The 115,343-nt window shown below is 71.9% G+C and carries 57 protein-coding genes and 1 pseudogene (2 of these 58 running past the window's edge); 31 read left to right on the forward strand and 27 right to left on the reverse strand.

Annotated features, from left to right (window positions below):
* The 8 genes from POF43_RS06635 to POF43_RS06670 all read left to right on the forward strand — a co-directional run.
* Positions 1-683, forward strand: the 3' end of a protein-coding gene (locus POF43_RS06635; RefSeq protein WP_271323374.1) for a type I polyketide synthase. 9,892 nt of this gene lie to the left of the window's left edge; 683 of the gene's 10,575 nt are visible here — the last part of the coding sequence; the start codon falls outside the window, past its left edge; the stop codon is at positions 681-683.
* A gap of 41 nt (positions 684-724) precedes the next feature.
* The gene (locus POF43_RS34815) at positions 725-16,033 is read left to right on the forward strand and encodes a type I polyketide synthase (protein ID WP_282704454.1); all 15,309 of its coding nucleotides are present in this window, start codon (positions 725-727) and stop codon (positions 16,031-16,033) included.
* Positions 16,034-16,134: 101 nt separating this feature from the next.
* A complete protein-coding gene (locus POF43_RS06645) occupies positions 16,135-26,094 on the forward strand; it encodes a type I polyketide synthase (RefSeq protein WP_443732098.1) in 9,960 nt (3,319 codons plus the stop codon).
* Positions 26,095-26,330: 236 nt separating this feature from the next.
* On the forward strand, positions 26,331-35,489 hold the full coding sequence (locus tag POF43_RS06650) for a type I polyketide synthase (protein ID WP_282704456.1): 9,159 nt from the start codon (positions 26,331-26,333) through the stop codon (positions 35,487-35,489).
* 176 nt (positions 35,490-35,665) lie between these two features.
* Complete coding sequence (locus POF43_RS06655; RefSeq protein WP_271315424.1) at positions 35,666-36,247, forward strand: neocarzinostatin apoprotein domain-containing protein; 582 nt, start codon at positions 35,666-35,668, stop codon at positions 36,245-36,247.
* A gap of 36 nt (positions 36,248-36,283) precedes the next feature.
* Entirely contained in the window at positions 36,284-39,370 is a 3,087-nt protein-coding gene (locus POF43_RS06660; RefSeq protein ID WP_271323945.1) for a non-ribosomal peptide synthetase, read from the forward strand.
* A 1,248-nt stretch (positions 39,371-40,618) separates the two neighbouring features.
* Complete coding sequence (locus POF43_RS06665; RefSeq protein WP_271324349.1) at positions 40,619-43,366, forward strand: helix-turn-helix transcriptional regulator; 2,748 nt, start codon at positions 40,619-40,621, stop codon at positions 43,364-43,366.
* 537 nt (positions 43,367-43,903) lie between these two features.
* Complete coding sequence (locus POF43_RS06670) at positions 43,904-45,028, forward strand: metallophosphoesterase (protein WP_271314300.1); 1,125 nt, start codon at positions 43,904-43,906, stop codon at positions 45,026-45,028.
* A gap of 183 nt (positions 45,029-45,211) precedes the next feature.
* On the opposite strand, the gene POF43_RS06675 is transcribed toward POF43_RS06670, so the two are convergent.
* The 3 genes from POF43_RS06675 to POF43_RS06685 all read right to left on the reverse strand — a co-directional run bounded on the left by POF43_RS06675 (position 45,212) and on the right by POF43_RS06685 (position 51,853).
* Entirely contained in the window at positions 45,212-45,943 is a 732-nt protein-coding gene (locus POF43_RS06675; RefSeq protein WP_271314299.1) for an HNH endonuclease family protein, read from the reverse strand.
* A gap of 144 nt (positions 45,944-46,087) precedes the next feature.
* The gene (locus POF43_RS06680) at positions 46,088-47,800 is read right to left on the reverse strand and encodes an amino acid adenylation domain-containing protein (RefSeq protein WP_271324350.1); all 1,713 of its coding nucleotides are present in this window, start codon (positions 47,798-47,800) and stop codon (positions 46,088-46,090) included.
* A gap of 984 nt (positions 47,801-48,784) precedes the next feature.
* On the reverse strand, positions 48,785-51,853 hold the full coding sequence (locus POF43_RS06685) for an ABC transporter substrate-binding protein (protein WP_282704457.1): 3,069 nt from the start codon (positions 51,851-51,853) through the stop codon (positions 48,785-48,787).
* An 838-nt stretch (positions 51,854-52,691) separates the two neighbouring features.
* On the opposite strand from POF43_RS06685, the gene POF43_RS06690 reads away from it, so the two are divergent.
* A complete protein-coding gene (locus tag POF43_RS06690) occupies positions 52,692-54,110 on the forward strand; it encodes a DEAD/DEAH box helicase (protein WP_271324714.1) in 1,419 nt (472 codons plus the stop codon).
* Positions 54,111-54,444: 334 nt separating this feature from the next.
* On the opposite strand, the pseudogene POF43_RS35110 reads toward POF43_RS06690, so the two are convergent.
* Positions 54,445-54,792, reverse strand: a pseudogene (locus tag POF43_RS35110) (hypothetical protein); the annotation flags it as partial.
* Positions 54,793-55,269: 477 nt separating this feature from the next.
* Here POF43_RS35110 and POF43_RS06700 point away from each other — a divergent pair.
* The 6 genes from POF43_RS06700 (at position 55,270) to POF43_RS06725 (ending at position 62,033) form a co-directional block, all read left to right on the forward strand.
* Positions 55,270-56,103: a class I SAM-dependent methyltransferase gene (locus POF43_RS06700; RefSeq protein WP_282704458.1), complete on the forward strand. Its 834-nt coding sequence runs from the start codon at positions 55,270-55,272 to the stop codon at positions 56,101-56,103.
* A 9-nt stretch (positions 56,104-56,112) separates the two neighbouring features.
* The gene (locus POF43_RS06705) at positions 56,113-56,397 is read left to right on the forward strand and encodes a PqqD family protein (RefSeq protein WP_271315909.1); all 285 of its coding nucleotides are present in this window, start codon (positions 56,113-56,115) and stop codon (positions 56,395-56,397) included.
* Between the two features lie 74 nt (positions 56,398-56,471).
* Complete coding sequence (locus POF43_RS06710; RefSeq protein WP_271315908.1) at positions 56,472-57,416, forward strand: GNAT family N-acetyltransferase; 945 nt, start codon at positions 56,472-56,474, stop codon at positions 57,414-57,416.
* Complete coding sequence (locus POF43_RS06715) at positions 57,407-58,843, forward strand: MFS transporter (RefSeq protein WP_271324234.1); 1,437 nt, start codon at positions 57,407-57,409, stop codon at positions 58,841-58,843. Before POF43_RS06710 ends, POF43_RS06715 begins: the two co-directional genes overlap by 10 nt.
* Complete coding sequence (gene asnB, locus POF43_RS06720; RefSeq protein WP_271324235.1) at positions 58,843-61,047, forward strand: asparagine synthase (glutamine-hydrolyzing); 2,205 nt, start codon at positions 58,843-58,845, stop codon at positions 61,045-61,047. The genes POF43_RS06715 and asnB overlap by 1 nt, the downstream gene beginning before the upstream one ends.
* Positions 61,044-62,033 (forward strand): JmjC domain-containing protein, encoded by a 990-nt coding sequence (locus POF43_RS06725; RefSeq protein ID WP_271324236.1) that lies wholly within the window; start codon positions 61,044-61,046, stop codon positions 62,031-62,033. Before asnB ends, POF43_RS06725 begins: the two co-directional genes overlap by 4 nt.
* Positions 62,034-62,132: 99 nt before the next feature.
* On the opposite strand, the gene POF43_RS06730 is transcribed toward POF43_RS06725, so the two are convergent.
* Positions 62,133-62,627, reverse strand: coding sequence for an SRPBCC family protein (locus POF43_RS06730; protein ID WP_271315904.1), 495 nt, complete (start codon positions 62,625-62,627; stop codon positions 62,133-62,135).
* Positions 62,624-62,998, reverse strand: a complete 375-nt coding sequence (locus POF43_RS06735; RefSeq protein WP_271315903.1) for an ArsR/SmtB family transcription factor — start codon at positions 62,996-62,998, stop codon at positions 62,624-62,626. The genes POF43_RS06730 and POF43_RS06735 overlap by 4 nt, the downstream gene beginning before the upstream one ends.
* A gap of 260 nt (positions 62,999-63,258) precedes the next feature.
* On the opposite strand from POF43_RS06735, the gene POF43_RS06740 reads away from it, so the two are divergent.
* Complete coding sequence (locus tag POF43_RS06740; RefSeq protein WP_271316464.1) at positions 63,259-63,699, forward strand: hypothetical protein; 441 nt, start codon at positions 63,259-63,261, stop codon at positions 63,697-63,699.
* Positions 63,700-63,999: 300 nt separating this feature from the next.
* Here POF43_RS06740 and POF43_RS06745 read toward each other — a convergent pair whose 3' ends face one another.
* Positions 64,000-64,164: a hypothetical protein gene (locus tag POF43_RS06745; RefSeq protein WP_308217724.1), complete on the reverse strand. Its 165-nt coding sequence runs from the start codon at positions 64,162-64,164 to the stop codon at positions 64,000-64,002.
* A 1,072-nt stretch (positions 64,165-65,236) separates the two neighbouring features.
* Here POF43_RS06745 and POF43_RS06750 point away from each other — a divergent pair.
* From POF43_RS06750 to POF43_RS06775, 4 genes are all read left to right on the forward strand, one after another.
* The gene (locus POF43_RS06750) at positions 65,237-66,211 is read left to right on the forward strand and encodes a ricin-type beta-trefoil lectin domain protein (RefSeq protein ID WP_308217725.1); all 975 of its coding nucleotides are present in this window, start codon (positions 65,237-65,239) and stop codon (positions 66,209-66,211) included.
* A gap of 133 nt (positions 66,212-66,344) precedes the next feature.
* Positions 66,345-68,285, forward strand: coding sequence for an RICIN domain-containing protein (locus tag POF43_RS06755; protein WP_372515872.1), 1,941 nt, complete (start codon positions 66,345-66,347; stop codon positions 68,283-68,285).
* A gap of 428 nt (positions 68,286-68,713) precedes the next feature.
* Positions 68,714-69,463, forward strand: a complete 750-nt coding sequence (locus POF43_RS06765; RefSeq protein ID WP_271324529.1) for a hypothetical protein — start codon at positions 68,714-68,716, stop codon at positions 69,461-69,463.
* A gap of 515 nt (positions 69,464-69,978) precedes the next feature.
* Positions 69,979-70,740: a YcnI family copper-binding membrane protein gene (locus POF43_RS06775; RefSeq protein ID WP_282704459.1), complete on the forward strand. Its 762-nt coding sequence runs from the start codon at positions 69,979-69,981 to the stop codon at positions 70,738-70,740.
* 781 nt (positions 70,741-71,521) lie between these two features.
* Here POF43_RS06775 and POF43_RS06780 read toward each other — a convergent pair.
* Both POF43_RS06780 and POF43_RS06785 read right to left on the reverse strand, forming a co-directional pair.
* A complete protein-coding gene (locus POF43_RS06780; RefSeq protein WP_271323071.1) occupies positions 71,522-71,944 on the reverse strand; it encodes a hypothetical protein in 423 nt (140 codons plus the stop codon).
* Positions 71,945-72,747: 803 nt separating this feature from the next.
* Positions 72,748-74,805, reverse strand: a complete 2,058-nt coding sequence (locus tag POF43_RS06785; RefSeq protein WP_271323072.1) for a ricin-type beta-trefoil lectin domain protein — start codon at positions 74,803-74,805, stop codon at positions 72,748-72,750.
* 806 nt (positions 74,806-75,611) lie between these two features.
* On the opposite strand from POF43_RS06785, the gene POF43_RS06790 reads away from it, so the two are divergent.
* Positions 75,612-76,223: a nitroreductase family protein gene (locus POF43_RS06790; RefSeq protein WP_271323073.1), complete on the forward strand. Its 612-nt coding sequence runs from the start codon at positions 75,612-75,614 to the stop codon at positions 76,221-76,223.
* A gap of 699 nt (positions 76,224-76,922) precedes the next feature.
* On the opposite strand, the gene POF43_RS06800 is transcribed toward POF43_RS06790, so the two are convergent.
* Positions 76,923-79,274: a hypothetical protein gene (locus tag POF43_RS06800; RefSeq protein ID WP_271323074.1), complete on the reverse strand. Its 2,352-nt coding sequence runs from the start codon at positions 79,272-79,274 to the stop codon at positions 76,923-76,925.
* Positions 79,275-79,598: 324 nt separating this feature from the next.
* Positions 79,599-80,231 (reverse strand): SDR family NAD(P)-dependent oxidoreductase, encoded by a 633-nt coding sequence (locus tag POF43_RS06805; RefSeq protein WP_308217726.1) that lies wholly within the window; start codon positions 80,229-80,231, stop codon positions 79,599-79,601.
* Positions 80,232-80,411: 180 nt separating this feature from the next.
* Between POF43_RS06805 and POF43_RS06810 the strand changes: the two genes are divergently transcribed.
* On the forward strand, positions 80,412-80,879 hold the full coding sequence (locus POF43_RS06810; RefSeq protein ID WP_271323075.1) for a MarR family winged helix-turn-helix transcriptional regulator: 468 nt from the start codon (positions 80,412-80,414) through the stop codon (positions 80,877-80,879).
* A gap of 609 nt (positions 80,880-81,488) precedes the next feature.
* Here the strand turns inward: POF43_RS06810 and POF43_RS06815 are convergent.
* Positions 81,489-81,722 carry a hypothetical protein gene (locus POF43_RS06815; protein ID WP_271323076.1) on the reverse strand — a complete coding sequence of 78 codons (234 nt, stop codon included), beginning with the start codon at positions 81,720-81,722 and terminating at the stop codon, positions 81,489-81,491.
* A gap of 52 nt (positions 81,723-81,774) precedes the next feature.
* Positions 81,775-82,923 (reverse strand): inorganic phosphate transporter, encoded by a 1,149-nt coding sequence (locus POF43_RS06820; RefSeq protein ID WP_271323077.1) that lies wholly within the window; start codon positions 82,921-82,923, stop codon positions 81,775-81,777.
* Positions 82,924-83,406: 483 nt separating this feature from the next.
* Here POF43_RS06820 and POF43_RS06825 point away from each other — a divergent pair, with 483 nt between their 5' ends.
* From POF43_RS06825 to POF43_RS06865, 9 genes are all read left to right on the forward strand, one after another.
* Positions 83,407-85,008 (forward strand): glycosyltransferase family 39 protein, encoded by a 1,602-nt coding sequence (locus POF43_RS06825; protein ID WP_271323078.1) that lies wholly within the window; start codon positions 83,407-83,409, stop codon positions 85,006-85,008.
* A 281-nt stretch (positions 85,009-85,289) separates the two neighbouring features.
* Entirely contained in the window at positions 85,290-86,045 is a 756-nt protein-coding gene (locus tag POF43_RS06830) for a GntR family transcriptional regulator (RefSeq protein WP_271314137.1), read from the forward strand.
* 186 nt (positions 86,046-86,231) lie between these two features.
* Positions 86,232-87,350, forward strand: a complete 1,119-nt coding sequence (locus POF43_RS06835) for a TIGR03364 family FAD-dependent oxidoreductase (RefSeq protein ID WP_271323079.1) — start codon at positions 86,232-86,234, stop codon at positions 87,348-87,350.
* Positions 87,351-87,355: 5 nt separating this feature from the next.
* Positions 87,356-87,994, forward strand: coding sequence for an HAD family hydrolase (locus tag POF43_RS06840; protein ID WP_282698433.1), 639 nt, complete (start codon positions 87,356-87,358; stop codon positions 87,992-87,994).
* Positions 87,991-89,106 carry an ABC transporter ATP-binding protein gene (locus POF43_RS06845; RefSeq protein WP_271325426.1) on the forward strand — a complete coding sequence of 372 codons (1,116 nt, stop codon included), beginning with the start codon at positions 87,991-87,993 and terminating at the stop codon, positions 89,104-89,106. The genes POF43_RS06840 and POF43_RS06845 overlap by 4 nt, the downstream gene beginning before the upstream one ends.
* Positions 89,099-90,007, forward strand: coding sequence for a 2-aminoethylphosphonate ABC transporter permease subunit (locus POF43_RS06850; protein WP_271325425.1), 909 nt, complete (start codon positions 89,099-89,101; stop codon positions 90,005-90,007). Before POF43_RS06845 ends, POF43_RS06850 begins: the two co-directional genes overlap by 8 nt.
* Positions 89,994-90,791 (forward strand): ABC transporter permease, encoded by a 798-nt coding sequence (locus tag POF43_RS06855; RefSeq protein ID WP_271325424.1) that lies wholly within the window; start codon positions 89,994-89,996, stop codon positions 90,789-90,791. Before POF43_RS06850 ends, POF43_RS06855 begins: the two co-directional genes overlap by 14 nt.
* An 88-nt stretch (positions 90,792-90,879) precedes the next feature.
* The gene (locus POF43_RS06860) at positions 90,880-91,962 is read left to right on the forward strand and encodes a 2-aminoethylphosphonate ABC transporter substrate-binding protein (RefSeq protein WP_271323454.1); all 1,083 of its coding nucleotides are present in this window, start codon (positions 90,880-90,882) and stop codon (positions 91,960-91,962) included.
* Positions 91,963-92,064: 102 nt separating this feature from the next.
* Complete coding sequence (locus POF43_RS06865; RefSeq protein ID WP_271323455.1) at positions 92,065-94,011, forward strand: phosphocholine-specific phospholipase C; 1,947 nt, start codon at positions 92,065-92,067, stop codon at positions 94,009-94,011.
* Between the two features lie 264 nt (positions 94,012-94,275).
* Here POF43_RS06865 and POF43_RS06870 read toward each other — a convergent pair whose 3' ends face one another.
* From POF43_RS06870 to POF43_RS06935, 14 genes are all read right to left on the reverse strand, one after another.
* The gene (locus POF43_RS06870) at positions 94,276-95,169 is read right to left on the reverse strand and encodes a helix-turn-helix domain-containing protein (protein ID WP_271314590.1); all 894 of its coding nucleotides are present in this window, start codon (positions 95,167-95,169) and stop codon (positions 94,276-94,278) included.
* A 44-nt stretch (positions 95,170-95,213) separates the two neighbouring features.
* Positions 95,214-95,906 (reverse strand): helix-turn-helix transcriptional regulator, encoded by a 693-nt coding sequence (locus POF43_RS06875; protein WP_282704460.1) that lies wholly within the window; start codon positions 95,904-95,906, stop codon positions 95,214-95,216.
* A gap of 1,844 nt (positions 95,907-97,750) precedes the next feature.
* Positions 97,751-97,957, reverse strand: coding sequence for an MbtH family protein (locus POF43_RS06880; RefSeq protein WP_271314588.1), 207 nt, complete (start codon positions 97,955-97,957; stop codon positions 97,751-97,753).
* Positions 97,958-98,050: 93 nt separating this feature from the next.
* On the reverse strand, positions 98,051-99,997 hold the full coding sequence (locus POF43_RS06885; protein ID WP_271323457.1) for an ABC1 kinase family protein: 1,947 nt from the start codon (positions 99,995-99,997) through the stop codon (positions 98,051-98,053).
* A 315-nt stretch (positions 99,998-100,312) separates the two neighbouring features.
* Positions 100,313-101,101 carry an ABC transporter permease gene (locus POF43_RS06890; protein ID WP_271314586.1) on the reverse strand — a complete coding sequence of 263 codons (789 nt, stop codon included), beginning with the start codon at positions 101,099-101,101 and terminating at the stop codon, positions 100,313-100,315.
* Positions 101,098-102,069, reverse strand: a complete 972-nt coding sequence (locus POF43_RS06895) for an ATP-binding cassette domain-containing protein (protein WP_271323458.1) — start codon at positions 102,067-102,069, stop codon at positions 101,098-101,100. The genes POF43_RS06890 and POF43_RS06895 overlap by 4 nt, the downstream gene beginning before the upstream one ends.
* A 72-nt stretch (positions 102,070-102,141) precedes the next feature.
* Positions 102,142-103,818, reverse strand: coding sequence for a phytoene desaturase family protein (locus POF43_RS06900; RefSeq protein ID WP_271323459.1), 1,677 nt, complete (start codon positions 103,816-103,818; stop codon positions 102,142-102,144).
* A gap of 100 nt (positions 103,819-103,918) precedes the next feature.
* Entirely contained in the window at positions 103,919-105,019 is a 1,101-nt protein-coding gene (locus POF43_RS06905; protein WP_282704465.1) for a beta-ketoacyl synthase N-terminal-like domain-containing protein, read from the reverse strand.
* A gap of 144 nt (positions 105,020-105,163) precedes the next feature.
* Complete coding sequence (locus POF43_RS06910; protein ID WP_271325199.1) at positions 105,164-105,565, reverse strand: hypothetical protein; 402 nt, start codon at positions 105,563-105,565, stop codon at positions 105,164-105,166.
* Positions 105,565-105,972, reverse strand: coding sequence for a hypothetical protein (locus POF43_RS06915; RefSeq protein WP_271317528.1), 408 nt, complete (start codon positions 105,970-105,972; stop codon positions 105,565-105,567). The genes POF43_RS06910 and POF43_RS06915 overlap by 1 nt, the downstream gene beginning before the upstream one ends.
* Position 105,973: 1 nt before the next feature.
* Positions 105,974-106,339: a hypothetical protein gene (locus POF43_RS06920; RefSeq protein ID WP_271325198.1), complete on the reverse strand. Its 366-nt coding sequence runs from the start codon at positions 106,337-106,339 to the stop codon at positions 105,974-105,976.
* Between the two features lie 131 nt (positions 106,340-106,470).
* A complete protein-coding gene (locus tag POF43_RS06925; RefSeq protein ID WP_271325197.1) occupies positions 106,471-107,703 on the reverse strand; it encodes a cytochrome P450 in 1,233 nt (410 codons plus the stop codon).
* Positions 107,700-111,734, reverse strand: a complete 4,035-nt coding sequence (locus POF43_RS06930; RefSeq protein WP_282704461.1) for a non-ribosomal peptide synthetase — start codon at positions 111,732-111,734, stop codon at positions 107,700-107,702. Before POF43_RS06930 ends, POF43_RS06925 begins: the two co-directional genes overlap by 4 nt.
* A protein-coding gene (locus POF43_RS06935) for a non-ribosomal peptide synthetase (protein WP_271322703.1) crosses the window boundary here: on the reverse strand, positions 111,731-115,343 show its 3' portion. Its footprint extends 3,533 nt past the window's final position; only the last 3,613 of its 7,146 coding nucleotides appear in the window; its start codon lies beyond the right edge, outside the window; the stop codon is at positions 111,731-111,733. The genes POF43_RS06930 and POF43_RS06935 overlap by 4 nt, the downstream gene beginning before the upstream one ends.

A 115,343-nucleotide genomic window follows, 5' to 3' on the forward strand; every position in this document is an offset into this window, starting at 1 on the left:
TCGACGCGGCCGTCTCCGGGAGCCGGGCCACCGTCGTACCGGCCCGGCTCGACCTCGCCGGCCTGCGCACCCGCGCCAGGACGGAGGGCGCCGACATCCCGGCCGTGCTGCGCGGGCTGGTCCGCGTCGCCACCCGCCGAACCGTGCGCGCCGCCGCCGGTGACCCGGTGCCGCTCACCGAACGCCTCGCCCCGCTGTCCGGGCCGGAGCGGGAGCGGTTCCTGCTGGACGTGGTGCGCCAGCAGGTGGCCGGCGTGCTCGGCCACGCGGAGCCGGAGGCGATCGGCCCCGACCAGGCGTTCAAGGAACTCGGGTTCGACTCGCTCACCTCCGTCGAACTGCGCAACCGCCTCAACACGGCCACCGGCCTGCGGCTCCCGGCCACGCTGGTGTTCGACCACCCGACCTGCCAGGCGATCAGCGACCACCTGCACACCGAACTCACCGGCGCGGACGGAACACCGGGCGCCTCCACCCAGGCGGAACTGGACCGGCTGGAATCCGCGGTCCTTTCCATGAATCCGGACGAGATCAGGACGACCCAAATCGTGGCGCGGCTCCAGACGCTGGTTTCCACCCTGAACCAGCTTCAGGGTTCCGAGGACGCGGCCGCTGTCTCCCAGAAACTTCAATTGGCCACGGACGACGAGATCTTCGACTTCATCGACGAAGAACTCCGGTAAAGAAACCACTCTCCCAAGCCAATCGACGAAGAGGACTTCCGGTGACGATCGAAGAAAAGCTCCGCGACTATCTGCGGCGGGTTACCGCGGACCTGCACGAGACCCGCCGGCGCCTGCGCGAGGCGGAGGCCGCGGAGCCGGAACCGGTCGCCATCATCGGCATGGCCTGCCGCTACCCCGGAGGCGTCACCTCCCCCGAGCAGCTGTGGGACCTGGTCGCCGCCGGCTCCGACGCCATCTCCGGGTTCCCGGCCGACCGCGGCTGGGACGTGGAGAACCTCTATGACCCCGACCCCGACGCGCCCGGCAAGAGCTACTCCCGGCAGGGCGGCTTCCTGCACGACGCGGCCGACTTCGACGCGCCGTTCTTCGGCATCAGCCCGCGTGAGGCGCTGGCGATGGACCCGCAGCAACGCCTGCTGCTCGAGGTCTCCTGGGAGGCGCTGGAACGGGCCGGCATCGAGCCCGACGCGTTGCGCGGCAGCCGGACCGGGGTCTTCGCCGGCGTCATGTACGACGACTACGCCTCCCGCCTGCGGCGGATACCGGAGGACCTGGAGGGCTACATCGGCAGCGGCAGCGCCGCCAGCGTGCTGTCCGGCCGCGTCGCCTACACCCTCGGCCTGGAGGGCCCGGCGATCACGGTCGACACGGCGTGTTCGTCGTCGCTGGTGGCGCTGCACCTGGCGTGTCAGGCGCTGCGCCAGGACGAGTGCACGATGGCGCTGGCCGGCGGCGTCACCGTGATGTCCACCCCCAGCACCTTCGTCGAGTTCTCCCGTCAGCGCGGTCTGTCCCCCGACGGCCGGTGCAAGTCCTTCGCCGCCGCGGCCGACGGCACCGGCTGGGGCGAGGGCGTCGGCATGCTGCTGGTGGAACGGCTGTCCGACGCGCAGCGGCTGGGTCACCGGATTCTGGGTGTGGTGCGGGGCAGCGCGGTCAACCAGGACGGCGCCAGCAACGGTCTGACCGCGCCGAACGGCCCCTCGCAGCAGCGGGTCATCCGGCAGGCGCTCGCCAACGCGCGGGTACCGGCCGGCCAGGTCGACGCCGTGGAGGCGCACGGCACCGGTACGTCGCTGGGCGACCCGATCGAGGCGCAGGCGCTGCTGTCCACCTACGGGCAGGACCGTGAGAACCCGCTGTGGCTGGGTTCGGTGAAGTCCAACATCGGCCACGCGCAGGCCGCGGCCGGTGTCGCCGGCGTCATCAAGATGCTGATGGCGATGCGGCACGGTGTCCTGCCGGCCACTTTGCACGTCGACGCCCCGTCCCCGTACGTGGACTGGTCGGCCGGTGCCGTCTCGCTGCTGACGGAGGAACGGCCGTGGCCGGCGGCGGAGCACCCGCGCCGGGCCGGTGTGTCGTCGTTCGGCATCAGTGGCACCAACGCCCACGTCATCCTGGAACAGGCCCCCGCGGAGGAGGCGGAGGAGGTCGAGCGCGGACGTACTCCGGCGGCCGTGCCGTGGGTGGTTTCGGCGCGTGGTGAGGGTGGTCTGCGGGCGCAGGCCGCGCGTCTTGCCGCGTTCGTGCCCACCGCCGATCCGGTCGACGTCGGCCACGCTCTGGTCTCGACCCGTGGTGCGCTGGAGCACCGTGCCGTTGTCCTGGGTGCCGATCGGGCCGAACTGGTGGCCGGGTTGGGGGCGTTGGCCGACGGCGGCGAGGGTGCGGGTGCGGGTGTGGTGTCGGGTGTGGGGCGGGCCGGGGTGCGGACGGCGTTGCTGTTCGCGGGGCAGGGGTCGCAACGAGCCGGTATGGGGCGGGAGTTGTACGGGTCGTTCCCGGTGTATGCGGCGGCGTTCGACGAGGTCTGCGCGGAGTTGGATGCGCAGGTGGGGCGGTCGGTGCGGGAGTTGGTGTTCGCCGCGGATGATGTGGCGTTGCACGAAACGGGGTTGACGCAGGCGGCGTTGTTCGCTGTCGAGGTGGCGCTGTTCCGGTTGGTGTCGTCGTGGGGTGTGGTGCCGGATGTGTTGGCGGGGCATTCGGTGGGTGAGGTGGTGGCGGCGCATGTGGCGGGGGTGCTGGATCTGCCGCAGGCGTGTGAACTGGTGGCGGCGCGGGGGCGGTTGATGCAGGCGTTGCCCGGTGGTGGGGCGATGGTGTCGGTGCAGGCGCCGGAGGCCGAGGTGCTGGCGGCGATCGAGGCTGTGCGGGACCGGGTGGCGGTGGCGGCGGTCAACGGGCCGTCGGCGACGGTGATGTCGGGTGACGAGGATGTGGTCCTGCGGATCGCGGGGGAGTTCGCCGCCCGTGGTGTCAAGACGCGGCGTCTGCGGGTGAGTCACGCGTTCCACTCGCCGCACATGGACGCGATGCTGGCGGAGTTCGGTGAGATCGCCGGGCGGCTCACCTTGCGTGAGCCGGTGATCCCGGTCGTCTCCAACGTCACCGGAACCCTGGTCGAACCCGGTCAACTCACCGACCCCGGGTATTGGGTCGAGCATGTGCGGCGGGCTGTGCGGTTCGGCGACGCCATCACCGCCATGCGTGACCAGGGCGTGGGCCTGTATCTGGAGATCGGGCCGGACGCGACGTTGACCGCGATGGCCCAGCAGGTCCTCGACGGGCAGGACGCGGCGCCGGTGGTGTTCGCCCCCCTGCTGCGCAAAAAGCACAGCGAGACCCGATCCTTCGTGACCGCGTTGGCTCGTGCCTTCGTGACCGGGGTGGACGTCGACTGGACCGCCGCGTTCACCGACGCCGCACCGCGCCCGCTGGAGCTGCCGACCTACGCCTTCCAGCGCGAGCGTTACTGGCTGGAGGCCGGGGCCGGCGCGGGGAACGTCGCGGAACTGGGCCTCGGCGACCTGGGCCACCTGGTCCTCGGCGCCGGTGTCGAACTGCCGGGCTCCGGGGGCTTCCTGTTCACCGGCCGGCTCTCCCGCGCCTCGCACGACTGGCTCGCCGACCACACCGTGCTCGGCTCCGTGCTCGTGCCGGGCGCCGCCTTCGCGGAGCTGGCGGTACGCGCCGGTAACGAGGCCGGGTGCGGCCGGGTCGAGGAACTGACCCTTCAGGCACCGCTGTCGGTGCCCGAGCGCGGCGGCGTCCGCCTCCAGGTGGTATTGGGTGGCGCGGAGGACTCCGGCCACCGCACTGTCGAGATCCACTCGGCCGCCGACGACGCCGAGTGGGTCTGTCACGCGGTCGGCACCGTCGCCGCCGCGACCCCGGCCGACTTCGACCTCACCGCCTGGCCCCCGCCGGGCGGCGAGCAGCTCCCGGTCGACGGTTTCTACGCCGGCCTGGTGGAACGCGGATACGCCTACGGGCCGGCGTTCCAGGGCCTGCGGGCGGCCTGGCGGCACGGCGACGACGTCTTCGCCGAGGTCGAACTGCCCGAGGGACGCGGCACGGGAACCGGCACGTTCGAGATCCACCCCGCGCTGCTCGACGCGGCCCTGCACGGGCTGCTGCTGGCGGGCGACGCCGCCGCCCCGCCCCGCCTGCCGTTCGTGTGGGGCGGAGTGTCGGTCTTCGCGGTCGGCGCGACCCGGGTGCGGGTCCGGCTGACTCCGGCCGGGGACGATGTCTGCACGGTGCGGATCGCCGACGGCACCGGCGCCCCGGTCGCCGTCGTCGACTCCCTCGTCGTCCGGCCGGTCGACCCGGGCCAGCTCGCGCCGGCCACCGGCGATGGCAACCTTTTCGAGGTCGTCCGGCAGGAACTCCCGCTCGCCCCGGTCCCGTTCGCACCGGAGCGCTGGGCCGTGGTCGGTGCCGACCCCCTCGGCATCGCCGGCGGCCTGGGCATCGCCGCGCACGACGGGCTGGACCAGGCGGCCGGCGCCGCCGACGGCACCCCCGAGGTGGTCGTCGCCGGTGACTTCTCCGGCACTGCCGCCGAGGCCCGTGAAGTGGTGCGCCGGGGGCTGGAGTTGGTGCAGGGGTGGTTGGCGGAGGAGCGGTTCGCGCCGTCGCGGTTGGTGGTGGTGACGCACGGGGACGTCGCGGGTGCGGCGGTCGCGGGCCTGGTGCGGTCCGCACAGGCGGAGCACCCGGGCCGGTTCGTGCTGGTGGACCTGGACGCCGATGCGGCTTCGTGTGCGGTGCTCCCTGCGGTGATGGCGTTGGACGAGCCGCAGGTCGAGGTGCGCGCCGGTGTGGTGAGCGTGCCGCGGTTGGTGCGTGCGCGGTTGTCGGGCGGGGAAGCACCGGTGTGGTCGGCGGACGGGACGGTGCTGGTCACCGGTGGTACGGGGACGTTGGGTGCGTTGGTGGCCCGTCATCTGGTGGACGTGCACGGGGTGCGGAGCCTGGTGCTGGCCAGCCGTCGCGGTCCGGCGGCGGACGGTGCCGAGCATCTGCGTTCCGAACTGGCCGCGTCCGGTGCGGCGGTTGAGGTCGTCGCGTGTGACGCCGCCGACCGTGACCGTTTGGCGGAGGTGGTCGGCGGGATCGGGAAGCTGACCGGGGTCGTGCACGTCGCCGGTGTGCTGGATGACGCTGTGGTGACGTCGTTGACGGCGGAGCGGTTGGACGCGGTGTTGCGGCCGAAGGTGGACGCGGCGCTGAACCTGCACGAGGTGACCAAGGGCCTCGATCTGGACGCGTTCGTGCTGTTCTCCTCGATCGCCGGCGTGCTCGGCGCGGCGGGCCAGGGCAACTACGCCGCCGCCAACGCCTTCCTGGACGCGCTGGCGGAGGAACGCCGGGCGGACGGACTGCCGGGCCTGTCGCTGGCCTGGGGGCTGTGGGAGGACACCAGCGACATGACCGCCCACCTCGGCGCGGCCGACCAGCAGCGCATCTCGCGGCTGGGTGTCGCCCCGCTGCCGTCCCAGGACGGCCTGCGACTCCTCGACGCCCTCACCGCGCACGGCCGGGGCGCCTACGTCCCGGCCCGCCTGGACTTCGCCCGGCTTCGCAGCCGCGCGGCCGGCGGTGACCTTCCCGCACTGCTGCGGAGCCTGGTGCGGACGGCACCGCGCCGTGCCGCGCGCACCGCCGACGCCGGCGCGGACCCGCTCGCCCTGCGCCTGACCGCCCTGCCGGCCGGCGAGCGGGACGCGTTCCTGCTCGACCTGGTGCGCCAGCAGGTCGCCGGCGTCCTCGGCCACTCCACCCCCGAATCCGTCCAGCCCGCCCAGGCGTTCAAGGACCTCGGGTTCGACTCGCTGACCTCCGTCGAGCTCCGCAACCGCCTCAACTCCGCCACCGGCCTGCGGCTGCCGGCCACCCTGGTCTTCGACTACCCGACGTGCGACGCCCTCGCCGGATATCTCCGGGACGAGGTGCTGGGCAGCCGGGAACCGGAGCGGCCGGCCCCGGCCCCGGCGGCGGTGGCCGACGGCGAGCCCATCGCGATCGTCGGCATGGCCTGCCGCTACCCGGGCGGCGTCAGCTCGCCCGAGGACCTGTGGGACCTGGTCGCCGGCGGCGGTGACGGCGTCACCCTGTTCCCCGCCGACCGCGGCTGGGACATCGGCGGACTGTACGACCCGGACCCCGACGCGGCCGGCAAGAGCTACGTCCGAGAGGGTGGATTCCTGCACGACGCGGGCGAGTTCGACGCGGAGTTCTTCGGGATCAGTCCGCGGGAGGCGCTGGCGATGGACCCGCAGCAGCGGCTGCTGCTGGAGGTGTCCTGGGAGGCGCTGGAACGGGCCGGGATCGACCCCGACGCGTTGCGCGGCAGCCGGACCGGTGTCTTCGCCGGTGTGATGTACCACGACTACGCGACCGGCACGAACGGCCTGCCCGAGGGCCTGGAGGTGTACGCGAGCAGCGGCAACACCGGCAGCGTGGTGTCCGGCCGCATCTCCTACGCACTCGGCCTCGAAGGCCCCGCGGTCAGCATCGACACGGCGTGTTCGTCGTCGCTGGTGGCGTTGCACCTGGCGTGTCAGGCGCTGCGGCAGGGCGAGTGCACGATGGCACTGGCCGGCGGTGTGACGGTGATGGCGACGCCGGAGACGTTCGTGGCGTTCTCCCGCCAGCGCGGCCTGGCCCGCGACGGCCGCTGCAAGCCGTTCGCGGCAGCCGCCGACGGCACCGGCTGGGGCGAGGGCGTCGGCATGCTGCTGGTGGAACGGTTGTCCGACGCGCAGCGGCTGGGTCACCGGATTCTGGGTGTGGTGCGCGGCAGCGCGGTCAACCAGGACGGCGCGAGCAACGGTCTGACGGCGCCGAACGGCCCCTCGCAGCAGCGGGTGATCCGGCAGGCGCTGGCCAACGCCCGGGTGACCGCCGACGGCGTCGATGTCGTCGAGGCGCACGGTACGGGTACGTCGCTGGGTGACCCGATCGAGGCGCAGGCGTTGCTGGCGACGTACGGCCAGGAGCGCGGTGAGGACCAGCCGTTGTGGCTGGGGTCGATCAAGTCCAACATCGGTCACACGCAGGCTGCGGCCGGTGTTGCTGGCGTCATCAAGATGGTGATGGCGATGCGGCATGGTGTTTTGCCGGGGACGTTGCATGTTGATGAGCCGTCTCCGCATGTGGATTGGTCGGCGGGGTCGGTGTCGTTGTTGACGGAGGCGCGTCCGTGGCCGGAGGTGGCGCGTCCGCGTCGGGCGGGGGTGTCGTCGTTCGGTATCAGTGGGACCAATGCGCACGTCATCGTGGAGCAGGCGCCGGCCCGGCCTGAGGAGGACCGTGTGCCTCAGCCGGGTCCCGGAGTGGTTCCGTGGGTGCTGTCGGCGCGTAGTGCTGCTGGTCTGCGTGGGCAGGTCGAGCGGCTCGCGGAGTGTGGTGCGGGGGCCGGTGATCCGGTGGATGTGGGTCATTCGCTGGTGGTGGGTCGGGCGTCGTTGGAGCACCGGGCTGTTGTGGTGGGTGCGGGGTGCGAGGAGTTGGTCGCACAGTTGCGTGGCGAGGGTGTGGTGGCGGGTGTGGGGCGTTCGCGTCCGAAGGTGGCTTTCGTCTTCCCCGGTCAGGGTTCGCAGTGGGCGGGTATGGCGGTGGAGTTGATGGCCGCTTCTCCCGTGTTCCGTGGGCGGATGGTGGAGTGTGCTGCGGCGCTGGAGCCGTTTGTTGATGGTTGGTCGTTGTTGGAGGTGGTGGAGGGGGGTGTGTTTGATCGGGTTGATGTGGTGCAGCCGGTGTTGTGGGCGGTGATGGTGTCGTTGTCTGCGGTGTGGGAGTCGTTCGGTGTGGTGCCGGATGTGGTGGTGGGGCATTCGCAGGGTGAGATCGCCGCGGCGTGTGTGGCGGGCGGGTTGAGCCTTCAGGACGCCGCTTTGGTGGTGGCGTTGCGGAGTCGGGCGATCCGGGTGATCGCGGGGCGTGGCGGGATGCTGTCGGTGGCGTTGGGTGCTGATGCGGTGGGTGAGCGGTTGGGGGAGTGGGCGGATCGGGTGTCGATCGCGGCGGTGAACGGCCCGTCGTCGGTGGTGTTGTCCGGCGATGACGCTGCGTTGGAGGAGATCGCGTCCCTCTGGGCCGAACAAGGGGTGCGGGTTCGTCGGGTGCCGGTGGACTACGCGTCGCACTCGGCCCATGTCGAGGAGATCGAGGATCACCTGCTGGAGGTGTTGTCGCAGGTCAGACCGGTTACCTCGGCCGTGCCGATGTGGTCGACAGTCACCGGTGAAGTCACGGACACCGCCGGCATGGATGCCGCTTACTGGTATCGGAATTTGCGGAGTCGGGTGCGGTTCGCGGAGGCGGCTCGGGCGTTGGCGGAGCAGGGGCGTTACGTGTTCGTGGAGGTCAGCCCGCATCCGGTGCTGGCGATGAGCGTGCAGGACACGTTGGATGTTGTTGCGGAGGACCCGGCGGTTGAGGCGTCGTGCGTGGTGGAGACGTTGCGGCGTGAAGAAGGCGGTCTGCGGCGGCTGTTCACCTCCCTTGGCCGTGCGTACGTCAACGGGGTCGACGTCGACTGGACCCCCGCGTTCGCCGACGCTGCGCCGCGGGTGGTGGATCTGCCGACGTACGCGTTCCAGCACGAGCGGTTCTGGCTGGAGTCCGGTCAGGGGGCCGCGAAGGACGTGGCCGCCGTCGAATCCGTGGACAGCCGGTTCTGGGAGCTGGTGGCGAAGGGGGACCTGGGCGGTCTGGCCGGTGCGCTGGGGCTGGACGCCGACGTGCAGCGGGGCGTGCTGGCGCAGGTCGTCCCGGCGCTGGAGGAGTGGCGGCGGCACGACCAGGAGCGTTCGCTGGTCGACGGGTGGCGTTACGAGGCGGTCTGGCGCCCGGTCACCGTTGACGGCATCCGTGAGTTGACCGGCCGTTGGCTGGTGCTGGCGCCCGCCGGTGCCGTTGATGACGGTGTCGTGGCCGCGTTGGTGTCCGGGCTGTGCGGTCGCGGCGACGTCGTGACGCTGGAGGTCGGGCCGGGTACCGACCGGGCGTCGCTGGCCGCACGCCTCGGCGAACTCCTGCGGTCCGCCGACGGCTTGACGACGCCGGTGTCCGGGGTGGTGTCGCTGCTGGCGCTCGCCGGCGACGGCGACGCGGACGGCGACGCGGACGGCGACGCGGTGGTCGACGCCGGCGCCGGCGGCCTCGGCCTCTCCGTGAGCCTGCTCCAGGCGTTGGGTGATCTGGGGGTGGAGGCGCCGTTGTGGGCGGTGACGTCGGGTGCGGTGTCGGTGGGTGGGGCGGATGTGGTGCGTGATCCGTGGCAGGCGTTGGTGTGGGGGTTGGGTCGGGTGGCGGCGTTGGAGCATCCGGATCGTTGGGGTGGTCTGGTGGATGTTCCGGCGGAGGTGACCGGTCGGGTGCTGGATCGCCTTGTTGGTGTGTTGGTTGAGGGTGGGGTGGTGCGGGATCAGGTGGCGGTGCGTGCCTCCGGTGTCTTCGTGCGGCGGTTGGCGCCGGTGTCGGGTGCCGGTGTCGCGGGTGGTGAATGGCGCCCGGGAGGAACGGTGTTGGTGACCGGTGGCACCGGTGGTCTGGGTGCCGACGCGGCGCGCTGGCTGGCCCGGCAGGAGGGCGTGGAGCACCTGGTGCTGATGAGCCGCCGCGGTCTGTCGGCTCCCGGCGCGGTGGAACTGCGGGACGAGATCACCGGGTTGGGCGTCACCGTCGACGTGGTGACCTGCGACGTGGGCGACCGGGACGGATTGGCCGCCCTCGTGGAACGGTTCCGTGACTCCCTGACGTCCGTGGTGCACACCGCCGGTGTGCTGGACGACGGTGTCATCGACTCGTTGGAGACGTCGCAGATCGGTGGGGTGTTGCGGGCGAAGGTGCTGGGGGCCTGGTATCTGCATCTGTTGACGCGGGAGTTGGACCTTTCGGGGTTCGTGATGTTCTCGTCGCTGGCGGGCACGGTGGGTGTGCCGGGGCAGGGCAACTACGCGCCGGGCAACGCGTTCCTGGACGCGCTGGTGGAGTCCCGCCGCGCCGCCGGGCTGGCCGGCACCTCGGTGGCCTGGGGTGCCTGGGGCACCGAGGGCATGGCGGTCACCGGGCGGATGGGCGAGATGCTGCGCCGCCACGGCTGGCCCACCATGGACTCCGCACTCGCGCTGACCGCCATGGGCGAGGTCGTCGCCGCCGGTCTCGGATCGGTCGTGGTCGCCGACGTCGACTGGGGGCGGTACTACACCGCGTTCACCGCCACCCGGGCGAGTTCGCTGTTCGACGAGATCCCGCAGGTCCAGCGGCTCCGGTCGACCGGCACCCAGGACAGTGCCGACGAGGCGGGACAGCCGGAAACCGGACTCGCCGGGCGGCTGAGGGGGCTGTCCGCCGCCGAGCGGTTCCGTGCCGTGCTGGAACTGGTGCGGACCCAGACCGCGGCGGTCGCCGGCTACGACAGCGGTGACGCGGTCGAGACCGGGCGGGCGTTCAAGCACCTGGGCTTCGACTCGGTCACCGCTGTCGAACTGCGCAACCGGCTGAACGCGGCCACCGAACTGAAGCTCCCCCCGACCGTCATCTTCGACTACCCGACCCCCGAGGCACTCGCGAACTACCTGCTCGGCGAGGTCTCCGACGCCGTGTCGGCCGACGCGGCCGTGCCCGCCGCGCCGGTGGCGGTCTCCGACGACGAGCCGATCGCGATCGTCGGCATGGCCTGCCGCTTCCCCGGCGGTGTCGGCTCGCCGGAGGAGCTGTGGCAGCTGGTCAGCGACGGCGGTGACGCGATCACCCCGTTCCCGGCCGACCGCGGCTGGGACCTGGAGGGGCTGTACGACCCGGATCCCGACGCCGCCCGCAAGACCTACGCCCGGGAGGGCGGATTCCTGCACGACGCGGCCGAGTTCGACGCCGAGTTCTTCGGCATCAGCCCGCGCGAGGCGACCGCCATGGACCCGCAGCAACGCCTGCTGCTGGAAGTCTCCTGGGAGGCGTTGGAGCGGGCCGGCATCGACCCGGGGACGCTGCGCGGCAGTGCGACCGGTGTCTTCGTCGGTGCCACCGGCCAGGACTACTCGGTGCTGCTCAACAAGAGCGTCGACCAGACGCTGGAAGGCCCCATGCTGACCGGCGTGGCCGGCAGCGTGCTGTCCGGCCGGCTGGCCTACACGTTCGGTCTTGAGGGTCCGGCGGTCAGCGTGGACACCGCGTGTTCGTCGTCGCTGGTGGCGTTGCACCTGGCGAGCCAGGCGCTGCGCCGGGGCGAGTGCTCGATGGCGCTGGCCGGCGGCGTCACCGTGATGTCCACCCCGCAGACGCTCGTGGTCTTCGCCCGGCAGCGTGGCCTGGCGGCCGACGGCCGGTGCAAGGCGTTCTCGGCGGCGGCCGACGGCACCAACATGGCTGAGGGCATCGGCATGTTGCTGGTCGAACGCCTCTCCGACGCCGAGCGGCTGGGTCACCGGATTCTGGGGGTGGTGCGGGGCAGCGCGGTCAACCAGGACGGCGCGAGCAACGGTCTGACGGCGCCGAACGGTCCGTCGCAGCAGCGGGTGATCCGCCAGGCGCTCGCCAACGCGGGGGTGCCGGCCGACCAGGTCGACGCTGTCGAGGCGCACGGTACCGGCACCTCCCTCGGCGACCCGATCGAGGCGCAGGCGTTGCTGGCGACCTACGGCCAGGAACGCGGCGGGGACCAGCCGTTGTGGCTGGGGTCGGTCAAGTCCAACATCGGTCACACGCAGGCCGCGGCGGGTGTGGCCGGTGTCATCAAGATGCTGATGGCGATGCGGCACGGTGTCCTGCCGGCCACGTTGCACGCGCAGGAGCCGTCCCCGCACGTGGACTGGGCGTCGGGTGCGGTGAGTGTGCTGAGCCAGGCGCAGCCGTGGCCGCGGGGGGAGCGTCCGCGCCGGGCCGGTGTGTCGTCGTTCGGCATCAGCGGCACCAACGCCCACGTCATCATCGAGCAGGGCACCCCGGAACCGGTCCGTGGTCCGGGCGGGTCCGGGCCGGCGGCCGTCCTGGTGCCGTGGGCGGTCACCGCGCGCACCGAGGCGGGCCTGCGGGCCCAGGCCGGCCGCCTGGCCGACTTCGTCTCCGCCGGTGACAGCGACCCGGTCGACGTGGCGCACGCCTTGGTGACGGACCGCGCGGCGCTGGAGCACCGCGCCGTCGTGGTCGGCGCCGACCGTGCCGAACTGCTCGCCGGGCTGGGGGTGTTGGCCTGCGGCGTTGAGGGTGTGGTGTCGGGTGTGGCGCGGTCGCGTCCGAGGACGGCGTTCCTGTTCACCGGTCAGGGTGCGCAACGTGCGGGTATGGGGCGTGAGTTGTACGCGACGTATCCGGTGTACGCCGCGGCGTTCGACGAGGTGTGCGCGGGGTTGAACGCGCACCTGGACCGGCCGGTCGAGGAGGTCGTGTTCGCCGCGGCGGACCCCGATCTGGACCAAACCGGTTACACGCAGGCGGCGTTGTTCGCTCTCGAAGTCGCCCTGTACCGGCTGGTGTCGTCGTGGGGTGTGGTGCCCGATGTCGTCGCGGGCCACTCGATCGGTGAGTTGGCGGCGGCCCACGTGGCGGGTGTGCTGGAGCTGCCCGACGCCTGTGAACTGGTCGCCGCACGCGGCCGGTTGATGCAGGCGCTGCCGGCCGACGGCGCGATGGTGTCGATCCAGGCGGCGGAGACCGACGTGCTCAAGGCGCTCGAAGGACTCGACGGACGGGTGTCGGTCGCGGCGGTCAACGGACCCCGCTCGATCGTCGTCTCCGGTGACGAGGACGCCGTCGCCGAGGTCGCCGACCACTTCGCCCGGCAGGGCGACAAGACGCGGCGTCTGCGGGTGAGTCACGCGTTCCACTCGCCGCACATGGACGCGATGCTGGCGGAGTTCGGCGAGATCGCCGGCCGGCTCACCTATCGCGAACCGGTGATCCCGATCGTCTCCAACGTCACCGGAAGCCCGGTCGAACCCGGCCGGATCACCGATCCCGGCTACTGGGTCCAACACGTCCGGCAGGCCGTGCGGTTCGGCGACGCCGTCACCGCCCTGCGCGACCAGGGCGTCTCCCTCTACCTGGAGATCGGCCCCGACGCGACCCTCACCGCCATGGCCCAGCAGGCCCTCGGCTCGGACGACGCCGCCTCCGCGGTGTTCGTCCCGGTGCTCCGCGGGAACCACGCCGAGCCGCGCACGTTCCTGACCGCGGTCGCCCAGGCGTACGTCAACGGCGTCGAGGTCGACTGGACCGCCGCGTTCGCCGACGTGGTCCCCGCGCGGATCGAGCTGCCGACCTACGCCTTCAGCCACCACCGGTACTGGGTGGAGACCGGGACCGGCGCCGGTGACGTCGCCGGTGCGGGCCTCGGCGGCCTGGGCCACGCGCTGCTGGGCGCCGGCGTCGAACTGCCGGGCTCCGGCGGCCACTTGTTCACCGGCCGCCTCTCGCTGAGCACCCACGCCTGGCTCGCCGACCACACCGTGCTCGGCTCCGTCCTGGTACCCGGCGCCGCGTTCGTGGAGATGGCGGTGCGGGCCGGCGGCGAGGCCGGTTGCGGGTGCGTCGAGGAACTCACGCTCCAGGCACCGCTGGTGGTGCCCGAGCGCGGCGGTGTCCGGCTCCAGGCGGTGCTCGGCGCAGCGGACGAGTCGGGGCGGCGCACCCTTGAGGTGTACTCCGCCCGGGAGGACGCGGACGCCGTGTGGGTCTGCCACGCGGTCGGCACCGTCGCACCGGCGCCCGCCGCCGCGTTCGACCTGGGCGCCTGGCCCCCGCCGGGCGCCACCGCGGTGCCGCTGGACGGTTTCTACGACGACCTGCGGGAGCGCGGCTACGGTTACGGCCCCCTCTTCCAGGGCCTGCGGGCGGCCTGGCGGCGCGGCGACGAGACGTTCGCCGAACTGGAACTGCCGGAGCGGACCGGCACCGCGGCCGGATCGTTCGAGATGCATCCGGCCCTGCTGGACGCCGCCATGCACGGGCTGATGCTGGAAGGCGCCGGCAGCGGTGACACCGACGGCGCCGGCGGTCCGCTGCTCCCGTTCGTCTGGGGCGGCATCTCGGTGTTCGCCTCCGGCGCCACCCGGGTCCGCGTCCGGCTGGCACGTACCGGCGCCGACGCCATGTCGGTCCGGATGGCCGACGAGACCGGCGCACCGGTCGCCGTCGTGGAGTCCCTGGTCGTCCGCCCGGTCAGCCCCGAGCAGTTGGCGGCGGCGGCCGGCAACGACACGGGCAACCTGTACGAGGTCGCCTGGCAGGACGCCCCGGTCCCCGGTACCGGCGGCGACGGGGTCCGCTGGGCGGTCGTCGGCGACGACGCCCTCGGTGTGGCCGCCGGCCTCACCGCGGCCGGGCTGCCGGTCGCCGCGGTGTCCGACCTGACCGCGCTGTCCGGCCAGGAGCCGTCGCACGTGGCGGTCGTGGTCGACGGTGTCGCGGACGCGTCGGGTGTGCGGGGTGCGGTGGTCCGGGTGCTGGGGTTGGTGCAGGAGTGGTTGGCGGAGGAGCGGTTGGCGTCGTCGCGGTTGGTGGTGGTGACGCGTGGTGGTGTGGTCGGTGCGGCGGTCGGGGGTCTGGTGCGGTCCGCGCAGGCGGAGAACCCGGGCCGGTTCGTGCTGGTGGATCTGGACGGGGATGTGGCTTCGTGTGCGGTGCTTCCTGCGGTGATGGCGTTGGATGAGCCGCAGGTTGAGGTGCGTGGTGGTGTGGTGCGGGTGCCGCGGTTGGTGCGTGCGCAGTCGTCGGTTGCGGTTGCGCCGGTGTGGTCGGCGGAGGGGACGGTGTTGGTCACCGGTGGTACGGGGACGTTGGGTGCGTTGGTGGCCCGTCATCTGGTGGACGCGCATGGGGTGCGGAGCCTGGTGCTGGCCAGTCGTCGCGGTCCGGCGGCGGAGGGTGCCGAGGATCTGTGTTCCGAACTGGCGGCGTCCGGTGCGGTGGTTGAGGTCGTCGCGTGTGATGCCGCTGACCGTGACCGTTTGGCGGAGGTGGTCGGCGGGATCGGGAAGCTGACCGGGGTCGTGCATGTCGCCGGTGTGCTGGATGACGCGGTGGTGACGTCGTTGACGGCGGAGCGGTTGGAGGCGGTGTTGCGGCCGAAGGTGGACGCGGCGCTGAACCTGCACGAGGTGACCAGGGGCCTCGATCTGGACGCGTTCGTGTTGTTCTCGTCGGCGGCCGGGGTGTTCGGGGCGGCGGGGCAGGGCAATTACGCGGCGGCGAACGCGTTCCTCGACGCGTTGGCCGAGCAGCGGCAGGCGGAGGGCCTGCCGGGGGTCTCGCTCGCCTGGGGCCTGTGGCAGGAGCGCAGTGGCATCACGGGCGGGCTCGGCGACGCCGACCTGGCGCGGATGTCGAGCGGCGGCTTGATCCCGCTGCCGTCGCGGGACGGCCTCGCGCTGTTCGACACGGCGGTCGCCACCGGGCGTGCCGCCCTCGTACCGGCCCACCTGGATCTCGCCGGCCTGCGGGCCGGGGGAGCGGCGAACGGCGGTGTGCCCGCGCTGCTGCGCGGCCTGGTACGGGTCGTCTCCCGACGCGCGGCGCAGTCCGCGGAGGCGTCGGCCGCCACCCTCACCGAACGCCTGTCGGCCCTGCCCGGCGCCCCGGAGCGGGAGCGGTTCCTGCTGGACCTGGTGCGCAAGCAGGTGGCCGGGGTGCTCGGCCGTTCGGCACCGGAGGCGATCGAGCCGGACCAGGCGTTCAAGGAACTCGGGTTCGACTCGCTGACCTCCGTCGAACTGCGCAACCGCCTCAACTCCGCCACCGGCCTGCGGCTGCCGGCCACGCTGGTCTTCGACTACCCGACCTGCGGCGCCCTGGCGGAGTTCCTGATGGGCGAATGCGGAGTCGCCGGCGGCGCGCACAGCGGTACGGCACTCGACGACGACGGCATCAGGCGGGCCATCTCCGGAATCCCCCTCGCGAATCTGCGGGACGCCGGAGTCCTGGAAACGCTGCTGGAACTCGCCGGAGTGGGCGTGGAATCCGTGGAGGACGGGATTCCCTCGGAAGAACTGATCGACGACATGAGCGCCGAGAGTCTGATCCACATGGCGCTGGGCAATGCCCAGAGCGACGACTGATGCCCGGTGACGGTGCGTTCGCTGATTCCCGCATTTGCCACACCAGCCCGAACGGATAGGTAGCGGTCATGACCACTTCCCCGCAGGAACTCATCACAGCATTGCGGACGTCGCTGAAGGAGACCGAGCGGCTGCGCCAGCGCAACCAGGAGCTCACGGCCGCCGCCCGGGAACCGATCGCGATCGTCGGCATGGCGTGCCGCTATCCCGGCGGCGTGAAGTCCCCCGAGGACCTGTGGGACCTGGTCTCCTCCGGCGGCGACGGCGTCTCGGAATTCCCCACCGACCGTGGCTGGGACGTCGAGAACCTCTACGACCCCGACCCGGACGCCACCGGGAAGACCTATTGCCGGGAGGGCGGATTCCTATACGAGGCGGCCGACTTCGACGCGAAGTTCTTCGGCATCAGCCCCCGTGAGGCCCTCGCCACCGACCCGCAGCAGCGCCTGCTGCTGGAAGTCGCCTGGGAAACCCTGGAACGCGCGGGAATCGACCCGGCCTCGCTGCGCGGCAGCCGGACCGGTGTCTTCGCCGGCGTCATGTACGACGACTACGGAATGCGCCTCCAGCGGATACCGGAGGAGCTTGAGGGCTACATCGGCAACGGCAGCGCGAGCAGCGTGCTGTCCGGCCGCGTCGCCTACACCCTCGGTCTCGAAGGCCCCGCCGTCAGCATCGACACCGCGTGTTCGTCGTCGCTGGTGGCGTTGCACCTGGCGTGCCAGGCGCTGCGGCAGAGCGAGTGCTCGCTGGCGCTGGTCGGCGGCGTCACCGTGCTGGCCGGCCCCGGAATCTTCGTCGAGTTCTCCCGTCAGCGCGGTCTGGCCCGCGACGGCCGCTGCAAGTCCTTCGCCGCCGCGGCCGACGGCACCGGCTGGGCCGAGGGCGTCGGCATGCTGCTGGTGGAACGGTTGTCCGACGCGCAGCGCCTCGGTCACCGGATTCTGGGGGTGGTGCGCGGCAGCGCGGTCAACCAGGACGGCGCCAGCAACGGTCTGACCGCGCCGAACGGCCCCTCGCAGCAGCGGGTCATCCGGCAGGCACTCGCCAACGCCCGCGTTGCCGCCGACGGCGTCGACATCGTCGAGGCGCACGGCACCGGTACGTCGCTGGGCGACCCGATCGAGGCGCAGGCGTTGCTGGCGACGTACGGCCAGGAGCGGGAGCAGCCGTTGTGGCTGGGGTCGGTCAAGTCCAACATCGGTCACACGCAGGCCGCCGCGGGTGTCGCCGGTGTCATCAAGATGCTGATGGCGATGCGGCACGGTGTCATGCCGGCCACCCTGCACGTCGATGAACCGTCGCCGCACATCGACTGGTCGGCCGGTGCGGTCTCGCTGCTACAAGAGGCGCGTGCGTGGCCGGAGTTGGAGCGTCCGCGCCGAGCCGCCGTGTCGTCCTTCGGCGTCAGCGGCACCAACGCCCACGTCATTCTGGAGCAGGCGCCGGTGGGTTCGACGGCCAGTGCTCCGGCTGATGGTTCCGCCTCGGTGGGGGTTGTGGGGGTTGTTCCGTGGGTGGTTTCGGCGCGGGGTGAGGCTGCGTTGCGGGGGCAGGCCGGCCGGTTGTTGGAGCGGGTGGCGGATGACGTGATCGATGTGGGTCATTCGTTGGTGGCGAGTCGTGGTGCGTTGGGTCATCGTGCGGTGGTGGTGGGGGATGGCCGGGAGGAGTTGCTGGCGGGATTGTCGGCGTTGGTGTCGGGTGCGGACAGTGCCGGTGTGGTGGTGGGTGTGGGGCGTTCGCGTCCGAAGGTGGCGTTCGTCTTCCCCGGTCAGGGTTCGCAGTGGGCCGGTATGGCCGTTGAGTTGATGGCGTCCTCTCCCGTCTTCCGTGGGCGGATGGCCGAGTGTGCTGCGGCGTTGGAGCCTTTCGCGGATGGTTGGTCGTTGTTGGAGGTGGTGGAGGGGGGTGTGTTTGATCGGGTTGATGTGGTGCAGCCGGTGTTGTGGGCGGTGATGGTGTCGTTGTCGGCGGTGTGGGAGTCGTTCGGTGTGGTGCCGGATGTGGTGGTGGGTCATTCGCAGGGTGAGATCGCTGCGGCGTGTGTGGCGGGTGGGTTGAGTCTTGAGGACGCCGCGATGGTGGTGGCGTTGCGGAGCCGGGCGATCCGGGTGATCGCGGGTCGCGGCGGGATGCTGTCGGTGGCGTTGGGTGCCGATGTGGTTGGTGAGCGGTTGGAGGGCTGGTCGGATCGGGTGTCGGTGGCGGCGGTGAACGGTCCGTCGTCGGTGGTGTTGTCCGGTGATGACGCGGCGTTGGAGGAGATCGCGTCTCTCTGGGCGGGGGAGGGGGTGCGGGTTCGTCGGGTGCCGGTGGACTACGCGTCGCACTCGGCTCATGTGGAGGAGATCGAGGATCATCTGTTGGAGGTGTTGTCGCAGGTCAGACCGGTCACCTCGGCTGTGCCGATGTGGTCGACAGTCACCGGTGAGGTGACGGACACCGCCGGTATGGATGCGGCTTATTGGTATCGGAATCTGCGGAGTCGGGTGCGGTTCGCGGAGGCGGCTCGGGCGTTGGCGGAGCAGGGCCGGTACGTGTTCGTGGAGGTCAGTCCGCATCCGGTGCTGGCGATGAGCGTGCAGGACACGCTGGATGTTGTCGCGGAGGACCCGACCGTCGACGCCTCCTGTGTGGTGGAGACGTTGCGGCGTGAAGAGGGCGGCCTGCGGCGGCTGTTCACCTCGTTGGGTCGTGCGTACGTCAACGGGGTCGACGTCGACTGGACCCCCGCGTTCGCCGACGCTGCGCCGCGGGTGGTCGACCTGCCGACCTACGCGTTCCAGCACGAGCGGTTCTGGCTGGACGCGGGCGTGGGCGGCGGTGACGTGGCCGGGCTGGGGCTGCGCGGCGTGGGCCACGTCCTGCTGGGCGCCGGGGTCGAGTTGCCGGGGTCGGGCGGGTTCCTGTTCACCGGGCGCCTGTCGCTGGGGCAGCAGGGGTGGCTGAACGACCACGTGGTGTTCGGCTCCGTCCTGGTGCCCGGCGCCGCGTTCGTGGAGATGGCGGTGCGGGCCGGCGGCGAGGCCGGTTGCGGGTGCGTCGAGGAACTCACGCTCCAGGCACCGCTGGTGGTGCCCGCCCGCGGCAACGTTCGGCTCCAGGTCGTGCTGGGCCCCGAGGACGACTCGCGCCGGCGCACCGTCGAGGTGTACTCGGCCCGTGACGAGGACGCGTGGGTCCGCCACGCCACCGGTACGGTCGCCGATCGCCGGGCCGCCCCGTTCGACCTGGGCGTCTGGCCGCCGCAGGGTGGCACGCCGGTGTCCCTCGACGGCTTCTACGAGGACCTGGCCGACCGTGGATACGCCTACGGGCCCGGGTTCCGGGGACTGCGGGCGATGTGGACGCGCGGCGAAGAGGTGTTCGCCGAGGTGGAACTGCCCGAGGCGGCGCAGGCGGGCTCCGGCTCCGGGTCGTTCGAGATCCACCCCGCACTGCTGGACGCGACCTTGCACGCGGCGATCGGCACCCTCTTCCGGAGCGAGGGCGGCAGCCGGCTGCCGTTCCTGTGGAGCGGGGTGACGGTGTCCGCCGTCGGCGCGAACCGGGTCCGCGTCCGGCTCGCCGCCACGGCGGAGGACGCGATCTCGGTACGGATCACCGACGAGACCGGTGCGCCGGTGGCCGTCGTCGAGTCACTGGTGTCCCGTCCGGTCACCGCCGAGCAGTTGTCCGCCGGCGCCGGGGACGGCAACCTCTTCCGGCTCGACCGGCAGGAGGTCCCGCTCCCCGCCCTCGCGGACCCCGCCCGCCGCTGGACCGTGCTCGGCGATCTCGCGGACGCCATGGAACGCGCCGGTGTCCCGGTCGACGCCGTGGCGTCCATCGGTGAACTCGCCGGCCGGGAGACCCCCGCCGACGTGGTGATGACCGAGATCGTGGTCGACGGTGTCGCGGACGCGTCGGGTGTGCGGGGTGCGGTGGTCCGGGTGCTGGGGTTGGTGCAGGGGTGGTTGGCGGCGGAGCGGTTGGCGTCGTCGCGGTTGGTGGTGGTGACGCGTGGTGGTGTGGTCGGTGCGGCGGTCGGGGGTCTGGTGCGGTCCGCGCAGGCGGAGCACCCGGGCCGGTTCGTGCTGGTGGATCTGGACGCTGATGCGGCTTCGTGTGCGGTGCTTCCTGCGGTGATGGCATTGGACGAGCCGCAGGTTGAGGTGCGTGGTGGTGTGGTGCGGGTGCCGCGGTTGGTGCGTGCGCAGTCGTCGGTTGCGGTTGCGCCGGTGTGGTCGGCGGAGGAGACGGTGTTGGTCACCGGTGGTACGGGGACGTTGGGTGCGTTGGTGGCCCGTCATCTGGTGGACGTGCACGGGGTGCGGAGCCTGGTGCTGGCCAGCCGTCGCGGTCCGGCGGCGGAGGGTGCCGAGGAGTTGCGTTCCGAACTGGCCGCGTCCGGTGCGGTGGTTGAGGTCGTTGCGTGCGATGCCGCTGACCGTGACCGTTTGGCTGAGGTGGTTGATGGCATCGGGAAGCTGACCGGGGTCGTGCACGTGGCCGGTGTGCTGGACGACGCGGTGGTGACGTCGTTGACGGCGGAGCGGTTGGACGCGGTGTTGCGGCCGAAGGTGGACGCGGCGCTGAACCTGCACGAGGTCACCAAGGACCTCGATCTGGACGCGTTCGTGTTGTTCTCGTCGGCGGCCGGGGTGTTCGGGGCGGCGGGGCAGGGCAACTACGCGGCGGCGAACGCGTTCCTCGACGCGTTGGCGGAGCAGCGGCAGGCGGAGGGCCTGCCGGGGGTCTCGCTCGCCTGGGGCCTGTGGCAGGACGACAGCGACATGACCGCCCACCTCGGCGACGCCGACCGCAAGCGGCTCTCGCGCGGCGGCATCGTCCCCATGACCGCGCGGGAGGGCCTGGAACTCTTCGACGCCTCCGTCGCCGCCGGCCAGGCCGTGCTGGTGCCGGCGCGGCTGGACCTCGCGACGGTCCGGGCCCGCGCCGGCGCGGCGAACGGTGAGGTGCCGGCCCTCCTGCGGAGCCTGGTGCGGGTCGTCTCCCGCCGCGCGGTCCGGGCCGCCGACAGCGGGGGCCCGACGTTCGCGCGGCGGTTCGCCGGGATGGGTGCCGCCGAACGGGAGCAGGAACTGCGCGAGGTCGTCCGCGGCCAGGTCGCCGCGGTGCTCGGACACGGGTCGGCGGACGCCGTCGACCCGGGCCGGGCGTTCAAGGAGATGGGGTTCGACTCGCTGACCTCGGTCGAGCTGCGCAACCGGCTCGGCGCCGCGACCGGAATGCGGCTGCCGGCGACCCTCGTCTTCGACTATCCGACGTGCGACGCGCTCGCCCGCTTCCTGTCCGGCGAGCTGTCCGACGGCACGAACGCGCCGGCGACCGCCGCCGTGCCGGTCTCGGTGGCCGACGACGAGCCCATCGCGATCGTCGGCATGGCCTGCCGCTACCCGGGCGACGTCAACTCGCCCGAGGACCTGTGGGACCTGGTCGCGTCCGGCGGCGACGGCATCTCCTTCTTCCCGACCGACCGCGGCTGGGACGTGGACGGCCTGTACGACCCGGTCCCCGGACGCCCCGGCAAGAGCTACTCCCGGCAGGGCGGATTCCTCTACGACGCGGGCGAGTTCGACGCGGAGTTCTTCGGGATCAGTCCGCGTGAGGCGCTGGCGATGGACCCGCAGCAACGCCTGCTGCTGGAGGTGTCCTGGGAGGCGCTGGAGCGGGCCGGCATCGACCCGGGAACGCTGCGGGGCAGCCAGACCGGTGTCTTCGCGGGCGTGATGTACCACGACTACGCGTCCGGCCTCACCGAGTTCCCCGAGGGCCTGGAGGCGTACGTCGGCAACGGCACCGCCGGCAGCATCGTGTCCGGCCGGATCGCGTACACCCTCGGCCTGGAGGGTCCGGCGGTCAGCGTGGACACGGCGTGTTCGTCGTCGCTGGTGGCGTTGCACCTGGCGTGTCAGGCGCTGCGGCAGGGCGAGTGCTCGATGGCACTGGCCGGCGGCGTCACCGTGCTGTCCACGCCCGGTGTGTTCGTGGCCTTCAGCCAGCAGCGCGGCATGTCCGCCGACGGCAGGTGCAAGTCCTTCTCCGCCGCCGCCGACGGAGCCGGCTGGGCCGAGGGCGTCGGCATGCTGCTGGTCGAGCGGCTGTCCGACGCGGAACGCCTCGGTCACCGCGTCCTGGGCGTCGTGCGGGGCAGCGCGGTCAACCAGGACGGCGCCAGCAACGGTCTGACGGCGCCGAACGGTCCGTCGCAGCAGCGGGTGATCCGTCAGGCGCTGGCGAACGCGCGCGTTCCCGCGTCCCAGGTGGACGTCGTGGAGGCGCACGGTACCGGTACCTCGCTGGGCGACCCGATCGAGGCGCAGGCGCTGCTCGCGGCGTACGGGCAGGAGCGGGAGCAGCCGTTGTGGCTGGGTTCGGTGAAGTCCAACATCGGTCACACGCAGGCTGCGGCCGGTGTTGCCGGCGTCATCAAGATGGTGATGGCGATGCGGCACGGTGTCATGCCGGGCACGTTGCACGTTGATGAGCCGTCTCCGCACGTTGATTGGTCGGCCGGCGCGGTTTCCTTGCTGGCGGAGGCGCGTCCGTGGCCGGAGGTGGCGCGTCCGCGTCGGGCGGGGGTGTCGTCGTTCGGTATCAGTGGGACCAATGCGCACGTCATCGTGGAGCAGGCGCCGGCCCGGCCGGCGGAGGACCGTGTGCCTCAGCCGAGTCCCGGAGTGGTTCCGTGGGTGGTGTCCGCTCGTAGCGCTGCTGGTCTGCGTGGGCAGATCGAGCGGCTCGCGGAGTGTGGTGCGGGGGCCGGTGATCCGGTGGATGTGGGTCATTCGCTGGTGGTGGGTCGGGCGTCGTTGGAGCATCGGGCTGTTGTGGTGGGTGCGGGGTGCGAGGAGTTGGTCGCGCAGTTGCGTGGCGAGGGTGTGGTGGTGGGTGTGGGGCGTTCGCGTCCGAAGGTGGCGTTCGTTTTCCCGGGTCAGGGTTCGCAGTGGGCGGGTATGGCGGTGGAGTTGATGGCCGCTTCTCCTGTCTTCCGTGAGCGGATGGCCGAGTGTGCTGCGGCGCTGGAGCCCTTCGCGGACGGTTGGTCGTTGTTGGAGGTGGTGGAGGGGGGTGTGTTTGATCGGGTTGATGTGGTGCAGCCGGTGTTGTGGGCGGTGATGGTGTCGTTGTCGGCGGTGTGGGAGTCGTTCGGTGTGGTGCCGGATGTGGTGGTGGGCCATTCGCAGGGTGAGATCGCCGCGGCGTGTGTGGCGGGCGGGTTGAGCCTTCAGGACGCCGCGATGGTGGTGGCGTTGCGGAGCCGGGCCATCCGGGTGATCGCGGGGCGTGGCGGGATGCTGTCGGTGGCGTTGGGTGCCGATGCGGTCGGTGAGCGGTTGGGGGAGTGGGCGGATCGGGTGTCGATCGCGGCCGTCAACGGCCCGTCGTCGGTGGTGTTGTCCGGCGATGACGCCGCGTTGGAGGAGATCGCGTCCCTCTGGGCCGAACAAGGGGTGCGGGTTCGTCGGGTGCCGGTGGACTACGCGTCGCACTCGGCTCACGTCGAGGAGATCGAGGATCACCTGTTGGAGGTGTTGTCGCAGGTCAGACCGGTTACTTCATCCGTTCCGATGTGGTCGACGGTGACGGGTGAGGTCACGGACACCGCCGGCATGGATGCCGCTTACTGGTATCGGAATCTGCGGAGTCGGGTGCGGTTCGCGGAGGCGGCTCGGGCGTTGGCGGAGCAGGGTCGTTACGTGTTCGTGGAGGTCAGTCCGCATCCGGTGCTGGCGATGAGCGTGCAGGACACCTTGGATGTTGTCGCGGAGGACCCGGCCGTCGATGCCTCCTGTGTGGTGGAGACGTTGCGGCGTGAAGAGGGCGGTCTGCGGCGGCTGTTCACCTCGTTGGGCCGTGCGTACGTCAACGGGGTCGACGTCGACTGGCTGCCGGCGTTCGCCGACGCTGCGCCGCGGGTGGTGGATCTGCCGACCTACGCGTTCCAGCACGAGCGGTTCTGGCTGGAGGCCGGGTTCGGTCGCCGCAAGGAGGCGAGCGCCGCGGGGACCGTCGAGGGACGGTTCTGGGAACTGGTCGACAACGACGACCTGAGCGGGCTGGCCGGCGCGCTCGGGCTCGACGCCGGTGAGCAGCAGGACATGCTGCGCCGGATGGTCCCGGCACTGGAGACGTGGCGGGAGCGCGGTCGCGAGCGGTCGGCCGTCGACGGCTGGCGGTACCGCGCGGTCTGGCGGCCGTCGCGTACGGAGAACGGCACCGCGCTGGCCGGCCGCTGGCTGGTCCTCGTGGCGCCGGGCGACCGGGACCGGGCGCTGGTGGCCGCGCTGGAGGGCCGCGGTGACGTCGAGGTGCGGGAGATCGCCGAGGGCAGCGACCGCAAGTCGCTCTCCCTGCTGCTGGAGACGGAGTCCGCGCCGGACACCGGGCAGCCCCTGACCGGTGTCCTGCTGGCCCCGGGGGCGGGTTCGCACGCCCTGGATGTCCTTCAGGCGCTCGGGGACGCGGTGGTCGCCGCTCCGTTGTGGACGGTGACGCGCGGGGCCGTGCACGTCGATCCGTCCGACGCGGCGCCCGACCCGGAGCAGGCGGTCCGCTGGGGCCTCGGTCGGGTCGCGGCGCTGGAGTCCCCCGGCCTGTGGGGCGGCCTCGTCGACCTTCCCGAGGATGTGACGGACCAGGTCGCCGACCGGCTCGCCGGTGCCTTGAACGGCGACGACGACCAGGTCGCCATCCGCCGGTCCGGTGTCTTCGTGCGCCGGCTCGTCCCCGCCACCACCGAGAGCGGGCACGGGAGTTGGGCCGCACGCGGCACGGTTCTCGTCACCGGCGCCATGGACGGGCTGGCCGCCGGCACCGTCCGCTGGCTGGCCCGTAACGGCGCCGACCGCGTCGTGCTGAACGGCCCGGGCGCGGACCGGCTGGCGGCGGAACTGACCGGCACGGGCACCGGCATCGGCGCTGGCCTCGGCACCAGCACCGACCTCGGCACCGGCAACGGAAACGGAAACGGCACCGGCATCGGCGCCGCCGTCGAGGTCGTCGGCGAGGTGACCGCCGGGACCGCGGCGGCGCTGTCGCTGACCGCGGTGGTGTGCCTGGCCACCGACCGCACCGCGCGGAGTCTGACCGCGCTGTCGGCGGCGGACGTCACGGAGCGCGTCGGCGGCGTGGAACGGCTCCACGAGGCGCTGGACGGCGCGGAACTCGACGCGTTCGTGGTCGTCACGTCAGGGCCGGGCGTGGACGCGAGCCCCGGACACGCACTGAGCGCCGCCGTCGGTGCCTTCGCCGAGGCCCTCGCGCACCGGCGGCCGGAAACCTCCACGCTCACGTTCTGCGAGCCTGCCGACGGTGACGACAGCGGGGGCCTGCGCGCGATGAAGGCCGAACTGGCCCTGAACACACTGGCGTCGGCCGGCGGGCCGGCTCTCGTCGTCGCCGATGTGGACTGGGAGGCCCACTTCCCGGCCCGCACCGCGCTGCGCCCCAGCCGGCTGTTCGACGAGATCCCGCAGGTCCAGGCGCTGCGGGCGAACGCCTCCGACGACGGGCTCCCGGCGGCGGACCGGACGGCGCTGGCCGAACGGCTGGCCGGCCTCTCCCCGGAGGACGCCTACCAGGAAGTGCTCACGGTGGTACGGACCCAGACCGCCGCGGTCGTCGGTTACGGCGCCGGCAAGGCGCTGGAGACCGACCGGGCCTTCAAGGACCTCGGGTTCGACTCCGTCACCGCCGTCGAACTGCGCAACCGGCTCGGTACCGCCGCCGGGGTCAAGCTCCCGCCGTCCCTCATATTCGACTACCCCACTCCGGCCGAACTCGCCCGCTACCTGCTCGACCAGCTGGGCGACGTCCGGCCGGGGAGCGCGCTGGCCGACGAACTCGCGGTGTTCGAAGCGGCGTTGCTCGGCGCCGAGATCGACGACCGGACGTCCACGGTCCTCTCGGAACGCCTGCGCGGCCTGCTCTACCAGCTCGAGGGCAAGAAGAACCGGATCGAGGAGGCCGAGGTCGAAAAGGACCTCGACGAGGCGACGGCCGACGAGGTCCTCGACTTCATCGATCGCGAATTCGGCTCGCTGGACGACTAGGGGTGTGTGTCCGGTGGATCGTGGCGGGCCCGCGACGCCCGCCACGCCACATCGGGGCGTTGCCCGAAACGCCCCGGTAGGACCAACCGTCGGGAAGCGCCGGCGACTTGCTCCGCCCGGCATCGGGCCGGGCGGAGCCCCCGGCACCGCACCGGACACGACGCTTCCCGATCCGCCCCGATCCACAAGACACGCCTGCGTGGTATCGCCGTGAACTCCCGGAAAGAAGGCCCGTGATGGCTGACAACGACAAGCTCGTCCAGTACCTCAAGCGGATCACCGCCGACCTGCACAAGACCAGGGCCCGCCTTCAGGACCTGGAGGAGACGAACCGGGAACCGATCGCCATCGTCGGCATGGCCTGCCGCTACCCGGGCGGTGTGCGCTCCCCCGAGGACCTGTGGGACCTGGTGAACGGCGGCGGCGACGCGATCACCCTGTTCCCCGCCGACCGCGGCTGGGACATGGACGACATCTACGACCCGGACCCGGACACGCCGAGAAAGACGTACACCCGCGAGGGCGGCTTCCTGCACGACGCCGCCGACTTCGACGCGGACTTCTTCGGCATCACCCCGCGTGAGGCGCTGGCGATGGACCCCCAGCAGCGGCTGCTGCTGGAGGTCTCCTGGGAGGCGCTGGAGCGGGCCGGCATCGACCCCGAGGCGTTGCGCGGCAGCCGGACCGGTGTCTTCACCGGCATCGTCGGCGGTGGCGGGTGGGGGGACGAGAACACCATCCCGGACGAACTGATCGCGTACGGTTTCACCGGCATGGCGACCAGCGTGGCCTCCGGCCGGGTGTCCTACGCGCTCGGCCTCGAAGGCCCCGCGGTCAGCGTGGACACCGCGTGTTCGTCGTCGCTGGTGGCGTTGCACCTGGCGTGCCAGGCGCTGCGGCAGGGCGACTGCTCCCTCGCGCTGGCCGGCGGCGTCGCCGTCATGACCGCGCCCAGCATCTTCGTCAGCTTCAGCGAGCAGCGCGGTCTGGCCCGCGACGGCCGCTGCAAGTCCTTCGCCGCAGGGGCCGACGGGTTCGGTGCGGCGGAAGGCGTCGGAGTCCTGCTGGTCGAGCGGCTGTCCGACGCGCAGCGGCTGGGTCACCGGATTCTGGGGGTGGTGCGGGGCAGCGCGGTCAACCAGGACGGTGCGAGCAACGGTCTGACGGCGCCGAACGGTCCGTCGCAGCAGCGGGTGATCCGCCAGGCGCTGGCCAACGCCCGCGTTCCCGCGTCCCAGGTGGACGTCGTCGAGGCGCACGGTACGGGTACGTCGCTGGGTGACCCGATCGAGGCGCAGGCGTTGCTGGCGACGTACGGCCAGGAGCGGGACGGGGACCAGCCGTTGTGGCTGGGGTCCATCAAGTCGAACATCGGTCACAGTGCCGCCGCGGCCGGGGTGGCCGGTGTGATCAAGATGCTGATGGCGATGCGGCACGGTGTCATGCCGGCCACCCTGCACGTCGATGAACCGTCCCCGCACATCGACTGGTCGGCCGGTGCGGTTTCGCTGCTGCAAGAGGCGCGTGCGTGGCCGGAGTTGGAGCGTCCGCGTCGCTCGGCGGTCTCCTCGTTCGGCATCAGCGGCACCAACGCCCACGTGATCCTGGAGCAGGCTCCGGTCGATTCGACGGCGAGTGCTCCGGCTGATGGTTCCGCCTCGGTGGGGGTTGCGGGGGTTGTTCCGTGGGTGGTTTCGGCGCGGGGTGAGGCTGCGTTGCGGGGGCAGGCCGGCCGGTTGTTGGAGCGGGTGGCGGGTGACGTGATCGATGTGGGTCATTCGTTGGTGGCGAGTCGTGGTGCGTTGGGGCATCGTGCGGTGGTGGTGGGTGAGGGCCGGGAGGAGTTGCTGGCGGGGTTGTCGGCGTTGGTGTCGGGTGCGGACAGTGCCGGTGTGGTGGTGGGTGTGGGGCGTTCGCGTCCGAAGGTGGCGTTCGTCTTCCCGGGTCAGGGTTCGCAGTGGGCGGGTATGGCGGTGGAGTTGATGGCCGCTTCTCCTGTCTTCCGTGAGCGGATGGCCGAGTGTGCTGCGGCGCTGGAGCCGTTTGTTGATGGTTGGTCGTTGTTGGAGGTGGTGGAGGGGGGTGTGTTTGATCGGGTTGATGTGGTGCAGCCGGTGTTGTGGGCGGTGATGGTGTCGTTGTCGGCGGTGTGGGAGTCGTTCGGTGTGGTGCCGGATGTGGTGGTGGGTCATTCGCAGGGTGAGATCGCCGCGGCGTGTGTCGCGGGCGGGTTGAGCCTTCAGGATGCCGCGTTGGTGGTGGCATTGCGGAGTCGGGCGATCCGGGTGATCGCGGGGCGTGGCGGGATGCTGTCCGTGGCACTCGGTGCTGACGCGGTCGGTGAGCGGTTGGGGGAGTGGGCGGATCGGGTGTCGATCGCGGCCGTCAACGGCCCGTCGTCGGTGGTGTTGTCCGGCGATGACGCTGCGTTGGAGGAGATCGCGTCCCTCTGGGCGGGGGAGGGGGTGCGGGTTCGTCGGGTGCCGGTGGACTACGCGTCGCACTCGGCTCATGTGGAGGAGATCGAGGATCACCTGTTGGAGGTGTTGTCGCAGGTCAGGCCGGTGACTTCATCCGTGCCGATGTGGTCGACGGTGACGGGTGAGGTGACGGACACCGCCGGCATGGATGCCGCTTACTGGTATCGGAATTTGCGGAGTCGGGTGCTGTTCGCGGAGGCGGCTCGGGCGTTGGCGGAGCAGGGTCGTTACGTGTTCGTGGAGGTCAGCCCGCATCCGGTGCTGGCAATGAGCGTGCAGGACACCTTGGACGCTGTCGCGGAGGACCCGGCCGTCGATGCCTCCTGCGTGGTGGAGACGTTGCGGCGTGAAGAGGGCGGCTTGCGGCGGCTGTTCACCTCGTTGGGTCGTGCGTACGTCAACGGGGTCGAGGTCGACTGGACCCCCGCGTTCGCAGACGCTGCGCCGCAGGTGGTCGACCTGCCGACCTACGCGTTCCAGCACAGCCGTTACTGGCTGGAGACCGGGAAGAACCCGGTGGGGGAGACCGGCGCCGCCGGTGCGGTGGACGGGCGGTTCTGGGAGCTGGTGGAGCAGGGGGACCTGGGCGGTCTGGCCGGCGCGCTGGGACTGGACGCCGGTGAACATCGGGACCTCCTCGAACAGGTCGTCCCGGCGCTGGAGGAGTGGCGGCGGCACGACCAGGAGCGTTCGCTGGTCGACGGGTGGCGTTACGAGGCGGTCTGGCGTCCTGCGGCGCTGGAAGGCGCCCGTGAACTGACCGGCCGCTGGCTGGTGTTGACGCCATCCGGTGCGGCTGACGACGGTGTCGTGCCCGCGTTGCTGGCCGGGCTGTGCGGTCGCGGCGACGTCGTGGCCCTGGAGGTCGCGCCCGGAAGCGATCGCGCCGTGCTGGCCGACGGCATCCGCGTGGCCCTGGGCGCCGGTGCGGACGAGCCGTTGCCACCGGTCGCCGGTGTGATGTCCCTGCTGACGCTCGCCGGGACGACGGTGACCGGTGACCTCGCGGCCGACCAGGAGAGCGCCTCCGCCGGCCTCGGGCTGTCCGTCAGTGCCGTGCAGGCGCTGGGTGACCTGGAGATCGAGGCGCCGTTGTGGGCGGTGACGTCGGGTGCGGTGTCGGTGGGTGGGGCGGATGTGGTGCGTGATCCGTGGCAGGCGTTGGTGTGGGGGTTGGGTCGGGTGGCGGCGTTGGAGCATCCGGATCGTTGGGGTGGTCTGGTGGATGTTCCGGCGGAGGTGACCGGTCGGGTGCTGGATCGCCTGGTCGGTGTGCTGTCCGAGGGTGGGGTGGTGCGGGATCAGGTGGCGGTGCGTGCCTCCGGTGTCTTCGTGCGGCGGTTGGTGCCGGTGTCGGGTGCCGGTGTCGCGGGTGGTGAATGGCGCCCGGGGGGAACGGTGTTGGTGACCGGCGGCACCGGTGGCCTGGGCGCCGACGCGGCGCGCTGGCTGGCGCGTGAGGGCGGTACGGACCGTCTGGTGCTGGTGAGCCGGCGTGGTCCGCAGGCCCCGGGCGCGGACGCGTTGCGGGACGAACTGGTGTCGCTGGGCGTCGAGGTGGAAGTCGTCGCGTGTGACGTGAGCGACTGGGCCGGGATGACGGCGCTGGTGGAGCGGTTGAGTGGCGACCTCTCCGGTGTGGTGCACACCGCCGGTGTGCTGGACGACGGTGTCATCGACTCGTTGGAGACGTCGCAGATCGGTGGGGTGTTGCGGGCGAAGGTGCTGGGGGCCTGGTATCTGCACGTGTTGACGCGGGAGTTGGACCTTTCGGGGTTCGTGATGTTCTCGTCGCTGGCGGGCACGGTGGGCGTGCCGGGGCAGGGCAACTACGCGCCGGGCAACGCGTTCCTGGACGCGTTGGTGGAGTCCCGCCGCGCCGCCGGGCTGGCCGGCACCTCGGTGGCCTGGGGTGCCTGGGGCACCGAGGGCATGGCGGTCACCGGGCGGATGGGCGAGATGCTGCGCCGCCACGGCTGGCCGACCATGGACTCCGCACTCGCGCTGTCGGCGATGGGTGAGGTGGTCGCCGCCGGTCTCGGATCGGTCGTGGTCGCGGACGTCGACTGGGGGCGGTACTACACCGCGTTCACCGCCACCCGGGCGAGCGGTCTGTTCGACGAGATCCCGCAGGTCCTCGCCGCCCGCGAGGCCGTGGAGGCCCGCGCGAGCGAGGCGGGGGCGGAGCCGGAGCGCGGCGGACTCGCCGGCCGGCTCGCCGGCCTGCCGGCGGCGGAGGCTCGTTCGGCGGTGCTCGACCTGGTCCGTTCGCTCACCGCGACGGTCGCCGGGTACGACAACGGTGACACGGTGGAGACCGGGCGGGCCTTCAAGGACCTGGGCTTCGACTCGGTCACCGCCGTCGAACTGCGCAACCGGCTCGGCATAGCCACCGGGCTGAAGTTCCCGCCGACCCTGGTGTTCGACTACCCGACGCCGGAGGCGCTCACCGGCTATCTGATGGGCGAACTCTCCCTGGCCCGGCCCGCGGACGCGTCCGCTTCCGCCGTGCCGGTGGCGGTCTCGGACGACGAGCCGGTCGCGATCGTCGGCATGGCCTGCCGCTTCCCCGGCGGTGTCGGCTCGCCCGAGGAGCTGTGGGAGCTGGTCTCCGGCGGCGGTGACGCCATCTCGCCGTTCCCGTCCGACCGCGGCTGGGACATCGACAACCTCTACGACCCCGATCCGGACGCGGCGGGCAAGACGTACGCCCGCGAGGGTGGATTCCTGCACGGTGCGGCCGAGTTCGACGCGGAGTTCTTCGGGATCGGTCCGCGTGAGGCGCTGGCGATGGACCCGCAGCAGCGGCTGCTGCTGGAGGTGTCGTGGGAGGCGCTGGAGCGGGCCGGCATCGACCCGGGGACGCTGCGCGGCAGTGCGACCGGTGTCTTCGTCGGCGCCACCGGCCAGGACTACGCCGGACTGCTCAGCGGTCACCTCGACGAGGGGCTGGAGGGGCAGATCCTCACCGGTGTCGCGGGCAGCGTGCTGTCCGGCCGTGTCTCCTACACGTTCGGTCTTGAGGGTCCGGCGGTCAGCGTGGACACCGCGTGCTCGTCGTCGCTGGTGGCGTTGCACCTGGCGAGCCAGGCGCTGCGTCGCGGCGAGTGCTCGATGGCCCTGGCCGGCGGCGTCACCGTGATGTCCACCCCCAACACCCTGATCGCCTTCGCCCGGCAGCGCGGTCTGGCGGCCGACGGCCGGTGCAAGGCGTTCTCGGCGGCGGCCGACGGCACCAACATGGCTGAGGGCATCGGCATGTTGCTGGTGGAGCGGCTGTCCGACGCCGAGCGGCTGGGGCACCGCGTCCTGGGCGTCGTCCGGGGCAGCGCGGTCAACCAGGACGGTGCGAGCAACGGTCTGACGGCGCCGAACGGTCCGTCGCAGCAGCGGGTGATCCGGCAGGCGCTGGCCAACGCGGGGGTTTCCGCGTCGCAGGTGGACGCCGTCGAGGCGCACGGTACCGGTACGTCGTTGGGTGACCCGATCGAGGCGCAGGCGTTGCTGGCGACGTACGGCCAGGAACGCGGTGAGGACCAGCCGTTGTGGCTGGGGTCGGTCAAGTCGAACATCGGTCACACGCAGGCCGCGGCCGGGGTGGCCGGTGTGATCAAGATGCTGATGGCGATGCGGCACGGTGTCCTGCCGGCCACGTTGCACGCGCAGGAGCCGTCCCCGCACGTGGACTGGGCGTCGGGTGCGGTGAGTGTGCTGAGCCAGGCGCAGCCGTGGCCGCGGGGGGAGCGTCCGCGCCGGGCCGGTGTGTCGTCGTTCGGCATCAGCGGCACCAACGCCCACGTCATCATCGAGCAGCCCGCGCCGGAACCGGCCGTGGAAGGCGCGAGCGAGCCGGAGCCGGCCGCCATGGCGTGGACGGTCTCGGCACGCAGCGCGGCCGGGCTGAAGGCGCAGGCCGGCCGACTCGCGGAGTTCGTCGCCGACGACGACGCCGGCACCGCCGAGGTGGCGTACGCGCTGGCCACCGGCCGGGCCGACCTGGAGCACCGCGCCGTCGTGGTCGGCGCCGACCGTGCCGAACTGCTCGCCGGACTGCGGGCGTTGGCTCGTGGCGACGAGGGTGTGGTGTCGGGTGTGGCGCGGTCGCGTCCGAGGACGGCGTTCCTGTTCACCGGTCAGGGTGCGCAACGTGCCGGTATGGGCCGCGAGTTGTACGCGACGTATCCGGTGTACGCCGAAGCGTTCGACGAGGTGTGCGCGGGGTTGAACGCGCACCTGGACCGGCCGGTCGAGGAGATCGTGTTCGCGGCGGCCGAACCGGCCCTGGACCGGACGGTGTTCACGCAGGCGGCGTTGTTCGCTCTCGAAGTCGCCCTGTACCGGCTGGTGTCGTCGTGGGGTGTGGTGCCCGATGTCGTCGCGGGCCACTCGATCGGTGAGTTGGCGGCGGCCCACGTGGCGGGTGTGCTGGAGCTGGCCGACGCCTGTGAACTGGTCGCCGCTCGCGGCCGGTTGATGCAGGCGCTGCCGGCCAACGGCGCGATGGTGTCCGTCCAGGCGTCCGAGGAGCGGGTGCTCGAAGAACTGCGCGGGCACGAGGACCGCGTGTCGGTCGCCGCCGTCAACGGGCCCGCCTCGGTGGTCGTCTCCGGCGACCGGGCCGCCGTGCTGCGGATCGCGGGAACCCTCAGCGACCAGGGGCATCGCGTCAAGCGGCTGCGCGTCAGCCACGCGTTCCACTCGCCGCACATGGACGCGATGCTGGCGGAGTTCGGCGAGATCGCCGCCCGGCTCACCTACCGCGAACCGGTGATCCCCCTCGTGTCGAACGTGACCGGCCGGCTCGTCGAGCCCGGTCAGGTGACCGACCCCGGTTATTGGGTGCGGCACGTGCGGCAGGCCGTGCGGTTCGGCGACGCCGTCACCGCCCTGCGCGACCAGGGCGTCGGCCTCTACCTGGAGATCGGGCCCGACGCGACCCTGACCGCCATGGCCCAGCACATCCTCTCCACCGCCCAGGACCGCGCCGCCGTCCTGGCACCGGTGCTGGCGAAGAAGCAGGCCGAGCCGCTGAGCTTCCTGACCGCGCTCGGCCGCGCCCACGCCCACGGCGTCGATGTCGACTGGACGGCGGCGTTCACCGGACGTACCCCCGGCCACGTGCAGTTGCCCACCTACGCCTTCCGGCGCCGGCACTACTGGCCGCGGCCGGCCGAGCCGGTGGTGGCCGCGGGCAGCCCCGACAGCGTCGAGGCCAGGTTCTGGGACCTGGTGGACAGCGCCGACCTCGACGGCCTCGCCGAGGTGCTCGGGGTGGGTGGCGAGGGGCACGACTCCCTGCGTCAGGTCGCACCGATGCTCGCCCGGCTGCGGCAGCGCGGCCGTGAGCGGTCCGTGTCGGACGGCCTGCGGCACCGTGTCGTGTGGCGCCCGGTCCCCGACGGCGACGGCAGGGTGCTCCCGGGCCGCTGGCTGGTGCTGGTGCCCACCGGTGACACCGACCGCGAACTGGTCGCCGCGCTGGCGCGGCGCGGTGACGTCACGGTGCTGGAGATCGCACCGGACGCCGACCGCAAGGCGCTGGCCGGCCGGTTCACCCAGGTCCGCGCCGAGTCGGCGGCCGGCGGTGTCACCGGCGTGCTGTCGCTGGTCCCGCAGGCCGCCCTGGTGACCCTTCAGGCCCTGGCCGACGCCGACGTCGACGGCCGCCTGTGGGTGGCCACCAGCGGCGCGGTCTCGGTCGGCGGGTCGGACCGGGTGCGTGATCCGCGGCAGGCGATGGTCTGGGGGCTGGGCCGGGCCGCGGCGCTGGAGTACCCGCTGCGCTGGGGCGGCGTCGTCGACGTGCCCGCGGAGGTGACCGCGCGGACCGTCGACCGCCTGACCGGCGTGCTGGCCGGCACCGAGGAGGACCAGCTCGCCGTCCGTACCTCGGGGGTCTTCGCGCGCCGGCTGGCCCCGGTCACCGGTGAGGGGCCCGGCGGCCGGTGGTCGCCGCGCGGAACGGTGCTGCTCAGCGGCCGGACCGACGCGCTGGGCGCCGAGGTCGCCCGCTGGCTGGCCGGCAACGGCGCCGAACGCCTGCTGCTGACCGACTCCGACAGCGACCTGGCGGCCGAACTGGGCGCCCTGGGGATCGCGGTCGAGACGGCCGGCGCCGATCTCGCCGAGCCGTTCGGCGCCGTCGTGCACATCGCCGGGGCCGGAATCGCCGCCGACCTGGCGGACCTCGCGCCGGACTGCGCCGACGCCGAGGTGGACGACATCGCCCGCCTCGCCGGCCTGGCCAACCGCGACACGCTGGAGGCGTTCGTCGTGGTGTCCGCCGAACCGGGATTCGGCGCCAGCCGGGGCCACGGCGCCGGCAGCGCGGTGAGTGCCTTCGCCGAGGCGCTGGCCTGCGACGACCGGGGGCCCGGTGCACGGGTCACGCACGTGGTCCTCGGCTGGTCGCCGGACGGTGGGGCGGCGGTCGCGGGGCTGCGGCCCGTCGAGCCCGACACGGCGGCCGGCGCGCTGGCGCTGGCCGGCGGGCAGTCGATCGTCGTCGCCGACGTGGACTGGGAGTGGTTCGCTCCCGCCTTCACCCGGGAACGCCCCAGCCGGCTGTTCGACGAGATCCCCGGGGCCCGGCGGGCGCCGCGGCAGGACAGCGCTGACGAACCGGACCTGGCCCGGCTGCTGACCGAGACCTCCGGCGCGGAACGCGAGAGCGTGGTGGTCCGGCTGGTGTTCGCGCAGACGGCCGCCGTGCTGGGCTTCGGCGACCCCTCGCAGGTCGAGGGGGACAAGGAGTTCCTGGACATGGGCTTCGCCTCCCTGACCGCCGTGCAACTGGTGAACCGGCTCAACGAACTCACCGGCCTGGAACTGGAGCCCGCCGCGGTCTACGACGTGCCGACCCCGAACGAACTCGCCGAACACGTACTGGCCGCGTTGGACGCCACGCGCGAGTAACCCGCTTATAGGGGACCGTAGGGGCTGACGCGAACGGTTTCGAATAGGGGTTCCGTGCCGGGAACCCCACGCATAATGTGCAGCCTGATCGCTTTCAGTGAATTGGTGATCCTGCCGCAACGCATTGGCAATTGTGGCCGCCGTACGAGACGATACGGAGCGCGAAGTTGAGGAAGATGAAATTCGGGCGATGGACGGTCGGCGCCGCTGCCGCCGTCCTGGTCGCCGCCGGCCTCGGGATCAGCAGCGGCCAGCTGGCCGTCGCGGCCCCGGCGCACCAGGCGCTGGCCGGCGCCCACGCCGGAGCCGGCACGTCGCACCCGAAGACCGGGGTACCGACCATCACGGTGACCGACGGTCACCAGCTCGCCAGGACCGTCGGGTTCGGCGCCCACCAGACCTACGACGCCGTCGCCGTGCACGGCACCGGCTTCCAGCCCAACGAGCGGCTCTACGTCGCCGAGTGCGACCAGCCGGCCTGGCCGGAGGCGAAGTGCAACTACTACTGGACCGCTGACGTCACCACCGACGCCAACGGCGAGTTCCAGATGGGCGACGGCGGCATCTGGCCGGCGTTCATGGCGCAGACCGACTTCGAGAGCTACAACATCTGGTCGGACACCGCCCCCTACCCGGACCTCGGCCCGGTGCACTGCGGCACCGTGGCGAACCGCTGCACCATCGTGGCGCAGCTGTTCACCCTGGACCCGCCGACCGGACCGGTGGACAGCGCCAAGGCCTACATTTCCGCGAAGTAGTTCCAACCGGTAATACGGGAGTCGAAAGGGACCATGATGCAGCCCGACGGGATTGTTCCTGCAACTGCCAAAGAGGATGCATTGTGGTTCCTGGAGACTCTCGTACCAGGCACCGGCGTCAACAACATTCCGTTCGCTTTTCGCGTTGACGGCCGGCTGCACGCGGCGGCGTTCCAGGAGGCGATGAACCTCCTGGTTCGCCGGCACGAAATCCTGCGCACGAACTTCCACCTCCAGGAGATCAGCCTCGTCAAGGACGTCCTGGCGCCGCAGGACGCCGGCCTGGTCGTCGAGACGCACGCGTCGAGCGACGAGGAGGTCCAGCGCGACCTCGAAGCGTTCGCCGCGCGCCCCTTCGACCTCGACGGCCGCCCGCTGATCCGGGCCGCGACGTTCTCCACCGGGAACGTCGACGTCTTCTGTGTCGTCGCCCACCACCTGGTCTTCGACGGGCTGTCGGTCGGCTTCTTCATGGAGGACCTGGTGGCCGCCTACAACGCGCTGGTCGCCGGCGAGGAGGTCCCCGCGGAACTGCGCCAGGTGGTGCGGCCCGCGGCGGAGGCCGAGCCGAGCGGCAAGAGCCTGGCCTTCTGGCGCGAGCACCTCAAGGACGTCGACTCCAGCGACCTGGCCCTGGCGGTCGGGGCCGACGGTCCGGCCGAGCCGACCCTCGTCGGCGCCACGGTGGTCCGTGACCTCTCACCGGACGCCCGCGACGTGGTGGCCAGGCTCCAGAAGGAGTTGAGGGCCCCGGAGGCCGTCATCCTCTTCGCGGCCTACTACGCGCTGCTCGCCTGGCACGGCGCCGGTGACGACGTCGTGGTGGGCACCCCGGTCAACGTGCGCGGCCCCGAGGCGGGTCGCGCGATCGGCTACCACGTCAACACGCTGTCGCTGCGGGTGAAGGTCGACTTCGAGGAGGGCTTCCGCCAGCTGGTCAAGCGCACCCGCGACGTCTTCTTCGGCGCGATGGCCCACGCGGACGTGACGACCGACGTCATCCTCCAGGAGGTCTCCCGTACCGACTCGGCGTGGCGCACCACGTTGTTCCGGCACATGTTCAACTACGTGCCGTTCGACGGGCTGGGCGCCATCGACTTCGGCGGCCACAAGGCGCTGCCGATCGGGGTGGAGAACGGCTACAGCAAGTTCGACCTGGAGTTCTTCATCATCGCCGCGCCCGACTCGACGCGGCTGCGGGCGGTCTACTACGAGGAGGTCTTCGAACGCGCCGACATCGAGGCCGTCCTCGCCCGCTACGAGTCGTTCATCATGGCCGTCGGCGACGACCCCGACCTGCCGATCCGCGAGACCCCGGCGTGGAGCGACCGGGACCGGCTGGTCATCGAGGACGCCAACATGACGGCAAGTCAGCAGGAGGCGCCCCTGGTCCTGCGCGCCGTCGCGGACCACGTGACGGTCACCCCCGACGCCGTCGCCTTCGAGGACAACGGACTGACCGTCACCTACCGGCAGTTGTGGCAGATGGGCGTGGCCACCCGCGACCGGCTGCTGGCGGCCGGGGTCGGCCCCGGTGACGTGGTGGCCACCGCCGCCTCGCGCGGCGCCGGGCTCGGCGCGTCGCTGCTGGGCATCTGGATGACCGGCGCCGGATACCTGGCGCTCGACCCGGACCACCCCGAGCAGCGCATCGCCTACCTGCTGAAGGACTCCGGCGTGGCCGCGGTCGTCGCCCGGGACGGCTTCGTCGTCCCCGAAGGCGTCGACGTGCCCGTCGTACCGCTGGTGCGGGTGCAGGACGCGGTCCCGGCCGACGACGACATCCGCTGGCCGCAGGGGTCGGACTGCGGCTACATGATCTACACCTCGGGCTCCACCGGCCGGCCGAAGGGCATCCGGCTCAGCCACGCCAACCTGGCGAACCTGATCGCCCACATGTGCGAGGAACTGCGCGCCGAGCCCGGCGACCGCGCCCTGTGGCTGACCACCTTCGCCTTCGACATCTCCGCCCTGGAGGTGCTGATGCCGCTGTTCTCCGGCGGCGTCGTGGTGGTCGCCCCCGACGAGGCGCGCACCGACGGCCGGGTGCTGGCCGACCTCATCGAGCGGTACGACGTCGGCCTGGTGCAGGCCACTCCCACCACCTGGCGACTGGTCTGCGACGCCGCGGGCGGGGTGCTGGCGGGCCGCAAGGTGCTGTGCGGCGGCGAGCCCATGTCCGTCGCGCTGGCCCGCAGGCTCGTCGCCACCGGGTGCGAACTGCGCAACGTCTACGGCCCGTCGGAGACCACCATCTGGTCCACCGCCGGCCGGGTCGGCCCCGACGTCGGCGGTGTCGTCGGCGTCGGCCGGCCGGTCCGTAACACCGTCGCCTTCGTCGTCGCCCCCGACGGCCGGGAACTGCCCGTGGGCGTGCTCGGCGAGCTGTGCATCGCCGGCGAGGGGGTCGGCGCCGGCTACCACGGCAGGCCCGAGCTGACCGCCGACCGGTTCCGCGTGCACCCCGTGTACGGCCGGTACTACCTCACCGGTGACCTGGCCAAGTGGCTGCCGGACGGCGACCTTCAGGTCCTCGGCCGCGCCGACCGCCAGGTCAAGCTGCGCGGCAACCGCATCGAACTGGGCGAGATCGAGGGCGTGCTCGCGCGGCACGACACCGTGCGCGGCGCGGCGGTCGTCGTGGTCGGCGACCCCAGCGCCGACGCCATCCTGGTGGCCTTCGTCGAGGCACCGGACGAGCCCGGCACGGTCGACCGGCTGTGGGCCCACGCCCGCGCCGAACTTCCCCCGTCGGCCGTGCCGCACCGCTTCGTCGTGCTCGACGCCATGCCCGTCACGGCGAACGAGAAGACCGACTACCCCACGCTGGTACGGATGGGGGAGGAGAGCCGGGTCCGGCACGCCACCGAGCAGGCACCCGGGTCGGACGACGAGCTGACCGCGGCCCTGGTCGGCCTGTGGCGCGAGATCCTCGACGACGACAGCCCGACCGCCCACACCAACTTCTTCGTCAGCGGCGGCCATTCGCTCCTGGCGGCGAAGCTCCTCCAGCGGGTGAAGGTGGTCACCGGCGTCCGCCTGAAGCTGGCCGACGTCTTCTCCCGGCCGACCCCGGCGGCGCTCGCCGAGCACGTGCGCGCGCTCGCCTCCGTGGCGGAATAGCCCGCCGACCTGCGGGGGAATTCAGCCCCGGCGCCGGCCGCGCGACGGCCGGAACAATCGCCGCGACGCGCGGGAGCGCGAACGGCCCGCGCAGGACACGATCGATCACGCCAGGCTCATCGGGTCACCGGCCCGATGAGCCTGGCGTACGTGTGCTCCGGCGCCGCCGCCGACGTGGAGGTCCTTCACGTATGTGGCACTGGCACATTCATGTTCCGTGGAGGCGACTGCCGCGCCGGGCCCTTCCGCTGCCCTTGGCCGCCCCCTTCCGGGAAATTGATCCTTTGACCAACTGACCCCCTGTCAACCCCTAACCCGTCCCGCCCGCCCATATTGCCGGTGCCCTTGTCGTCTTCTGCCGGGGAAAAGCCGCGTTCCCGCTCGGACATCTTCGGAATTCGCCGGTCCGCGTCCGTGAGCGCCGCCGATCGGCGCCCGCTCCATGGCCCGTCACGGAACGTGACCGTTGCCCCGCTGCGAACGCGGCGACCTCCCCGAAGTCCGCCCCCCGGCCGGTGCCGCCGACCGCCGTCGACCCGGGGGCGCCGTGTTCGTCGGCACCGGTCACGGCGACGCGGCAGTGGCAGGGGCGCGCACGTCGGAAGTCCGGCCGCGCTCGTCGCCCGCAGCCGTTCTGGCCCGGCGATGCCGACGGCCGGCGTTCATGGCGACGCTGGGTCACCGTGCGGCAGATCAACGGCCGTCCCGGTGCCGCTCGATGGCGTGGGACCGGATTGAGTGCATAAGCACTCTCATAACGCTTCATGGGCTCATGGGCGTTCGTCAGGGCTTTGGGTGTAGGGGGCAGCCATGGGAACCGCTGCGGTCCCGGCGTGCGTCGTAGCTGCCAACCGACTGCCCGCGATGGTGCAGACCTGACGCTTCCGCTGGTCAGGGGTGGTGTTCCGGCCTCAACGGGCCGCCGTTGCACGTGATGGGATCATGACCTGGGCTCGCTCTCCTGGACTTCGCCCCGCCTTCCCGGTCCGCTCCCGGGAGGGGGGTGCGGCGTGCGATTGGCCGCGTTCGTGGGCGATTCGGCGGGGAAGGCTCCACGTCGGTTATATCGCCGCATGTATCGCCGACTATCGAAAAACGGGCGAAGCGTCAAGATGCACAGCAATGCAAGCTTGACTGCCCGGGGCTGCTGTGATTAGTCTTCGGCGCTAAATGATCTGCGCGTTCCGCGTTGCTTGAAAATTGTTCTAACGGTGAAATGGAAAGCCGCTCATCTCCAGTGAATGAGCGATGGAGGTAGAACTTCAGCTCCAAATACCGTCCGACCGGGGGAGTTTTGCGGTGTTCTTGGTAGAGCGTGAAGAAGTCGTAGAGGAACTCAATTCAATAATCGCCGACACATTCAGTGGGAACGGCGTCGTCGCGGTCATAGGAGGTTCTACCGCGACCGGAAAGACAACACTCCTGCGTGACCTCAACGAAAAGGCGAGGGCGGCCGGGGCGACCATTTTCAACGCGATGTGCTCGCGGGACGAACAAAGTCTCCCGTACGGAATGCTCGGGCAGCTGCTCACCTTGAACGAGCGGCGCAGCGACCGGGCCGGCATCGCCCGCGACACCCACCGCACGGCCGCCGAACTCGTCAGGAACGGGCCCGTCCTCATCATCGTGGACGACGTGCAGTTCGCCGACGAGGAGTCCCTGCACTGCCTGCGCTACCTGGCGCGCCGCATGATGTTCTCGCCGCTGTCCATCGTCGTCACCTGGGACGCGGGACTCAACCACACCCCGCTGCCGGCGGTCGAGGCGTTCATCTACGGCTCCAGCGTCCGGCGCATCCACCTCAAGCCGCTCACCCGTGAGGGGGTCGGCCGCCTGCTGGCCGCCGAACGCGGCAGCGGGGAAGGCATCGGCTCACCGGCCGACCTCTACCGCCTCAGCCGCGGCAACCCGCTGATCATCAAGGCCCTGCTCGACGACCGCGACCGCCTCGGCCGGCCCGACGCCGACGAGATCGTGGTCGGCTCCGCCTACCAGCAGGCCGTCGTCACCTGCGTGCGCAACGTGGGACCGCTGGCGGTGCGGGTGGCCCGCGGCATCGCGGTACTCGGCGACACCGCCGACGTACAGCTGCTGAGCCGGCTGGCGGACGTGCACACCGCCACCGCCCAGCGCGGCATCGAGGTCCTGACCGGCCTCGGCATCCTCGACGGGCGCGAATTCCGACATCCCGCTGGCCGTGCCTGCGTGCTGGACGACATCCCGGTCGGCGAACACGGCGCCCTGCGCTCCAAGGCCGCCCAGCTCCTGTACGACGACGGCGCACCGGCCACCGCCGTCGCCGACCAGCTGGTGGCCGTCGACCCCATCCGGCACGAGTGGGCGCTGCCGGTCCTGCGGCAGGCCGCCCAGCAGGCGCAGTCGTCCCACGACCTGACCCGGGCGATCACCTACCTCAAGCTGGCCCGTGACTGCTGCGCCGACGAAGTCACCCAGAACGAGATCAAGGTCCAGCTCACCCAACTGCACTGGCTCCAGGAACCCGGCAACAGCAGCGACCGCTTCCTCACCCTCAAAGCCCCCATCCTGGCCGGCAAGATCGGCGTGCGCAGCGCGCTGACCTCCGCCGCCGCACTGCTGTGGAACCTGCGGATGGAGGACGCCCTGGAGGTGATCGGCCACGTCGACGCCACCGCCGGCATCGACGAGGAACTGCGCACCACCGAGCTGCTGATGTCCTCCATCTACCCCGGCGTGTACGCCCGCTTAACCCGTAGACGCGCGCCGCAGGCCGCCACGGGACCGCTCCGGCCGGGCACCGGGTCGGCCGGCCTGCGCATCGCGGAATCCCTGTCGGCGGTCCTGCGCAACACCGTCGACGAACACACCATCGTCCGGATCGAGCAGACCCTCCAGGACGAGGGACTCACCTCCGGCCCGATCGGCACCGCCGCCCCCGCCCTGCTCGGCCTGGTCTACGCCGACCGGCTGGAGTCCGCCGACGCCTGGTGCGACCGGCTCATGACCGAGGCGAACCGCCGCGGCGCCCCCGCCGGCCGCCTGATGCTCCTGGGCTTCCGCTCGATGATCTCCTACCGGCAGGGCCACCTGAAGGCGGCGGCCGAACGCGCCTCCGCCGCCCTGCGCCAGATGCCCGGCCAGGACTGGAACGTCAGCGTCGGGCATGCCATCAACTCCCTCGTCCAGGCCAGCACTTCGATGGGAAACCACGAGGTGGCCGCCGAATGCCTCGCCCGTCCGGTGCCCCGCGCGCTGTTCCACACCCTCGCCGGACTGCACTACCTGCACGCCCGCGGCCGCCACTACCTCGCCACCGGGCACCCGCACGCGGCGCAGGCGGACTTCATGGCCTGCGGCGAGCTGATGCGCGAGTGGGACATGGACATCCCCTCCCTCGTCCCCTGGCGGCTCGGTGCCACCGAGGCGCTGCTGGGCGTCGGCGAACGGGAGTGGGCCACCGCGCTGGCCGAGGAGGAGTTCCGGCGTGCCGACCTGTTCTCCGGCACCAGTTACGGGATGACGCTGCGGACCCTCGCGATGGTGCGAGCCCCGCACGAGCGGCCCGCGCTGCTGGAGAAGGCGTTCAGCGTCCTCCAGCTCAGCGGATCCCACTACGAGGCCGCCCTCGCGCTGGCCGACCTCAGCCGGGCCATCAGCGGTGACAAGGCCAAGGCACGCGTCATCGCCCGCCGCGCCTGGCGGATGGCCAAGAACTGTCACGCCGACGAGCTGTGCCAGTCCCTGATGCCCAAGCACCCGGCCGCCACCCGGGCCCTCCCGGCCCCCGCCGCCGACGACGCGGGCAACGACGCCCTCTTCGGCCGGCTCAGTTCCTCCGAAAGCCGGGTCGCCGTTCTCGCCGCGCAGGGTTACAGCAATCGCGAAATAGGTGACCGTCTCTTCGTCACCGTCAGCACGGTGGAACAACACCTCACCCGTATCTACCGGAAATTGAACATCCGCAACCGCGACCAGCTCCCCACCGAACTCCGCCTGGCCGCTGCCACTTCCGCCTGAGACCGCCCCGGGCGAAACGGCGGTACGCGCCCGGGGCCCGAAAGACGAGCGCGCGGATGCGAATGCGCCCCCGGCGCGGGTTTCCCGCCCGCGCGGTCCGACCCCGCGCCATGCCGCACGGCAGGCACCACTCCGCGAGCTGCGCACCGTCCCGCAGCCGCACACCGTCCTGACCGGCCCGCCACGGCAACCGGGCGACGACACGGCCCGGCAGCACACCCGGCGGCGCGTGCTGTTCGGCCGAGCGGACGCGGACCCCGTTCGGGTGACGGCCCGCCATGCCGGATGATGGGAAACGGCCGGACCGCGGATGTGAGGGGCAGCGCAGTGACGGATCACGATTCCCCCGGGTCGGAACCGGTCGCGGGGACGGAGTCGGTCGTACGGCCGGAGCACGGCGCACCGTCGGAACCGGTCGCAGGCGCGGAACCGGTCGTACCGTCGGAGTCGGTCGCAACGTCGGCTCGCGAGGGGGGACCGGGTGCCGGCGTACCCGTCGACGCCGGGTCCTCGCGGCGGCGGAGGGGCGGCGGCGCCGTGCGGACGCTGCGCTGGGTCGCCATACTCGTCCTGCTGTTCCTCCTGCCCTGGTGGACGCTGTTCTCCCCCGGCGCCGGCTGGCCGCTCCCGGTGGTCGTGGCCGGCACGGTCCTGTTCGCCGCCGCGGTGCCCGCCCTGCCGGTGCTGATGGTCAGGGGGCACGGGCGCCGGCGGTCCGACCGGGCGGCACGCGTCGCCGACACCACCCTCGGGGTGGTCTGGGTGCTGTTCGCCTGGTCGGTGCTGAGCCTGCTGCTGCGGCTCGGCCTGTACGCGTTCGGCGTCGGGAACCCGGACCGCTCCAGGATCGTGGCCGTCGCCGTCGCGGTGGTCGCGGCCGCACTGCTGGCCGGGGGGTACCGCGAGGCCATGCGGCTGCCCCGGGTCAAGCGGCTGGACGTCACCGTTCCGCGGCTCGGACGCGGTCTGGACGGGACGCGGATCGTCGTGCTGGCCGACACCCACTACGGACCGATCGACCGCGCCGGATGGTCGGCGCGGGTCGCCGGGGCGGTCAACGAACTGGACGCCGACATCGTCTGCCACGCCGGCGACATCGCCGACGGCACCCCGGAGCAGCGCCGGGAGCAGGCCGCGCCGCTCGGCACGATGCGCGCACGACTGGCGAAGGTGTACGTCACCGGGAACCACGAGTACTCCGGCGAGGCCCAGGGCTGGCTCGACCTCATGGAGGAACTGGGCTGGGAGCCGCTGCACAACCGCCACGTCGTGGTCGGACGCGGCGGGGACGATCTGGTGCTCGCGGGCGTGGACGACGTGACCGCGGCGTCCTCCGGGCAGACCGGACACCGCGCGAACCTGGACGGCGCACTGGCCGGCGCGGACCCGGACCTGCCGGTCCTGCTCGTCGCCCACCAGCCCAAGTACGTCGCCCAGGCCGCGAGCGCCGGCATCGACCTGCAGATCTCCGGACACACCCACGGCGGACAGATCTGGCCGTTCCACTACCTCGTCCGGATCGACCAGCCGGTGGTGCACGGCCTGAGCCTGCACGGAACGCGCACCCAGCTCTACACCAGCCGCGGCGCCGGCTTCTGGGGCCCGCCCTTCCGGATCTTCGCACCCAGCGAGATCACGCTGCTCACTCTGCGGTCGGCGTAGCGCCGTCGCGGTGACCGCCGGTGGGCCGGCGTGGCGCCGGCGCGGGGACGGCCTGCGGTGCCGGTGCGGAAAGCCGGTGCGTCGCGATGACCCGGTGCGTCGCGCCGGCCCGCGGCAGTTGCGAAGACCCGGCGCGACATACCCAGCGCGCAGGCGGACGGGTGAGGCGGACGGGCGACGCGGCTACGACTTCAGCTTCACCTCGTGCGACGACTCCGACGAGAGCGTCTGATTGCCGCAGTGGTCCAGCACCGCCTGCATCGCCGCCTTCTCCTTGGCCGTGACCCACAGGTGGTACTTGGACTTCACCGCGATCTGCCGCTTCACGTACTCGCAGTCGAACGACTTCTGCGCCGGCAGCCACTCCGAGGCGTCGTCATCGGACTTGCCCATGTTCGCCGGGCCGTCCGCGGCGAGGAGGTTCAGCGGGTCGTTCGCCAGCTCCTTGCGCTCGGCCAGCGGCAGCTTCGACGCACCCGTCACCCAGGCGTTCCCCAACGGCACCAAGTGGTCGATCTGCACGGCCGACGACGTGGCCCGGCCCCGCTTGAACTTGATCGTCCGGCCCGTGTACGGGTCCTTCAACGAGCCCGATATCACCGTGCACTTGCCCGACCGCTTCACCGCCGTCAGATCCCGGTCCAGTATGTCGTCGCGCGTGTCGCAGTGGTTGTGGCCGCCCGTGGCGTTCTGCGCGTCCGTCCACGCGGCGCCGAAGTTCTTCAGCCTGTTGTAGGTCGACATCGAGCCGTCCGGCTTCACCGCGAGCTTCGCCAACACCGCCGCGGCCGAACCCGCGGCCGGCCCCGCCGCCCGGTCCGTGCTCGGCACCACCGTCTTCGGCTGGCACCCCGCCACCCCCGACACGGCGACCAGCGCGACAGCGGTGACCAGACAACGACGTGACGACCTCATGGAACCTCCCGGATGCGAACCCCCGTTGGGGTGATGCCCGGGTTGTATCCCAACCGGCCCGTGACGGCCAATCACCAGCCGAATGAGCACCTCCGGCTCACCCGGCAGGGCCGTAGCGCGCGGGCGACGGTGTCGTTCGTCATGTCATGCCTGCGCCGAGTCGGCGCGGTCCGGTGCCGCCAGGCGACGCAGCGCGTGCAGGTCGGTCTTGCCGTTGGGGGTCAGGGGCATCGCGTCCAGCGTGACGAAGTACCGCGGCACCATGGCCTCCGGCAGCGACCGCCCCGCGTACGCCCGCAGCGCGGCCGTCTCCAGCGGGGCGCCGACGGTGCAGAACGCGGTCAGCTCGGGGGCGGCCGGCGGACCGGTGACGAGCACCGCGCAGCCGCCGATGTCCGGGTGGCGGCACAGAACGGCCTCGATCTCCTCCAGTTCCATCCGCACGCCCGACACCTTCACCTGGCGGTCGGTGCGGCCCAGGTAGTGCACGACCCCGTCCCCGAACCTGGCCAGGTCCCCGGTGCGGTAGAGCCGCCCGGTGGGCGAGTGCGGGTCGAGCCCGTCGGCGTGGAAGGCGGCCGCGTCGTTCACCGGGTCGTTGACGTAGCCGAGCCCCACCACGACCCCGCCGACGAAGAGCTCTCCCGCCTCGCCCGGTTCCGCCGCCCGCCACGCGCCGTTCCCGTCGGACACGAGCAGGTAGAGGCGGGCGCCGGTGATCGGACGGCCCACCGGCAGCCGTTCGCGCGCGGTGTCGGCCGCGGTCACCTCGTGGTGCGTGACGTCGTCGGAGCACTCGGTCGGCCCGTAGGCGTTCAGCAGCCGTACGTGGTCCGCCGCCGCCAGCACCCGCGCGGCCAACGCGGGACGCAGTTCCTCACCGGTGGAGATCAGCCAGCGCAGGGCGGGCAGCGACCGGCCGGCGCGGCGTTCGGCGGCACGCACGATCCAGCCCACGACGGTCGGCACCAGCTCGACTACGGTCACCGCGTGCTGTTCGAGGGCACGCACCAGCGCCCGCGGGAACTTCAGGTCGGCCTGGCGGACGACCACCACGGTGCCGCCGGCCAGTAAGGGGGCGAGCATCTGCCAGATCGAGATGTCGAACACCAGGGGCGCGGTGAACGCCACCTTGTCGTCGGCGGTGAGCGACAGGTCGTCCACCTTGGCCCACAGGTGGTTCATCATGCCCCGGTGCTCCACCAGCGCGCCCTTGGGCCGTCCGGTGGTGCCGGAGGTGAAGACGCAGTACCGCGCCTCCAGCGCCCGGTCGCCGGCCACCGGCGGGACACCGTCGCCCGCCGGGGCGTCGGCGCGCGGCGCCCCGAGCACCGCGACGCCCACGTCCGCGGCGGCGGTTACGGACGCGGCGGCGGACACGGACGCGCCGCCCGCGCCGGCCGGGTACGCCAGCAGCAGGGCCGCGCCCGCCCGCCGCAGCACATCGGCGACCCGCTGCGCCGGCCAGGCGGTGTGCACCGGCAGGTAGACCGCGCCGAGGCTCTCCAGGGCGAGCAGGACGGCGACGCTGTCGGCGCACCGCTCGCCCGCGGCGGCGACGATGTCGCCCGCCCGGCAGCCCGCCGCGCGCAGGGCGGTGGCGAACTGGCCGGTGCGGTGCAGCAGTTGGGCGTAGGTCCACACGACGTCGCCGTCGACGACCGCCGTCCGCTGCGGCACGCTCGCCGCGGTGTCCGCGACGTACGCGAGAACCGGCACGCCCAGCGGGGCGTCCTGCCCACCGCTCTGTTCACGGCCCTGCCCACCGCTCTGTTCACGGCTGAGCGCACGCTCGGCGGCGGCCCGCGCCGCCCCGGCCGCGAGGGGGAGGTCCGCCCGGCGGTCCGGGGTCAGCACGGGTCACCGCCGGTGCGGTGCGGGGCGGGTTCGTGGCGGCGCCCCTCGCTAGGTGCGCGGCGGCGGGGGCGCGGCGGCGCAGGGGGCGCAGGTGCGGTCGGGGCGGATGCCCAGGGGCGCCGCGCCGGTGGGAGCGGCACCGCGGGCCGTCGGCCGGCCGGCGGGTGCGAGGCCGGCGCCGGCGGGGCGTACTGCTGCGACGGCTCAGGTTCATCGATGGCTTTGGGAAAACGATCCCGTTCACGGAAAGCCTGACCATTCCGCCGGCCCGGCCCGAGCCGGGTCTGCCGTGATCCGCTGCCGTCCGGTCCCCACGCGCCCGACACCCGCCCACCCCCGTGGCGTCAGCGGGCCTCGCGCCCGAGTCGAAGACTGCACGATCGCGACCGACTAACGATGCACCAGGTACGTGAAGCGGAACAGGGCTCGAACCGGCCAGTCTCAGCGGCACGCAGCGCGGCCGTCGTTGATGAGGGGGCGGGGGAGTGAGCAGGACGCGGTGGTCGGAGCCGCGCAGCAGAGCGGGGGCCACCACGCTTGGGAGTGCCGGGTAGCAATGGCCGCCGGTGGGTTTCCGGCCGGTGGGGCGAGGGGCGTGATCATGGCTGTGGTCGCCACGGAACTCGTAGCGGTAGAACGCGATCGCGCAGAGGGTTGGCGTGTCCCGCTGTTGGCCGGGGTGAGCTCCAGGGCCGACCGCAGCAGTCAGCAGCCGGTGGGAGTTATGGGCGAGCTGGTCCGAATCGGCCCACCGCATTCGGCGCCGGACCGAGCTGGGCGGCCACATCCTTGTCCGACGCACCCGTCACGCGGACCAGGATGATCCGGCGCCGCAGGGCCCACGCCTGCGGCGCGGAGCGGCGCCGCACTTGTCCCTCCGGCGCCGCCCGCTCCTCGTCCGGCAAGATCAACTCGGCCTTCAGCCGCCCAGCACGCACCACCCCGCGACGCTACACATCTGAACAGAATTCCTGACTCGGAAGACTAGAACGACAGCATGGTGCAGAGCGGCAAAGTATCCTCACCCGAGGACTTCTTCCCCGCATTCCCCGCATTCTTCGCCGCTTCGGCCGCCGTTCGCATGGCCTCCGCAGACGTACCCGCCGGAGTGGCGCAGACCGCCTTCGGTTGACCGCTCTGCTCGGTCACCTTGTTCACCACGATGCCGTGATCGGTCCCCCCGGGCGTCGTCGAATGGGAGAACTCGACCAGGCCGCCGGGCTGGTTGGACAAGTGAATCCTGTCCAACCCGGCCAGGACCGAGGGCCGGTAGCCGCTGTGCACCGCGTCGGAGACGTCGGCCGCGTCCTGGACGGCTTCGATCGCCTCGAACGCCATGGCCAGTGTGCCGTCGTCGAACATCTGCTGGTCGAGGATGCTCTGCGCCTCGGCCGGCGTCGTCGACGTGGACGCCGTGGACGTCCTGGAGGGCGAAGGGTTCGGAGCTGCGGAGTCCGCCGACCCGGGTGGCATGCCGCTCTCCCTGCTCAGCTGGGGAACGAGCTGCACGCTGTTCACCAGGACCGAACGCCCCCCGGTGAGGAGCGGATCGGCGAGGGCTGCGAAGTACACAGTCACGCCTTTGGGGACGAACACGTTGTCGAGGACGAAGTCGAGCTTGGTCAGGTCGTCCCCGGACAACAGGGAGAATTTTCTGTTCTTGCATTTGGAGTCCCCGGTGATGTCGCTGAGCAGCGCCGATACGTCCTCCGAGCGCCCGGCCAGGTAGACCACGCTCGCGGTGCCGTCGCATATCTGGTCGGTCGTCCCGGCGAATGAGATGTCGGCACCCGCCGGGTACGGGAGCGGTACCACCTGGTAGCCGGCCGCCTTCAGAGCGGCGGTGGCCGTCGACTTCTGCTGCTGGCTGTACCGGTCGTCCGTCCCCGCGGGGGCACGTGCCACCACGTACGCCTTCTTGAGGCTGTTCTTCCCGCTGTCCTTCAGTAGTTGGTGGACCAGAGCGTTGGCCTCCTCCGTGTCGGTCGAGGCCAGGCCGAAGTAGTTCAGGTTGGAACTCAGCTTCGGTGAGGAGTTGGTGGTGTCCACGACCGCGAGGCCCTGGCGCTGGAGCAGTTTGACGGTGGCGTCGCTGTCGTCGGTGTCCCGTCCCAGACCGACGACCGCGACGATCGTGGGGTCCTTCTTGGCCATGGCGACGACCTGCTGCGCCATCAGGTACTGGCGGCGCAGTTCCTGGCCGCCGTTCCCCAGGAGCACCTTCACTTTCGGGCCGTCCGACGCGCCGGTGTTGGCGTAGTTCTGTGCGAGGTAGACACCGGCCAGTTCCTCCAGCCCATTGCGCATCTGGGATGCCTGCTGCCCCTGCCAGATCGACAGCGGGCCCGCGTAGACCACGGTGATGTGCGGGCTGTTGCCGATCGACCCGTTGGACGCGGTGATCCACTGCTCCAGTGTGCTCAGGGTGACGTCGTGGCCCATCCCGGTGCCGGGGTTGTCCGCCGTCGTGCCGTCGAGCCGGAACCCGGTGGTGTCGAACGGATAGGCCGCACTCGTCACCCCGATGCACTCCCTGCCGTTGCCCGTCACGTCCTTGACGCGATGCAGGTCGTGGCTGCCGAACCACAGCCAGCGGTCGCTCCCGCAGTGATGGTCCTGGTAGCTCACCCCGCCCCAGACGAACAGGCCGAGAGCGGCCGCGAGGAGTGCTATGAGGGTCGGGAGCGACCACAGCCTGAGCCAGAGGCGACGCTTCGGCTCCCGGGGGTTCCTGAGCTTCTCGGTGGCCGGCGAGGTGAAGAGGTTGTTCTCCATGGCGCGCTTCAACACCCAGGGGCGTCCCTTCGGCGACTGCCCCAGCCGCAGCCCGCTGATCCACGTTCTGAAACGTTCCTCGTCGAAGTGGTCCGACGGCATGCGGTCGGGATCCCACGGATGCGCCGTGTTCAGGCCTTCCAGGTCGTCCGGGGCCATGCCGGCGAACACCAGCAACGGGTCCACCTCGCTGCGGCGGCTGCGTACGTCGTTGATCGCCCCGAGCAGCGCAGCGTGCCCGTCCGCGACCGTTGCCCTCGGCAGGAAGAGGATGGGAGGCGTCGGTCGCTTGAGGCGGCGCAGGTCGATCCGGCGCGGCAGGTAGAGCGCCCGCAGGTCTTCCAGCAGCGCCAGGGTGCGGAACTGGAGCAGGTACAGCCTGCTCTCGTTGTCCTTCTCGCCCTCCTCGCACGCTGACTGCCCCCTGCCCGCCGGTTCCGACCGCACGGCAGGGGCTGCGTCGGCACCTGCGGAGCCGGCAGCGTCCGGTTGGATGGTCCCGGATGGCTGACCGCCGTCACCGGTGCCGGTCGATTCGGGGGAGACCCTGGCGAACTCGTTCGCCAGTTCCTGGGCACGCTTGGTCATCACCCGCCCGGAAGCGCGCGGATTCCACCAGGACCACATCTGAGTGGTGATCTGCTCGGTGGCGAGGAAGGTGTTCCTGGAGAACCAGCGGTTGATCCGGCTCAACCAGAGCAGCTGCGGCCGCAGGTAGGGAGCCAGCCGGTAGAGCACGACCACCAGGAACACCGCGGAGAGCACGACCAGCAGCAGATGCAACCTGCCGCCCAGGTACCCGGTCAGTGCCAGGAGCACCAAGGTGCTGAAGATGCCCCCGATGTCGAGGAGCGGTTTGAGCTCTATCCCCAGCCGTGAGTTCTCCCACTGCAACTGGCTCCGCCAACGGTGTTGGCGGAGCCAGGCGATCCTTGCTCGATCGGCCTTCGGCGTGTTGTTCCGCAGAGGTTCCTGGACAGGCTCCTGCGCGGCTTCCTCCACGGCCCTCTGCGTCGACGCCTTTGACGCCTCCTCGATCGCCTTGATGAGGTTGCTGCGGGGGAAGGACGGTTTCCGGGAGCGCGGCAGGTCGGTCGCCCCCCAGTTGTCCGGATTGGTCAACTCGTCCAGCAGATGGAACGCCCTCTCGTACTGCTGGCGGCGCTCGCCCGTCACCACCGCTTCGTCCTCGGTCGGCCCGCACCTCGGTGCGGACAGGTCGAGGCGGTCCTTCGCGGGGTAGCAGATCAGTCCGCCAGCGAGGTGGCGCCTGTGCATCGCATGGATCAGTTCCTCTATCCGCCTGTCCGGCCCCGCCGCCGTCCCCGTTGCTGCTCCGGCCCCTCCTTGCCCAACGGCAGGAGTGGGGCAACCGGTCTGCTCCGCCCCGGGTTCCTCCGCGCACGGTGGTGTCTCCGCCGTCAGGACGACGATCGGCATGAGGGCGTGTTCGGTACGGAACCAGCGCACCAGGTCGGCAGCCATGTTGAGTGCTGTCGTCATTGCCTGCGAGCTGCTGACGTTCTTGGTCATGCGGCCTCCGTCAGACCGGGGCGCCGGGCGGCGGGGGTGCCCTGCGTCGCAGTGGGAAGGTCAAGATAGCCAGCAACTGGACTTGTGAGTAAGGAAGTTGATGCGCGGAGGAATCCATTCAGGACACGGGGATTGCTTGCGCACGTTCGACGCGGCACCTCTCCGCTACGGACACCGGCAAACGAGTGCGGGGCCGCGATCGGTGTCTGCGCGAGGCCGTGCGGCGCCTGACGCGGCAGGGCATCCTGCACCGCACCGCACCGCAGCGCTGACCTCCAACCGTCGCCGTCGCCGACCGTCTCGGCGAACGGGACGCCCCCGCTCGCGAGGGGACCGTACGGCGGCACCGCGGCCGTACTGCTGCTCTGCCGGAACGCCCCCGCTCGCGCCGGCACCCCGTGCTTCCGTCGTCCGTCCGACCCCGCCGTGACCACGCTGCTACGCCTCCGTCCCCGGTCGCGGGGCGGCCCGGGTGAGGCTTGCGCTGGTAAGGTCGAGTCACGCTTGCAGACAGCCTGGGCCCGTGCCGGACAAAGGTACGGGCCCAGGTCCGTTCGGGGCGCCGGACCGAGGAGGTACCCCCATGAACGCGAAGCAGCCGGCCGCCGGCCGCTCCGGACCCGGCAGGGCCGGCCAGGGGAGGGCCCCGCGGGGCGAGCTCTCGGTGCCGGCGACGGTGGCGCCCGGCCTGCCGCCGGCCGGGTCGTTCGCGGAGCTGGAACTGCCGGCCGAGCTGACGGGGGTGCTGGCCGCACTCGGTGTACGGGAGCCCTTCCCGATCCAGGCGGCCACCCTGCCGAGCGCGCTGGCCGGCCGGGACATCCTCGGCCGCGCGCGGACCGGCTCGGGCAAGACCCTCGCCTTCGGGCTCGCACTGCTCGCCCGCACGGCCGGCCGGCGTGCCGAACCGAAGCGCCCCCTCGCGCTGGTCCTGGTGCCGACGAGGGAACTCGCGCAGCAGGTGAGCGAGGCGCTGACCCCCTACGCGGAGGCGCTCGGGCTCCGCTCGGCGACCGTGGTCGGCGGGCTGGCGATCGGCCGCCAGGCGGCGTCGCTGCGCGCGGGTGCCGAGGTCGTGGTGGCTACGCCGGGACGGCTGGCCGACCTCGTCGCCCGGCGGGACTGCCACCTGGACCGGGTGCGGATCGCGGTGCTCGACGAGGCGGACCAGATGTGCGACATGGGTTTCCTGCCGCAGGTCTCGGAGACCTTGGACCAGATGCCCCCCGGCGGGCAGCGCATGCTGTTCTCCGCGACGCTCGACCGCAACGTCGATCAACTGGTCAGGCAGTATCTGAGTGAGCCGGTGTTCGCCTCCGTCGACCGGGCGGAGGCCTCCGTCACGACGATGGAGCACCACGTCCTGAACGTCCATTCCTCCGACAAGTACGCGACCGCCACCGAGATCGCGGCCCGGGACGGGCGGGTGCTGATGTTCCTGGACACCAAGCACGCCGTGGACCAGTTCACCCGCCACCTGCGCGACAGCGGTATCCAGGCCGGTGCTCTGCACAGCGGGAAGTCGCAGCCGCAGCGCACGCACACGCTGGCCCGGTTCAAGGACGGCGGGATCACGGTGCTGGTGGCCACCAACGTCGCCGCCCGTGGCATCCACATCGAGCACCTGGACCTCGTCGTCAACGTGGATCCGCCCCTCGACCCCAAGGACTACCTCCACCGCGGCGGACGCACCGCGCGTGCCGGGGAGTCCGGCAGCGTGGTCACGCTGGTCACGCCCGGCCAGCGCCGAGACGTGAACCGGATGATGTCGGACGCCGGTATCCGGCCCACGGTCACCGAGGTGCGCTCCGGCGAGGAGAAGCTGACCAGCATCACCGGCGCGAAACGCCCGCCGGTGCAGGACAGGGCGAAGCCCGGCAACGCGGCGTTCCGGGGGCTCGGCACCCGCGCGGGCCGCCCGCCGAAGGAATCCCGCAAGGCCGCGGAGGCACGCACGATGGCGGAGGCCCGCAAGGCCGCCCGGGTGCGCAGGGGGCACTGACGCAACGGGACGGCCCGCCGCGGTCGCGAGACCGGCCTGCCAAGGCGGCGGCCCGCAAGGAAGCCGTGGGCGCCGGGCCGGCTCGTACGGTCGTGGAGTTGACCGGCCTCGCGCGGGCGCCGATCGGTCGGGGTATCGCCTCAGCTGTGGAGGTTGCGGCGCAGGTAGTCGTGCCAGGTGTGCTCGAAGGTCTTCGTGAGTGCCGCGGCGATCGCCACGGTCGCGGGCCATGAGCGCGGTGACGGCAGCGGACGCGCCGCCGCCGCTCGCGCCGGCCGGCCAGCCCGATCCGGTCCGCGTCGATGCCGAACTCGGCCGCGTGCTCGATGACATGGGTGCAGGCGAGGTGGCGGTCCTCCGCCGCGCCGGGGGCCGGCGTTTGCGGAGCCAGGCGGTAGCCGACCACCGCCGGCACGCTGTCGATCCGCAGGGCCGGCTGTGCGGCGCAGCGGCGGGCGACGCGGTCGTGGGCGCTGCCCGTCACCTGGCCGCCGGCGTGGAGTAGCGGTGCCGGGGCGGGCCCCGGCCGACCCGCCGCCCCCGCCGCCGGATCCGTCCGCCCCGCCCCCGCTGCCGCCGACTCGCCGCCAAACGCCACCCCCGCCGCCGAACACCGCCCCACCGGCGAGGTGCCCGGCCGCCGAACACCGCCCCCTCCGCACCGCGGGAGAACGCCGACCACCCTTCCGCGACCGCATTCGCATTCTGACCGGTAGGTAACTTATTCGGGTCGGTCATTGACCAGCGACGCCATTCGATCACTGCGGAGATACGAATCGGCTCGGCCGTGCCGCCGAATTGCTCTCCACTCCGTGCGGCCGGTGTGCGGCACCCGGAGTGCTCATTGTCAGGAGTGCGCCCGGGTAGCTTTGCGAAATGTGACATAGAGCATCAATCGTGCGCAAAAACCGGCCTCGATTTTTTGAAAGGTTCATTGACGCCCTGCCAACGGCTCGATAGTGTCCGGTCCCTGAGTGATGCGCACGCAACACTCATAGGGCTCGGCGATAGAATTGAGGTGTGTACTCATGAAGAAGTACGTTGCCCCGCGCGTTGTCGAGGTTCGTCAGGCTACCGTTCTCGGTGGCCACTGATATATGACTCCGGATTCCGGAGTCGTCGCTTCCACCGCGGCTTGCCGCGGTGGAAGCGACGTCGTATGGAGCACGCAGTTTTTGTTGCAGGGGTTGCACTTCACGGTCCGGCTCCGGATCCGCCCGAATCGGTTGCGGACCGCCGGGATCCGCGCCGTCCGAAATCGGGGGAGTTCGCTGCCGACATGATGACGCGGGACGATTGCATCGCGTGCAAGGCCCTGTATGAAAAGTATCAGCTGTATGTGTACCAGCTGATCGCAGCGCAGCTCACCCGCCTGTACGGGCGCACCGGGGGGCGCGTCGCCGACATCGGCACCGGGCCGGGGCACCTCGCGGTGGAGCTGGCGAGGCTGACCGAGGGCGACGTGTACGCCCTCGACATCAACCCCGCGATGCTCGAACTGGCCGACGAGACCGTGCGCGGCACCGGCCTGGAGCAGCGGATCTCCTTCGCGCTCGGCGACGTCCACGACATCCCGTGCGCATCGCAGAGCTTCGACCTGCTGGCCTCGTACACCTGCATGCACCACTGGGCGGAGCCGGCGAAAGCCCTGGCCGAGTGCTACCGGATCCTGCGCCCCGGGGGACTCATGGCCGTCATCGACGTCCGTCCGGTCTCCGCGCTAACCGCTGCGGCCTTTGCCGAAATCATTCCGGAGGAGGAATACTTCCGGATCATCGACAAGGCCTATAAGGAGAGCCTGGACGAGGCTGTCGCGGCCGACCTTTTCGCGCAGGCGGGGATCGTCCCGGAATCGGTGGCGAGCCTGGAGCTCACCGACGAGGACATCATGGATTATCTGGAATCCGGTGAGCCGCTCGACATTCTGGAGGCGGCCGTCGCAATCGACGAGCCGACCCTGTGGATGATAACGGCCCGCAAGCCGCTACAGTAAGGACGAGCAGTGACGACTCCCGACGAGACGACGATCCTGGAACCGCTCCCCGAGCGGCCGGCCCGCAAGTACGTCAAGGGCATCATCATCGAACCCGGTCTGGGGCTGAACTCCGTAGCGGCGGACATGTACCTCCAGCTCGACGGCAAGAAGACCGTGGCGCAGATCGTCGCTTACATCACCGACGAATACGACGTCCCCGCGGACCAGTGCCTGCCGGACGCGCTGCGCCTGATGACCGAACTCCTCGACGAGGGCGCGGTGCGTGTCGTCGCGCCGGGCGACACCGCATGACGGACTCACAGGAAACGCAGGGGAAAGGGACAGCTGGAAAGCCGGTCGAATCCCCCGGGATACCGCTCGCCGAATTGGCTGAGGAACGCCGGACCACGATCATCAACTACGTGATCGCCCTGGTCGCCCTCGCCAGGAAGACGGGGATCGACCCGCGGTCCCTGGCCGGGTGGCTGAACCGGCAGTACGAGGACGCGGGCTGGTACGGCCAGTTCGTGTCGGACCACGGCCCGGGAAACCTGCCCGCCTTCGCCGAGGAGTTCATGCGGGGGCGCCGCCTGCTGCACGACCGGACCTCCGCGACCCTCGCGGACGGTGAACTGACCGTGCGGACCGACCAGTTCGCCCGGCGGGACTTCTCGGCCTGCTTCTTCCTCGGCATCGAGCAGGAGGACGTCGAGGAGTTCTTCGACGCTGTCGTGGAGCTGCACGCCCGCAGGATCGGCATCGACGCGCGGCTGAGCCGCGACGCGACGCACGAGATCCTCAGCGCCCGGCCCCGCGAGCAGCCCGCGCCCGCCACCGCGGACCCCGGTCAACGCGTGGAGCCGGCCGTCCGTGAGGCAGGGGCGGCCGATCTCCCGTGGATCCGCGAGGTGTTGACCGAGCGCTGGGGGAGCCCGGTGATGGTGTTGACCGGACAGGCCACCGACCTGCTGACCTGCCCGGCCCTGATCGCCTCGTCCGACGGGCGGGACGCGGGTCTGCTGACCTACCGTGTCGCGGACGGCGCGTGCGAGATCATGTCGCTCGACGCCCTGGAGCCGATGCAGGGCATGGGCGGCGCTCTGGTGGCCGCGCTGCGCCAGCGTGCCGACGGCGAGGGATGGCGGCGCGTGACCGTCACCACGACGAACGACAACATCGCCGCCCTCACCTTCTACCAGCGGCTCGGCTTCCGGATCACGTCCGTGGTGCCCGACGCGGTCGCGCTGTCGAGGAAGATCAAGCCCTCCATCCCGCGGGTGGCCGACAACGGCCTGCCCATCACAGACGAAATCAGCCTGGAATGCTCCTGACGTCGGGCCCCAAGGTCGGAGCGCGCAACCGGCTGCTGGTGACGGTCGTCGCCGGCGGCGTGTTCGCCAGCGTGGCCAGCCTTCCCATGGTGCTGCTCGCCTCGGCCGCCATGGTGCGCGGCTTCCACATCTCCTACACCGACCTGCAATGGCGCAACCTGCTGTTCTGGACGGTATTCGGTGTGACGCTGCCGCTCTTCGGCCGGGTCACCGAGCGGGTCGCACCCCGTACCCAGTTCGTGTGCGGCATCGCGGTGTTCGCCGTCTCGGCGGTCATCGGGGCACTCGCCACCAACTGGCAGCTGTACCTGGTCAGTCCGGCCCTTCAGGGACTGGCCGACGCGATCGTGGTCAGTGCCCAGGCGGTACTGATCCGGGCCATGCTCCCGTCCGACCGGGTGGGCTGGGCCTTCGGCTGGCAGGGCGCCGTGCTGGCGGCCGCGCAGCTCGGCAGCCCGGCCCTGGGCGGTTTCCTGCTGGAGCACACCTCGTGGCGGGCGGTCTACTGGATCGTCCTCGGCGTCGGCGCGCTGGCCGGTGCCGCGGCGCTCGCCCTGCTGCCCGGCCGCACCGGCGAGCCCGGCGCCGGGAACCGGAACGCCTCCCCGAGCCCGCTGCCGGTCGCCGGCACCTGCATTCTGGGCGTCGCGGTCGCCGCCTGGCAGGCCGTCGTCCTGACCGGCGGCCTGGCACGCTTCGGCGCCGTGGCCGTCGCGGTGGCCGCGACCGCCACGTTCTGGGTCCGTGAGCGCCGCACCCCGGCGCAAAACCGGTACCTGCCGAGCGGACTGCTGCAGAACAGGGCCTTCTTCTTCACCTCGCTGCGCGGCCTGCTGCTGTACTTCCCGGTCAACGCCATCGGTATGTTCCTGCCGCTCGCCCTGCTGGCCGTCGACGGCTGGTCCACCGTCAAGGTCGGCGTCGTGCTGCTGCTCGACGCCCTCGTGGTCACCTTCGCCGGCGGTACGGCCGGCAGCTTCGCCGACCGGTCCCCGCAGCGGATGGTGCGCGTGGGCTTCCTCAGCCTGACCGTGTCCGCCGTCGTCATGGCCTTCTGGTCGGACACCCTCACCGGTGTGTGCGCGGCCCTGCTGCTGCTCGGGCTCGGCGTGGCGGCCGCTGTCCCGGGCCAGAGCAAGATCGCCATGGAGGCCGCTCCCGAGCAGGACACCGGCAGCTACATGAGCGTCTTCCAGAGCGCGCAGTTCGTCTCCATCGGGCTGGCGTCCGTGGTGTTCGCCCCGCTGATGCAGGGCGCCCGGGCCCAGGCGCTGTCCCGCGACGGCTTCGAGATCGTCTGCCTGGTGTGCGCGGTCCTGTTCGCGGCCGGCGTCGTGTCGGTGGTCGACCGCACCCGCCGGGGCGACGAGCGGACGGGCACGGTGCAGGCCCAGGACATGGTCGGATCGCTGGGAGGGAACGACTGATGTGCGGAATCGCCGGCATGGCCGTACGGAACGGCCTGACCGTCACCCCGGCCGACCGGGCGGACGTCGACACCATGATCGCGACCCTGACCCACCGGGGCCCGGACGGCACCCGTGCGGTGTACGACGCCACGTGTGCGGTCGCCTTCAGCCGCCTGGCGATCGTCGACCCGCCCGGCGGGCAGCAGCCGTTCAGCAGCGCGGACGGCATGATCACCGTCCTGGTCAACGGCGAGATCTTCAACCACGAGCAGTTGCGCGCCGGCGTACGCCCCGGCTACCGCTGGCAGGGGCGGTCCGACACCGAAGCGGTGCTCGCCCGGTACGAGAGCACGGGGATCAGCGGGCTGAAGGCGCTCCGCGGCATGTACGCGGCCGTCGTCGTCGACCGCCGCGAACAGGCGGTCTACCTCCTGCGCGACCGGCTCGGGATCAAGCCGCTGTTCTACTCCAGCCGTGGCGGACGCCTGGTCTTCGCCTCGGAGATCAAGGCGCTGCTCGCCGCTCCGGGAGCCGGCCGCGCGCCGGGGTTCGACTGGGTCACAGCCCTGGCGGACCCCGCGATCAACGGCCACATCGCCGCCCCGGCCGGCCCGCCGCCGTCGTACTTCACCGACATCAGCCAACTGCCGGCCGCGCACGTCCTGCGGTTCGACCTCGCCACCGGAGCCCTGCGCCTGGAGGAGTACTGGCGGCTGGGGGAGGCGGCCGAGGCATTCCGCGAGCGGCACGGGACGCAGCAGTGGTCGGCCCGGGAGTGGACCGCGGCCTACCGGGAGCTGCTCCAGGAAGCCGTCACCGACTCCCTCATGAGCGACGTCGAGATCGGCTGCTTCCTGAGCGGCGGTGTCGACTCCACGGTCATCGCCGCCATCGCCGCCCGGCAGGACAACGCAATCCACTGCTTCTCCGTGTGCAGCGACAGCACGCTGGCCAACGGCGACGCCTACTTCGCGCAGGAGGCGGCGGCGTCGCTGGGCCTGCCCCACCACCAGGTGGACTTCACCGGCCCCGGCTGCGAGGTCACCGCCGATTCCTACCTGGAGCTGCTCAAGCTGTGCGAGACGCCGCTGCTCAGCCCGGAGCAGTTCTTCAAGTTCCAGTTGCACCGCTACGCCAAGCAGACCCGTCCCGGCCTGAAGGTGATGCTCACCGGTCAGGGCAGCGACGAGTTCAACGGGGGCTACACCACGCTGTTCGGCACGGACTGGGATGCGAACCTGGACGGCCTCGGGTACCTGGCCGAGGGGCGGGCCGCGCTCGACGCCGGGCTGCCGGTCACGGTGTGGAACGAGCACTTCAACCGGCGCCTGCTGACCCCCGCCGCCCACCCGCGCGGCGCGGGCGTGTGGGAGACCTACGTCGCGGGCAAGTCCCGCGACCTCCAGACGTACAACTGCTGGCACGAGGACCGGACCGCCTCCGGCAACGGGGTCGAGAACCGGGTGCCCTTCCTCGACCACCGCCTGGTGGAGCTGTGCATGGCCGTCCCGCAGCCGCTGCGGGCCGAACTGCTGTGGGACAAGCGCATCCTCAGGCAGTCCGCGCGCGAGTGGCTGCCGGAGAGGTTCGCCGACCGCCCGAAGGTGCCGTTCTTCTACGGGCCGAAGCGCCACGCCGCCCACCAGGCCATGCTCGACGCGCTGCGCGCCGACCACGCCGCGCTCTTCGAGCACGCCATGTCCGGGCCCGGCGCGCAGGAGTACCTCGATACGGCCGCCATGCGCCGCACGCTCTCGGACTTCGAGGCGGATCCGAGGCTCGGCAACTTCGAGTTCTTCGCCCGGCTGGTCAACATGGCGCTGCTGGACAAGCTCGCCGGGTCCCCCGGCGCGCTGCGGCTGCGCCCCGGGGCGGACGGGGCGCCGGTGGCGCTGCGGCGCGCGGAGCCGGTCCCCTCACCCGGCGCGGGCGGTTCCCCCGTCGTCGAGAGCGCGGTCTACACCCTCGCCCCGGACGTCATGGCGCTGACGCCGCTGCACACCGACGACGAGTGGTACGTCGCCGTCAACGGCACCGTCGAATACGTCCTGCCCCTGCCGGACAGCGACGACTGGCGGCGGGTCGTCATGGCCCTGGACGGCCGGCGCACCCTCGGCGAGGCGGTCCGGGCCGCCGACGTGAAACTCGTCGGCGTCGAGGAACTCCTCGTGGAATCGCTCGAAGCCGGAATCGTCACCCGCCTGGAAGGAAGCACCGGATGACCACGCACCCGTCGGACCTCGCCCGGCTCATCGACCCGCTGACGGTCGGCGAGTTCTTCGACAAGCACTGGCAGGGCGTCCACCACGTGTCGCACGGTCCGCTCGAACGGCTGACCGCCATTCCCGGCGTGGCCGAGATCGGCACGGACGTGGAGCAGGCGCTCGAACGCTACCGGGGCCCGATCATGGTCTACGGGGACGCGGTGACCGAGGAGGCGGAAGGCCTGTCGGAGCGGATGCTCGTGCCGCACGAGGAGGCGCTGGACTGGCTGCACAAGGGCGCCAACCTCGAGATGGACTTCGCCGACATGTACCTGCCGCGCATACGCCGGCTGGTCGGCCGGCTCCGCACCGAACTCGGCCTGCCGGAGGGGACGCTGGCCAAGGCCATCCTCTACTCGGGCGAGGGCGGCGCCGGCCTCGAACCGCACTTCGACGCCTACTGCAACTTCGTCCTCCAGCTCGGCGGCCGCAAGACGTGGCGCGTGGGGCCCAACACCCACGTGGTGAACGCGGTCCAGCACTACGACGCGTTCGAAGCCCCCTACCTCCCCGACGAGCTGGCCTCCTACTGGACCGGCGGCACGGTGGACGTCGACCCGCCGGTGCTCGAAGAGGTGGAACTGACCGCGGGCTCCCTGCTGTTCATGCCGCGCGGCGAGTGGCACGCGACCTCGTCGTCGGAGACCTCCCTGGCACTCAACCTCACCTTCGGCCAGCCCTCCTGGCTCGACCTGCTGCTCACCGAGATCCGCGCCCGTCTGGTCAAGTCCCCGAACTGGCGTGCGCTGGCCACCGCCCCCGGCGGCGCCCCCTGGCAGTCCGAGCAGGAGAGCCGGGCGCTGCTGACCGAGGCCCTCGGCGAACTGCGCACGCTCGGCGGAGCGATCGAACCCGACGACGTTTTCGGCCGGCACAACGCCGGCACCGACCGGTACTCGGAGATCCACCGCGCTCTCCGGCAGATCCTGCGCCTGCCCGGGTAGCCCGCCGCACGAACCGGAGGACCGCCCGTTCGTGTCCGGGCGGCCCGGGCCGAGACGGGGACAGGGGAGATGCGGTGGCAGTGGCGTTCGGCGCAGCGGTCAGCCGAGGGTGCGCAGCACCGCGTCCAACTGCTCGTAGCCCTCGGTGACGCCGCGGTCCATGCCGCTGGCCAGGATCATGTCGCGGGCGGCCAGGCTCTCGACGATCCCGAGGACGGTGACGCGGGTGCGGCCGTCCCCGAGGTCCTCGAACGTCACGGTGTCGAGGCTGACGCCGTCCGGGACGCCGTCGTAGGTGAAGGTCTGGACGAGGCGCTCAGCGGGGCGCGCCTCGTGGAAGGAGCCGTAGAAGGAGGCGACTTCCCGCCCGTCGCGCAGTTGGCGGTAGCGGTAGCTGCCGCCGGTGCGCAGGTCCCAGTGGTCGAACGTGGTGGTGAGGTCCTTGGGGCCGAGCCACTGTCCGACGAGCCCGGGTTCGGTCCAGGCGCGGTAGACCTGCGGGACGGGTGCGTCGAACTCGCGGGTGATGCGGATGGTCGGCAGCCGGGGGTCGGCCTCGATGGCGGTCTCGCGGACCGGTCGGTCGGTGGTCATGGTGATGCGACTCCTTCGCCCTGCTCGTCTTCGTCTTCCTGCTGCGGGTCCGCGTCCAGGGTCGCCAGCACGGCGTCCAGGCGGCGGAACCGTTCCTCGGCGTTGCGCCGGTAGCGGTCGACCCAGGCGGTCATCTCGTCGAGCACGGCCGTCTCCAGATGGCACGGTCGGCGCTGTGCGTCGCGGGTCCGGCTGATCAGCCCGGCCTCCTCCAGCACCTTCAGGTGCTTGGACACCGCCTGGAGCGACATCGTGAACGGCTCGGCCAACTGGCCGGGCGTCGCGTCACCGAGCGACAGCCGGGCCACGATGTCCCGCCTGGTCGGATCGGCGAGCGCGGTGAACGCCCGGGAGAGCTGCTCCTCGGCCACTGGCGTCCCCTCACCTGTTGTCAACCGCTGGGTTGAGGACCACGCTACGCTGATCCCGAGTGTTGTCAACCGCTGGGTTGAAGATGCTGGTCGGAGCGCGACCGTGGGACGCAACCCGTTCCACGAGCTGCTCACCGCTGTCGTGGCGCCCGGGCCGACCGCCGTGGATGCGGGGGTGCGCGCCCGAAAGCGCCGGCGCTGGCCGGCCGTCGGCGGGGGCTGGCGAGCGGGACGGGGGCCGGGCGGGCTAGGTTGTGCGAGTGAGTCTCCTTGATGATGTGGCCGAGCGCGACGGCTGGCGCTGCTGGGTGTGCGACGAACCGGTCGACCCCGACGAATCGGTGAACGACCCGCGCGGGCCCAGCGTCGACAGCCGCACCGCCGACCGCAAGGCCAAGATCGCCGAGCGGCTCGCGCACCGCGGGTGCAACACCCGCAAGGGCGCGGTCAAAGTGGTCATCGGCTGGCCCGACCACCTGTACGTGGTCGAACCCGCACCGCTCGCCGCCGTCGCCGCGCGGCTGGAGCGCAAGGGCGGCCGTGAGACGGTCGGCCGCTGTCCCACCCGCAAGGACGCCCAGGCGGCGGCCGATTGGCTGGTCGACCGGTTCTCCCGACTGGTACCGGAGCTGCCCGTGACCGCCGGCGTCGAGCCGGGCGGCGGCCAGTTCCTCGTCGTCCTCGCCACCGGCCGCCGCTGAGGGGGAGGTTCGCGCCTGTCCGTCCGCCGGCGCGGTGGTTACGGCTCCGCCGCCCCGGGGCGGCGAACCCGGTCGGCCGCCGCAACCACCCACCGGGCGCCACCGGGCGCACCGGCCCGAAGGGATGACGGCGCGAGTGCCGGTACGGGTGTGGTCGTGACCGGGATCAGCCGCGCCGCCAGAGGCTTCGTGCGTTGTCCACCCGTCCGGCCCGGACCTGTCGGCGCGTGCGCCCTCGCTTCCGCACCGCCCGCTTTTCTGCACGCCGTAGTGTGATCGGCGGTTGACGGCGCCGATCGATCACGGGTTGCCGGCGCGGCCGTCGTGCCGGGCGTACCCCTCGATCATGTGCACCGGCGCCTCCCGAAGCCGCATGGGCTCCTGGCCGCTCATGCCGGTGACGCCGATATCGGATGCCCCGGCCGTGCGCCGTTCGGCGAACGCGGCCTGCCCCCAGGCGGCCAAGCCTCCGTGACGACCTCCGGGGCGGCGCCGCGCCGTTGAAGTGTCCTTCGGAGCGGTGGTGTCGCGGCACGTCCTGTCCGGCCGTCACCTGCGGGAATCAATTCTGTTCCACCCCGGCCGGCGTCTCTTCCGATCGCTGATAGCGAAGACGCAATCCTTTGCAAGATGTGTGAGTTTGTTTCTTTCGGCTTTGCTCTTGACCCTCCAATCAACACGACCTCACACTACTGAACAGATTTCCCCCCGGATGGGTGCGGGGACGACGCGTGTCATCCGGGGCACTCTCCGAACCGCCGCTTCCGAGGTGAGGTTGGTTTGTCGTGCGACGAAGACTGAGATCCGCTCCGCTGTTGGTGCTTGCGTTGCCGACCGCGCCACTGGCGGTGGTCGCGGCTCCGGAGGCTCGTGCCGCGTCCACGACGGCCTTGACGGTGGACGGCATCCGGAGCGGGCGGACGTTCGACGGTAGCGGTGCGATCAGTGGCGGCGGTACCACCGCCGGGACCGCGCCGGAGTCGTGGACGTACGCCGACAACGCCCCGCTGGAGATCCTGCGTTGCATCGGGACCGGCAACCGGAACCGGTCCCGTACCTGAGCCTCACGGCGCCAGGAGACGATGAACGGTTCCGGTGCGGACGGTGGTGTCCGCCGGACCAACAGTCACCCGGTCCGGGTGCGGGATCATCCCGCACCCCGACCGGGGCCAGGCGGACAACGCGGGCCAGCCGTCCTCACGTCACCCGCACCCGCCATCCGCTCGCCACGAACGCGCCGGTGGACAAGCCGGCCCATCCGCTCCTCACGAACACGCCGGTGGACAAGCCGGCACCCCCTCGGGTCTGCCGGCGAGCACCGTGCGGTGCTGTGCCCGGTCAAGAGCCCACCGACGAGAAAGCCGGACCCATCATGATGCGGTTAGCGAGAGCTGGGGCAGTCATGGCCTCAGTAGCAGGACTTGCCCTGGCGATCGGCATGCAGCCGTCGGCGCACGCCGCCGACGCACGGCCCTCCCTGAATCGGACGGCGTCGGTCGCAGCGACGGCGGCGCAGACCCCGCTGCGAGTGGAACCGATGGGCGACTCGATCACGTGGGGGTACCAGAGCACCACCGGAAACGGCTACCGCGGGCCGCTCGACGACGAGCTGACCGGCGAGGGATACCCGGTGGACTTCGTCGGGTCGGGCCGGGGCGGCACGATGTCCGATCCGGACAACGAGGGCCACTCCGGGTGGCGGATCGATCAGATCGCCGGGATCGCGGACTCGTCGCTGGCCAGGTACAAACCGAACGTCGTGACCTTGATGATCGGTACCAACGACCTCGGGCAGAACTACCAGGTGTCCACCGCACCGGACCGGCTCAGCGCGCTGGTGGACCAGATCGTGAGTGACGACCCGACCGCGACCGTACTGGTCGCCAATCTGATCGTCTCCACGAACACGGTGGTCGCGCCGGCCGAGCCGGCTTTCAACGCGGCCGTGGCCGGCATGGTCCAGTCGAAGCAGGGGGCCGGCGAGCACGTGTCCCTGGTCGACATGAGCGCCCTGACCACCGCCGACCTCTTCGACGCGCTGCACCCGAACGACGGCGGGTACCAGAAGATGGCCGACGCCTGGAACAAGGGCATCCAGGCCGCAGCCGCTGCGGGCTGGATACAACCGCCGGCCCCCGTCACCGCCGCCGTGCAGTCCGGCGTCGCCGGCAAGTGCCTGGACGCCAACACCGGTTCCGCCGCGGACGGTACCGCGGTCCAGATCTGGGGCTGCAACAACACCTCGGCCCAGCAGTGGACGACGAACTCCGCGGGCAGCCTGACGGTCCTGGGCAAGTGCCTGGACGCCACCGCCCTCGGCACCGCCAACGGCACCAAGGTCGAACTGTGGGACTGCAACGGCGGCGCCAACCAGCAGTGGCAGCCCTACCGCGGCGGCTACCGCAACCCCGTCTCCGGCCGCTGCCTGGACGACCCGGCCGGTTCCACCACCGACGGCACCCAACTGGAGCTGTGGGACTGCAACGGCACTGCCAACCAGCAGTGGTACTGAGTCCCGCCCGACGCATGGCGCCGCCTGCCCGCAGGTCGGGCAGGACGCCATGGTCCAGGCGCTGTCCGGCAGGGGCGGCGCGTGACCCGCACGAGGTATCCCGCACGTCCCATCGAGCAGAACGGTTCCGACCATGAGACGACTCAAGACCCTGGTAGCGGGGGGTATGACGCTGCTGCTCGGCGCGGCGGGCCTGCTGCTGTCCCCGGTGGCGCAGGCCGACACCCCGCTGCCGTCCCCCGACACCGTCTTCCAGGCATGGAACAACGCCTTCCTGGTGACCGGCGGCAGCACCGGGACCTACTACACCGACGAGCTGAAGAGCACCGGAACCGAGCGGGCCGGCACCTGGATCGCGGCGCTGGACATCGAGGTCGCCCAGGACGTCTACCTGCGCACGCACGCGCCGGCCGACCGGCAACGGGTCAGCGATCTGGTCAACACCTTCCTCACCGACGACGGCACCACATGGACGTCGTGGGACGGCTGGAACGACGACATCGCGTGGATGATCACCGCGACGATCAGCGGCTACCAGGACACCGGCGACGCGAACTGGCTGAACGTGGCCACCGACCAGTGGAACCAGACCTACAACCGGGGCTGGACCGGCGACGGGGGCGGCGGCATCTGGGAGAACGACACGGACTACAGCAAGTGCGCGCTCAGCAACGACCCCATGATCAGCACCGGTGTCGAACTGTACGAGATCACCGGTGACGGCTCCTACCTCACCAAGGCGGAGCAGATCTACGACTGGATGCGCGGCCACGTCGTCAACACCTCCACCGGCGTGGTCAACGAGTGCGTCGCCTTCCCGAACGGCAAGAGCGGCACCACCACCCTCCAGGCGTCCGACAACGCGTACAACGCCGGGTCGTGGATCGAGGCCGCCGACAACCTCTACCGGGTCACCGGCAACAGCGAGTACCACGACGACGCCCAGCGCACCGCGGACCACTTCCTCAACGACGTGCCGATCGTGGCCAACAACCAGACCCGCGGCAGTTCCTACCAGTACTGGCTGTTCAAGGGCATCAGCGACTTCTGCACCGACGCCGACCTGTGCGGCCGCTACGACGCCTGGATGCGTTCCAACGCGGCCCAGGCCTGGAACGAACGCAACAGCGCCGACCTCACCTGGAACGACTGGACCGAGCCGACCAACGACTCCAACCCCGACGCCTTCGAGATGAACGGCATGGTCGGGCTGTTCCAGGTACTGCCCAGCGAAGCCGCCTCCCCGTTCTCCGGCACGTACGAGATCCAGAGTGCCGCCAGCGGGCTGTCGCTCGGCGTGCAGAACGACTCCACCGCCAACTCGGCGCCGATCGTGCAGAACGCCGACACCGGGGACACGGGCGCCTCGTGGTCCTTCGTCCCGCAGAGCAACGGCTACTACGAGATCAAGAACAGCCGTAGCGGCCAACTCCTCAACGTCAACGCGGCCTCCGGCAAATCCGGCGCCCTGATCGTGCAGTGGCCGGCCGGCGGCACCTCCGCGGGCAACGACCAGTGGAAGCCGGTCGCGAACTCCGACGGCACCTGGTCCTTCTACAACCGCAACAGCGGGCAGGCCCTGGACGACCCGGCGGGCAGCAACACCGCGGGGACGCAGTACGACCAGTGGTTCCCCAACGACACCGCCAACCAGAGGTTCAAGGTGGCCTCGCGCACCACGGGCGCCGCCCCCGGCCGCGTCAGCTCCGGCATCGCGGGCAAGTGCCTGGACGTCAACGGCGGCTCCGGCACCAACGGCACTGCTGTGCAGATCTGGGGCTGCAACACCACCGCCGCCCAGTCCTGGACCCTCAACTCCGACGGCACCCTGACCTCGCTCGGCAAGTGCCTGGACACCACCGGCGGCGGCACGGCCAACGGCACCAAGGTCGAACTGTGGGACTGCAACGGCGGCGCCAACCAGCAGTGGCAGCCCTACGACAACGGCTACCGCAACCCGTCGTCCGGCCGCTGCCTGGACGATCCCGCCGCCTCCACCACCGACGGCACCCAGGTCGCACTGTACGACTGCAACGCGACCCCCGCCCAGACGTGGTCCCAGCCCGGCGCGTAGCTGCTGGACTCCCGCGAGAGTTCCCCGGTCCGGATCGCCGCCGTGGCGGTCCGGGCCGGGGATGCGACGCCCCGACGACAACCGCCTGCCGGGCGGTGGGACAGCGAAACGCCGTCCCACCGCCCGGCCTTCGCGTCCTCGATCGGTGACGAGAACCGGTCGGCGCTCGTCCGTATCCGCCCACCGAAGTCATCGGTCAGCACCACTCCGCGCCGCCGCGTCGACCGACAACCGCGGGCACCTGTGGTGAGGTCACGGGAACGTCCCGGTCCTCCCGCGCGACTGTCCTCGGGGCCGGAGTCCCTCCTCGACGCCAGGCCCCGGGGGACGGCCGGTTCCGGTCAACCCCGTGTCGGACGTGCGACGGCGGATGGGACGATGGGGAACCTATGGAACCAGGGCGGGCTTCACGGTTGACGCGGGCGGCGATGTTCGCCGCCGTCTGCGTGCCGTCCGCCGCCATCGGCCATCAACTGATGTCCGGCGACGACATCCCGTCGTGGACGCTCCTGCTCACCTTCGCCGCGACCACGGCGGGCGCCTGGGCCCTCTCCCACCGGGAGCGGGGCCGCACCTTCGTCACGATGATCACGGTCGCCGCCCAGTTCGCCCTGCACGCACTGTTCTCCCTCGGGCAGGCGACAGCGGCAACGGCCCCGCGCGGCGCCGCCTCGTTCGCCCGGCAATGGGCTTCGGTCCTGCTGTGCGGAACGCCCGCCGCAGCACTGTCCGACGGCGCCGCCCGTCTCGTCCGTGCGGCGGGGCTCAGCGGCCGGCTCGGGAGCCCGCCGCCGGCAACGCACGCCATGGCCGGCATGAGTTCGATGCCCGCGACGGGCTCCATGCGGGGCATGCCCGGTCACTCGGCGATGCCGGCGATGGCGCCGATGTCCCACGGATACGGCGCGGTCGGCATGGTGGCCGCGCACCTGCTCGTCGCGGTGCTCTGCGGCATCTGGCTCGCCTACGGTGAACGGACGGCCTTCCGCATCGGCCGGGTGATCGCCACCCGGATCCTCACCCCGGTCCTGCTGATCCTCTGGACACCGCGAGCCTCCCACCGGCTCCGGGTGCGGCCGGACCGAGCCCGCTCCGCCCGGCGCCCGCGCTCCCTGCTGCTCACGCACGTCATCGCCACCCGGGGCCCGCCCCGCGCGATGGCCGCCGGCCACGCCTGACACACCTGATCCCGGCGCGCCGCCCGATGTCGGTGGCCGCCGAGCGGTCCGGCGTGTCCGCCCCCAGCGGTCTCACCCCCGGTCCCGCGACTCCGGCCCCGGCGCCGTGGACCCGGTGAACCGCGCGGATCGCAGAATCCCGCAGCCCACCCGGGTCGGCGACCGCCCGGTGGCGTGCACCGGTCGGCGGACAACGCCTGCCCGAGGTCGGCCGCCCGCGCCCTGACCCGTCTCATCGGCCTGCCCTACGCCGAAGCCGCCGGCGTCACCGCTGGCCCGATCGGCGCCGTCCGCTCACGCGCCGCGCGAGCGCGCATCGCGCTGATCCGCTCCATCGGGTCCGCCGCTACCCCGCCCGACCGGCGACCGGCGCCCGTGCCCCTCGCCGCCTGATCCGGGCCGGGGCGGGCGGCGCCAAGGCGTGTCATCCGCCCCGGCGCCACCGGATACGACCCGGACCACCCTTCACTCCTTCGGCAGTCGAAGCCGATCACTCACCCTCTGGAGCCACCTTCATGTCCACCGCCTCCCTGCCGTCCCCCGCCCGCGCGAGCCGCGCCGCCCGGACCGCCGCCCGCCGTGTCCTGATCACCGGCGCCCTGGCCGCCGGTGTGGTCATGGCCGGTGCCGGTGCGGCGTTCGCCCACGTCACCGTCCACCCCGACACCTACCCCCAGGGCGCCGAGGACGGCACCATCACCTTCCGGGTCCCCAACGAGGAGGATCACGCCGACACCACCAAGGTCGACATCTACTTCCCGTCCGCCCAGCCGATCCCGTCGGTCCTGGTCTCCCCGGTGCCCGGCTGGACCGCGAAGATCAAGAACGTCACGCTCAAGACACCGATCAAGACCGATGACGGAGACATCACCACCGCCGTCTCCGAGATCACCTGGACCGGCGGCAGGACAGCCCCCGGCCAGTACCAGGACTTCACCGTGGCGTTCGGCCAGCTGCCCACCACCGGCAGCCGGCTCGTCTTCAAGGCGTTGCAGACCTACTCCGACGGCACCATCGTGCGCTGGATCGACCTCCAGCAGCCCGGCCAGGACGAACCCGCCCACCCGGCCCCCACGCTCGAGCTCACCGCCGCCGCACCGGACGGCGGCAGCGGTGCGGCGCCCGCGCCCGCCAAGAGCCGGAGCACGCACCCGGTCGCGGCCAAGGCGGACGACTCCGCCGCCCGCACTCTGGGCATCGCCGGGCTCGTCGTCGGTGTCCTCGGTCTGATAGCCGGCGGCCTGGCCCTGGTCCGCTCCCGCCGCACCGCCTCCTGACCCACCGCCCCATGGGCCCCGGCCGGAGGCAGACGTGCGTGCCGCCTCCCGCGCCGGGGCTCGGGCCCCTACCACCGCGGAACAGCGACTCCATCCGTACGCTCAGCCATGGATGCCCGGCCCGGCCGCCCGCACCGTGCGGTGGCTCGAAGCGGTCGAGGGGGTCGTCCAACGCTTCGGCGGTGACGGTGAGCGCGTTCCGGTCCGCGCGGCGGCCGCGTTCGCGGAGGCGGCGGAGCAGCCCGGCGTGTTCCACGGGGAAGTGCAACAGCCGCCGGATGCCGCCGGCTTGCCCGATCAGGCTCTGCCACGCCTCGCGGTCCCGCCTGGGCCGCACCTCGCGGTCCAGGACCACGCCGTGCGCGTCGGCCACCAGGTCGGCAAGGCGAACGACCGCGGAAACCGCCACCGCACGCACCCGTCGACCCGTCAGGTACGGCTGCGCATCGCGGCTGTCCTCCGGCGTGGGCTCCGCCCGACGCTGCGCCCCCGGGCGTTGGCCGCGGAGATACCGATCCCGAGAGCGACGCCGCCTCATCGGCGTCGAACTGTCCGACCGCTACGCCGACGTCGCCGGACGCCGACTCCGAGGGTGGCTGCCCCGGAAAGACCGCACCCTGGCCGGACCGGAGGCGTGACCATGACCGTCGTGCCGCCGCAGGCGGCGGATCGCAGACGCCGAAGGGCGGCCGGTGCAGCGCAGAACCGCTGCACCGGCCGCCCTTCGCCACCCCAGGCCGCTTCGAACACCCCATGACCACATGGGGTGTTCGGCCGTGGGTCAGGAGATCTGCACGAGATAGACGGAGGCCTGTCCGGAGCCTTCGGGGCCGGCCACCTGCACCAGGTGACCGCCCGCGGACAGCGACACCGAACGCGTCTGGTAGACCCCCGGCGATGCTCCCACGTAGCCCAGCTCCGTACCGTCGATGTACGTGTCGAACGCGGCGTTGCCCGTCACGTCGTACTCGACGGCGTAGACGCCTGCGACCGGCGCGCTGGCCTCAAGATACGTTGGCCCGCTGACCTGGCCGAGCAGTTGCCGCGACAGCGCCTTCGGCGCCGCGGCGCTGTGGATCGCCGTGGCGGGGCCATGTCCGGTGGCTGCGCTGGCATTCCCGCAGAACGCCCCGACGGCCACGGACGCGGTGATGCCGCACACCACTGGAACCGCCGCGTTCCTCACCAGTTTCCACACGTTCAAGAGAAACTCCTTCCCGTATTGCAAAGCAGTGATGTTCCTGATTCGTGCCTCCGGGGCCGGCGAAGGGGATGGCACACACCGGACACGGCCTGACGAGGTGTCTGCGGTCCCCGTTCCGGAGATGGTGATACATAGTGTGGCCTCCTGTTCGTTTTCGGGTCAAGTGCCATGCAAAAGAAACAAGTTCGCACACAATCGGAGTGGGGACCGTTCTCACGCCGCCCCTCCCTCGGTTGACACGCGACGGCCGACCGGTTCGTCGGCGCACTCCGTGTCCCGGTCGCCGTCCGGGCCCGGACCGGTCGCGTGGGCGGGCGCTCCACCGAACTGCTGGCTCTGGCGGTTCGTCCCGCATCCCTCGTGCGGCGCGAGGGCCATCGCATGACTTTCCTGCAATGAACGAAGGCTTTGGTATGTCCGTTCAAACGCGAACGCGAACGCAAATGCAAACGCGAACGCGAACGCAACGCAAAGGCAGACGTGATCCGGGGCCGGCGGGCGCACATGGTTTGAATGGAATGCTTCCCCTCGCGTAACGGCGGGTCAGGTCCGCCGCACCGCGGGTCGGACGTGTCGCCCACCTGTCGTTCTGCCATGCCGGGGGCAAACTTGGACGTCGGCGGACAGTCGGCAGGATGACGCGGTCACCGAAGGAGTTCGCGGAGGTACTCGGACTGCGGTTGTCAGGAACCGGGCGTGGGCGGGGCGTGTGCGGGCGTGCCCCACGGCACGCAGTCGCAGGGGGCGGCGGTGACGGCCCGTTGCGCCCGCTGGAGTGCCCGGCGCTCGCATCGTGCGCGGCGTCAGGGGAGGGCCCAGTGCTGGCCGGGGCCGCCGTCGCAGGTGCGCAGGTCCAACCGCGTCCCGGGCGAGGTGTTGGTGCCCGGGTCGTCGAGGCATTTGCCGGAAGCCGTGTTGACCAGCGTGCCGTTCACGGCCTTCCACTGCTGCGCCCCGGTGCCGTCGCAGCCCCACTCCTGGATCGGGGTGCCGTCGGTCGTTCCGCTGGACGTGACGTCGAGACAGCGGCCGTCGGCCTGCACCGTGCCGTCCGGTTCGAGGGTCCACTGCTGGGCCGTGGTGTAGTCGCAGCCCCACAGCTGGATGGCCGTGCCGTCGGCGGTCGAGTTCTGGTTGACGTCGACGCACTTGTCGCTGTCGGCGTCCGAGACGACCGTGCCGGTGGCCGGAGTGGGCTGGGCGCCGGTGAGCGTGATGTCCACCGTGTGCGACCCCGTCAGGGAGCTGGGGACGGAGTCCGCCGTGGTGGTCGTCCCGTCGAGCTTGAACGAGCTGATCACGTTGCCGGACCCGTGCAGCGCGACGGTCAGGGTCGCCCCCCGGTAGCCGACTCCCGAGAGCGTGGCGTCACCCCAGCCGGCCGGGAGGGTGGGCCGGAAGGTGATGCCGCTGGTGGTGAACTTCAGGCCGAACAGGTCGTCGTCGATCATCCGCAGGTACGCGGTCGCCGACCACGTCTGGTCCGTTGCCGCGTCCCAGTGGCCACCGGTCTGCCAGCCGCCGTCCACCGCGCCGCTCTGCGCGTTGTACGCCTCGGCGAACTGCCCGCTGGAGTCGGCGAGCCCGGCGAGTGTCCGGACCTCGTTGGCGAAGCGTGACTGGTTGCCCGCCTGCGCGGCCGCGTCCGCCCAGTAGCCCTCCACCATCGGCCAGACCAGGACGTTGTGACGCCCGGGTTCCGCGTCGCTGTAGCGCGCGTAGTTCGGGTAGGTGTCCACGATGCCGTAGGGCTGTAGGTGCGCGTTCTGCAGGATCGACTGCGTCTGGGCGGCGTCGGCGATGCCGAAGAGGATGGCGAAGGAGAGGCCGCTGCCCTCCTCGGTCTGGTCCAGCTGCCCCGCCATGCTGTCGCTGCCGTGCACGAAGTAGCCGTACAGGCCCTTGGCCGGGATCCAGAAGTTCTTGTTGATCGCGGTCTTGAGGCTGTCCGCCTGCGTGTTGAGGGCGCTGACCTCGCCGGCGGGCCTGCCGAGCGCCGATGCCATCAAGGCGGTGCTGCGGTACGCCGAGTAGTACAGCTCGTTGGTGCTCAGGGTCATCATGGTGGCGGTCGCCGCGTAACTGCCGACGTAGGAGCCCTGGCTCTCCGTGGCGTCGGCCGGCGGAGCCGGGTAGCCGGCGATGCCGTCGTTGAAGAACGCCGGCCCCTGGAACAGGCCGTAACCGGTGTTGTAGTTCTGGCTCCTGCGCTGGTTCAGGGTGTTCGTGGCCGTCTGGTAGGCGTTGGTGAGGAAGGTCTGGTCCCCGGTGACCAGGTAGTGGTTCCAGGCGGCCGTGGCCCACACGACCTGGTCCCACGTCTCGTTGTCCTGTTGCACGATCAGCTGGCCGTTCGACTGCTTGACCACGGTCGCCCACAGGGTGTTCGCCGCCGACTTCGGCTCCAGCAGGCTCCCGGCGTTCCAGGAGTTGACGGACGCGTCCCTGGTCCACGGCTGGCTGTACCCGCCGCCCGCCCGGATGAACGTCTGCGGAGAGGTCGTCATCAGACCCGACGAGTTGTACGTCGCCGGGTCGAAGGTGACCGTGTTGGTGTCGAGCAGGTTGGCCAGCGCCTTGGTGTACGCCGTGCCCAGCGTCGCCTGGGTGGAGGGGTCGGCGAACGACAGGGCCGGACGGGCCGCGCCGCCGGTCGCCGCCACGGCTTGCGTCTGCCCGCCGCCGGACAGGCCCGCGATGACCAGGGCCAGCGCACCGATCCCGGTCAGCAGGCGGAAGCGCGATGTGTGTCCCGCCGCCGGCCGCGCGCCCCGGAGCCCGTCGGCACCGGAGCCCCGGCCGGTGCTTCCGCCACGTCCCGGCCGGCGCAGGGAGCGGCTCCACCGGCGCCGCCCGCGCACGCCGTCGGCGCCTCCTGCCGGACTTCGCCGGGCGGGGTACGCGGGGCCTGGCCGGGATGCTCTGTCGGCCGCGTCGAAATCCACTGCCGGGGCGGACCGCTGCTTCCCGCCCCCGGCCGGGTGGCCCGGCAGCTCCGCGCCGCCCGCCGCCGTTGCGGGCGCTCCCTCGCCGGCGCCCGCTCGGTGGACGCCGTCGCGTCCTCCCGCCGCCCGGCCTGCGGGGCCGGGGGTGTTGACAACGTTGTCTGCCATAGTGGACGCACCTCTCGACGCGGCGAGGATGGGCAGGGCCGTCGCTGACGGATGGTCAACGGTTCGGGCCACGGCAAGTAAAGGGCAACCTGCCGAGGTGTGTAAATAGCTCCGACCACGCGGGGCCCCGCGTCCCGGAGCGGACGGCCGCAGCGGTACCGTCCGGCTCCAGATCATGGGCGCGTTGCTGCTGCTCAGCGACTTCTTTCCGGAGGGCGAGTCACTGCCGTCCGGGACGCGTGGCCGCCCCCGGGCCGTTCGCGGACGGCCGGTTCCGCGGGGCCCGGCATCGAGGCCGGCGGCGACCGCACCGCCCGCCACGTCCAGCACGCCGGCGGTCCCAGGGTGTTCTCCGGCGCCGCATTGACCGCCACGTCCACCACGCCGACGGTCCCGGGGTGTTCTCCGGTGCCGCACACCAAGCGCCGCCCGCCGCATCCAGCACGCCGCGGGGCGGGAGGCGGTCGGGCCCCGCCGCCCCGCGCGGGCCCGGTCGCCGGCCGCGGCGGTGGGGGAGACCCGTCACGGTGCCGGAGCACGCCTACCATCGCGTGATGGAATACCGCGATGTCATTCGGCGGCGCCGTATGGTGCGCCATTTCTCGGACCGTCCTGTGCCCGCCGACGCGGTGGAACGCATCCTGGCCAGCGCCCTGCGGGCGCCATCGGGCGGATTCGCCCAGGGCTGGGCGTTCCTGGCCCTGACCGGGGCGGCCGATCGCGCCCGGTTCTGGGCGTGCGTCCCCAACGCCACCGAGCACGCTCCGGAGTTGCAGCCCGCTCCGCTGGTCGTCGTGCCGATGGCCCGGGAGAAGTCCTATGTCGAGCGGTACTCGATGCCGGACAAGATCGAGGACGATCCGGACGGTCCCCGGTTCTCGGTGCCCTACTGGTACATCGACGCGGGCATGGCCTCGCTGCTGATGCTGCTGAGCACGGTGGACGAGCACCTGGACGCCGGCTTCTTCACCATCGGCGTGGCCGAGATCCCCGTCGTCAGGGACGCCTTCGGAATCCCCGAGGACTACGACCCCATCGGCGCGATCGCGATCGGCCACCGCGCGGAGAACCTCCCCCCGCAGGTCGGGCGGATCGCTGAGCGGCGCCTCGGAGTCGACGTGCTGGTGCACCGCGGCGCCTGGGGGCGGCACCACGTGGACCCGTGAGCCCGTTGCCCCGCCGACCGGACCGGGAAGGCGGGCCGGCTCCGGGACGGCGCGGGGGGACGGGGGCGTGTGCCGCGCCCATGTCCACGTCCGTCGGCGAATGCGGCGTGAGCGTGACGAGGGCCGCGGTGCCGGCGCGCTGGCGCTGTCGGACAAGCCGGCGGAGTGGCGCCGGTCCGGCGCCGTCGGGCGAGGGGCTTTCGCCGTGCGTGGGGCCGACCGGGGTACTCGGGCCCCTGCGTATCGACTTCGATGCCGAGATCGTGGGACGCAACCCGTTCTACAACCTGCTCACCGCTGTCGTGGTGCCCCGGCCGATCGCCCGGGTGTCTTCGGCCGGCGCGGACGGAACGTCCCACCTCGCCCCCGCGTGATGCGGCGGAAAGCGCTGCCGCTACGGGGGACGGCAGTCGGGAGAGTGGAATCCGGCAACGGCCCCGGGCACAGGCGGCTCGAAGCGCTGATCGCGGCGAAACGCCGGCACGCCGACCGGACCGGCCACTGCTGCTGGCCAGCCGCCGACATCCTCTCGGGGGCTGCGCGGTAGGGACGGCCCCGGCCCTCGACGCTGCCCGTACCGCGCCGCCGCGAACCCCCGGACCCCTCCCCAGACCTCCGGGGACTGCCGGTACCCCCAAAGCTCCCGGATCTGCGACGCCTGCTCCCACCGGGCTTTCCGCCGCACCGGTGGGCGAACGGTCAGGGCCGGCCCGTGGTGCGGCCGAAGCGGTGTTCGAGGCGGGCGCGCAGTACCCGGACGCACGGGTCGTCCTGGTATCCGCTCAGGGCGAGCACCGCGTCCAGGTCCGCGGGTTCCAGGTCCGCCACGGGCCGGCCGAGCAGTGCGAGTACGGCGCCGCGCCGCAGGTCGTACAGCTGCAACCGGTCACGGTCGGGCGCTCCGGTGGTCAGGTAGGAGGTGCCGGGGAGCACGGTCGGCCGGTTCACGTCCCGGTACTCGTTCCAGCGGATCGCGGGCGACATCGCCGGCAGTGCGTCGTACCGGGCGGGGTCCTGTGCCAGAACCACCTGTGCCGTCCTGACCCGGTCTCGCGTGACGGGCGCCCGGCGCGGATCGGAGTCGGACGTGCTGCCCTCGACGCCGGTCAGCAGCAGGCCCGAGGGACAGCAGGGGAGTTCCTCCACCGTCAGGCGCCAGTCGACCCAGTCGGGGTGACGGGTGTCCTCGCGGTCCTCGTTCTCGTACCGCGCCGTGAAGTGCCACACGCGCCAGAACCTCCTGCCGCGGGCCAGCCCTCCGTTCGGGGCCACCGTCCAGCACACCAGGCTCCAGGAGTCGTGGACGGTCACCTCCTGCCAGTCCCGGTCGCCGTACTCGACGACGTCCGCCTTGTTCTCGCGTCGGACGGTCCGATCCCGGCTCGCGGTGATGAGGGCGTCGCCGAGGAAGCCGAGCGCTTCCACCGGCGCGGTCGGCTCGCGCTCGAACCCGCGCGATACCTGCCCGGGTTGCTCAGCCTCCGGCCGCCCGGCGGCGAGGAGCCGACCGTTCTGGTCGGTGACCACGACGCGGCCACCGCCGGCGAACGCCAGGCGGGTGCCGTCCGCCGACACGACCAGCTGATCGACGGGCCGCTCCCACCGGGACCGTCCCGGTGCGAGTCCGAGGTCACTCAGCGGCACGCGGTGGGTCAACTCACCTTGTGCCGAGCCGATCAGCAGGTCCGTCGCCGACGTCGCGGCCCACCCGCCCGCGGTGGCCACCAGGTGCCCCACGCAGCCTCCGTATATCCGGGTGCGGTCGTCGTCGGTGTAGCGCCACAGCGACGCCGGTTCGCCGGCGACCACGGTGCCGCCCTCGCACGGCACCACGAGGACGGGGTACGTCGGCTCGTCGTACGGGCGGCGGCTGAGGAGTTCGCCGCTCGGCAGCGCGTACCGCTCCAGATACAGGGGGGCGCTGTCGCGGGACGGCCTGCGGCCGGCGGACCGCTGGATGATGGCGGCGGCCCGTGACCTGCCGAGCCCGATGAGCTTCGCGGCGCGCAGTTCGACGGTCGTCAGCAGCTGCGGATCGGCCGCTGCCGCGGCCACCGCTCCGGCCGGAGCGGCCCGCAGTTCGGCGTACAGCGGTCGTTCGGCCGCCCGCTCCGGGCCCCACTGCGGGGGGAACCGGCCGATCTGGCGCACCGCGTCGGCGACCGGGAGCTCGATGACGTGCCGCCAGAGCTGCGCCCACCGTTCGTGGCGGGCCAGGGACGCACACAGTTCGGCGAGGGGCTTCCCGCTCAGCAGGGCGGTGCGCGCCTCCCCGCCGCTCGCGGTGATCCGGTGCAGCAGGTCGAACAGGCCGCCGTCGATCACCGCGCTCGTCAGGCGGGGCCGGGTGGCGGCGTCGGCGCCGGCGTACGCCTCCAGTGCCAGCGAGCCGTCCGGGTCGGCGGCGCGGTACCGCGCGTACCGCCCGTGGAGCAGCAGGAAGCAGGCGGCACGGGTCGGGTCCGCGGGTACCAGGTCGTGCCGCAGGCAGAACTCGGCGAGTGCCGGTACGTCGCGGGCCAGCTCGCACACGTCATCGACGACGTCCTGATCGCCCGCGGCGAGGATCTTGCGGCGGGCGATGCCGGCGACCGGATGGCCGGTCAGCGCGGCCGCCACGGCGATGCCCGGCCGCATGTCATCGGTCAGCTCGTGCTCACCCGGACGCATCGCGATGATGCCGAGCGGATCGCTCACGGCGGGCTCCTGCGACAACGGCGAGTGGCCGCGGAGCAGGTGGTGGAGCAGCACACGCACCTCGTAGTGCCTCCGGAACCACTCGGTCCACGCCGTGCTCAACCGCGGATCGGGCAGCGGCCCGGGACCCGCCAGCACCAGCAGCGCGGTCATGTTCCCTGCCAGCGCGGCCTGTTGCAGCCTCTCCTGTGCGGCGCGGCCCCGCGGCCCCAGCGTGGGCACCATCCACCACCGACGACCCCGGTTCGCGCGCCGCAGCAGCTCGCGCGCCTGCTCCTCGGTCATCCCCGGCTCCGCCGGTTCGCTGAGCACCCAGCTGATCCCGGCGATCCCGACCTGTCTCGCTCCGGCCATCCCCGCCCGCCCCCCGTCTCCGATCTCCTTCCCCGGCCAAGGCAGCCTGACGCGCGGTCGGACGTCCCCTCGGCGGGGAACCAGGCCCCAGGTGTCTCAAGGCCGACCCCGGCAGGGACGGACGAACGCCGGCTCGGATGGTGCACGGTCGCCGGTACGTACGCGGACGAACGCCGGGTCGGATGGTGCACGGTCGCCGGTACGTACGCGGACGAACGCCGGGTCGGATGGTGCACGGTCGCCGGTACGCACGCGACCACGAACTCGTCCAGTACTCCGGAACCCTCGTCACCCGAGCCGCCATCACCTTGATGGCCGGGCGCGTCACCCGGCGGCGCCGCTCGGCCGGCCAGCGCGCTGATCGCCTTCACTGATGTCACGGCCACTGATGTCACGGCCGAGTTCGAGGGGCCAGCGTGATCGTTCCCGCCGCCGTCGGATCGCTTGTGATGACCGCGAGACGTCTGTCCCCAGGTCCTCGGAGTCCAGTGCCTCGTGTGTCCAGGACCAAGGGTCGGTGCCCCGGGTCCCGGGCCGGGGCAGCCGCGGATCCCGCTCCGAAGTGCTCGACCCCGGCGTTGCCGACCAGCAGGTCCGGGCCGCCGAACGCGGACACCACCGCGCCGACGAGCTCGTGGGCCCGCGCCCTGTCACCGGTATCGGCCGGGAGGCCGACGCGGCACATCCGCTGTCCCGGAGTTCGCCGACGAGCGCATCGGCGGACTTCCGATCGGATCGGTAGTTGACCGCGACCGTGGCTCCCCGGGAGGCGAGCCGCCGCACGGTCGCGGCGCCGATCCCGCTGCTGCCTCCGGTGACCAGGGCCCGCTTGCCCGCCAGGCTTGATGTGGGTGTCATCGAGCCAACCGCGCTCTCTGTCGTGTCCGAAGGTGAAAAGTCCTTGGACCGCACTACCTGTCCCTTCGTCGGGCCTCCGGCCGCTTTGGTTAGGGACATTGACTATTGTGGTCATGTGCGGCACCCACGGCAACAGCGGTCGGCCTGGGCCGGTCGAGGAGCGGCCGGCGCGTGCGGAATGCGGCGAGCGCGGAGCCGTGCCCGCGTCATCGCGGCGAGGGCCGGGGGCGATCCGGTCCGGCGGCGGTGACGTAGGGTGTGAGCGCCCTGTGGGATCGGATGGTCGACGGAACCGAGAGCGGTATGGACGACGAGCAGCGGATTGACCTAGGGGTGTCGTTGTTCATCCCGTACCGGTACACCGAGGACCGGATGTTCCGGGCCCTGCGGGACGCCGGGTTCGACGACTGGACCCTCGCCCAGTGCCGGGTGTTCCAACGCGTCTCTCCGGACGGTTCGCGCCTCAAGGACCTCGCTGACCAGGCGCAGATGACCAAGCAGAGCGCCAGCGTGATGGTCGATCAGCTGGAGCGTCTGGGCTATGTGCGCCGACTCCCCGACCCTTCGGACGGCCGTGCCCGGCTGATCGTGATCGAGGAGCGCGGCAGGCGGGCGGTCGAAGTCGCCTCGAAGGCGCTCGACGAGATCCTCGCGGAGTGGAAGGCATACCTGGGCACCCGCAACTTCACGTTGCTGCACCAGATCCTCGATCAACTCCGAGAGATCACCGACCCCTACGCGCGGTAGACGCGGTCGCGCCGAGCCGTCCGCCCCCGATCCCCGTTCGCCCCGAGCCGCCGGGTTCCGGCGGACGCGGGCAGGCTGTCGGCTGCACCTCGAAGTGGTCGGCTCGGCCGACTTGTTGGTCACCTATTCTGACCATGTCGGCGATGGGGCGCGCGGCTGCCGCGGGTCGAGCGGAACGTGGCGTTCGGTCTCAGGGCGCGCCGGACACCGCGCGCGACGATCGCCGGACGGGTCACCGCGGCGTGTTCAGCTACTGGCGCCAAGCGGGCAAGGGGAGCGCGGGCCGTGCTCGGCCGCCCCGCTGACCGGAGCCGGGCGGCGACGGCGCCGATGCGCCCGGTGGCCCGCAGCATCACGGCACCTCATCGAGACCCCCGACGCGGCAGATTGCCGGAGTACGTCGCGGCGAACCCCGCGCCGAGGGTTCACAGCCGCTGCGGACGGGACGGGCTGCTGTCCGCGCGGGCGGTGACGGCCCGCGGCGGCGCGGAGCCCGTCGGTCCCGTTCGACGGCGGCACCGCCTTGATGGTGTCCCGGCACCGACCCGCCGCCGCGCGGCCCGACGCCGGGAAGGTCACCCGTGGAAGCCCGGCCCGACGCCGGGGAGGTCACCCGTGGAAGCCCGGAATGATCAGGTAGAGCCCGTACACGACGGCCGCCGCGCAGGCGAGGAAGCACAGTCCGGCCGCCGTCAGTGCGCTGCCGCCGCCTCGACCGCTCTCGCGGGCCGTCTCCCGCTGGGAGAGCGCGAGGACCCCCAGGACGAAGACGGTGACCACCGCGACGGTGGCCCCCACGCTCACTCCGGCGACCTCACCGAAGGCGTTCCAGTCCAGATTCATCGTCCAACTCCTGTTCGTTGTCGCCGGTCGTTTCCCGTCGGACCGCGGTGGTTCAGGCGGCCGCTACCGCGGGGGCGGACGGCCGTACGGCGACGTCGTGCGCGTCGTTGACGTTGTCGGCCCGGACGGGGTTGCGGCGCGAGAGCAGGACGATCCCGCCCGCCACGGCGGCGGTCAGGACGGCGATCACCACGATGCCGGCGGTCCCGCCGTGCACGACGACCGCGGCCGCCACCGCCCCGACCGCGGCGGCCGAGGGAAGGGTGACGAGCCAGCCCACGGCCATCCGCGAGGCGACGCCCCAGCGCACCTCGGCCAGGCGGCGGCCGATACCGGCGCCCAGGATGCCGCCGGAGCACACCTGGGTCGTCGACAGGGCGAAGCCGAGGCTGGCGGAGCTGAGAATGACCGCGGTGGACGCCGCCTCGGCCGCGAAGCCCTGCGGTGCCTGGATGTCGGTGATGCCCCTGCCCATCGTCCGGATGATCCGCCAGCCGCCGATGTACGTCCCCAGGCCGATGGCCAGGCCCGCCGTGCCGATCACCCACACCGGCGGCCCCGCCTGCTTGCCCAGCGCCCCGCAGGAGATCAGCGTCAAGGTGATGACGCCCATGGTCTTCTGCGCGTCGTTGGTGCCGTGGGCGAGGGAGACCATCGAGGCGGAGGCGATCTGGCCGATGCGGAATCCGCGGCCGACCGTCCTCTCCCTGGCGCGGCGGGTGAGGCGGTAGGCGAGATAGGTGGCCAGCAGCGCCGCCACGCCCGCCACCACCGGCGACAGCACCGCCGGGACGATGATCTTCTCGACCACCATTTCGAAGTGCACGCCGTGCTCGCCGGCGCCCACCCACACCGCGCCGATCAGCCCGCCGAACAGGGCGTGCGACGAACTCGACGGCAGGCCGAGCAGCCAGGTCATCAGGTTCCACAGGATCGCCCCGACCAGCCCGGCGAAGATCATCGCCGGAGTGACGAGGGCGTCGTCGACGATGCCTCCGGACACGGTCCTGGCCACCTCGGTCGACAAGAACGCGCCGACGAGATTGAGCACCCCGCTGATCAATACCGCTACTTTGGGCCTTAAGGCGCCGGTCGCGATGGATGTGGCCATCGCGTTCGCCGTGTCGTGAAAGCCGTTGGTGAAATCGAATGCCAATGCCGTGGCGATGACGACCGCCACGAGAAATGTGATGTGGCCCACCCGCCCAGCGAAGCAGCCGGAGACGTACCCCGGACGACACGCGTGTGAAGCACCCGCAGTTATTGAGGGTGAGAACGTACAACACCACCCGGCGTAATGAGCCGGACGTCGTGGGCGCCGGCCCGTCGGTCCCGCGGAAGTGCGGGGACTTGAAGCCGTGGAGCCGTGGAGCCGGACCAACACCCGCTCGACGGCCACCCCGAACGCCCCCGTCACACCGCTGGTTCGGCACTCCCGGGCCAGGCGGCCGGCCGTTCTCGGGAAACGAGCGAAAAGGTACCCGAAACGATGAAAGATGCGTCCAGTCAGCGAAAAACGTTTCGTGAACGGACGTTTTGCGGGGTGATGGCTCCTGGTTAAAGCGGCGTTCACGCGGGGGCGCGATGGTGCCTCGTGATCATGAGTGAAGTGTCGCGTCGGGCCGGTCGGGAGATCGGGGCCGACAGCCCCGGACGTGGGCGTGGCGACCACGCGGGGAGCGCTGTGCGCTGGGCGGGGCCGGCCGCCTCGGGTCTGGTGGCGTCGGTCTTCGGGCTGTGGCGGCTGACCGGGGCGGGAATGTGGCGGGACGAGGCGGTCACGTACTACGTCGCGCAGCGGAGCGTGTCGCAACTGTGGCGGCTGACCGGTCACGTGGACGCCGTCCACGGGTGCTACTACCTGCTCATCCACCTGGTCTTCGTGGTCTTCGGCCCCAGCGTGCCGGCCCTCCGGCTGCCGTCCGTGCTGGCCGGCGCCGGGACGGCCGCGCTGATCGCCGCGGTCGGGGGGCGGCTGGCCACCCGCCGGGCCGGGCTGTTCGCCGGGGTGTTCTGGGCCGTGCTTCCGCAGATCAGCCGGTACCTCCAGGAGGGCCGCTCCTACGCACTGGTGTCGTTGTGCACGGTGGCGGGCGCCTACTTCCTGGTGAGACGCCGATGGGCGGCCTTCGCGCTCGCGCTGGCCCTGGCCTGCGCGCTGAACCTGCTCGCCGTACTCGGCCTCGCCGCCTTCGGGGTGACGATCCTGCTCCGGCGCCTCCAGTGCGACGCGGATCGCCCGGCGACGGTTCGCGCCGTGTCCGCCCTGATGGCAGCGGCACTGGCGGGCGCCGTTCCGGTGGCCCTGCGCAGCCGCGGCGAGAGAGCCGCGATGATCAGCTGGATTCCGCGCCCCACCCCCAGGACCTGCGTCCACCTCGTCACCATGATGAGCGGCAGTCGACGCGTGGTACTACCGGTCCTCCTCGTCGCCGCCGTCGGCTGTCTGAGCCTCCTCGCCCGCCCGGCCCGCGAGGGCGTACGCGGCGACCGCGCTGACCGGCACCGTGAACGGGACGGTCGCGACCACCGCGGCCGAGAACGGCAGCTCGTCGCACTGGCACTGCCGCTGGCCGTGCTCCCGCCCTCGTTGCTCGTCGGCTACTCCCTGATCGCCGCCCCGGCGTTCATGCCGCGCTACGTGTTGTACGCGTTCGCCGGCGCGGCACTGCTCACCGGCCTCGGGCTCGACACGCTGGTGCGGGTGACGGGCGTGCTGCTGGAGCGAGCGGCCGGGCGGCGGCCGGGACGGATCGGCTCGGCCGGTGCGGACGGCGGCCGGGCCGGCGCGAGGGGTGGTCCGCACCGCGTCGCGCGCTGGAAGGGCGGCTTTCCGGGACTGGTGGCCGGGTGCGCGGCGATCGCGGTGGTCGCCGCGAGCGGGTGGCACGCCCAGCTGACGATCCGCAGGGCCGACGGCCACGGCGATCCGTTGCTCCGCATGGCCCGCGTGGTCCAGGACAACGCGAAGCCCGGCGACGGCGTACTCTTCCTCCCGGCCGAGAGCCGGTACGCCGAACTCGCCTACCCGGGCTGCTTCCGCCGCACCACCGACCTCGTCCCCGGTGCCACCCCTGCCCAGGCCGCCGGCCTCGTCGTCGACGACTACCCTCCGGCCGAACTCGCCGCCCGCCTGTCCGGTCATCGACGTGTCTGGGTCGTCCGGAGCTACTCGGCCTCCGACGACGAACCCGACTCCTACGCCCTGCTCCGCGCCGATGGCTACCACCGGACGCGTTCCTGGGCCGTGTGGACCACACGGGTCGTCCAGCTCTGGGTCGAATAGTCGACGGGGGCCGTCGACCGCCCTCGTCGTCACGGAAGGTGTGGTGGCGGAATCAATACGGTCCTCGCTGCGGAAAGGCGCCGAGGGCGGTGGAAAGCTCCTGATACCGCGGCTGTGGATTCGCCGAACAGTGGTGCTTCATTCATGCGTCGTACATGCCGTGATGGCACGACAGCCGCACCTCGGCGTCATATGGGACGGCCGCGTGGACGGGTCGTCGCCGCACCGGGACGGGATCCGAGGGCGCGGGAGGCCCCCGGGCATCTGGGAGAATCGGGGGGGTGAGCGAACGGGCCGATCCCCATACCCCGATCCGGGCGGGCATTCCGGAACACGGCAGGGTGCCGAAGTACTACGCGGTGAAGGCCCGCGTCGAGGTGCTGATCGCGGACCTGGGGGAGGGTGGGCTGCTGCCCACCGAGCGGGAGTTGGCGGCCGACTTCGGGGTGGCCCGTGAGACCGTGCGGCAGGCGCTGCGCGAGCTGCTCATCCAGGGCCGGGTGCGCCGCAAGGGGCGCGGCACCGTGGTCGCCGAGCCGAAGCTCGTGCAGCCGCTGTCCACCGCGAGCTACACCGAGGGCGTGCGCCAGCAGGGGCGGGTGCCCGGCCGGCACCTCGTCGGGCTCGAGCGGCTCCACGCCGACGTGGCGCTCGCGGCGGAACTGCGGCTGGAGGCCGGCGCGCCGGTCTGGCACATGGAGCGGGTGCTGCTCGCCGACGACGAGCGGGTGGGGCTGGAGAGTACGTACCTGGCGGTCGCGCGGGTGCCGCACCTGGAACGGGACTTCGCGCCGGACGCCTCCTTCTACGCCTTCCTGCGCGAGCGGCTCGGTGTCGAGCCGACGGTGGTGGACGAGCGCATCGAGACGGTGCTGGCCACCCCGCGCGAGGCCCTGCTGATCGGTACGCCGCCCGCGCTGCCGATGCTCCTGCTGCACCGTTCCAGCAGTGACGCCGAGGGGCGGCCGCTGGAGCGGGTGCGTTCCCTCTACCGTGGCGACCGTTTCAGCTTCACCGTCCGCCTGAGCCGTCCCTGACGCTCCCGGGGCCGGTGGGGCGCCACAACGCCAGGACCGGCCTCCTCGCGGGGCCCGGCGCACCCGTCCTCCACCCCGTAAATATCACGGAAAGATAACGGGTCTAGTCCAAGTTTGCCGCCCCGTTCACCCGCGGGTCGGAATCCCGTCGGAGGGCGGCCACCTGGAGTGGCGAACGTCGTCGCCGTGCGAACAACTGTCGTCGGAGCCGGGGTGCTGGGCACCATGCACGCCTGGCACGCCATAGAACGCGGCCATGAGGTCGTCCATCTGGAGCGGGAACGCGAGGCGCGCGGCGCCTCCGTCCGCAACTTCGGTCTGGTGTGGGTCAGCGGGCGGGCGGCCGGCGCCGAACTCGACGCCGCGCTGCGCGCCCGCGAGCTGTGGGAGGGGATCGGCGCGCGGGTGCCCGGCGTCGGCTTCCGCGCCAACGGGTCGCTGACCGTCGTGCGCACCCCGGCGGAGGAGGCGGTCGCCCGCGAGGCGCTCGACCGCCCCGACGCGGCCGCGCGCGGCCTGCGGTGGCTGGACCCGGACCGGGCCCGCGCCCTCAATCCCGCCCTGCGCGGTGCGTTGTCGGGCGCGCTGCACTGCGCGAGGGACGCCGCCGTCGAGTCCCGGGTGGCTCTGCCGGCGCTGCGCGCCGCGATGGAGGCCACCGGCCGCTACACGTTCCTGCCCGGACGGGAGGTCCGCGAGGTCGGACCGCACCTCGTCCGGGACGACCACGGCGTCCGCCACGCGTGCGACACCGTCGTGGTGACCACCGGCGCCTGGCTGTCCGGCCTCGTCCGGGAACTGGCGCCGCGACTGCCGGTGCGCCGGGTGCGGCTCCAGATGGCGCAGACCGATCCCCTGGACGAACCGCTGACGACGTCCCTGGCGGACGCCGACAGCTTCCGGTACTACCCCGCCTTCGCCGGCGGCGCGCTGGACGCCCTCGGGGCCGGGCAGCCCCAGCCGCCGACGGCCGCCGCGCACCGCATGCAGCTGCTGATGGTCCAGCGCCTCGACGGCGGCCTGACCATCGGCGACACCCACGAATACGACGAGGCCTTCGCCTTCGACGTCACCGAGGACCCCTACGACCACCTGCGGGAGCGGGCCGCCGAACTGCTCGGCCGGCCACTGCCCCGCATCCGCCGCCGCTGGGCCGGGGTGTACGCGCAGTGCGTGGACACCGCCCGGGTCGTGCACCGCGAGCAGGTGCTCGACGGGGTGTGGCTGGTCACCGGCCCGGGCGGCCGCGGCATGACCTGCGCCCCGGCGATCGGCGAGGCGACCGCGAACGAGATCGGCTGGTGAACGACATGACGACCCCCACCCCCACCACCCCGCCCACCCTGGTCGTGCTCGACATGGCAGGCACGACCGTGGCCGACGACGGCCTGGTCGAGTGGGCCTTCTCCCGGGCCGCGGAGGAACTCGGCGTCGAACCGGGCAGCCCCGACCACCAGGAGAAGCTGGACCACGTCCGCGCCACCATGGGCGAGTCCAAGATCACCGTCTTCCGCACCCTGTTCGGGACCGAGGAGCGCGCCCGGCGGGCCAACGCGGCGTTCGAGCGGGCCTACGCCGGCCTGCTCGACTCCGGTGCCTGCACCCCGCTGCCGGGAGCGGCCGACGCCATCGGGCAGTTGCGCTCCGCGGGGCGCACGGTCGTACTGACCACCGGTTTCTCCCGCACCACGCAGGACGCGATCCTGGCCGCCCTCGGCTGGCGGGACATCGCCGACCTCACGCTGTGCCCGGCCGACGCCGGACGCGGGCGCCCCTACCCCGACATGGTGCTCACCGCCTTGCTGCGCACCGGGACCGAGTCGGTGCGCGACATCGCGGTGGCGGGCGACACGGCCTACGACATGCTCAGCGGCGTGCGGGCCGGCGCCACCCACGTGCTCGGCTCGGTCGCCGAACTCCCGGCGCTGCTGGAAGGCACGGCCGGATGAGCGCGGCGGGAGGCGTCCGCCTCGACGGCGTCACGGTGGCCCACGGCGGCACGACCGTTCTGGACCGCCTGGACCTGTCCGTCGGGCCGGGCGAGGTGATGGCGCTGCTCGGGCCGTCCGGTTCCGGCAAGACGACCGCGCTGCGCGCCGTGGCCGGGTTCGTGCGCCCGTCCGCCGGCCGGGTGCTGATCGGCGGCCGCGACGTCACCGGGCTGCCGCCGTACCGCCGGGGCATCGGCATGGTCGTCCAGCAGTACGCGCTCTTCCCGCACTTGCGGGTCGAGCAGAACGTGGCGTTCGGCCTCAGGGCGCGCCGGACACCGCGCGCGACGATCACCGGACGGGTCACCGAGGCGCTGGAGATGGTCGGCATGGCCGGTTACGCGCGCCGCCACCCGCGTGAGCTGTCCGGCGGGCAGCAGCAGCGGGTCGCGATCGCCCGGGCCCTGGCGATCCGGCCGGACGTACTGCTGCTCGACGAGCCGCTGTCCGCGCTCGACGCCCGGCTGCGCTCCGGAATGCTGGCCGAACTCGCCCGGCTGCACCGGGAGTTGCCGCACGTGTCGATCCTGTACGTCACGCACGACCAGATCGAGGCGCTGACCCTGGCCGACCGGGTCGCCGTGCTCGACCAGGCCCGGCTGCGGGACTGCGGGACCCCGTACGAGCTGTACCGGACGCCGCGCACGGCGTTCACCGCCTCCTTCGTCGGCAACGCCAACCTGCTGCCCGTTCGCGGGGAGCGGGACGGCCGGGTCCGGCTGGCGGACACCCCGCTGCGGGTCGCGTCCGGCGCCGCCGGTCCGGGGGCGGGGGCCGAGGCCACCGTGTGCGTCCAGCCCCACCTGCTGCGGCTGCTCCCGGCACCGGACGCGGTCGGCGCCACCGGCGGCGCCGGGAGCGCCAACGTGCTGCGCGGCACCGTCACCGCCGTGCAGTGGCGCGGCCACACCCACCGGCTGCTGGTCGACGTTCACGGCCACGAGGTGCGCGCCGACGTCGGCGATCTGCGGCAGCCGCCCGCAGCGGGCGACGAGGTCGCCCTGGCCGTCGACCCCGAGGACACCGTCCTGCTGCCCGGCGGCCTCACCGACGGCGGCCACCGTGGCTAGCCCGGAACGCGCCGCGCCCCTCCCGGCCGGAACCGCCGCACGCCGCACCGGACCCCGGCGCGTCCTGCCCGGATGGCTGTGGGCGCTGCCCCCGGTCGGCGCGCTCGGGCTGGTCTTCCTCCATCCGCTCGTGCTGGTGGTCCGCCAGTCGCTTTCGCCGGACGGGGGCGGGCACTCGTTCGCGGCCTACGCACAGGTCCTCCAACAGGTGCCCTTCCGCGACGCGTTGTGGAACACCGTGTGGATCGCCGTGGCCTCCACCGCCGGCTGCCTGGTGCTCGGTTCGGTGCTGGCACTGGTGATCGCCTTCGTGCCGTTCCCCGGCGGCCGGGCGCTGAGCCGCTTCATCGACGTCTTCCTCGCCTTCCCGTCGTTCCTGATCACCCTGGCGCTGCTGTTCGTCTACGGCACAGTGGGCATGGCCAACGGCCTGTGGACCGACGCGACCGGCGCCGCCGACGGGCCGTTCACCTTCCTGCGGACGCCCTGGGGCGTGCTGCTCGCCGAGATCACCTACTTCACGCCGTTCGTCATGCGCCCGCTGCTCGCCGCGCTGTCCCAGGTGGACACCGCGCAGTTGGAGGTGGCCTCCTCACTGGGTGCCCGCGCCCCGCGCATCCTGCGGCAGATCGTGCTGCCCGAGGTGCTGCCCGCGCTCGGCGCCGGCGGCAGCCTGGTGCTGGTGCTGTGCCTCAACGAGTTCGGCATCGTGCTGTTCACCGACGCCAAGGGCGTAACGACGCTGCCGATGCTCGTCTACAGCAAGGCGATCCTCGACGGCGACTACCCGGGGGCGTGCGTGGTCGCGGTCGTCTCCGTGGCGCTGTCGGTCACGCTGTACACCCTCTACCGGGCGGTCCTGGCCCGCGCCGCGGGAGGTGCCCGCCGTGCTGGTGCATAGCAGGGCCGGCCGCTGGACGGCCTGGACGGTGTTCTTCGTACTGTTCCTGCCGCTGTTCGCCCTGCCCTTCCTGGTCGTACTGGCGGCGTCCTTCGCCACGCACTGGAGCGGGGCGCTGCCCTCGGTGCCGACGCTCGCCCACTACCGGGAGGCGCTGCACGGCGACTCGCTGCATGCCCTGACCACGAGCCTGCTGACCGCGACCGGGGCGAGCGTGTCCGCGCTGGTGCTGGGCGGCTGGGCCGCGCTCGCCGCCGAGCGGCTGCCGCGCCGGCTGCGCCGGGTGGTGGACGCGCTGTTCATGCTGCCGCTCGCGGTGCCGTCGGTCGTCGTCGGCCTGTGCCTGCTGGTGGCCTTCTCCCAGCCACCGTTCCTGCTCAACGGAACCGCCTGGATCGTGGTGCTGGCGCACACCGTGCTGGTGACCGCCTTCGCCCACCAGTCGGTCGGCGCGGCGCTGACCCGGCTGGACCCCGCCTACGAACAGAGCGCCGCGAGCCTGGGCGCCCGCCCGCTGTACGTGCTGTGGCGCATCCGCCTGCCGCTGCTGCTTCCGTCGCTGACGGCGGCCGCGGGGCTGTGCTTCGCCCTGTCGATGGGCGAGTTGAGCGCCACGGTGATGCTCTACCCGCCGGGCTGGGTGCCGCTGCCGGTGCGGATCTACAGCGCCACCAGCCGGGGCTCGCTCTTCGAGGGGGCCGCGCTGGCCGTCGTGATGATGGCCGCGACGCTCGCGGTCCTGCTCGGTGTCTCCCGCATCCGCAACCGGGCCGCCCACCGCTGACCCGCCCGGCGACCCTCCTCCCCGTCCCCCTCCTCCCGAACCACCGCTGCCCGGGCGACGCCCCGCACAGCCGAAGGAGCACAGCGTCATGCCCACGAAGAATCGTTTCCTCACCACGCTCGCCGCAGGCGCCGCCACCCTGTCCCTGGCGGCCGTCCTGACCGCCTGCGGCGGCTCCCCCGCGGCCGGCAGCGGCAAGCCGTCGACCGAGGTGACCGTCTACAGCGCGGACGGCCTGCACTCCGACGACGGCGACGGCTTCTACGACAAGGCGTTCAAGCAGTTCACCGCGGCCACCGGCATCAAGGTGAACTACGTCGAGGGCGGTTCCGGCGAGATGGTGCAGCGCCTGGTGCGCGAGCGGTCCAACACCCAGGCCGACCTGATCGTCACCCTGCCGCCGTTCATCCAGCAGGCCGAGAGCAAGGGCCTGCTCCAGACCTACCGGCCGGCCGGCGCCGACCAGGTGGCCGCCGCCGACAAGGACCCGGCCGGCCGGTGGACCTCCATCGTCGACAACTACCTGTGCTTCGTCTACAACACCCAGAAGCTGCCGTCACCGCCGAAGACCTGGAACGACCTGCTCGCGCCGGCGTTCAGGAGCAAGCTCCAGTACTCCACGCCGGGCGTCGCCGGGGACGGTACCGCCGTGCTGATCAAGGCCATGCACGACCTGGGCGGCCAGGGCCCGGCCCTGGACTACCTCAAGAAGCTCCAGACCAACAACGTCGGCCCGTCCGCGTCCACCGGCCAGCTCGCCGCCGAGGTCGACAAGGGCGAACTGCTCGTGGCCAACGGCGACGTGCAGATGAACTACGCCGACCGGACCACCATGCCGCACCAGGGCATCTTCTTCCCGGCCGCCACCGCCGGCGGCCGGCCGACCACCTTCGCGCTGCCGTACGCGGCGGGCCTGGTGGCGAACGCACCGCACGCCGACGCCGGCAAGAAGCTGCTGGACTTCCTGCTGACCGCGCCGGTGCAGAGGGAAGTCTTCTCGGTCGGCGGCGGGTTCTCCTCCCGCACCGACGTGCACGCGACCGACCCGGACGCCGTCGGGCTGCGCAGGACCATGGCCGGCGTCGAGGTCTTCACCCCGGACTGGAAGGACATCGCCGCCCACCTGACGGCGTACGTGGACGCCTGGCAGTCCGCCACCGGCAGCAGCTGACCGCCGCACCGGCCGGCACGGAACCGCACCGCCCCCACCCCACCCCGCACCGCACCGCATGTGCGTACCCCTGGGCACCACCCACCCCATCGAGGAGAATCCGTGACGCCCCTGACCCGCCGCACGTTCCTCGGCGCCGCCGCCGCGACGTCCCTCGCCGCCACCGCCGGCGTCCTGCCCGGCTCCCTCCAGCAGGCGATGGCCGCCGCACCGAGGACCGGCACGCTCGACGACGTCGAGCACGTGGTGATCCTCATGCAGGAGAACCGCTCCTTCGACCACTACTTCGGCACCCTCAAGGGCGTCCGCGGCTACGCCGACCGCTCGAAGCTGCGCTTCCCGTCCGGGTCCGACGTGCTGCACCAGACCAGCTCGGGCCCGTCCGGCGGCAACCTCGTCCTGCCCTGGCACCTGGACACCTCCACCACCGACGCCCAGCGGATCAGCGACCTCGACCACGGCTGGTCCGGCACGCACAGCGCCTGGAACAACGGCCTGTACAACAACTGGGTGCCGGCCAAGACCGCGACCTCCATGGGGTACTACCAGCGCTCCGACATCCCGTTCCAGTACGCGCTGGCCGAGGCGTTCACCGTCTGCGACCAGTACTTCTGCTCGGTGCAGGGACCGACCAACCCCAACCGGCTCTACCAGTGGAGCGGGATGATCGACCCGGCCGGGACCGGCGGCGGGCCCGTGACCGACAACTCCGAGCAGGGGTACAGCTGGACCACCTACGCCGAGCGGCTCCAGGCGGCCGGCATCTCGTGGCGGGTCTACCAGCAGCAGGACAACTACGACGACAACCCGCTCGCGTGGTTCAAGAACTTCCAGAACGCGGCCACCACCTCACCGCTGTACGTCAACGGCCTCCAGCGGCGCGGCGCCGACGCGTTCGCCGCGGACGTCGCCGCCGGCACGCTGCCCGCGGTCAGCTGGGTCGTCGCCCCCACCGCGCAGAGCGAGCACCCCGACTACCCGCCGGCCTACGGCGCCGACTTCACCTCGACGTACCTCCTGAAGGCGCTGGCCGCCGACCCGGCGGTGTGGGCGAAGACGGTGGTCTTCCTCAACTTCGACGAGAACGACGGCTTCTTCGACCACGTCGCACCGCCGGTCGCCCCCGCGGGCACGGCCGACGAGTTCATCGGCGGCGCGCCGATCGGGCTCGGGCCGCGGGTGCCGATGATCGTCATCTCGCCCTGGAGCCGCGGGGGTTACGTCAACTCCCAGGTCGCCGACCACACCTCTCCGCTGCGGTTCCTGGAGAACTGGACGGGCGTGAAGGAGACCAACATCTCCGCCTGGCGGCGGACCGTGTGCGGCGACCTCATGTCGGCGTTCGACTTCACCACCGCCAACACCACCTTCCCCTCACTGCCGGACACCGCCGCCCTGGTCACCGCATGCGACGCCGAGCAGTCGCTACCGGCCGCCGAACCCCCGGCCACGCCGGTCGCACCGGTCCAGGAGGCGGGCACCCGGCCGGCCCGCACGGTCGACTACTTCTTCGACACCACGTCGTGGACCGACACCTCGACCGGCCGCATCTGGTTCAAGACCACCGGCACCGGCTCACTCGGCGGCGGGTTCACCGCCTACACCGTCAACCACCGCAGCTACGACAGCTGGAGCTACACGCTGACGGCCGGCGGCAGCATCTCGGACTACTTCAGCGCCCAGACCTACGGCGGCGGCCCGTACGACATCGACCTGCACGGACCGGACGGCTACCTGCGCGGCTTCCAGGGCGACGTGCGCACCTGGAGCGACACCACGAAGGGCCACCCGGAGGCGGCACTGTCCATCGCCCCGTCCGCACCACTGGCCCTGGTGCTGACCCTGACCAACTCCGGCGGCGCCGCGGTGACGTTCACCGTGGGCGCCAACGGCTACACCGGCACCGGGGGATCCAGCGCCACGGTCGCGGCCGGTGGCACGAAGACACTCACCCTCGCACCGGCCTCCGACGGCCAGTACGACTACACGGTGACCGCGAACGTCGGCGACGGCTTCACCCGGCGGTTCGCCGGACGCACCCACGCGTAACGCACGATCCGCCGGGCGGGAGCCCCCGCCCGGCGGACCGGGCCCGGCGACACCGCGCCCGGAGGCTCCCCGCACGTTCCCCTCCGGGGTGCCGCTTCGGCGGTACGAGCCGCTGGTCGTGACGACCTTCCCGCCAACTCGCCGGGACATCGCCCGGCACCCGGTTCGTCGAACCCGGCCGGACCCGGCGGACCCGGCGGTCGGGGCCGACGGCGTGCCCTCCGGGCGGCCCGCAGTCCCGGCCGGCGGAGCACGCGGTCACTGTCAGGACATCGCACCGGCCCGCTGATCGGTGCGATGGCCCGCCGGCTGCGTGTCGGCACGGTCCCGGCTGTCCGGGCCCAACGGTGCCAGCAGCCCCCGCTGCGATGCGTGCGCCCCCGCCTGGAAGCGGGACTCGGCACCCAGCAGCGTCATGATCTCGGCCACGTACCGCCGGTAGGTGCGCACCGACACCTCCAGCTCGCGAGCGGCGACCTCGTCGGTCAGGCCCAGCCGCAGGCAGCTGAGGACCTGCCGGACGGTGTCGGAGCGGACCCGGTCGCCGAAGCAGATCCGGTCCGCGGTGACCGTGGAGCTCTTCCAGATGGTGTCGGCCAGTGAGCCCAGGGCCTGGATCACCGAGGGGGACCGGATCATCGAGGCCCGGACGCCGACGGAGGACTCCGCGCAGACGAGTGCCTCGCGGCGGTCGACGATCACCGCGGTGAGCGGGGCCATCGCGAAGATCCGCAACTTCAACGACCCGTCGGTGCCGGAGGCGCGTTCCGCCAGCTTCCGGTCGAGCGTGCCACGGGTGCATAACATGCGAACGGTGACCTGCTGCGATCCGGAGACCAGCAGGTCGCCCACCGCGGAGTTGACCGCGCGGGCGACGTTCGGATCGCCCGACAGCAGAACGTCGACCGACTCCTTCGCCTCCTTGATCATCTGCTTCGCCGAGGACGCCACCTCGCCGTCCTCGGCCCCCAGCACGCTGACCAGGGCGTCCCTCGTTATCCGGTCGCGGTGCCTGGCCATCATCCGGTCGATGAGCGAGCGGGCCTCCAGCAGGTCCTTCTCGAAGTCGTCGCTCACCTGGTCGAGCCGGTCGATCCGCGCGGACGGATCGTGGATGTCGCGGCCCGCGGTGTGTCTTGAAGTCGTCGAATCGTTCACGCCCTGCTCCCTGCGCCGTGGTCGGGACTGTGGTCAACCTGGTCTCAGAGCACCTGTTGGCCGCATTCCGGAAGCAAACGCAGTTCGGCTGCCCGGACCCCCGCCTGGAAACGGGAGTTGACGCCGAGGTCGCGCATGATCTCCGCGACGTGCCGGCGGTAGGTGCGCAGTGACACGTTCATCTCCTGTGCGGCGACGGCGTCGGTGCGCCCGGCGTACAGGTGCTCCAGGATGCGCTGCCCCATGTCGGTGTGCAGCCGGCCGTCGAGCCGCTCGTACTCGTCGAGGAGCACCGCGCCGCGCCAGACGCAGGCGAACAGCAGTTCAAGGGTCCGGGCCGCTGCGGGGTCCTCCATCACCCGGCCGTTCACGTCGTCCTCCTGGGGCGCCCTGACCACCGCGGCCCTGCCGTCCATCATCAGGGCCTCGTCCAACTTGACGTCGGTGACCCGGACTTCGCAGTTCGGCACGCGGGGAACGATGTGCCGCACCAGGGGCGTGCCGAGCGCCCTCGGCGCGCACAGCAGCCGGACGGCGACCGAACGGCCCCCGGCCCTGCTGCGGCGTACGAGTGCGGTCGCGATCTCGGTCGCCTGGTCCGCGTCGCCCGAGAGGGTCGCACTGACCCGCTGCCGCGCGCCGCCGACGAGGGTCAGGACGGGGCTCTCGCTGCTTTCGCGGTCGGATCCCGTATCGTCGCGGCCGCGCTGCGCCGACAGCGAGCGATAAGCGGTCACGGTCGAATCTATAAGTGACCGCGCCTCCAGAAGCCTTCGTTCGAAACCGTCCGGGGCTGCCTCGTTCGGATTGGCCCTGGAAAGCAATGCCGTGCTGGTTGCCACTTTTCCCCCACCCGTTGGGAATGCAAGCGAGCCCGGGGATACAGAAAATCGCCGAGATCTCAGAGACATGGTCGATCGAATACTCACCGGTAGCCGAGGCTTCTCAGGCTCGGGGGTGAAGGCGACCTATCCTATGCCCGTCGCAGACATTATCCATGCCACCTCTATCGAGTCAATGTGAGGGTGTTGGTGAATTATCAACGAACGGCAATCGGTCTATCACCGCACTTGTAGCGGTTCGGCTCCCCTGTCCCGAGTTGGCCGTTATGTCGCGGCGCGGGATTGGGGGTCTGGCAGTTTCCTGTTACGGGCATTGCCGGGCGGTGGGCGCCCGTATACCAGGGGACGGATTGCAAAAACGATTCGGGCAACCGGCAAGATGGTCGCCGATCTTGCCCTCGAAGTGCCGGAATGGCTGTCGGGCGTGCCGACCTGCGGTATGAACGAGGTATGCGGCATACGCGGGGCGGCGGGCGCGGCGCTGAACATCGTCGGTTTCGCGCGCGGTTACGGACCGGGACGGGCTGTTCACCCGGGGCGAGCGAGTCCGGCGGCTTCCTGGGACCTGCGCATCGGTGACCGGTCGGTGCGGCGAGGGCGGCGGGCGCGGCAGAAGGCGGCCGGCCGGCCCGGCGGTCCCGGTGCCCGGCATCGTCGGTGAGGCCCGGCGAGCAGCTGCCCGACCCGCCTTGGAATGCACCGCTCGAAACCCGGTGGATTGGGGTTGGAATCGGTGCGCACGCGTTGCCCAAGCCGATGGCAAAACTCTGTTAACGGTATTCCTAAGTCGCAGGGGTAACCGCAAGGAAGGTCGACGGTGTACTCGTGGCGATGCCGCACGGACACCGTCGGGCTTCCGCGACGAGCGAATCGCCGTGAAGACGGGAACCTCGTCGTGAACACGGGAACCGCCCTCTTCCGGTTCCCCGGTCGCGCACGCCAATGCCCCGACGGGGATAGGCACATCGAGGCGGAACGGTTTCGGGCGCGGCGGGGGCGCCGCAACTGCGAGCCGGGAAAACCCGCGCCCGCGGGGAAGGGCGGCAGCGGCACCGAGAAGGGAAAATGCGGACGGCGAATGCCGAAAGGCACGCCGCTGAACAGCGGTGCCCGGCCGGAGGCAGAACCGGTCGATCCGCCCCGGAGGTTATCACCGTCGGACGGCACGCCCTGCCGCGGGTTCGATGGTCCGTGCGACCTCGCGCACGACGTGGCGACGGCGAGTGCGGCGTCCGGCCGGTTCGCCGGCAGCAAAAGGGGGCCGCACTCCCGGCGTGGCTGCTCCGACCGCCGCAGGTGTCGGGGAACGTATCGGGGTGACCGGCTTCCTTGCCGGCTCGAAGGGCGGCCCGGGCCGGGCTCGACGCGGAGATCGCGGCGTGCGCCGAGGTGCGATCACGTCGCGCCGACGGACCGCGTGCGCAAGAGGACCAGGGATGAACGCTCCCGGCGCGGACCGGCCGGCCGCGGCTCACCGCGCACCGGCGCCGCGGCCGGCATCAGGGACGGGTCACCTACGGCCGCGCGCTCTCCAGCCTCGGCGAGGCGCCGTGGCCCGCACCAGGGGCGGGCGTTCCGACGGCAGGTCCGGTCCCGCCGGGTGGGAGTGGTCCCGCCGGGTGGGAGCAGTGCTGCCTGCGGGCCGGGGCGCCGGTCCGGCCGGAGCGGCGCCCCCGCCCGCTCGTTCGAGGCGGCACCGCCGTCCTGCCGTCCGGCCCGGGGCGCCGAACGCCGGTGCGTCAGCCCATCGCGTCCTGGAGGCTCTTGGGGCGCATGTCGGTCCAGTGCTCGGTGATGTGGTCCAGGCACGCCTGGCGGGGCGCCTCACCGAAGGCCACCCGCCAGCCGGCCGGCACCTCGATGAAGGACGGCCACAGCGAGTGCTGGAGCTCGTCGTTCACCAGGACGAGGAATGAACCGTTGTCGTCCTCGAATGGGTTGCTCACAGGTTTTCCCCTCGGAATCGTTCCCGGACTGCTGGATTCCCCTCATACAAGCCGTCGGGAGCCGTCCGCCTCAAGGCCGGCAGCAGGTAGCTGTCACGGCCGGCGGGGCCGGGAGGCCGAGAACAGCACGCGCATGACCAGGACGGCGGAGACCAGCAGCAGGTGGTAGCCGAGGAGTTCGGTGAGGCTGATCGACGGCGTCACCATCGGCCCGCGCCGGACGTTCAGCAGCACGGTGCCCATCACGCCGGTGGTCGCGCCCAGGAGCGTCAGCAGGACGTCGTACAGGAGGGTGCGCAGGTACGCCCGGTCCTGCGGGTCGGCGAACATCCGCACGCCCACGGTCAGCCGGCCGTGCTCCAGCGCACCGGTCACCCGGTCCAGCCGGCGCGGCAGCCGCCGCAGCACCGCCAGCGCCCCGGCCAGCTCGCCGCCGACCGCCTGCCGTACCGCCTCCGGCCCGCCACCGGCCAGCTGCTTCCTGACCATGCCCTGCGCCTGCTCCACCAGGTTGAACCCGGGACGGATCCGCACCAGGGTGCCCTCCAGCGTCGCCAGCGCCCGGAAGACGGTGGCCACCTCCGGCGGGATCTTCAGCCCGTGGGCCGCCACCAGCCGGAACAACGCGGTGAACACCTGGATGTCGGGGAGGCTGCCCGGTGCGAAGTGCACGGCCATGAACCGTCCCAGGGAGCGTTCCAGGCCGTGTTCGTCCAGGTCGTCGGGGCGGTCGACCACCTCGAGCAGTGCGTCGCACAGCGCGGCGGCGTTCCCGCGGTGCACCGCCGAGATGAACCTCCGCAGTCCGGACTGCAGGCGGGCGTCCACCCGGCCGACCGAGCCGAAGTCCACCAGGCCGATGCCGCCGTCGTCGAGCAGCAGGATGTTGCCGGGGTGGGGATCGGCGTGGAAGGTGCCGTCGACCATGATCTGCTGGAGCATGTTCGCCAGCAGGCTCCCGGCGAGGTCCGCACGGTCGAGCCCCAGGTCGTCCAGGGACGCGTAGGCCGCGCCGATGGGCCGGCCCGGCAGGCGCTCCAGCACCAGGACCCGCTCCCCGGACAACTCCTCGTAGGCGGACGGCAGCCGGACCACCGGATCCTGGGGGCGGCGGGCCCACGCCCTGGTGATGACGGCCAGGTTCCTGGCCTCGGTCCGGAAGTCGAGTTCCTCGTGCACCGAAGCGGCGAAGGCCTCGGCCAGCTCGACCACGCCGAGCGCGGCGGCCCACCGGGTCCGCTCCTCCAGCATCCGGGCGAGCCGGCAGATCACCTCCAGGTCCCGTTCCACCACCGGCCTGATGCCGGGGCGTTGGACCTTGACCACCACCGGCTCGCCGCAGTGCAACCGGGCCAGGTGGACCTGCGCCACCGAGGCGGCGGCCAGCGGCTCCGGGTCGAACTGCGCGAACACCTCGGCGACCGGCCGGCCGTACGCCTCGCGCAGCACCGCCTCGACCTCGGTCCACGGCGCGGGCGGCACCTGGGACTGGAGCCGGCTCAACTCGGTGACGAACGCCGGCGGCAGCAGGTCGTCACGGGTGGAGAGCATCTGGCCGAGCTTCACGAACGTCGTCCCGGCCTCCTCCAGCGCCAGCCGCAGCGGGTACGCCAGCTGGTCGCCGCTCCTGCCGCGCCCGCCGGGCCCGCGGCCGCGCAGGTACGGGCGCAGTCCGTGCCGGACGATGATGGAGCTGATGTGGGAGTAGCGGCGGCCGCGGTCGAGCCGGGAGCGCACGCTCCGCAGCCAGGCGGCGGGCCGGCACGAGCCGCTGGGGACCACCACCTCCGAGACGGCGAGGAAGCCCATCGCCACCACCAGCGCGCTGCCCACCTGCACCCCGGTCAGCACACCGCGCTGCTCGGGCCGCTGCATCACCGAGCTGAAGACGGCCAGCCCGGCGATGCCCACCAGGCCGGTGAGCAGGGTGCGCAGCACGCTGGTGCGCACGCCCAGCAGTCTGCGCGCACCGGCGGCGAAGGCCGTGACGAACACGATGAGCACGAGGGACGCGCTGATGAACTCGGCGGCTTTCATCATCCTGGATAGACCTGCGTTTCCGCTTCGTTGTCCGGAGCCACGGCTGCCGCGCGGAGGCTTCGTCCCCGGTCGCGGCCGTGTCGGTCCGATGCACGCTAGACGGGCCCTCGGGACGCCTCGCGGGCAGTTGCAGGAACCTGCCGCACCGCTGGACGCGGCCCGCCGTGGGGCCGGAAGGAGCGGCGGTGCGCCGTTCGAGCGCACCGCCCACCGTCCGCGGCTCCCGCCGGGAGGGAGCACGTCCCGGCCGGAACGCGAACGGCCGGGTGGACCCTGACGGGGGCCACCCGGCCGACGGTCCTTCCGGGCCGGTGGCTAACGCGCCGCGGCCCGCTGGTAGGCCCGGGCGGTGAGCGGTACCAGGACGATGAGCGCCACCCCGAGGGTCACGCAGGACACGAGCACCGGGTGCTGCGTCGGGAACGCGTTGTCGGTGACCAGGCCCTGGTTGGCCCACAGGTGGCGGCAGGAGGCGACGACGGAGCTGATCGGGTTCCACTCGGCGATCACCTGGAGCCACCGCGGCAGCCCGTTGAGCGGCACGAACGCGTTGGACAGGAAGATGAACGGCATCATCAGCAGCATCGCGACCGAGTTCACCGCCTCGGTGCTGCGGATCACCAGGCCGAGCAGCGCGCCCAGCCAGCACATGGTGAAGCCGAGCAGCAGCAGCAGCGCGAAGCCCGCGGCGGCCTGGAGGACGCCGTTGTGCGCGCGCCAGCCGATCAGCGCGCCGACCACCGCCATCACGACGCAGCTCAGCGAGGTCATCAGCAGATCGGAGACCGTCCGGCCCAGCAGCACCGCGAAGCGCGACATCGGCAGCGAGCGGAACCGGTCCACCAGTCCGTTGTGCAGGTCGCCGGAGACCCCGGCGGCGCTGGTGCCGACCGCCGAGAACATCACCTGGGTGAAGATGCCGGCCATGATGTACTCGCGGTAGTTCACCCCCGGCACCTGCATGGCGCTGCCGAAGAGGTAGCCGAAGACCAGGACCAGCACGATGGGGCCGACCGTCACGCCGATCAGCTTCTCCGGGACGCGGGCGATGTGCCGCATGTGGCGCCCGGTCAGCGCCATGGTGTCGTACGCGAGACCGCTCATGCCTCGGACTCCTTCTCCTCGGTCGGCGTGCCGGCGTGGCCGGTGAGGCTCAGGAACACGTCGTCCAGCGAGGGCCGGCGGATCGCGAAGTCGGCCACACCGATGCCGGCCTCCCGCAACGCGACGGCCGCGTCGGCGATCGTGTCGATGCCCGAGTCGATCGTCGCGGAGATCCGCCGGTCCTCCTCGGCGACGACGGGTTCCCCCACCGCGACCTTGCTCAGCACCCGCGCGGCCTCGGCCAGTTCGCTGCGGACCGCCACCGTCACCTCCAGGCGCTCGCCGCCGACCTTGTCCTTCAGGTCGTCGGGCGTGCCCTCGGCGATCACCGTGCCCTTGTCGATCACGGCGATCCGGTCGGCGAGGTGGTCGGCCTCCTCCAGGTACTGCGTGGTCAGCAGTACGGTGACGCCGCCGGTGACCTGCTCGCGGACGGTCTTCCACAGCGTCATCCGGCTGGTCAGGTCGAGTCCGGTGGTCGGCTCGTCCAGGAACAGCACCGACGGCTCCGCGAGCAGGCAGGCCGCCAGGTCCAGCCGCCGCCGCATGCCGCCCGAGTACGTCTTGACCCCGCGGTCGGCGGCCTCGACCAGTTCGAACCGCTCCAGCAGCTCCTCGGCCCGCGCCTTGGCACCCTTGCGGCCGAGACGGTGCAGTTTGCCGATCAGGACCAGGTTCTCCCGGCCGGTGAGCAGTTCGTCCACGGCGGCGTACTGCCCGGCCAGGCCGATCTGCCGGCGGACCTTCTGCGGGTCCTTCGCGACGTCGTACCCGGCGACCACGGCCCGGCCCTCGTCCGCCGCCAGCAGGGTGGCCAGGATCCGGACCGCCGTGGTCTTGCCCGCGCCGTTGGGGCCCAGCACGCCCATCACGGTCCCGGCCGGCACCGACAGGTCGATGCCGGCCAGCGCCTGATGGTCGCCGTAGCGCTTGCGCAGCCCCTCTGCCTCGATGGCAACGTCGTTCATATGACCCACCTCATGGTTGTCGTCGGGTGTCCGCGCGGCGCGGGCCTCGCGGGAGTAGGGGAGGGCACCGGGTCAGCCGATCCGGGCCAGACCGCGGGCCGTGCGGCGCAGGGTGCCGCGGGAGACGGCGAGCGGATCCCAGTCCTCGGTCCGCTCGGGCAGCAGGTCGGGGTCGCCCAGCACGGTCCCGCTGTGCACCTCGTGCATCAGCCGGCGGCCGAGGATCTGTGCGGCGCAGGAGATGCCGCCCAGGGCGACTCCGGTGATGCCGCTGCCGTAGCGGGTGTTGGCGCCGACCACGTGCAGCCCCTGGACGGCGGTGCGGGTGTCCGGGCGGTTGCCCGCGCCACCCCAGTTCGCCAGTCCGAACGGGGTGCCGCCGGTGGAGAGGGTGTAGCGCTCGTGGGTCAGCGGTGTGGCCGCCTCCAAGTGCACGATGTGGTCGCGGAACGGCCCGATGGCCTCCTCGGCGGCGCTCAGCATCGCCTCGGTCAGCCGGGCCTTCTGCTCCTTGTACGTGGTCCGGCGGCGGTAGCGCCCGCCGGACGCCGGCCCCTCGGCCACGCCCCAGTGGTCGTAGCCGGACGGGCACATCGTCATGATCTGGAAGTTGCTGTGCCCGGGCGGGCAGACGGTGCGCGACCCCGGGTCCTTGAGGGACGCGAAGGACATGAACAGGAAGTCCACCGGGTCCAGGCCGCTGCCGGCCAGCCGGTCGTAGTAGGCGTTGATGTCGTCGCCCCGGTACCACCACAGGTTGGCGTTCGGGCGCGGCGGCAGTTCGGTGTCCAGCGCGACGTACAGCGTGGCGAACGGCAGCCCCATCGTCGCGTCGGCGGTCTTGGCGACCAGGCGGCGCGAGAAGTGTTCGGGGCCGACCAGGTCGAGCACGGTGCGTCGGTAGTCCGCGTTGGAGACCACCAGCGGGGCCTTGAACGCACTGCCGTCCCGCAGACCGACGCCGGTCGCCTTGCCGTCCTCGACCAGGATGCGCTCCACCGTGCAGCGGGTGCGCAGTTCACCGCCGTGCGCCTCGAGCGTCTCCACCAGGGCCGCCGCCAGCATCTGGCCGCCGCCCTCGGGGTAGTAGGCGCCGCGCACGTAGTGGTCGGTGACCGTGGCGTGCATGGCGACGCTCGCCTGGTCCGGGCCCATCCCGTAGTTGGGCGACTGGGCCGCGAGCACGGTCCTGGCCGGGACCGACAGGCCGCAGTGGTCGAACAGCTCGGTCAGGGTGCGGCGTCCCCACTGCACGGTGACCGGGGTGCGGGCGACGAGTTCGGTGATGGTCAGGTCGTGCGGCGACAGCAGTGCCTGGCGCATCTCCTCGCCGAGGCCGGAGACGACGTCCAGGAACAGGTCGATGCCGGGCCCGTCGGCCGGCAGCGCCTCCTTGAGCCGCTGCCGGTAGGCGGGCCAGCCGGCCGGCATGTCCATCGTGACGCCCGGGACGACGATCCGGTCGAAACCGCCCTGGTCCATCTCCCGGTACTGCACCCGCTTGTCGAGGCCGAGTCCCGCGAAGATCGCCGGCAGGATGCCGTCAGGGCCGCAGTCGCCGAGGTAATGCACCCCGACGTCGAATTCGTACTTGCGGCGGCGGCGGAACACGTGGCTGTTCCCGCCGGCGACGTCGTGCTGCTCCAGGACCAGGACCCGGTGGCCGCCGACGGCCAGATAAGCCGCGCAGACCAGTCCGCCGAGTCCGGAGCCGACGACGATGGCATCCCATTCTTCCCGGTTCGACATTGAGGCTTCCCGTTCCTGTCTCATGGCTGGTGGCACCGTGACACCGTGGCAGCAGGACCGGCCGGCACATCGGCGGCTGACCGGAACCTGCCACCGCGGTTCACAGGAGGCGTAGGAGGGCGGTGGCGAGGACGCCGTCGCGGTCGATGGCGGTGATGAGGGCGATGCGGTTGGGGGGTTGGGGGTGTTGTTGGTGGTGGCTGAGGAGGGTGGTGATCTGGAAGGTGGCGGTGGCGGCTGCGGTGTCGCCGATGGGGCCGGGTGCGGGGATGTGGTGGGGTGTGTGGTCGGTGAAGATGAGGTCGAGGGCGTTGCGTTCGTGGTCGGCGGTGGTGCCTGGTGGTGTGGAGGGGGAGACGGCCCAGATGTCGTGGGGGTTGAGGCGTGTTTGGTGGAGGGCGCGTTTGATGGTGTGGGCGAGGGTGGTGGTGATGTGGTGGGGGTGGGTGATGGCGGTGGTGATGCACAGGAGTTCGGCGAGTGGGTGGGGGTGGGTGCCGGGGGGTTGGAGTCGTAGGACGGCGCAGCCTTCTCCCAGGACGGTGGCGTTTTCGTCGGGGTGTCGGGTGTGTCGTTCGAGCCAGGATCGGGCGGGGGAGTATTCCTCGGCGGCGCCGCACAGGATGGTGTGGGCGCGTCCGGCGGTGAGCAGGCGGCGGGCGTAGTTGAGGGCGAGCAGGCCGGAGGCGCGGCCGCCGGCCACGGTGGTGTTGGGGCCCTTGAGGCCGTACCAGATCGCACACTGCCCCGCCGCACAGTTCATCACCGTGTTGGGGAACCGCCCGGGGTCGACGTGGAACGGCGCCTCGTTGATCCAGGTGTCGCGGGTGAGGTCCATCATGGACTGGGCGCTGCCGGTGGTGGTGCCCAGGACCAGCGCCGCCACCTCCTCGTCGGCGAACGGGTCCCGCTGCCGCGTCTCGTCCCGCAGCAGTTCGCGTACGGCCGTGACGGCCAGGCCGGTGACCCGGTCCATCGACCGGGTCCCCTTCTTGCCCAGCACCTCGCGGACGTCGAAGTCCGGTACCAGGCAGGCGAGTTCGTCGGGGCCCGGCCACTTGTCGGTGTCCAGTACCGAGACGGTGGCGCGCCCGCTGCTCACCCCTTGGACGAAGGCGTCCCGCCCGATCCCGTACGGCGAGACCGCCGACCACCCGGTGATGACCGGACCACGCACCTGATCGGGCACCGCGATGCCCATCGCGCTCACAGCAGACCCACTCCTCATCGGTAGAAGACGCCCGGCGCGATCGGCGCCCGCCGCCCGGGCCGTATCCGGGGACCCGCCGAGCGGTCCCGGTGGCCCCGGGCCGGTGCCCGGGGCGCCACGCTCACGTCCGGCGGCTCACAGGAAGAACACCGCGCGGTAGCCGGACCACCGGGCGGCCATCGATCCGCCCGGCACGCTCCGCACGCCGGGCAGCAGGCTGTCCTCACCGGCCAGCCCGTACGCCAGCAGGTCCGGCTCCTCCGCCCACACCCCGACCCCGGACTCCAGCAGCACGCTCAGGCCCTGCCCGGGCTCGGTACCGGTGCTGAAGGTCGTCCCGCCCAGTCGCAGCGGGGGCGTTCGGGCGGCGCGGGCCGCGTACCCGACGGCCGGGCCGCGCAGCAGCACGTCCAGACCGCCGAGGTGGCGGTGGAAGAGGAAGGCGCAGTAGAGCGCGTCGGAGAACTGCGTCTCCACGGTGCCCCGGTAGGCGCGTTCGACGATCGCCAGGGCGCGGGTGGACTCGGCCGCCGTCATCACATCACCCCCAGGTAGAGCGTCTTGCCGGCCGCCGCCACGTGTTCGGCGAACTTCGCCGGCGCCCGGGTCGGGACCTGCTCGATGTGCGCGACGGCCCCGCGGTCGTCACTGCAGAACCGGCAGGCGAACCAGTGCAGCCGGCCGGGGAAGGCCGCCAGCATGTCCTGCACGACCGCCGCCATCGACGGGTACGCAGTGGACCACGCCGCCAGGTTGCGCGGCTTGCTGTCGCCGAGGCCCTGTTGCGTGAGCATGGTGGCGTACCCGCACGCCCAGACCTGTACGGTCGCCCCGCTCTCCAGCAGCGCCTGGGACAGCCGGAGCACACTGGTGATCAGGTCGCTCTCGTGCGGCGCGCCCATCACCGTCAGCAGCACGTCGGTCTGCGGAACCCGTGTCGGCATGTCAGTGCCACACCACCCTCACGTCCGGCTCCAGCAGACGCGCGGAGACCTCGGCCATGTCCACGATCCGTGCCGTCGGCAGCAGTTGAGCGGCGCACAGCCCGCGCTGGGTGAGCGAGAAGTCGTCCACCAGGACCTCCGCCCCGGCCGCCGCGGCCTCCCGGGCACTCCACGGTGCCGCGCCCACCGCGGCGCCGACGCCCTCCTGGATCAGCAGCAGCTGCACCCGGTGCCCGAGCCGGGCCAGGTCGCGGGCGTCGCGCAGGAATCCGGCGTCGGCGCCCCCGGCCCCGGGTCCCTGGCTCTCTATCAGCAGATGGGGAGTTGCGCCGGGTGGCCGGACGCCCTGTCCCGCTTCCTCGTTCACAGACCCGCTGCCCTCCATCACTCATCGGTCGGTGTGCGGCACGACCCGGCCGCCAGGGGTCAGCATCGCGGCGGCCGGCGGCGCGGCCCAGGGGCGTTGCATGGTCCTGCCAGAACCGGCCGGGTGAGCCCTCAGCGGGCGGGTACCGCGACGACCGGCAGCTTCGAGGCGCCGATCATGTCGCTGGTGTCCAGGAAGGTGACCGGCCGGTCGCGGTCGACCGTCAGCCGGGCGTACCGGTCGAGCAGCAGGTCGAACACGATCCGCGCCTCCAGCCGCGCCAGCGGGGCGCCGATGCAGAAGTGGATGCCCTGGCCGAAGCCGATGTGCCGGTTCGGCGTGCGGTCGATGTCGAAGTGCTCGGGGTCGGGGAAGTACGTCTCGTCCCGGTTGGCCGCCGAGATCCAGACCTTCATGAACGACCCGGCCGGGATGAACTGGCCGCCCAGCTCCGTGTCCTCGCCGGTCATCCGGATGAAGCTGCTGAACGACGGGCGCACCCGCATGATCTCCTCGACGGCCTGCGTCACCAGCGTGCGGTCGGCCCGCAGCCGGGCCCACTCCTCGGGGCGGCGGTCGAAGCTCAGCACGATGTTGCCGATCAGCGCCGCCGTGGTGGTGATGCCGGCGATCAGCATCAGGCCGACGAAGCCCACGATCTCGTCGTCGGCCAGCCGGCGTCCCTCCACCTCGGCGGCGATCAGCAGGCTGATGACGTCGTCCTGCGGATCGGCCCGCCGCTTGCGGATCTGGCCGAAGATGTAGGTGTTCATCGAACGCATGTTCTTCGCCGCGTTGTTCAGGCCCTCCACGCTGGCGCCACCGGTGTGCAGCAGTTCGGCCCACTGGGCGAACAACTTCAGGTCCGACTGCTCGGCGCCGAGGATGGCCGCGATCACCGTGGCCGGGAGCGGGAAGGCGATCGCCTCGGCGAAGTCGAACCGCTCCTGGCCGGCGACGGCGTCGACCAGTTCGGCGGCGACCCGGGTCACCCGCTCCTCCATGCCCGCGATGTACCGGGCGCTGAAGACCTTGTTGACCAGCTGGCGGAACTGCCGGTGCCGCGGCTCGTCCATGGCCGCGATGTTGCCCTTGAAGAACACGTCGTAGTCCGGGTGCGGCGGCGTGATCGAGGACAGGTCGCTGACGAACACGTTCGGGTTCGACAGCACGTGCACGATCTCCTCGCGCCCGAACACCGACCAGCTGCCGTTCGACGGGTCGAAGCTGACCGGCTCGTTGTCCCGCATGTGCCGCAGCCACTCGAAGAACTCCGCCTGGGGCTCGGAGTCCGCCGGATCAGCGGCCGAGTGCCCCACCGGGCACCGCGCGAGGCCCTCGTCCACTGTCCCGTTCCCGTTCATGAGGCACTCTTCTCTGCTGCTGCTTCTGGGGCTGCTTTTGTTTCTGGGGCTGCGTCCGGGGCCGCGTCCGCGTCCGCGTCGAGTTCCCGCAGTTTCTCCGCCAGGATCCGGCCGATCTCGGCGAGCGGACCCGGCTTCATCAGGTCCGTGTGCTTGCGGTCGACCTCCCGCGTCTCGATCCGGCCGCCGACGTAGGGGCGCCAGGTGTCCGGCTTCGGGGAGATGTCGATCTTGTCGAGGGTGGCCACCACCAGCAGGATGTCGCCCGCGAAACGGTCGGGGGCGTAGGTGTTGAACATCTCCGCGTTGTTGGCGTAGATCCGGCTGATGGCCGTGATGTGCCGTTCCTCCAGCATGGCCATGGCACTGCCGAGCTTCTTGAGGATCTCGGTGACCTTCGTGTGCGTCAGCGGCGCCTTGCCGAGGTAACGGCGGTCGTAGCCGACCCAGTTGAGCAGGTCGGCCAGGACGTCCTGCTCGGTCATCGGGGGCATCCGCTGGCCGGGATAGGTGTCCAGGATGCCGAGCAGGTCGACCCGCTCCCCGCAGTCCTGGAGCCGGGTGGCCATCGCGTGGGCGATCACCCCGCCCGCCGAGTAGCCCACCAGCCGGTACGGGCCGGACGGCTGCACCGCGCGGATCTGCTCCACGTAGTCGGCGGCCATCTGCCCGATGGTCTCCGGGATCTCCTCCTGCTTGTCCAGGCCGCGCGCCTGGAGTCCGTACACCGGGTAGTCCTGGCCCAGGTGCCGGATCAGTCCCGAGTAGCACCAGCTCATCCCGCCGGCCGGGTGCACGCAGAAGACCGGTGTCCGTGTACCGAACGGCTTGAGCGGCAGCAGCACGTCGAGCGCGCCGCCGCACTCGGTGTCGTCGAGCAGGTGCCCGGCCAGCGCGGCCGGCGTCGGCGCCCCGAACAGGCTGCGGATGCTCAGCTCGACGCCGAACGTCTCCCGGATGCGCGTCAGCAGCCGGGTCGCGAGCAGCGAGTGCCCGCCCAGGTCGAAGAAGTTGTCATCGCTGGAGACCCGCTTGGCGCCCAGCACTTCGGCGAAGAGCTTGCACAGGATTTCCTCCTGGGGCGTGCGGGGGGCGCGGCTGCCGGCCGGGGTGGCGGGGGCCTGCGGGGCCGGGAGGGCCTTGGTGTCGAGCTTGCCGTTGACGGTCAGCGGGAGCCGGTCGAGGGTGACGAAGGCCGCGGGGACCATGTAGTCCGGCAGCGACCGGGCGAGGTGGGCGCGCAGGTCCGCGGTGTCCGGCGCGGCGGCGGCGGACGCGGGCACGACGTAGGCGACGAGGCGCTGGTCGCCCGGGGTGTCCTCGCGGGCGGCGACGGTGGCCTGGGCGACGGCGTCGTGGGTCAGCAGGGTGTTCTCGATCTCGCCGAGTTCGATGCGGAAGCCGCGGATCTTGACCTGGTCGTCCGCGCGCCCGATGAATTCGAGGGCGCCGTCCGCGGTCCACCGGACCACGTCGCCGGTGCGGTACATGCGGCTGCCCGGGGCGCCGAAGGGGTCGGCGGTGAAGCGGTGGGCCGTCAGGCCGGGGCGGTTGAGGTAGCCGCGGGCCAGGCCGTTGCCGGCGACGTAGAGTTCACCGGCGCTGCCGGGCGGGACCAGGCGCAGGGCGTTGTCGAGGACGTAGCCGCGCAGGTCGGGGATGGTCCGCCCGATGCTGCTCGCGACCGCGTCACGGGTGACGGCGCGGCTGAGGGGCGCGTGGCTGACGTGCACGGTGGTCTCGGTGATGCCGTACATGTTCACCAGCACCGGGCCGGTGTCGTCGTGGCGGGCGTACCAGGCGTCGAGTCGTCGCAGGTCGAGTGCTTCGCCGCCGAAGACGACGTGGCGCAGGGCCAGTTGCCGGCCGAGCTCGGGCTGCTCGTGGTCGGCCTCGATGAGCTGGTAGAACGCGGAGGGGGTCTGGTTGAGCACCGTGACCTTCTCGCGGACCAGCAGGGCCAGCAACTGCGCCGGGGAGCGGCTGGTGTCGAACGGCACGACGACCAGGCGCCCGCCGTGCAGCAGCGCGCCCCACAGTTCCCACACCGAGAAGTCGAAGGCGAAGGAGTGGAACAGCGTCCACACGTCATCGGGCCCGAAGTGGAACCAGTGGTCGGTGGTGCTGAAGAGGCGGGCGACGTTCCGGTGCGGGACCAGCACGCCCTTGGGACGTCCGGTGGAGCCGGAGGTGAAGATGACGTAGGCGGTGCCGGCCGGGGTGAGGGGCGCGGTGCGGTCGGCGTCGGTGGGGTCGGTGTCGGGGCGGCCGGCGAGGTCGGTGGGCCAGCCGGCCCGGTCGAGGGTGAGGACGGGGGCGGTGTCCTGGAGGATCATGGCGATGCGGTCGGCGGGGTGGCCGGAGTCGACGGGGACGTACGCGGCCCCGGACTTCAGGACCGCGAGGACGGCGACGACCAGGTCCAGGGAGCGGGGCAGGACGAGGGCGACGTACTGCTCGGGGCCCGCGCCCTTTTCGATCAGCCAGTGGGCCAACCGGTTGGCCCGGGCGTTGAGTTCGCCGTACGAGAGGGTGTCGGTGCCGAAGACCGCCGCGGTCCGGTCCGGCGAACGCCGCACCTGCGCCTCGAACAGCTCCGGCACGGTGCGGGTCGCGGCGGCGGGGACCTCGCCGTTCCACTCGAGGAGCGCACGGCGGATCTCGACCGGGAGCATCAGCTCGGCCCGGCCCACCGGCCCGTCGGTGCCGCCGCGCACCAGGGCGTCCATGAAGCCGAGGAACCGCTCCTGGTGCGCGGCGAGTTCGTCCTCGGTGTAGAGGCCCGGGTTGGCCTCGAAGTCGACGCCGAGGCTCCCGTCGTCGCTCTGGCCGTGGACGACGACGCTCAGGTCGTCGACCGGGCCCAGGTTGAGGGTGTGCGCGGTGCTGCGGTGCCCGGCGAAGCGCAGCGCGTCACCGAACATCATGATGTTGACGTGCGGGCCGACCAGCCGCTGGTCGTCGCCCAGCAGCCCCAGCTCGCGCCGGACGTCCTCGTACCGGTAGCGCTGGTGGCGCATCGTGCGGCGCATCGCGGCGGCGGCGTGCAGCAGCAGGTCGCGCAGGCTCATGTCGGGCCGCACGGACAGCCGCAGCGGCAGCATGTTCGACACCATCCCCGGCGTCGACCGCGCGATCCGGCCGATCCGGGTGGTGACCGGCAGGCCCACGATCGCCTCGGCGCCGCCGGTGAGGCGCTGGAGGTAGGCGGCGAACACGGCCGTGACGACCGGCGGCCACGCCACGCCGGCCTCGTCGGCCGCCGCGCGCAGGGCCTTGACGGTCTCCGGCTCCAGTCGCGCGCTGCGGCGCACGAGCCGCCGGGGCATGAACGGCTGCCCGGCGGACAGGCCCACCGGCTCGGGGCGGTCGGCCAGGTGCTCGCGCCAGTACGCCCCGTCGGCGGTGAAGCGCTCGGAGGCCCGGTACCCGGTGTCCTCCGCCACCAGTGCGGCCAGCGGACCGAACGGGGCGGGCGGCACGGGCGTCCCGGCGGCCAGCGCCGAGTAGACCTCCGCCACCCGCTGGCCGACCAGCGCGCTGCTGAAGCCGTCCAGCGCGATGTGGTGGCACCGCAGGTACCACAAGTACCGCTCGGCAGCGACCCTGATCAGCGCGAACAGGAACAGCGGCCCCGCGCCGAGGTCCACCGGCCGGGCCAGGTCCTGCCACATCCAGGACTCCGCGGCCGCCTGCGGGTCGGCCTCGGCACTGAGGTCGACCAGCCGCGGCGACCAGTGCGGATCGGCGTCCACGATCTGCCACGGCCCGTCGGCGTCCTCGGCGAACCGGGTGCGCAGCGCGTCGGTCTCCCGGACCACCCGGCGCAGCGCGGCCTCGAACAGCGCCTCGTCGACCGGCCCATGGATCTCCAGGTACTGGCCGCCGTTGTAGATGGTGCTGTCCGGCGACATGCGCTGCGCGTACCACATGCCGGCCTGCGCGGCGGTCAGCGGCAGCCGGACCTCCGCCGCGGCCGGGACGGGCGCGGGGTCGGACATGGTCGTCTCCTCGGTTGTCTCCGGGATCACCGGGTCTCGCTCCTCAACTTGGTGCGCAGTACCGGCCCGATCAGGTCCACCGCGTGCGGCTGCGTCATCTCGCCGTGCCGGCAGGCGATGTCGTGGACCTCGACCCGACCGCCGACGAAGCGCTGCCACGACAGCGGGTCGATGTCGACGGGCGAGGTCGCGGCGCGCAGGAGGAGCAGGTCGCCCTCGTACCGGCCGGGGGTGAAGTCCTCGCTGATCCGGATCAGGTTGCGGTAGACCGCGTAGACGTTCTCCAGCTGCCCGGCGTCCAGCGCCGCCAGCGGCGACCGGGCGGCGCGCAGCGCCTCCGTCACGTCGGCCGCGTCGAGCGGCGGTGCGGCCCGCCCGTCCGGTGCGGCGGGCACGCCGCCGGCCGTCTCCAGCAGTTCGGTCAGGAACTGCTGCCAGTCGGGTTTCTCCGCGGCCGGGTTGACGTCCAGCGGATAGGAGTCGAGCAGGCACAGCAGCGCGACCCGGTCGCCCTGGGCCTGGAGCCTGGCGGCCATCGCCTGGGCGACGGCGCCGCCGAACGACCAGCCCAGCAGGTGGTAGGGGCCCTGCGGCTGCACGGACCTGATCCGGTCCACGTAGTCGTCCACCAGCTCCTCGGCGGTGCCGGGCAGGTCGTCGGTGTCCAGCAGGCCGCGGGCCTGGACGGCGTACAGCGGCCGGTCCGCCTCGACGGCCCGCAGCAGCCCGGAGAAGGGCCAGCCGATGCCCATGCCGGGGTGGACGCAGAACAGCGGCGGCCGCTCACCGGCCGACCGGATGGGCAGCAGGACGTCGAGCGACTCGCCGTCGTCGCCGCCGCGCTCCAGCCGCGCGGCGAGGCCGGCGACCGTCGGCGCGTCGAACAGGGTGCGGATGGTCACCGCGGCGCCGGTCGCCGCCCGGACGCGGGCCGCCAGGTCGACCACGAGCAGCGAATGCCCGCCGATGTCGAAGAAGTTGTCGTCGATGCCGACCTCGGGCAGGCCCAGCACCTCGGCGAACAGCCCGCACAGCACCTCCTCGCGGCCGTCGCGCGGCGCACGGCGGACCGGCGAGGCGGTGAGGTCCGGCTCCGGCAGTGCCTTGCGGTCCAGCTTGCCGTTCGACGTCAGCGGCATCGCGTCCAGCAGGACGACGGCGGCCGGCACCATGTGGCGCGGCAGCGTCTCGGCCGCGTACCCGCGCAGTGCCGCCGGGGCGGCCGCCTCGCCGGCCCCGTCCGCCGCGACCACGTACGCCACGAGCCGGCGGTGGCCGTGCGGGTCGTCGCGGGCGACGACGGCGACCCGGCCGACCGCGGGGTGGGCGGCCAGCACGGCCTCGATCTCGCCGGGTTCGACGCGGAAGCCGCGGATCTTGACCTGGTCGTCGGTGCGGGTGAGGAATTCCAGCGTGCCGTCGGCCCGCCAGGCCACCAGGTCGCCGGTGCGGTACAGGCGGGACCCGGCGGGGCCGAACGGGTTGGCGACGAAGCGTTCCGCGGTCGGTCCCGGCCGGTCCAGGTAGCCGCGTGCCAGGCCGTCGCCGGCGATGTACAGCTCGCCGGGGACGCGCGGCGGCACCGGGCCCAGCGCCTCGTCCAGCACGTACACCTGCGTGTTGCACACCGGGCGGCCGATCGGCGGGGCGGTCGGCGCGGGCACCAGCGGGTCGCTGGTCGTCGCGGCCACGGTGGCCTCCGTCGGCCCGTAGGCGTTGATCATCCGGCGGCCGGGCGCCCAGCGCGCCACCAGGTCGGCCGGCAGGGCCTCGCCGCCGACCACCACGGTCCGCAGCCCCGAGGTGTCGGGGTCCGGCAGTGTGGCCAGGACCGTGGTGGACAGCGAGAGGTGGGTGCAACCCGCCTCGGCGATCACTGCGGCCAGTTCCTCGCCGACCAGCTGCCGGGGCCCGGCGGACAGCACCAGGCACGCCCCCGCGCTCAGGGTCATGGCGACGTCGCCCACCGACGGGTCGAAGTGCACCGAGACCCACTGCATCACGCGGCTGGCCTCGTCGATGCCCATCCGCTCCACGTGCGTCACGACGAAGCCCGCCAGACCGCGGTGGGTGACGACGACGCCCTTCGGCGTACCGGTGGAGCCGGAGGTGTGAATGACGTAGGCCGGGTGGTCCACGGCCAGCGGCGCGGTGCGCTCGGCGTCGGTCACGTCGTGCCCGGCCAGGTCCGCGAACCGGGCGTCGTCCAGGACCAGGCGCTCGGGCTCCACGCCGGCCGGCAGGTCCGGCCGGAACCCGGCCGTGGTGATCAGCAGTGCGGGCCGGGCCTGCTGGAGCACGAACGCGATCCGCTCGGCCGGGTGGTCCGGTGCGACCGGCAGGAACGCCGCGCCGGCCTTCAGCACCGCCAGCAGCGCGGTGACCAGGTCCACCGAGCGGGGCAGCGCCAGCGCCACCGTCCGCTCGGGGCCGACGCCGCGCGCGATGAGGTACCGGGCCAGCCGGTTGGCACGGCCGTTGAGTTCGGCGTAGGACACCGACGTCCGCCCGTACACCAGGGCGGTGTTGCCGGGGGTGCGGGCGACCTGTGCCTCGAAGAGCGCGGGGAACGTGGCCACGGGCACGGTGCGGGCGGCCCCGTTCCAGCGGTTCACGATCCGGTCGCGCTCGTCCGCGTCGAGGATGTCGAGGCGGCTGAGCGGGCGGGCCGGGTCGGCGACGACGGCCTCCAGGACCCGGGTCAGCCGGGCCGCCAGCGTCCGCGCCGTCTGCTCGTCGAACAGGTCGCGGCTGTAGGACAGCGCACCGCTGATCCCGGTCGGCGCGCCCGACTCGTCGTAGCCGTCCACCAGTTCCACGGACAGGTCGTAGACGTCGCCGCCGGTCTCCACGGGCTCGGGTGCGGCCGTCAGACCCGGCAGGTCCAGCGTTCCCGATGCGTTGTTCTGGAGGGCGAGCATGACCTGGAAGAGCGGGTGGCGTGCGGTGGAGCGCTCGGGGTTGAGCACCTCGACGAGGCGTTCGAAGGGCACGTCCTGGTGCGTGTACGCGGCCAGGTCGGTGTCGCGCGTGCGGTGCAGGAGCTGCTGGAACGTGGGGTCGCCGGAGGTGTCGGTGCGCAGCACGAGGGTGTTGACGAAGAACCCGACGAGGTCGTCGAGCGCCTCGTCGGTGCGCCCCGCGACCGGAGTGCCCAGCGGAATGTCCGTTCCCGCACCCAGACGCGTGAGCAGGGCCGCCAGGGCGGACTGGACCACCATGAACAACGTGGCGCCGTTGCCGCGGGCCAGGTCGGTCAGGCCGGCCTGGAGCCCGGGGCCGATGCCGAAGCGGACGGCGCCGCCGCGGCCGGACGCCCGGGCGGGGCGGGTGCGGTCGGCGGGGAGGGCGAGCTCCTCGGGCAGCTCGGCCAACTGGTCGGTCCAGTACGCCAGTTGCCGGGACAGCGCGCTGTCGGGATCGTCCTGCGCCCCCAGCGTCCGCTGCTGCCAGAGGGTGTAGTCGGCGTACTGGACGGGCAGCGGGGACCAGTCCGGCACCCCGCCGCCGGTCCGGGCCGCGTACGCGGTGGACAGGTCGCGGGCCAGCGGCGCCAGCGACCAGCCGTCGGCCGCGATGTGGTGCAGGGTCAGCAGCAGCACGCTCTGCTCACCGGCAAGGAGGAACAGATGGGCGCGG

This window comes from Streptantibioticus silvisoli, assembly GCF_027947535.2.
Lineage (GTDB): Bacteria > Actinomycetota > Actinomycetes > Streptomycetales > Streptomycetaceae > Streptantibioticus_C > Streptantibioticus_C silvisoli.

Coding starts and splice junctions, on each gene's coding strand:
- POF43_RS06650 (WP_282704456.1), top strand. CDS start 26,331: ATGGCTGACAACGACAAGCTCGTCCAGTACCTCAAGCGGATCACCGCC.
- POF43_RS06655 (WP_271315424.1), top strand. CDS start 35,666: ATGAAATTCGGGCGATGGACGGTCGGCGCCGCTGCCGCCGTCCTGGTC.
- POF43_RS06660 (WP_271323945.1), top strand. CDS start 36,284: ATGCAGCCCGACGGGATTGTTCCTGCAACTGCCAAAGAGGATGCATTG.
- POF43_RS06665 (WP_271324349.1), top strand. CDS start 40,619: ATGGAGGTAGAACTTCAGCTCCAAATACCGTCCGACCGGGGGAGTTTT.
- POF43_RS06675 (WP_271314299.1), bottom strand. CDS start 45,943: ATGAGGTCGTCACGTCGTTGTCTGGTCACCGCTGTCGCGCTGGTCGCC.
- POF43_RS06685 (WP_282704457.1), bottom strand. CDS start 51,853: ATGCACAGGCGCCACCTCGCTGGCGGACTGATCTGCTACCCCGCGAAG.
- POF43_RS06690 (WP_271324714.1), top strand. CDS start 52,692: ATGAACGCGAAGCAGCCGGCCGCCGGCCGCTCCGGACCCGGCAGGGCC.
- POF43_RS06700 (WP_282704458.1), top strand. CDS start 55,270: ATGGAGCACGCAGTTTTTGTTGCAGGGGTTGCACTTCACGGTCCGGCT.
- POF43_RS06715 (WP_271324234.1), top strand. CDS start 57,407: ATGCTCCTGACGTCGGGCCCCAAGGTCGGAGCGCGCAACCGGCTGCTG.
- asnB (WP_271324235.1), top strand. CDS start 58,843: ATGTGCGGAATCGCCGGCATGGCCGTACGGAACGGCCTGACCGTCACC.
- POF43_RS06725 (WP_271324236.1), top strand. CDS start 61,044: ATGACCACGCACCCGTCGGACCTCGCCCGGCTCATCGACCCGCTGACG.
- POF43_RS06730 (WP_271315904.1), bottom strand. CDS start 62,627: ATGACCACCGACCGACCGGTCCGCGAGACCGCCATCGAGGCCGACCCC.
- POF43_RS06750 (WP_308217725.1), top strand. CDS start 65,237: ATGGGCGACTCGATCACGTGGGGGTACCAGAGCACCACCGGAAACGGC.
- POF43_RS06755 (WP_372515872.1), top strand. CDS start 66,345: ATGAGACGACTCAAGACCCTGGTAGCGGGGGGTATGACGCTGCTGCTC.
- POF43_RS06765 (WP_271324529.1), top strand. CDS start 68,714: ATGTTCGCCGCCGTCTGCGTGCCGTCCGCCGCCATCGGCCATCAACTG.
- POF43_RS06775 (WP_282704459.1), top strand. CDS start 69,979: ATGTCCACCGCCTCCCTGCCGTCCCCCGCCCGCGCGAGCCGCGCCGCC.
- POF43_RS06790 (WP_271323073.1), top strand. CDS start 75,612: ATGGAATACCGCGATGTCATTCGGCGGCGCCGTATGGTGCGCCATTTC.
- POF43_RS06800 (WP_271323074.1), bottom strand. CDS start 79,274: ATGGCCGGAGCGAGACAGGTCGGGATCGCCGGGATCAGCTGGGTGCTC.
- POF43_RS06805 (WP_308217726.1), bottom strand. CDS start 80,231: ATGTCCCTAACCAAAGCGGCCGGAGGCCCGACGAAGGGACAGGTAGTG.
- POF43_RS06810 (WP_271323075.1), top strand. CDS start 80,412: ATGGTCGACGGAACCGAGAGCGGTATGGACGACGAGCAGCGGATTGAC.
- POF43_RS06815 (WP_271323076.1), bottom strand. CDS start 81,722: ATGAATCTGGACTGGAACGCCTTCGGTGAGGTCGCCGGAGTGAGCGTG.
- POF43_RS06840 (WP_282698433.1), top strand. CDS start 87,356: ATGACGACCCCCACCCCCACCACCCCGCCCACCCTGGTCGTGCTCGAC.
- POF43_RS06845 (WP_271325426.1), top strand. CDS start 87,991: ATGAGCGCGGCGGGAGGCGTCCGCCTCGACGGCGTCACGGTGGCCCAC.
- POF43_RS06860 (WP_271323454.1), top strand. CDS start 90,880: ATGCCCACGAAGAATCGTTTCCTCACCACGCTCGCCGCAGGCGCCGCC.
- POF43_RS06885 (WP_271323457.1), bottom strand. CDS start 99,997: ATGATGAAAGCCGCCGAGTTCATCAGCGCGTCCCTCGTGCTCATCGTG.
- POF43_RS06890 (WP_271314586.1), bottom strand. CDS start 101,101: ATGAGCGGTCTCGCGTACGACACCATGGCGCTGACCGGGCGCCACATG.
- POF43_RS06895 (WP_271323458.1), bottom strand. CDS start 102,069: ATGAACGACGTTGCCATCGAGGCAGAGGGGCTGCGCAAGCGCTACGGC.
- POF43_RS06900 (WP_271323459.1), bottom strand. CDS start 103,818: ATGTCGAACCGGGAAGAATGGGATGCCATCGTCGTCGGCTCCGGACTC.
- POF43_RS06905 (WP_282704465.1), bottom strand. CDS start 105,019: ATGGGCATCGCGGTGCCCGATCAGGTGCGTGGTCCGGTCATCACCGGG.
- POF43_RS06910 (WP_271325199.1), bottom strand. CDS start 105,565: ATGACGGCGGCCGAGTCCACCCGCGCCCTGGCGATCGTCGAACGCGCC.
- POF43_RS06915 (WP_271317528.1), bottom strand. CDS start 105,972: ATGCCGACACGGGTTCCGCAGACCGACGTGCTGCTGACGGTGATGGGC.
- POF43_RS06925 (WP_271325197.1), bottom strand. CDS start 107,703: ATGAACGGGAACGGGACAGTGGACGAGGGCCTCGCGCGGTGCCCGGTG.